This window comes from Devosia enhydra (assembly GCF_900119845.1).
In the GTDB taxonomy this organism is placed as follows: Bacteria; Pseudomonadota; Alphaproteobacteria; order Rhizobiales; family Devosiaceae; genus FPKU01.
The window spans coordinates 731951-846625 of the sequence record NZ_FPKU01000002.1 but is presented as its reverse complement, the minus strand read 5'-3'; the positions used below and the strand labels follow the sequence as shown (position 1 = coordinate 846625).

General features: G+C 65.9%; 102 protein-coding genes and 1 pseudogene (2 of these 103 only partly in view). 55 read left to right on the top strand and 48 right to left on the bottom strand.

The window, feature by feature from the left end; genetic code table 11:
* The 4 genes in view from BT183_RS13200 to BT183_RS13185 are tightly spaced (at most 13 nt apart) and all read right to left on the bottom strand, a layout consistent with a single transcriptional unit that may run on beyond the window.
* A protein-coding gene (locus BT183_RS13200; protein WP_072343836.1) for an ABC transporter ATP-binding protein crosses the window boundary here: on the bottom strand, positions 1 to 34 show its 5' end (the start). Its footprint begins 1055 nt before the window's first position; the window shows 34 of its 1089 coding nt (coding positions 1–34); its start codon is at positions 32 to 34; the stop codon falls past the left edge of the window.
* Between the two features lie 5 nt (positions 35 to 39).
* On the bottom strand, positions 40 to 858 hold the full coding sequence (locus BT183_RS13195) for a carbohydrate ABC transporter permease (protein ID WP_072343834.1): 819 nt from the start codon (positions 856 to 858) through the stop codon (positions 40 to 42).
* A 13-nt stretch (positions 859 to 871) separates the two neighbouring features.
* Positions 872 to 1855 (bottom strand): carbohydrate ABC transporter permease, encoded by a 984-nt coding sequence (locus BT183_RS13190; protein ID WP_177282527.1) that lies wholly within the window; start codon positions 1853 to 1855, stop codon positions 872 to 874.
* A gap of 10 nt (positions 1856 to 1865) precedes the next feature.
* A complete protein-coding gene (locus tag BT183_RS13185; protein WP_177282525.1) occupies positions 1866 to 3128 on the bottom strand; it encodes an ABC transporter substrate-binding protein in 1263 nt (420 codons plus the stop codon).
* 171 nt (positions 3129 to 3299) lie between these two features.
* Here BT183_RS13185 and BT183_RS13180 point away from each other — a divergent pair, with 171 nt between their 5' ends.
* The 4 genes from BT183_RS13180 (at position 3300) to BT183_RS13165 (ending at position 6931) form a co-directional block, all read left to right on the top strand.
* On the top strand, positions 3300 to 4127 hold the full coding sequence (locus BT183_RS13180) for a metallophosphoesterase family protein (protein ID WP_072343828.1): 828 nt from the start codon (positions 3300 to 3302) through the stop codon (positions 4125 to 4127).
* The gene (locus BT183_RS13175; RefSeq protein WP_072343826.1) at positions 4120 to 4863 is read left to right on the top strand and encodes a tyrosine-protein phosphatase; all 744 of its coding nucleotides are present in this window, start codon (positions 4120 to 4122) and stop codon (positions 4861 to 4863) included. Before BT183_RS13180 ends, BT183_RS13175 begins: the two co-directional genes overlap by 8 nt.
* 62 nt (positions 4864 to 4925) lie before the next feature.
* Positions 4926 to 5516, top strand: coding sequence for a TetR/AcrR family transcriptional regulator (locus tag BT183_RS13170; RefSeq protein ID WP_072343824.1), 591 nt, complete (start codon positions 4926 to 4928; stop codon positions 5514 to 5516).
* Between the two features lie 119 nt (positions 5517 to 5635).
* Complete coding sequence (locus BT183_RS13165; RefSeq protein WP_072343822.1) at positions 5636 to 6931, top strand: Hsp70 family protein; 1296 nt, start codon at positions 5636 to 5638, stop codon at positions 6929 to 6931.
* Positions 6932 to 6940: 9 nt separating this feature from the next.
* On the opposite strand, the gene BT183_RS13160 is transcribed toward BT183_RS13165, so the two are convergent.
* Positions 6941 to 8560 (bottom strand): ABC-F family ATP-binding cassette domain-containing protein, encoded by a 1620-nt coding sequence (locus BT183_RS13160; RefSeq protein ID WP_072343820.1) that lies wholly within the window; start codon positions 8558 to 8560, stop codon positions 6941 to 6943.
* A 195-nt stretch (positions 8561 to 8755) separates the two neighbouring features.
* On the opposite strand from BT183_RS13160, the gene mepA reads away from it, so the two are divergent.
* The gene (gene mepA, locus BT183_RS13155; protein WP_072343818.1) at positions 8756 to 9583 is read left to right on the top strand and encodes a penicillin-insensitive murein endopeptidase; all 828 of its coding nucleotides are present in this window, start codon (positions 8756 to 8758) and stop codon (positions 9581 to 9583) included.
* Complete coding sequence (locus tag BT183_RS13150) at positions 9580 to 10410, top strand: C40 family peptidase (protein WP_072343816.1); 831 nt, start codon at positions 9580 to 9582, stop codon at positions 10408 to 10410. The genes mepA and BT183_RS13150 overlap by 4 nt, the downstream gene beginning before the upstream one ends.
* Before the next feature lie 17 nt (positions 10411 to 10427).
* Here the strand turns inward: BT183_RS13150 and BT183_RS13145 are convergent, their stop codons facing one another.
* The 12 genes from BT183_RS13145 to BT183_RS13090 form a co-directional block, all read right to left on the bottom strand.
* Positions 10428 to 11330, bottom strand: coding sequence for an ABC transporter ATP-binding protein (locus BT183_RS13145; RefSeq protein WP_072343814.1), 903 nt, complete (start codon positions 11328 to 11330; stop codon positions 10428 to 10430).
* Positions 11327 to 12145, bottom strand: a complete 819-nt coding sequence (locus BT183_RS13140) for an ABC transporter ATP-binding protein (protein WP_072343812.1) — start codon at positions 12143 to 12145, stop codon at positions 11327 to 11329. The genes BT183_RS13145 and BT183_RS13140 overlap by 4 nt, the downstream gene beginning before the upstream one ends.
* Positions 12142 to 13029 carry an ABC transporter permease gene (locus BT183_RS13135; protein WP_072343810.1) on the bottom strand — a complete coding sequence of 296 codons (888 nt, stop codon included), beginning with the start codon at positions 13027 to 13029 and terminating at the stop codon, positions 12142 to 12144. Before BT183_RS13135 ends, BT183_RS13140 begins: the two co-directional genes overlap by 4 nt.
* Positions 13030 to 13032: 3 nt before the next feature.
* A complete protein-coding gene (locus BT183_RS13130) occupies positions 13033 to 14010 on the bottom strand; it encodes an ABC transporter permease (protein ID WP_072343808.1) in 978 nt (325 codons plus the stop codon).
* 78 nt (positions 14011 to 14088) lie between these two features.
* A complete protein-coding gene (locus BT183_RS13125; RefSeq protein ID WP_072343806.1) occupies positions 14089 to 15741 on the bottom strand; it encodes an ABC transporter substrate-binding protein in 1653 nt (550 codons plus the stop codon).
* A gap of 37 nt (positions 15742 to 15778) precedes the next feature.
* Positions 15779 to 16801, bottom strand: a complete 1023-nt coding sequence (locus BT183_RS13120) for a glycoside hydrolase family 3 N-terminal domain-containing protein (protein ID WP_072343804.1) — start codon at positions 16799 to 16801, stop codon at positions 15779 to 15781.
* A 2-nt stretch (positions 16802 to 16803) separates the two neighbouring features.
* Positions 16804 to 17295, bottom strand: a complete 492-nt coding sequence (locus BT183_RS13115; RefSeq protein WP_072343802.1) for a GNAT family N-acetyltransferase — start codon at positions 17293 to 17295, stop codon at positions 16804 to 16806.
* Between the two features lie 120 nt (positions 17296 to 17415).
* Positions 17416 to 18231 carry an ATP-binding cassette domain-containing protein gene (locus tag BT183_RS13110; protein ID WP_072344746.1) on the bottom strand — a complete coding sequence of 272 codons (816 nt, stop codon included), beginning with the start codon at positions 18229 to 18231 and terminating at the stop codon, positions 17416 to 17418.
* Positions 18228 to 19211 carry an ABC transporter ATP-binding protein gene (locus BT183_RS13105; RefSeq protein ID WP_072343800.1) on the bottom strand — a complete coding sequence of 328 codons (984 nt, stop codon included), beginning with the start codon at positions 19209 to 19211 and terminating at the stop codon, positions 18228 to 18230. The genes BT183_RS13110 and BT183_RS13105 overlap by 4 nt, the downstream gene beginning before the upstream one ends.
* On the bottom strand, positions 19208 to 20080 hold the full coding sequence (locus BT183_RS13100) for an ABC transporter permease (protein ID WP_072343798.1): 873 nt from the start codon (positions 20078 to 20080) through the stop codon (positions 19208 to 19210). Before BT183_RS13100 ends, BT183_RS13105 begins: the two co-directional genes overlap by 4 nt.
* A complete protein-coding gene (locus BT183_RS13095; RefSeq protein WP_072343796.1) occupies positions 20077 to 21024 on the bottom strand; it encodes an ABC transporter permease in 948 nt (315 codons plus the stop codon). Before BT183_RS13095 ends, BT183_RS13100 begins: the two co-directional genes overlap by 4 nt.
* A 197-nt stretch (positions 21025 to 21221) precedes the next feature.
* Positions 21222 to 22748 carry an ABC transporter substrate-binding protein gene (locus tag BT183_RS13090; protein ID WP_072343794.1) on the bottom strand — a complete coding sequence of 509 codons (1527 nt, stop codon included), beginning with the start codon at positions 22746 to 22748 and terminating at the stop codon, positions 21222 to 21224.
* Between the two features lie 304 nt (positions 22749 to 23052).
* Between BT183_RS13090 and BT183_RS13085 the strand changes: the two genes are divergently transcribed.
* A complete protein-coding gene (locus BT183_RS13085; RefSeq protein WP_072343792.1) occupies positions 23053 to 23865 on the top strand; it encodes an NAD-dependent epimerase/dehydratase family protein in 813 nt (270 codons plus the stop codon).
* 7 nt (positions 23866 to 23872) lie between these two features.
* On the opposite strand, the gene BT183_RS13080 is transcribed toward BT183_RS13085, so the two are convergent.
* From BT183_RS13080 to BT183_RS13070, 3 genes are read right to left on the bottom strand one after another with little or no spacing between them, the layout of a single operon-like run.
* Positions 23873 to 24271, bottom strand: coding sequence for a RidA family protein (locus tag BT183_RS13080; protein ID WP_072343790.1), 399 nt, complete (start codon positions 24269 to 24271; stop codon positions 23873 to 23875).
* Between the two features lie 15 nt (positions 24272 to 24286).
* Entirely contained in the window at positions 24287 to 25282 is a 996-nt protein-coding gene (locus BT183_RS13075) for a GntR family transcriptional regulator (protein ID WP_072343788.1), read from the bottom strand.
* Positions 25279 to 26049, bottom strand: a complete 771-nt coding sequence (locus BT183_RS13070; protein WP_072343786.1) for an SDR family NAD(P)-dependent oxidoreductase — start codon at positions 26047 to 26049, stop codon at positions 25279 to 25281. Before BT183_RS13070 ends, BT183_RS13075 begins: the two co-directional genes overlap by 4 nt.
* A 65-nt stretch (positions 26050 to 26114) precedes the next feature.
* Here BT183_RS13070 and BT183_RS13065 point away from each other — a divergent pair, with 65 nt between their 5' ends.
* The 3 genes from BT183_RS13065 to BT183_RS13055 are packed head-to-tail and all read left to right on the top strand — an operon-like array spanning position 26115 to position 28253.
* Positions 26115 to 27308, top strand: a complete 1194-nt coding sequence (locus BT183_RS13065) for an N-acetylglucosamine-6-phosphate deacetylase (RefSeq protein ID WP_072343784.1) — start codon at positions 26115 to 26117, stop codon at positions 27306 to 27308.
* Positions 27292 to 27756: a hypothetical protein gene (locus tag BT183_RS13060; protein WP_072343781.1), complete on the top strand. Its 465-nt coding sequence runs from the start codon at positions 27292 to 27294 to the stop codon at positions 27754 to 27756. Before BT183_RS13065 ends, BT183_RS13060 begins: the two co-directional genes overlap by 17 nt.
* Positions 27753 to 28253, top strand: coding sequence for a hypothetical protein (locus BT183_RS13055; protein WP_072343779.1), 501 nt, complete (start codon positions 27753 to 27755; stop codon positions 28251 to 28253). The genes BT183_RS13060 and BT183_RS13055 overlap by 4 nt, the downstream gene beginning before the upstream one ends.
* 464 nt (positions 28254 to 28717) lie before the next feature.
* On the opposite strand, the gene BT183_RS13045 is transcribed toward BT183_RS13055, so the two are convergent.
* Together BT183_RS13045 and BT183_RS13040 are read right to left on the bottom strand one after the other, a co-directional pair.
* A complete protein-coding gene (locus BT183_RS13045; protein WP_177282523.1) occupies positions 28718 to 30976 on the bottom strand; it encodes an MFS transporter in 2259 nt (752 codons plus the stop codon).
* 16 nt (positions 30977 to 30992) lie between these two features.
* Positions 30993 to 31820, bottom strand: coding sequence for a helix-turn-helix transcriptional regulator (locus BT183_RS13040; protein ID WP_072343770.1), 828 nt, complete (start codon positions 31818 to 31820; stop codon positions 30993 to 30995).
* Positions 31821 to 32005: 185 nt separating this feature from the next.
* Between BT183_RS13040 and BT183_RS13035 the strand changes: the two genes are divergently transcribed.
* Positions 32006 to 32779, top strand: coding sequence for a phytanoyl-CoA dioxygenase family protein (locus tag BT183_RS13035; RefSeq protein ID WP_072343767.1), 774 nt, complete (start codon positions 32006 to 32008; stop codon positions 32777 to 32779).
* A gap of 185 nt (positions 32780 to 32964) precedes the next feature.
* Here BT183_RS13035 and BT183_RS13030 read toward each other — a convergent pair whose 3' ends face one another.
* From BT183_RS13030 to BT183_RS13010, 5 genes are read right to left on the bottom strand one after another with little or no spacing between them, the layout of a single operon-like run.
* A complete protein-coding gene (locus BT183_RS13030; protein ID WP_072343764.1) occupies positions 32965 to 33777 on the bottom strand; it encodes an HpcH/HpaI aldolase family protein in 813 nt (270 codons plus the stop codon).
* A gap of 6 nt (positions 33778 to 33783) precedes the next feature.
* A complete protein-coding gene (locus BT183_RS13025; protein WP_072343761.1) occupies positions 33784 to 34569 on the bottom strand; it encodes an SDR family oxidoreductase in 786 nt (261 codons plus the stop codon).
* Between the two features lie 3 nt (positions 34570 to 34572).
* Positions 34573 to 35532, bottom strand: coding sequence for a Gfo/Idh/MocA family oxidoreductase (locus BT183_RS13020; protein ID WP_072344744.1), 960 nt, complete (start codon positions 35530 to 35532; stop codon positions 34573 to 34575).
* A gap of 5 nt (positions 35533 to 35537) precedes the next feature.
* Positions 35538 to 36314 carry an SDR family NAD(P)-dependent oxidoreductase gene (locus BT183_RS13015; protein ID WP_072343758.1) on the bottom strand — a complete coding sequence of 259 codons (777 nt, stop codon included), beginning with the start codon at positions 36312 to 36314 and terminating at the stop codon, positions 35538 to 35540.
* A gap of 17 nt (positions 36315 to 36331) precedes the next feature.
* A complete protein-coding gene (locus BT183_RS13010; RefSeq protein ID WP_177282521.1) occupies positions 36332 to 37333 on the bottom strand; it encodes a Gfo/Idh/MocA family protein in 1002 nt (333 codons plus the stop codon).
* A gap of 346 nt (positions 37334 to 37679) precedes the next feature.
* Between BT183_RS13010 and BT183_RS13005 the strand changes: the two genes are divergently transcribed.
* From BT183_RS13005 to BT183_RS12970, 8 genes are all read left to right on the top strand, one after another.
* Positions 37680 to 38429 carry an FCD domain-containing protein gene (locus tag BT183_RS13005; RefSeq protein ID WP_072343752.1) on the top strand — a complete coding sequence of 250 codons (750 nt, stop codon included), beginning with the start codon at positions 37680 to 37682 and terminating at the stop codon, positions 38427 to 38429.
* Positions 38430 to 38537: 108 nt separating this feature from the next.
* Complete coding sequence (locus BT183_RS13000) at positions 38538 to 40169, top strand: ABC transporter substrate-binding protein (protein WP_072343749.1); 1632 nt, start codon at positions 38538 to 38540, stop codon at positions 40167 to 40169.
* Positions 40170 to 40253: 84 nt separating this feature from the next.
* Positions 40254 to 41216 carry an ABC transporter permease gene (locus BT183_RS12995; protein ID WP_072343746.1) on the top strand — a complete coding sequence of 321 codons (963 nt, stop codon included), beginning with the start codon at positions 40254 to 40256 and terminating at the stop codon, positions 41214 to 41216.
* A gap of 3 nt (positions 41217 to 41219) precedes the next feature.
* Positions 41220 to 42188, top strand: coding sequence for an ABC transporter permease (locus BT183_RS12990; protein WP_072343743.1), 969 nt, complete (start codon positions 41220 to 41222; stop codon positions 42186 to 42188).
* A gap of 4 nt (positions 42189 to 42192) precedes the next feature.
* The gene (locus tag BT183_RS12985; protein ID WP_210185472.1) at positions 42193 to 43221 is read left to right on the top strand and encodes an ABC transporter ATP-binding protein; all 1029 of its coding nucleotides are present in this window, start codon (positions 42193 to 42195) and stop codon (positions 43219 to 43221) included.
* Positions 43214 to 44290: an ABC transporter ATP-binding protein gene (locus tag BT183_RS12980; protein ID WP_072343737.1), complete on the top strand. Its 1077-nt coding sequence runs from the start codon at positions 43214 to 43216 to the stop codon at positions 44288 to 44290. Before BT183_RS12985 ends, BT183_RS12980 begins: the two co-directional genes overlap by 8 nt.
* 22 nt (positions 44291 to 44312) lie before the next feature.
* Positions 44313 to 45245 (top strand): dihydrodipicolinate synthase family protein, encoded by a 933-nt coding sequence (locus tag BT183_RS12975; RefSeq protein ID WP_072343735.1) that lies wholly within the window; start codon positions 44313 to 44315, stop codon positions 45243 to 45245.
* Positions 45246 to 45278: 33 nt separating this feature from the next.
* Positions 45279 to 46199: a dihydrodipicolinate synthase family protein gene (locus BT183_RS12970; RefSeq protein WP_072343732.1), complete on the top strand. Its 921-nt coding sequence runs from the start codon at positions 45279 to 45281 to the stop codon at positions 46197 to 46199.
* Here BT183_RS12970 and BT183_RS12965 read toward each other — a convergent pair.
* Complete coding sequence (locus BT183_RS12965; protein WP_072343730.1) at positions 46186 to 47229, bottom strand: amidohydrolase family protein; 1044 nt, start codon at positions 47227 to 47229, stop codon at positions 46186 to 46188. The two genes, BT183_RS12970 and BT183_RS12965, sit on opposite strands and share 14 nt — an antisense overlap.
* Positions 47230 to 47307: 78 nt before the next feature.
* On the opposite strand from BT183_RS12965, the gene BT183_RS12960 reads away from it, so the two are divergent.
* The gene (locus tag BT183_RS12960; protein ID WP_072343727.1) at positions 47308 to 48612 is read left to right on the top strand and encodes an aminotransferase class III-fold pyridoxal phosphate-dependent enzyme; all 1305 of its coding nucleotides are present in this window, start codon (positions 47308 to 47310) and stop codon (positions 48610 to 48612) included.
* 38 nt (positions 48613 to 48650) lie between these two features.
* Positions 48651 to 49124, top strand: a complete 474-nt coding sequence (locus BT183_RS12955) for an ureidoglycolate lyase (RefSeq protein ID WP_072343725.1) — start codon at positions 48651 to 48653, stop codon at positions 49122 to 49124.
* Between the two features lie 4 nt (positions 49125 to 49128).
* On the opposite strand, the gene BT183_RS12950 is transcribed toward BT183_RS12955, so the two are convergent.
* From BT183_RS12950 to BT183_RS12920, 7 genes are all read right to left on the bottom strand, one after another.
* Positions 49129 to 50076: an isoaspartyl peptidase/L-asparaginase family protein gene (locus BT183_RS12950; protein WP_072343722.1), complete on the bottom strand. Its 948-nt coding sequence runs from the start codon at positions 50074 to 50076 to the stop codon at positions 49129 to 49131.
* Complete coding sequence (locus BT183_RS12945; protein ID WP_072344741.1) at positions 50073 to 51605, bottom strand: carboxypeptidase M32; 1533 nt, start codon at positions 51603 to 51605, stop codon at positions 50073 to 50075. Before BT183_RS12945 ends, BT183_RS12950 begins: the two co-directional genes overlap by 4 nt.
* A gap of 4 nt (positions 51606 to 51609) precedes the next feature.
* Positions 51610 to 52620 (bottom strand): ABC transporter ATP-binding protein, encoded by a 1011-nt coding sequence (locus BT183_RS12940; protein ID WP_072343720.1) that lies wholly within the window; start codon positions 52618 to 52620, stop codon positions 51610 to 51612.
* Positions 52617 to 53591, bottom strand: coding sequence for an ABC transporter ATP-binding protein (locus tag BT183_RS12935; protein ID WP_072343717.1), 975 nt, complete (start codon positions 53589 to 53591; stop codon positions 52617 to 52619). The genes BT183_RS12940 and BT183_RS12935 overlap by 4 nt, the downstream gene beginning before the upstream one ends.
* A complete protein-coding gene (locus BT183_RS12930) occupies positions 53588 to 54508 on the bottom strand; it encodes an ABC transporter permease (RefSeq protein ID WP_072343715.1) in 921 nt (306 codons plus the stop codon). The genes BT183_RS12935 and BT183_RS12930 overlap by 4 nt, the downstream gene beginning before the upstream one ends.
* Complete coding sequence (locus tag BT183_RS12925) at positions 54505 to 55479, bottom strand: ABC transporter permease (protein WP_072343712.1); 975 nt, start codon at positions 55477 to 55479, stop codon at positions 54505 to 54507. Before BT183_RS12925 ends, BT183_RS12930 begins: the two co-directional genes overlap by 4 nt.
* A 165-nt stretch (positions 55480 to 55644) precedes the next feature.
* On the bottom strand, positions 55645 to 57225 hold the full coding sequence (locus BT183_RS12920; RefSeq protein WP_072344738.1) for an ABC transporter substrate-binding protein: 1581 nt from the start codon (positions 57223 to 57225) through the stop codon (positions 55645 to 55647).
* Positions 57226 to 57441: 216 nt separating this feature from the next.
* Between BT183_RS12920 and BT183_RS12915 the strand changes: the two genes are divergently transcribed.
* The 4 genes from BT183_RS12915 to BT183_RS12900 are packed head-to-tail and all read left to right on the top strand — an operon-like array spanning position 57442 to position 60912.
* On the top strand, positions 57442 to 58455 hold the full coding sequence (locus tag BT183_RS12915) for a GntR family transcriptional regulator (protein WP_244545350.1): 1014 nt from the start codon (positions 57442 to 57444) through the stop codon (positions 58453 to 58455).
* A complete protein-coding gene (locus tag BT183_RS12910; protein WP_072343709.1) occupies positions 58452 to 59153 on the top strand; it encodes a creatininase family protein in 702 nt (233 codons plus the stop codon). The genes BT183_RS12915 and BT183_RS12910 overlap by 4 nt, the downstream gene beginning before the upstream one ends.
* On the top strand, positions 59150 to 60166 hold the full coding sequence (locus BT183_RS12905) for a ketopantoate reductase family protein (protein ID WP_072343708.1): 1017 nt from the start codon (positions 59150 to 59152) through the stop codon (positions 60164 to 60166). Before BT183_RS12910 ends, BT183_RS12905 begins: the two co-directional genes overlap by 4 nt.
* Positions 60157 to 60912, top strand: a complete 756-nt coding sequence (locus BT183_RS12900) for an SDR family NAD(P)-dependent oxidoreductase (RefSeq protein WP_072343706.1) — start codon at positions 60157 to 60159, stop codon at positions 60910 to 60912. The genes BT183_RS12905 and BT183_RS12900 overlap by 10 nt, the downstream gene beginning before the upstream one ends.
* Positions 60913 to 60947: 35 nt before the next feature.
* Here BT183_RS12900 and BT183_RS12895 read toward each other — a convergent pair whose 3' ends face one another.
* Complete coding sequence (locus tag BT183_RS12895) at positions 60948 to 64220, bottom strand: DEAD/DEAH box helicase (RefSeq protein WP_072343703.1); 3273 nt, start codon at positions 64218 to 64220, stop codon at positions 60948 to 60950.
* 223 nt (positions 64221 to 64443) lie between these two features.
* Between BT183_RS12895 and BT183_RS20530 the strand changes: the two genes are divergently transcribed.
* The 6 genes from BT183_RS20530 (at position 64444) to BT183_RS12865 (ending at position 70466) form a co-directional block, all read left to right on the top strand.
* Positions 64444 to 65100, top strand: a complete 657-nt coding sequence (locus BT183_RS20530; RefSeq protein ID WP_143145792.1) for a hypothetical protein — start codon at positions 64444 to 64446, stop codon at positions 65098 to 65100.
* A 478-nt stretch (positions 65101 to 65578) separates the two neighbouring features.
* Positions 65579 to 67162, top strand: coding sequence for a zinc-binding metallopeptidase family protein (locus BT183_RS12885; protein ID WP_072344734.1), 1584 nt, complete (start codon positions 65579 to 65581; stop codon positions 67160 to 67162).
* 83 nt (positions 67163 to 67245) lie between these two features.
* Entirely contained in the window at positions 67246 to 67878 is a 633-nt protein-coding gene (locus BT183_RS12880) for a ZrgA family zinc uptake protein (RefSeq protein WP_072343698.1), read from the top strand.
* Between the two features lie 47 nt (positions 67879 to 67925).
* Complete coding sequence (locus BT183_RS12875; protein WP_244545328.1) at positions 67926 to 68627, top strand: ABC transporter ATP-binding protein; 702 nt, start codon at positions 67926 to 67928, stop codon at positions 68625 to 68627.
* Positions 68624 to 69883, top strand: a complete 1260-nt coding sequence (locus BT183_RS12870) for an ABC transporter permease (RefSeq protein ID WP_072343694.1) — start codon at positions 68624 to 68626, stop codon at positions 69881 to 69883. Before BT183_RS12875 ends, BT183_RS12870 begins: the two co-directional genes overlap by 4 nt.
* 16 nt (positions 69884 to 69899) lie before the next feature.
* Complete coding sequence (locus BT183_RS12865; protein ID WP_072343690.1) at positions 69900 to 70466, top strand: DUF3299 domain-containing protein; 567 nt, start codon at positions 69900 to 69902, stop codon at positions 70464 to 70466.
* A gap of 25 nt (positions 70467 to 70491) precedes the next feature.
* On the opposite strand, the gene BT183_RS12860 is transcribed toward BT183_RS12865, so the two are convergent.
* Positions 70492 to 71310, bottom strand: coding sequence for a DUF1206 domain-containing protein (locus BT183_RS12860; RefSeq protein ID WP_072343688.1), 819 nt, complete (start codon positions 71308 to 71310; stop codon positions 70492 to 70494).
* A 238-nt stretch (positions 71311 to 71548) separates the two neighbouring features.
* Here BT183_RS12860 and BT183_RS12855 point away from each other — a divergent pair, with 238 nt between their 5' ends.
* Positions 71549 to 72520: a sensor domain-containing diguanylate cyclase gene (locus tag BT183_RS12855; protein ID WP_072343686.1), complete on the top strand. Its 972-nt coding sequence runs from the start codon at positions 71549 to 71551 to the stop codon at positions 72518 to 72520.
* Positions 72521 to 72542: 22 nt separating this feature from the next.
* On the opposite strand, the gene BT183_RS12850 is transcribed toward BT183_RS12855, so the two are convergent.
* Positions 72543 to 74102, bottom strand: a complete 1560-nt coding sequence (locus BT183_RS12850; RefSeq protein WP_177282517.1) for a sensor histidine kinase — start codon at positions 74100 to 74102, stop codon at positions 72543 to 72545.
* A gap of 224 nt (positions 74103 to 74326) precedes the next feature.
* On the opposite strand from BT183_RS12850, the gene katE reads away from it, so the two are divergent.
* From katE to BT183_RS12815, 7 genes are all read left to right on the top strand, one after another.
* A complete protein-coding gene (gene katE, locus BT183_RS12845; RefSeq protein ID WP_072343681.1) occupies positions 74327 to 76435 on the top strand; it encodes a catalase in 2109 nt (702 codons plus the stop codon).
* 219 nt (positions 76436 to 76654) lie between these two features.
* Positions 76655 to 76768 carry a potassium-transporting ATPase subunit F gene (locus tag BT183_RS12840; RefSeq protein ID WP_084603507.1) on the top strand — a complete coding sequence of 38 codons (114 nt, stop codon included), beginning with the start codon at positions 76655 to 76657 and terminating at the stop codon, positions 76766 to 76768.
* A gap of 12 nt (positions 76769 to 76780) precedes the next feature.
* Positions 76781 to 78487 carry a potassium-transporting ATPase subunit KdpA gene (kdpA, locus tag BT183_RS12835; protein WP_072343676.1) on the top strand — a complete coding sequence of 569 codons (1707 nt, stop codon included), beginning with the start codon at positions 76781 to 76783 and terminating at the stop codon, positions 78485 to 78487.
* A 12-nt stretch (positions 78488 to 78499) separates the two neighbouring features.
* On the top strand, positions 78500 to 80557 hold the full coding sequence (gene kdpB / locus BT183_RS12830) for a potassium-transporting ATPase subunit KdpB (protein WP_072343673.1): 2058 nt from the start codon (positions 78500 to 78502) through the stop codon (positions 80555 to 80557).
* A gap of 11 nt (positions 80558 to 80568) precedes the next feature.
* Positions 80569 to 81138 carry a potassium-transporting ATPase subunit KdpC gene (gene kdpC, locus BT183_RS12825; protein WP_072343670.1) on the top strand — a complete coding sequence of 190 codons (570 nt, stop codon included), beginning with the start codon at positions 80569 to 80571 and terminating at the stop codon, positions 81136 to 81138.
* 1 nt (position 81139) lies between these two features.
* Positions 81140 to 83803 carry a sensor histidine kinase gene (locus BT183_RS12820; RefSeq protein ID WP_072343667.1) on the top strand — a complete coding sequence of 888 codons (2664 nt, stop codon included), beginning with the start codon at positions 81140 to 81142 and terminating at the stop codon, positions 83801 to 83803.
* A complete protein-coding gene (locus BT183_RS12815; RefSeq protein ID WP_072343663.1) occupies positions 83800 to 84480 on the top strand; it encodes a response regulator in 681 nt (226 codons plus the stop codon). Before BT183_RS12820 ends, BT183_RS12815 begins: the two co-directional genes overlap by 4 nt.
* 60 nt (positions 84481 to 84540) lie before the next feature.
* On the opposite strand, the gene BT183_RS12810 is transcribed toward BT183_RS12815, so the two are convergent.
* From BT183_RS12810 to BT183_RS12790, 5 genes are all read right to left on the bottom strand, one after another.
* Entirely contained in the window at positions 84541 to 85332 is a 792-nt protein-coding gene (locus BT183_RS12810) for a TatD family hydrolase (RefSeq protein WP_072344730.1), read from the bottom strand.
* Positions 85332 to 86285, bottom strand: a complete 954-nt coding sequence (locus tag BT183_RS12805; RefSeq protein ID WP_072343660.1) for an ABC transporter permease — start codon at positions 86283 to 86285, stop codon at positions 85332 to 85334. The genes BT183_RS12810 and BT183_RS12805 overlap by 1 nt, the downstream gene beginning before the upstream one ends.
* A complete protein-coding gene (locus tag BT183_RS12800; protein ID WP_072343658.1) occupies positions 86285 to 87370 on the bottom strand; it encodes an ABC transporter permease in 1086 nt (361 codons plus the stop codon). The genes BT183_RS12805 and BT183_RS12800 overlap by 1 nt, the downstream gene beginning before the upstream one ends.
* Complete coding sequence (locus BT183_RS12795; protein WP_143145790.1) at positions 87367 to 88899, bottom strand: ABC transporter ATP-binding protein; 1533 nt, start codon at positions 88897 to 88899, stop codon at positions 87367 to 87369. The genes BT183_RS12800 and BT183_RS12795 overlap by 4 nt, the downstream gene beginning before the upstream one ends.
* 81 nt (positions 88900 to 88980) lie before the next feature.
* Positions 88981 to 89976: a BMP family protein gene (locus tag BT183_RS12790; protein WP_084603506.1), complete on the bottom strand. Its 996-nt coding sequence runs from the start codon at positions 89974 to 89976 to the stop codon at positions 88981 to 88983.
* 230 nt (positions 89977 to 90206) lie between these two features.
* Between BT183_RS12790 and BT183_RS12785 the strand changes: the two genes are divergently transcribed.
* The 6 genes from BT183_RS12785 to BT183_RS12760 all read left to right on the top strand — a co-directional run bounded on the left by BT183_RS12785 (position 90207) and on the right by BT183_RS12760 (position 99249).
* A complete protein-coding gene (locus BT183_RS12785; RefSeq protein WP_072343650.1) occupies positions 90207 to 91151 on the top strand; it encodes an N-carbamoyl-D-amino-acid hydrolase in 945 nt (314 codons plus the stop codon).
* A gap of 2 nt (positions 91152 to 91153) precedes the next feature.
* Positions 91154 to 91774 carry a helix-turn-helix domain-containing protein gene (locus tag BT183_RS12780; RefSeq protein WP_072343647.1) on the top strand — a complete coding sequence of 207 codons (621 nt, stop codon included), beginning with the start codon at positions 91154 to 91156 and terminating at the stop codon, positions 91772 to 91774.
* Positions 91775 to 91910: 136 nt separating this feature from the next.
* Entirely contained in the window at positions 91911 to 92714 is an 804-nt protein-coding gene (locus BT183_RS12775; RefSeq protein WP_072343644.1) for a hypothetical protein, read from the top strand.
* Between the two features lie 299 nt (positions 92715 to 93013).
* Entirely contained in the window at positions 93014 to 94816 is a 1803-nt protein-coding gene (locus BT183_RS12770; RefSeq protein WP_072343641.1) for an acetate/propionate family kinase, read from the top strand.
* A gap of 80 nt (positions 94817 to 94896) precedes the next feature.
* Positions 94897 to 97314: a phosphoketolase family protein gene (locus BT183_RS12765; protein ID WP_072343638.1), complete on the top strand. Its 2418-nt coding sequence runs from the start codon at positions 94897 to 94899 to the stop codon at positions 97312 to 97314.
* A 21-nt stretch (positions 97315 to 97335) separates the two neighbouring features.
* Complete coding sequence (locus BT183_RS12760) at positions 97336 to 99249, top strand: heavy metal translocating P-type ATPase (RefSeq protein WP_072343634.1); 1914 nt, start codon at positions 97336 to 97338, stop codon at positions 99247 to 99249.
* A gap of 131 nt (positions 99250 to 99380) precedes the next feature.
* On the opposite strand, the gene BT183_RS12755 is transcribed toward BT183_RS12760, so the two are convergent.
* Positions 99381 to 100082, bottom strand: coding sequence for a LysR substrate-binding domain-containing protein (locus tag BT183_RS12755; RefSeq protein WP_143145789.1), 702 nt, complete (start codon positions 100080 to 100082; stop codon positions 99381 to 99383).
* A gap of 70 nt (positions 100083 to 100152) precedes the next feature.
* On the opposite strand from BT183_RS12755, the pseudogene BT183_RS21045 reads away from it, so the two are divergent.
* Positions 100153 to 100373 (top strand): annotated as a pseudogene (locus BT183_RS21045) (transposase); the annotation flags it as partial.
* Between the two features lie 317 nt (positions 100374 to 100690).
* Positions 100691 to 101497 (top strand): hypothetical protein, encoded by an 807-nt coding sequence (locus BT183_RS12750; protein ID WP_072343628.1) that lies wholly within the window; start codon positions 100691 to 100693, stop codon positions 101495 to 101497.
* A gap of 496 nt (positions 101498 to 101993) precedes the next feature.
* Here BT183_RS12750 and BT183_RS12745 read toward each other — a convergent pair whose 3' ends face one another.
* Positions 101994 to 102389, bottom strand: coding sequence for a 3-isopropylmalate dehydratase small subunit (locus BT183_RS12745; RefSeq protein ID WP_072343625.1), 396 nt, complete (start codon positions 102387 to 102389; stop codon positions 101994 to 101996).
* Between the two features lie 64 nt (positions 102390 to 102453).
* Complete coding sequence (locus BT183_RS12740; protein ID WP_072343622.1) at positions 102454 to 103737, bottom strand: 3-isopropylmalate dehydratase large subunit; 1284 nt, start codon at positions 103735 to 103737, stop codon at positions 102454 to 102456.
* Between the two features lie 345 nt (positions 103738 to 104082).
* Between BT183_RS12740 and BT183_RS12735 the strand changes: the two genes are divergently transcribed.
* From BT183_RS12735 to BT183_RS12700, 8 genes are all read left to right on the top strand, one after another.
* The gene (locus BT183_RS12735; RefSeq protein WP_072343619.1) at positions 104083 to 105246 is read left to right on the top strand and encodes a mandelate racemase/muconate lactonizing enzyme family protein; all 1164 of its coding nucleotides are present in this window, start codon (positions 104083 to 104085) and stop codon (positions 105244 to 105246) included.
* Between the two features lie 3 nt (positions 105247 to 105249).
* Positions 105250 to 106002: a GntR family transcriptional regulator gene (locus tag BT183_RS12730; protein WP_072343616.1), complete on the top strand. Its 753-nt coding sequence runs from the start codon at positions 105250 to 105252 to the stop codon at positions 106000 to 106002.
* Between the two features lie 10 nt (positions 106003 to 106012).
* Positions 106013 to 107314 carry an ABC transporter substrate-binding protein gene (locus BT183_RS12725; protein WP_072343612.1) on the top strand — a complete coding sequence of 434 codons (1302 nt, stop codon included), beginning with the start codon at positions 106013 to 106015 and terminating at the stop codon, positions 107312 to 107314.
* A gap of 62 nt (positions 107315 to 107376) precedes the next feature.
* Positions 107377 to 108234 (top strand): carbohydrate ABC transporter permease, encoded by an 858-nt coding sequence (locus BT183_RS12720; protein ID WP_084603504.1) that lies wholly within the window; start codon positions 107377 to 107379, stop codon positions 108232 to 108234.
* A 2-nt stretch (positions 108235 to 108236) separates the two neighbouring features.
* Positions 108237 to 109124, top strand: coding sequence for a carbohydrate ABC transporter permease (locus tag BT183_RS12715; protein ID WP_177282515.1), 888 nt, complete (start codon positions 108237 to 108239; stop codon positions 109122 to 109124).
* Positions 109125 to 109152: 28 nt separating this feature from the next.
* Positions 109153 to 109599 carry a GlcG/HbpS family heme-binding protein gene (locus BT183_RS12710; RefSeq protein WP_244545327.1) on the top strand — a complete coding sequence of 149 codons (447 nt, stop codon included), beginning with the start codon at positions 109153 to 109155 and terminating at the stop codon, positions 109597 to 109599.
* A gap of 12 nt (positions 109600 to 109611) precedes the next feature.
* A complete protein-coding gene (locus BT183_RS12705; RefSeq protein WP_072343604.1) occupies positions 109612 to 111345 on the top strand; it encodes a GMC family oxidoreductase in 1734 nt (577 codons plus the stop codon).
* Positions 111346 to 111782: 437 nt separating this feature from the next.
* Positions 111783 to 113030, top strand: coding sequence for a tyrosine-type recombinase/integrase (locus tag BT183_RS12700; RefSeq protein ID WP_072343601.1), 1248 nt, complete (start codon positions 111783 to 111785; stop codon positions 113028 to 113030).
* A 367-nt stretch (positions 113031 to 113397) separates the two neighbouring features.
* On the opposite strand, the gene BT183_RS21290 is transcribed toward BT183_RS12700, so the two are convergent.
* Complete coding sequence (locus BT183_RS21290) at positions 113398 to 114150, bottom strand: MarR family winged helix-turn-helix transcriptional regulator (protein ID WP_072343599.1); 753 nt, start codon at positions 114148 to 114150, stop codon at positions 113398 to 113400.
* On the bottom strand, positions 114147 to 114675 hold the 3' end of the coding sequence (locus BT183_RS12690; RefSeq protein ID WP_072343596.1) for an EAL domain-containing response regulator. The gene runs 650 nt beyond the window's last position; 529 of the gene's 1179 nt are visible here — the last part of the coding sequence; its start codon lies off the right edge, out of view; its stop codon occupies positions 114147 to 114149. The genes BT183_RS21290 and BT183_RS12690 overlap by 4 nt, the downstream gene beginning before the upstream one ends.

Sequence of the window (114675 nt, the reverse complement as noted above, 5' to 3'; positions counted from 1 at the left end):
TCTTGGAAACGCGGTCGAACTGGATGAAAGCCATGGTGCTTAACCCTTGAGGCCGGAGGAGACGAAGGTGTCCATCACCCGTCTCTGGAAGAAGAGGAACATTGCGATCGCCGGCAGGCTGGCCACGATGATGCCGGCCATCAGCGCGCCATAGTCGTTCATGCCCTCCTGGAGGAATTCGCGCAGGCCGATCTGGATGGTGCGGGACTGTGGGCTCTCGGTGACGAGGAGCGGCCAGAAATACTCGTTCCAGCTGTCGATGAAGATGATGATGGTCAGCGCCGCCAGCGCCGGCCCGAGATTGGGCACCACCACGCGCCAGAGCGTCGTCCAGTGCCCGGCCCCATCCATCTGCGCTGCGTCGAGCAGTTCGGAGGGGAAGGACATGATGTGCTGGCGCAGCAGGAACACGGCGATCGGCGTCGCGAGATTGGGGATGATCAGCGCCCACCAGGTGTCGAACCAGTTGAGCTGCGCCATCATGATGTAGATGGGCAGCATGGTGAGCACCTGCGGGATCATCATGGCCCCGATCACCAGCGCAAAGATCGCGTCCCGGCCGCGGAAGGCGAAGCGGGCAAAGGCGTAGGCGGCAAGGACGCCGATGGCGAGCTGCCCGAGAACGCGCAGCACCGTGGTGGCCGTCGTGTTCCAAGCATACCAACCGAAGGCGGTGCTGGCGAAGAGGCGGCCGAAATTGTCCAGTGTCGGCGCCGAGGGCAGAAGGGCGCTGGAATAGACCTCGTTCATCGGCTTGAAGGCGGTGGAGAGCACGATCACCATCGGCAACAGCACCGACAGGCACAACAGCAACAAGACGACGTGCCCGATGACCATCCAGGAGCGGGAAAGCTGCATGATCCTGTCTCCCCTACTGCTTGTACTGGACGCGACGGTCGATGAGGCGCAGTTGCACGAGCGCCATGACCATCAAGAGGAGGAAGAGCATTACCGTGCCGGCCGCGCCGCCACCGACATCGAAGGTGACGAAGCTGTACTGGTAGACCATGTAGAAGAGGTTGGTCGTGGAATTGGACGGACCGCCCTGCGTCATGAGGTCGATGGGCGTGAACACCTGCTGCATGGTGAAGATCAGCGTCGAGATCAGGACGAACATCAGCGTGGGGGTAAGAAGCGGCCAGATGAGCCGCGTGAAGATCGTCCCGTCGCCCGCCCCGTCCATGCGCATGGCTTCGATATAGTCGCGGTTGATGCTGGCAAGACCGGCAAGATAGAGCAGGACGTTGAAGCCCAGCACCTTCCAGGATGACACCACGATGATCACCCAGATGGCGGTGTCGGGGTCGGCCATGAGGTTGGGCATGCGGATGCCGATCATCGCCGCATACTGCTTGGCGTAGCCAAAGATGGGATTGAGGATCCACATCACGGCGACGCCCACCACCACGAAGCTGATCAGCGTGGGCAAAAACAGCACGGCGCGATAGATGTGCCCCTTGCTGCCCAGCGACCACAGGAACACCGCGATGGGGATGGGCAGCAGCACCTTGAGCGGGATCGAGGCGGCGAGATAAACGAGCGTATTGCCCAGCGCCGCCTGGAAGAGGTTGGAGCCGGCCACCCGGCTGTAATTGTCGAGCCCGACGAAGCGGGCCGGCTGGCCGGGATTGAGGTTCCACTCCACGAGGCTGAGATAGGCCGTGTGGATCAGCGGCCAGTAGGTGAACACGGCCAGCAGCACTAGGGTCGGGGCGAGATAGAGCCAGGGCACGAGGCTGCCCGTGCCGGCTCGTCCCCTGAGATGTGCCCAGCCTGCTGCCAGGGGGCGCTGCAATCCGCCCCGGGGATGCGGCCGGGCATCGGGCCCGGCGTTGGATAGTGCCGTGTCCACCATCTGATCGACCTCAGTTATTGACGGCAAGCGCCGCGTTGACGCGGGCAACCGTTTCGGGAACGATCTCGGCGGCGGTGCGACGACCCGCCCAGAGCTCGTCGAGCATGGCGCGGATTTCGGTCTGGGCCTCGAGAGTGCCCTTGGCCGGCCAGACATTGGTCGGGATGGTATCGGCCATCTGCTCGATCACCGGGCGGACATAGGGGAATTCGGCGACATAGGCGGCCATGGCCGGATCAGACAGCGGGTCCTGGATCAGCGGCATGTAGCCGCTTTCACGCGACCAGCGATTGGCCACTTCCTTCTGGCTGATGAAGCGCAGCAGCGCCATCGACGCCTCGCGACGCTCGCCCTCGGGGGCATAGAGCATCAGCGCGGCGCCCGAATTGGAGACGCGGCGCGGCTGGTCCTCGAACAGCGGATAGTTGGTAACGCCGAGTTCGAACTTGCCCTCGGCAGCCGCGACCGAGCCGCGCAGGCCCGCCGAGGAGGTGATGTACATGCCCATCTGGCCGGCATTGAAGGCGGCCGACCAGTCGCTGTCGCCGGCGATCGGCATCATGCCGCTCGTGGCCATGTCCTGCCAGTTCTGCAGCGCCGCGATGCCCTCGGGGGTGTCGAATTCGGCCTTGGTGCCCTGGGCGTTGAGATAGGTGGCCCCGGCATTGTTGACCATCACCATGGTGCCGTAGTCGCCCATGGCGGCATGCAGGTGCGCGCCACCGGCCAGCCCGGTGGTCTCGGCAATGGTCTTGCCGGCGGCAAGGAATTCGGCCCAGGTGCGCGGCGGCGCCTCGGGATCGAGCCCGGCCTGGGTGAAGATGTCCTTGTTGTAATAGAGCATCGGGGTGCCATAGGCATGCGGAATGGCATAGACCGCATCCCCGACGCGCCCCAGATCGAGGAAGTTCGGCAGGTAGCCATCGAGCCAGGCGGTATCGCCCTCGGAGGCCTCGACCATGTCGACGGCGCCGGTATTGTTGAGGAAGAACACGATGTTCTTGCCGATCACGGTGGCGATATCGACCGGACGGCCGGCGGCGAGCGCAGCCTGGACTTCAGCGGTGATCTGCTCGGACTGGGCGAAGATATCGCGCACGGTGATATCGGGGTTAGCAGCCTCGAACTCATCGAGAATGCTGCGGAACACCTGGTAGCTGCCACCGGTCTGGTAGTGGTAGAAGGCGATTTCGGTCTCGGCCAGGGCGGTGCCGGTGGCGAGGAACGCAAGGGCAAGGCCTAGTACGCCGCGCTTCAATCGGGTTGCTGACATGCTCGTCTCCTGATGGTGCCTCTTGGGCTGGCGCACCATTCCCACCCTTGCATGACGGTTGCGCCGCGCTTGCGTGACAGTCTGATGAAAAATGAATGAGCGCTCATTCTGTCATGTGACTGACATCGGCCACCGCAATAAGCGACCACCTCAACAGCGGAGACAAAGCGGGTGACCCAGTTTCGCATCGCTCAGATCAGCGACACGCATCTGTCGCGGCAAAAGAACCAGTTCGTCGGCAATTTCGAGGTCGCGGCCGAGCGCATCGCGACCCAGAGACCCGACCTCGTCGTGCATTCGGGCGACATCGCGGTGGAGGCAACGCAGCGCCCCGACGACCTCGCTTTTGCCAATGAACTGATGGCCGGGCTCGTCGCCCCCTATCGCGCCATCGCCGGCAACCACGATATCGGCGACAATCCCGGCGATGGCGGCTACATGCCGAAAAAGCCTGTCAATGACGACTTCATCGCGGGCTATGAGGCCCTGTTCGGCCCGAGCCAATGGCAGATCGATGCCGCCGGCTGGTGCATTCTCGGGCTCAACGCCGAGCTGTTCCTCTCAGGCCTCGCCGGTGAAGCGAGCCAGGAGCGCTGGCTCGACGAAACGCTGTCGCAATCGGGCGGCAAACCGGTCGCGATCTTCTGCCACAAGCCGCTGTTCCTCGCGCAGGTCGAGGAGCCTGCGGATGTGCCCTATCGCTACGTGCCCATGGCGCCGCGCCGCAAACTCGCGGAGATGATGGCCAAGGCCGATGTCCGCCTCTTTGCCTGCGGGCATGTGCACCAGTCGCGCGACCATGTGGTCGATGGCATCCGCCATGTCTGGGGCCCCGCCACCGCCTTCACCCTGCCCGATGCGGTGCAACCGCGTGTCGGCACCAAGCGCTGCGGCATGGTCGAGTATGTGTTCACCCACGATGGCGTGACGGTGGAAACCGTGTTTCCGGACGCCATGGTCCAGCACGACTATGATGCGGTGAGGGCGGCCTATGCTTGACGCGCCCTCCCCCCTGCTGCCCAGCCTCGGCAATTTCCGTGATCTTGGCGGCCTGCCCCTCGGCTCGGGCGGTCGCGTCCGTTCGAGCCGCCTCTATCGCTCGCCGCGCCTCACCGGGCTCGCCGAGGCTGATCTCGCCACGCTCGATGGCTATGGCATCGTCGCACTTGTCGATTTCCGCGGGCGTGCGGAAGCGGAAGCGGCGCCCGTCGCGCTCTCGCCTCAACTGATGTCGCGCCGCATCGGCCTTCCGATAGAGCCGCAGGCGGGCGCCCGCATCCGGGCGCTCGAAGCCTTCGGCGAGGTCTCCCACGAGGCCGCTCATGCCATCATGGTCGAGAGCTACAGGGCCTATGTCACCGATCACGCCGACACCTATGCCCGCTTCATCCGGCTCGTGGCCGAGGCGGATGGCGCCGTCGTCTTCCACTGCTCGGCCGGCAAGGACCGCACCGGCTTTGCCGCGGCACTGGTTCTGGCAGCGCTCGGAGTGCCCGAGGATGCCATCCTTGCCGATTACCTGCGCACCAACCGCGACTGGCAGCCGCCGGTCGATATCGGTGGCGTTCCGGCAAGCTATCGTAGGGCGCTGCTGGGTGTGGACGAAGCCTATCTTGCGGCTGCGTTCGCGGTTCTTAATCGCGACCATGGCGGTGCCGAGCACTTCGCCCGTGCAGCGCTCGGGGGCAGCGAGGAGGCCTTCGCGCGCTTTCGGGCGGTGTTGACGGAACACTGAGCTCCGGTTCATCTGCGCTGCGGGCCAGTTGGTCCGCAGCCGCACCGGCCCGAGGAGAAGACATGGCGTCCGATCTGGACAAGCGCGAACGCATCCTCAGGGCCGCCGCCGAACTCATCGTCAAGAACGGCCTTCAATCGCCAATGTCGGCCATCGCCGCGCGCGCCGATGTCGCGATGGGCTCGATCTACAACTACTTCGCCTCCAAGGACGACCTGATCCTCGGGGTTTATGCCTCCCTCGCCGAAGCCTTCAACGAAAAGGTCGTGCCCGAGGCCATCGACCGATCCGTGCCGCATCGCGCGCGGATCATGAAATACATCACCGACTATATCGACTTCTTCTGGGCCGACTGGGATCGGGCCATCCTGTTCGAATATCTCTCCAACGTGCCGCTGATCCCGCCCGATGCGCTCGCAGAGGTCTTTGCCCGCACCCGCGCCTATAGCCGCACACTGCTCGAGGAGGCGCAGGCCGATGGCGTGCTCAGGCCCTGTTCCGTGCAGTTGATGGGCGGGCTGATCGGCGGGGGCATTCGCAACACGCTCAAATGGCACCGGATGTCCCATACCGAACTGGGGCGCGAAGAGCGCGACGAGATCGCTGAGATGTGCTGGTCGGCCATTGCAGCCGAACCTTCCGCGCGCGCCTGAGCCGGAGGATCGGCCATCACGGCAGGATCCCCGGGGGCGGTTGCCAAGCCCGCCATCACCCCCTATAGGGTCCGTCCCCCGCGCGCCTGCCGCGCCCTTTCCCTAACGAGGACGGTTCAGTGGCGCTCAGTTGCGGTCTCGATTTCGGCACGTCCAACTCCACGCTCGGCCGGGTCGGCAGCGATGGCGTGCCGCGTCTGGTTGCGCTCGAGGCGGGCCAGAGCACCATACCGAGCGTGCTGTTCTTCGGCTTTGAGGACAATGATCTGCATTTCGGCCGGGCAGCGATCGCCGAATATGTGGCGGGCGCCGATGGCCGGCTGATGCGCTCGCTGAAAAGCGTGCTCGGCACGGCGCTCTTTGCCGACACCACCCGCATCAAGGCCCGCAAATTCGGCTTTGGCGAGATCATCGGCATGTTCGTCGCCGAGATGAAGCGCCGCGCCGAAAGCGAGCTTGGGGCCGAACTCGACCAGGTGGTGATGGGTCGCCCGGTGCATTTCGTCGATGACGATCCGGTGGCCGACCGGGCTGCGCAGGACCAGCTCGAAGCCGCCGTGCGGGCTCAGGGCTTTGCCGACATCGCCTTCCAGTTCGAGCCGATCGCCGCCGCCCTCGAATATGAGCGGCAGGTGACGGCCGAAAGGCTGGCACTGATCGTCGACCTGGGCGGCGGCACCTCGGATTTTTCGCTGGTGCGGGTGGCGCCCGAGCGGCGCAAGCTTGCCGATCGCTCCGGCGACATCCTCGCCACCGCCGGCGTGCATATCGGGGGCACCGATTTCGACCGGCTGCTGGCCAAGGCGCGCGTCATGCCGGAACTGGGCATGGGCAGCCTCACCCGCGACGGCAAGCGCTATCTGCCCGTGGCGCCCTATGTCGATCTTTCGACCTGGCACCGCATCAACCGGCTCTATGACCCGCAGGCGATCCGCGACCTGCGCTCCACCGTGCGTGAGGCAGCGCGGCCTGAGCTTGTCGAAACCATGCTGATGCTGGTCGAAGACCGGCTGGGCCACAAGCTGATCGGCGCCGTCGAGGAGGCCAAGATCGCGCTGTCGTCGGAAGACAGCAGGGAGTTCCGCTTCCCCGTGCGCGAGCGCGTCATCTCCGCACGCATGACGAGCGCCGAACTGGCCGCGGCGCTATCGGACGCCATTGCGCGGCTCGAGGCGACCATCGGGGAAACCCTCAAGCGCAGTGGCGTAAAAGCCGAGGCCGTCGACAGCCTCATCCTCACCGGCGGCTCGACGCTGGTGCCGGCCGTGGCCAATCGCCTCGCCGCGCTGTTCCCGGCGGCCGAACTCGTGCGCACCGATGTTCTGGGCAGCGTCGGGCTCGGGCTGGCGCTGGAGGCCGAGCGCGTTTTCGGGCCATCGCAGCTCGCCCGTCCGCACCGCGCCGCGGCGCAGTAAAGCCACCGTTCAGCGCAAACCCGGCGCTTCCTGACCGGTGGCCGCGACATATTCGGTATAGCCCCCGCCATAGGCGTGGATGCCCTCGGGCGTCAGTTCCAGCACACGGTTGGAGAGCGCGGCGAGGAAATGCCGGTCGTGGCTGACGAACAGCATCGTGCCCTCGAAACTCGACAGCGCCTCGATCAGCATCTGCTTGGTCTGGATGTCGAGATGGTTGGTGGGCTCGTCGAGCACGAGGAAATTGGGCGGATCGAAGAGAATGAGCGCCATGGCCAGCCGCGCCTTTTCGCCGCCCGACAGCACCCGACACTTCTTCTCGATATCGTCGCCCGAAAACCCGAAGCAGCCGGCGAGCGCCCGCAACGGGGCCTGTCCGGCTTGCGGGAAGGTCGATTCGAGCGTCTGGAATATGGTGCTGTCGCCATCGATCACATCCATGGCGTGCTGGGCGAAATAGCCCAGCTTGACGGAGGGCCCGCGCGCGATGCTGCCGGCATCGGGCTCGGAGGCGCCGGCCACGAGCTTGAGCAGCGTCGATTTGCCCGCACCGTTGACGCCCAGGATGCACCAGCGCTCGCGTCGCCGCACATGAAAATCAAGCCCGTCATAGATCGACCGGCTGCCATAGGCCTTCTTGACGCCTTCGATGCGCACGATGTCCTCGCCCGATCTCGGCGCGGGGCGGAATTCGAAGGCCACGACCTGCCGGCGCTTGGGCGGCTCGACCCTGTCGATCTTGTCGAGCTTTTTCACCCGGCTTTGCACCTGCGCGGCGTGGCTGGCGCGGGCCTTGAACCGGTCGATGAAGGCGATCTCCTTGGCCAGCATGGCCTGCTGGCGCTCGAACTGCGCCTGCTGGTTGCGATCGGCGATCTCGCGCTGGCTCTGATAGAACTCGTAGTCGCCGCTATAGCTCGTCAGCGTGCCGGCATCGATCTCGAGAATCTTGTTGACGATGCGGTTCATGAACTCGCGATCATGCGAGGTCATCAGCAGCGCGCCGGGATAGGCCTTGAGGAAATCCTCGAGCCAGATCAGGCTTTCGAGATCGAGATGGTTGGAGGGCTCGTCGAGCAGCAGCACGTCGGGCCGCATCAAAAGGATGCGCGCCAGCGCCACGCGCATCTTCCAGCCGCCCGACAACGCCCCGACATCGCCGTCCATCATCTCCTGGGAAAAACCAAGGCCATCGAGAACTTCGCGCGCGCGTCCATCGAGTGAGTAGCCGTCGAGTTCCTGGAAGCGCCCCTGCACCTCGCCATAGCGCTCGATGATGGCCTCCATCTGGTCGGCCTGCTCGGGATCGGCCATCGCCGCTTCGAGCACGGCCATCTCGGCCATCAGTTCGCTGACCGGCCCGGCGCCATTCATGACTTCGGCCACGACGGAGCGTCCGGACATGTCCCCGACATCCTGGCTGAAATAGCCGATCGAAATGCCGCGATCGACCGAGACCTGCCCCTCATCGGGCAGCTCTTCGCCGGTGATCATGCGGAACAGCGTGGTCTTGCCTGCGCCATTGGGACCGACGAGCCCGACCTTCTCGCCCTTCTGCAGCGCCGCCGACGCTTCGATGAAGACGATCTGCCGGCCGTTCTGCTTGCCGATATTTTCAAGGCGTATCATGGGCTCTTCACAGTCCGGACCGGGAGCTTCCGGGGGCGGAAGCGTGCGAGGGGCGAGGTATCAAAACCCAGGCCCATTGTCTTCCCTGTTTGCGACATGCACCCTGTGCGTGAAGCGGGCGCGCCGACCCCGAGGGAGTGATTCACAGCCATGCCGATCATGAGCCGTCTTCGCCTCGGACGATGTGCCTCACTGATGCTGGTCCTCATCATGGCACTCGGCACGCCGGCCCACGCCCAGCAGGAGGCGCGCGACCTCTTCGGAGCGCAGCGCCAGCCCACCGCCGGACAATCGCAGCCGGTAGGCGGCTATTCCCGCGGCTGCGTGGCCGGAGCCGTGCAATTGCCTGCTGACGGGCCGGGCTGGCAGGCCATGCGGCTCTCGCGCGACCGGCGCTGGGGCGCCCCTGAACTGGTCTCGGCCATCGAAAAGATCGCGCACTCGGTTCAGCAGGATGGCTGGCCCGGCATCCTCGTGGGCGATATGGGGCAGGCGCGCGGCGGCCCGATGCGCAGCGGCCACGCCTCGCACCAGAGCGGGCTCGACGTCGACCTCTGGCTCGAGCCGATGCCGACGCGAACCCTGACCGCCAGGGAACGCGAAGAGATTTCGGCCCGCTCGATGCTGAAAAAAGGCACGCGCCAGATCGATCCGGCCCGTTTCGGGGAAGGCCAGCGGCTGCTGATCTATCGCGCCGCGCAACTGCCGGAGGTGGAGCGCATCTTCGTGGCGCCGGGGATCAAGAAATCGCTCTGCGCCATCACCTGGCGCGACCCCAGCTTCCTGCGCAAGGTGCGGCCCTGGTACGGCCATGACGACCACATCCATGTCCGGCTCTCCTGCCCGGCCGGCGCAGCGGACTGCCTAAACCAGGCCCCGATCCCGCCCGGGGATGGCTGCGGCGACGACCTCGATTACTGGTTCACCGAGGAGCCCTATCGCCCCAGCACCAGCCCGCCGGGAAAGCCCCTGACCATGGCCGACCTGCCGCAGGCCTGCACAGCCGTGCTCACCGAACGATGAGCGCCGCGTTCGATCCGCGCCTCACCCTCATGCGCGATGGGCTGGCGGCCCGATCGCTGCAAGGCATCGTACCGGCAGAGCGGTATGTCGAGACGATCGCTCACCAAGCCATTGTCCCCTTCGCGCCGCTGCGGCGCACGCCCGCCGCGGATGGCGAGCAGCTCGACCAGTTGCTGTTCGGGGAAGATTTCGCGGTGCTCGACATCGCGGAAGGCTGGGCCTTGGGGCAGGCGGTGCGCGACGGCTATGTCGGCTATCTCGAAGCCGCTGCGCTTGGCGAACCATCGCGCACCGCCACCCATACCGTGAGGGCACTGCGCACCTATGCCTATGCGGCCCCCAGCATAAAGGCACCGCCGACCGGGCTCTATTCGATGAATGCGCTGGTGACGGACGAGGGCCGCGACGGCCGTTTCGTCAGGACCAGCGGTGGCTGGTTCATCGCCGAACATCTCGCCCCGATCGATCAGCCCGAGCCTGAGCCGGTGGCGGTTGCAGAACGCTTCGTCGGCACCCCGTATCTCTGGGGCGGGCGGCAGAGCCTGGGGCTCGATTGCTCGGGCCTCGTGCAGCAGGCCTTTTATGCGTGCGGAAAAACCTGTCCGCGCGACAGCGACCAGCAGGCCTTACTGGGCAGCCCGGTCGATGTGCCGACGCGCGGCGACCTCGTGTTCTGGCGCGGCCATGTGGCGATGATGGTGAACGAAACCCACATCACTCATGCCAGCGGCTGGCACATGCAGGTGGTGATCGAGCCGCTCGCCGAAGCCATCGCGCGCACCGCCCGGTCGGGTGGTGGCGACCCTACCGGCTTCCGACGGCCCTGATCGGCGGCGCAGGCCTGTCAGTCCGGCATCAGGCGCACGAAATGGGTCGGGCTGACCGTCCGGATTTCGGTCTGGGGCAAAGCCGCGCGCTGGCGGATGGAATCGATCTGGCCCGGCTCGTCCGCGATCCGCCCATCACCGAACGGCCTGTCGGGGTCGGGCACTGCCGAGAGCAGCAGGCGCGTATAGGCATGCTTGGGACTGCCCAGCACGCTTTCGGTTGCGCCCCATTCCACCACCTGGCCTGAATACATCACCATGATGTCCTCGGCCACGTAGCGGGCGGTGGCGATATCATGGGTGATGTAGAGGAGCGCGAGGCCGAGCTCTGCCTTCATGTCGTTGAGAAGGTTGAGGATGCCCAGCCGCACCGAGACGTCGAGCATCGAGGTCGGCTCGTCGGCGATGATGACCTCGGGATTGACGGCAAGCGCCCGCGCGATGCTGATGCGCTGGCGCTGCCCGCCCGAAAGCTCGTGCGGATATTTGGGTGCGATCGCGACCGGATCGAGCCGCACGCGCGTCAAAAGCTCCGCGATCGCCGCTTGCCGCTCTTTGCCCCCGAGCGCCGGCTGATGGAGGCGCAGCGGCCGCTCCAGATGATAGCGGACGGTATGGACCGGGTTGAGCGACGAGAACGGATCCTGGAACACCATCTGCACGGCGCGGCGATAGGCCTTGAGCCCGCCCGCCTCGACAGGCGCGCCCCGAAACAGCAGGCGCCCTTCGTCGGGCGCATATTCCCGCATCAGGAGGCGGGCTGCCGTGGTCTTGCCGGACCCGCTTTCGCCCACCAGCGCCAGCGTGCGGCCGCGATGGAGCGCCAGCGAAAGACTTCGCGCCGCCGTGACGCGGGTGTCGCCGCGCCCGAAGCCTTTCGACACCGCCTCGAGGGCAAGGATGGCCGGCTCGGCACTCATCGCGCAGCATCCCCGAGCGTCCGGCCGCCCGAAAGCCTCGGGATCGAGGCCCAGAGCTTTTTGGTGTAGGCGTGGCGCGGATCGGTGTAGATCGCGCGCGCCTCATTGACCTCGACCAGTTCGCCTTCGAGCATGATGCCGATGCGATCGCTGACCTGCACCATCAGCGCCAGATCATGCGTGATGAACAGCACCGAAAACCCCAGTTTCTGCCGCAGCCTGTGGATGCGTTCGAGGATTTCACGCTGCACCACCACGTCGAGCGCGGTGGTGGGTTCATCCATGATGATCAGTTTGGGCGACAGCGACAGGCAGATGGCGATCACCACACGCTGCCGCATGCCCCCCGACAACTGGTGCGGATAGGCCGAAAGCCGGTCGGCCGGGATGCCGACAAGCTCCAGCATCTCGGCGGCCCGCTCGCGCGAGGCGGCCCGCGACAGGCCCGCATGGGTGCTGAGCACGTCGTAAAACTGGGTCTCGATGGTCAGCACCGGATTGAGCGAGTTCATCGCGCTCTGGAACACCATCGCCACCTCGCGCCAGCGCAGGGCGCGCAGAGCGGCGGGATCGAGGCTGAGCACGTCGCGACCGCCCACAAGGATCCGGCTGCCCGTGCGGATCAGGGCCGGCGGGCGATGCAGGCGGCTGATGGCGAAGGCGATCGTGCTCTTGCCGCACCCCGATTCTCCGGCCAGCCCGAAAAACTCCCCCGGTCCGATGTCGAAGCTGACATTCCTGACCGCGCGGAAATCCCCGGCCTGCCCGACATAGTCGATGGAGAGGTTGCGGATCGAGAGGACGGGCTCGCTCACAGTCTCCCCTCCCCGGCGCGCACGAGCCCCACCCAGCGGGCCAGCATGCCGCCGGTGCGCAGCCGCGGATTGGCGATTTCGTCGATGGCGAAATTGAGCAGCGCCAGCCCGAGCCCCAGCACAGCAAGGGCGACGCAGGGCGTCAGCAGCTCCCACCACGCCCCCACCGAGAGCGCCGAGGCATTCTGCGCGTTGTAGAGCATGATGCCCCAGGAGACCGTGTTGGGGTCTCCGAGCCCGAGGAATTCGAGCGTCGCTTCGGTGATCACCGCGAAGATCACGCTGCCGATGAAATTGATGCCGACGATGGAGATGAGGTTCGGGAAGATCTCGAAGCTCATGATGCGCCAGCTCGATTCCCCCAGCATCTCGGCCGATTTGACGAAATCGCGCTGCCGGATCGACAGCGTCTCGGAGCGCGTCACCCGTACGCCCCAGGCCCATGACGTGAAGCCCAGGATGATGGCGATGACCAGAGGGCTGGCCTGCCCGATAAAGGCGGCCAGCACCAGAAGCAGCGGCAGGTTGGGGATGACGAGGATCATGTTGGTGAAAAACGTGATCACCTCGTCCACGACGCCGCCCTTGTAGCCCGCGATGATGCCGAGCACGGTGCCGATCACCGTGATCAGCAGGCCGGCTCCGAAACCAACCGCCAGCGAGACCCGCGCGCCATAGAGAAGGCGGGTGAAGACGTCGTAGCCCAGCCGCGTCGTGCCCAGCCAATGGTCGGCCGATGGCGGCTGGTGCGGCCGGCCGACGCGCTGGGTCGGGCCATATTCGGTCAGCAGCGGCGCAAAGATCGCCAACAGCACGATGACGATGAGGATGCCGGCGCCGACCAGCGCCTTCCTGTTGCGCAGCAGCCCTTGGAGCAAGCTCATGGCTCAGGCCCGCTTGAGGCGCGGATCGAGCAGCACATAGCTCAGATCGACGAGGAAATTGGCCACCAGCATCGCCCCGGTCATGATCAGCAGCTGCCCCTGGATCACCGGATAATCGCGCGCGAGGATCGCCTGGTAGAGGGTGTTGCCGAGGCCGGGGTAGTTATAGACCACTTCGGCCACGAGCGAGCCCCCCAGCACCGAGCCGAGCGAAATCGCCAGCGCCGAGACGGTGGGCAAAAGCGCATTGCGCGCCGCATACCAGAGCATGACGCGTTGGTCCGACAAGCCCTTGGCCCGCCCCATCACGATATAATCCTCGCCCAGGAGGTTGATCATGTTGTTGCGCATGGTCACCGCGAACCCGCCGGTCAGCACGATGACCAGCGTCAGCATCGGCAGCGTGCCGTGATAGATGACGCTCGAAAGATAGGTCCAGCTCCAGGCCGGATCGAGCATCGGATCGGCGGCATAGCCATTGGGAAACCAGCCCAGCGTGTAGCCGAAGACAAAGAGCATGATCAGCGACACGACCACGGCCGGCACCGAACTGGCAAAGATCGACGACAGCGACACGGCCGTATCGAGCCGCGTGCCCCGATGCCAGGCCGCCATGACGCCGAGAAAGGTGCCGAGCGAAAAGCTCAGGAGCGTCGCGATGCCGACGAGCCCCACCGTCCAGACCAGCGCACGGCCTAAAAGATCGGTCACTGGCAGCGGGAAATACTTGATCGAGCGCCCGAGGTCACCGGTGAAGACGCTTCTGAGATAGGCGAGATACTGCTCGCCGATCGGCGCATCGATGAAGCCGAAGGTGAGCTTGAGCGCATTGAGGTTTTCGAGCGACAACTCGGAGCCAGCGCTGGCGAACATCATGCGGATGGGATCGCCCGGCATCAGGCGCGGCAGGAAGAAGTTGATCGTCGCCGCCGCGAGAAAGGCCGCAAGGTAAAAGGCGAGGCGTCGGAGCAGAAAGATCATCCCGCCGGTGTCCTTGAGAGGAGTGGCCGCCGCACATCAGAAGGGACGGCGCGGCCCGCGCGCCATCCCCTGAGGAGCTTACTGGGCAACTGGCCTGAGGGCCAGGAGCTGGATCAGCCGCGCCGGATTGGCATTGGAGACCACCGGAGACACGAACGGGTTCTCGGTACTTGCCCAGCCCGAAAAGCGCTTGGTGTTGTACTGGTAGAAGGCCGGGCTGTTATAGACCGGGATCACCGGCATGTTCTCCGCCACGATCAACTGGATCTCATCCATGATCGCCTTCTGCTCGGCCGGGTCCTTGATGCGGGTATACTGGTTGAGCAGCTCCATGACGCGCGGATCGGTCCAGCGCTGGGCCGAGAACCGGCTCTTGCCGAAATCATCCGGGTTGAACGAGCGGCGATAGGGGAAATAGGGATTGAACGAGGACGCCAGCGCATTGAGCGTCATCGAATATTTCGCTTCGATGAGGTCGGCGGTCCACACGGCGGCTTCGGGGGTGCTCATCTTGACGTTGAGCCCGGCATCCTTGAGGCTTTCCATGGTGATCTGGACTGCATCGATCCAGTCGGTCCAGCCATTGGGAATCTCGATGTCTATGGCGATCGGCGTGCCATCGGGATTGTCGCGGAACCCGTCGCCATTGGCATCGGCATAGCCGGCTTCATCGAGCAGCGCCTTGGCAGCGTCTGGATCGAACTTGCCATACTGCCCGAACCGCGCCGCCACTTCCGGGTTGGAGAAGGACTTGTAGGTCTCCCCCAGCATCGAGGGGTCCTCGTTGATCAGCGGATAGCCATAGCCGGCAATGTCGATGATGGTCTGGCGATCGACCAGCATGCTGACGGCGCGCCGGAACTGCACGTCGTTAAAGGCCTTGGCATTGTTCTCGTCGGCCGTTTCGAGATTGAACGAGTAGGAGACGAGACTCGACGGGTTGAACCAGTATTTGTGGTGCTCGGGGTCCTTGGCGACGAAGGTGTTGTCGATATCGGGAATGAAGCTCGTCGCCCAGTCGAGCGTGCCATTGGCGAGCGCGGCCAGAACCTGCGGATTGTCGGCCAGCTGCGGCAGCCGCAGGCAGTCGACGGCGAGATTGGCGGCATCCCAGTAATGGGGGTTGCGGCACTGCTCATAGACCTGGGGGGTAAAGCGCGCGATCTCGGTCATCGGCCCCGAGCCAACGGGGTTCTCGTTGGCAAAGGTCACCGGCTCGGTGATCGATGACCAGATATGCTCGGGCACAATGGGCATGCCCACGAGCGTATTGGCGATCAGCGAATTGGGCTCGGCGAGATTGAAGCGCACGGTGCGCTCGTCGACCTTTTCCACCGAGGACAGCAGCGCCGAAACCGAGATGAAGTCGAGCGCCGGGAATTTCCTGATGTAGTCATAGGTGAAAACCACATCATCGGCGGTGAGCGCTTCGCCGTCCGACCATTTCAACCCCTCGCGCAGAGTGAAGGTGATGGAATTGAGGTCGTCGGCCAGCTCGAAGCTCTCGGCAAGGCGGAAATTGGGCCGCCCGGCATCGCGCCGGTTGAAGATCACCAAGGGCTCGTAGATGAAATCGAGCGTGGTGGCGCGGGCCGAGGTCTGCCCGAACGGATTGAAGTTGCGCACCCAGGTCGTGGTCTGCTCCGAGCTGACGGTCAGAACCGCCTGGGCACTCGCGGGCGCCGCCATGCCGACGGCCAGTGCGGCCGCGACGATCAGCTTGCTCTTCAACACTTGGGATCTCCCTTCCCTTGATGCCGGCACCGCGTCACGCGAAGCCATTCTCCCTGAAAATCTCTTCGACTTCGCCATGAAGGGCGGCGACGTCGACACTGAGGCTACCGCGTTTGCTCTCTCCGCGGGCGATTCGTTTGAGGGTCTCGTCCGTGACCGGGCGCGCGGCCTCTGCCGCCTTGGACCAGACCGGAACCCCTCCATGGCTCAGAAGCGCCACGTCATAGCCTGCCAAGAGGGCAGCGGCGACGCGCTCGGGCGGCGTGCCCGATATCGCTTCCATGCAGAGGCAGTCGGTGATCATCACCCCGTCATAGCCGATATCGCTGCGGATGAGATCGCAGAGGATGGGCGAAACCGAGGCGGGGCGTTCGGGATCGATCTGCGTGAAGATCAGGTGCGCCACCATGGCCCAGGGACTGTGGCGGAGATCGGCGAAGGGCTTGAAATCGCTCGATCGCATGTCCTCAAGGCTCGCATCGACCACCGGACAGTCGAAATGCGGATCGACCGTCACCCGCCCATAGCCCGGGATGTGCTTCATGATCGGCAGGACGCCGACCTCGAGCATCCCGTCGATGACCACCCGGCCCATCGCGGCAACGAAATCGGGATCGTCCCCGAAGGCGCGCTGGCCGATGACGTCGTGCGTGCCCTTGCGCGCCAGGTCCACGACCGGGGTCGTGCCGCTATCGATGCCGAGGTCGGCAAGGATGGTGCCCATGGCGAGGGTGGAGAGCCTCAGCGCCCGCTGCCCCAGCGCAAAATCCTTACGGGCCAGGGCGCCGAACGACCCCAGGCTGCGAAAGCGCGGCCAATTGCCATTGTCGAGCCGCTGGACCGGCCCACCTTCCTGATCGATGAAGACCGGCGCATCGGCGCGCCCCAGCGCCTCGCGGATTTCGGCGGTGAGCCGGCGCACCTGGTCGGGCGTCTCGACATTGCGCCGAAAAAGGAACACGCCCAAGGGGTTGGCGTCGCGCAGGAAGGATTTTTCCTCCGCCGTGAGCGCAAGGCCGGACATGCCCACCATCAGGGCCAGCGGGGTTTGGGACATGCTCAGCGCTCCGGCTCGGGCTGCGGCCTGATGCGCAGCAGCCCCTTGTAGATATCTTCGCCATCCGAGGCGATGGGCACGGCCCCCACGGCTTTTTCGTAGAAGGCGCCCGGCCCTACCGCGCCGATGACGGCATAGGCATAGCCGCGGGCTTTCATCGCCATGAGGGCATGGAAGAGCAGCGCCTGCCCGATGCCTTTGCCGCGATGGGCCGGCGAAACCCCGGTCGGACCGAAGAATCCCCGCGCCGTGGCGTCGTGGCAGGCAAAGCCGACCAGTTGGCCATCGATGATCGCGATAAGGCAGCGAGGCGGCTTGTGGGCCATGGCGATGGTGACTTCGCTGACCCAGTATTGGCTGAATTCCGCCCCGACCCAGTGCTGGATGAGGTGCAATTCGGGCGGCAGGGCGACACGGATGGTGGCTGGCACCGAGTTGACCCGGGCTCCGAGCGCGTCGAGGCGGCGGGAATAAAGGTTGACCAGATAGTCCATTTAGCCCCGGAACCGGATGCGTGCCCGCCTATCCTTACGTGAGCCGCCCCCATCGCCCAAGCCTATTCGCGTGGCCGAGCGAAGGACTTGCAGGACTTGTGCCCGGCACGCCGCAGGGGCTCAGAGAGCGTTGCCCGAAAGGCCGGAGTTGACCGTCAAGACGGCCGAGACGAGGTTCTGGGTCTGGGGCGCCTTGGGGCGGGTGAAGAGCTCGACCGGGGGGCCGGTCTCGACGATGCGGCCCCCGGCGATGACCGAGGCGCGGTGCGTGGTATAGGCCACCACCGACAGGTCGTGGGCAATGAAAACCAGGCTAAGTCCCAGATCGCGCACGAGATCCTTGAGCAGGTTGAGCACCTGCGCCTGGATCGAAACATCGAGTGCAGAGACCGGTTCGTCGGCGACCAGCACCCGTGGATTGGGCATCAGGGCGCGGGCGATGGCGATGCGCTGGAGCTGGCCGCCGGAGAATTCGTGGGGGAAGCGCTCGAGCGCGCTCGTGTCGAGGCCGACCTGCCCGAGGACTTCGGTGAGGCGGTCGAGATGGTTGCCGTCTATGCGCAGCGAGCGCATCGGCTCGAGCAGCGCCGTGCCGATTTTCATGCGTGGATCCAAGGAGCTGCGCGGGTTCTGCAACACCATCTGGACCGAGCGGCGGAAGCGCGCGCGCTCGGCGGGACCGGCCTGCCAGATATCCGCGCCCTCGAACAGGACCCGTCCGGACTGGGGCTTTTCCATGCCGGTGAGGATGCGGGTGAGGGTCGTCTTGCCCGCTCCGCTCTCGCCCACAAGCCCCACGGCCTCACCCGCATGCACGTGAAAATCGATGCAATCGAGCACCGTAAACGTGCCAGGCGCGCGAAATAACGCTGTTCGCGGGTGGCTGTACGCCTGGGTGACCTGCTCCATGGCGAGAACCGGGGGAACGGGGCTCATGATGCTGCCTCCGCCGGCGCGGCGACCGGCACCGGATGCCAGCACGCCGCCCCCGTCGCATCGATCTCGGGCATGCTGGTGCGACACCTGTCGGTGGCGGCGGGGCAGCGCGGATGGAAGGCGCATCCCGAGGGCAGGGCATGGAGCGGGGGCACCATGCCGGGGATGGAGTGGAGGCGCGAGGACCCATCGAGCGCGATGTTGTCCATGGTCGGCTGGGAGTCGAGCAGCCCGCGCGTGTAATGATGACGGGGGGTGCGGAAGACCTTTTGCACCGGACCATGCTCGACGATGCGCCCGGCATACATGACGGCGACGGTATCGCACATGGCGGCGATCACCGGCAGGTCGTGGGTGATCATCAAGAGGGCGGAGTTGCGCTCGCGGGTCGCGGCGTTGAGGAGGCGCAGCACCTGCTTTTGCACCGTGACGTCGAGCGCGGTGGTCGGCTCGTCGGCGATGATGAGCTGGGGGTAGCAAGCGAGCGCCATGGCGATCATGATGCGCTGCTTCTGCCCGCCCGAGATCTGGTGCGGGAAGGCGCGGGCCAGCTGCTCGGGACGCGGCAGGTTCATCTGCGTCATGAGGTCGATGGCCTGCGCATGGGCGGCCCGGCGCGTGACGCCCATATGGCGGTGGATGACATCGGCGATCTGGTCGCCGACCCGCCGCACCGGATTGAGCGAACTCATCGGATCCTGGAAGACCATGGAGATGGTGCGGCCGCGCCGGCTCGACAGCGCCTTGTCCGAAAGGGTGAGGAGATCCACTCCGTCATGCAGCACCCGGCCGCGCGCCTGCCAGCCGGGCGGCAGGAGGCCCATCAGCGCCATGGCGGTCATGCTCTTGCCCGACCCGGATTCGCCGACCAGCCCCATGCGGCCGCGGGCCGGGACGGCAAAGGAGACGCCGCGCACCGCGCTGAGCTCATCGACCCCCACGACGAGGTCGACCACCTCGATGGCGTTGGGCACGCTCATGAGGTCCTCCGCGCCAGCTTGGGGTCGAGCACGTCGCGCAGCCCATCGCCGAGGAGGTTGAGCCCCAGAACGACGATGACGATCGAAAGCCCCGGCCACATGGCGAGCGGGGAGGAGATACCGACCTGCTGCTGGGCCTCGTTGAGCATCATGCCCCAGGAGATCGAGGGCCGGGTGACGCCCACCCCGAGATAGGAGAGCCCGGCCTCGGTGAGGATGCCGGCGGCAAAATAGAGGGTGAACTGCACGATCATGACGCCGGCGACATTGGGCAGCACATGGCGCAGGAGGATGAACCAGGTGGGACGGGCATAGAGCCGGGCGGCGGTGATGAAATCCTCCTGCAGCACCGAGAGCGCCGCAGAGCGGATGACGCGGGTGAATGAGGGTGTGAAGAAGGCCGAGAGCGCGAGGATGGTGGTGAGCGTGCCCGACCCGATGGTGGCGGCCAGGACCAGCGCCGTGACCATGCCGGGGATGGAGAGCATGATATCGGCGCTGCGCGAGATGGTCTCGTCGGCGATGCGCCCGAAAGCTGCGGCCGAAAGCCCGGCTATGGTGCCGATGACGAGCGCGATGAGCGCCCCGCCCGCCCCCACCATGAGCGAAGTGCGCGCGCCTACCATCAGCTGGGAGAAGATGTCGCGCCCCAGCGCATCGGTGCCCAAAAGATAGCGCGGCGAGCCGGCCGGCAGCAGCCGATCGGGAATGCGCGGCACATTGGGATTGTGCGGCAGGTAGAAGAACGAAACGGCCGCCATGGCGATGAAGGCGATGGTGACGACAAGCCCGATGGTGAGGGTGAGGTTGCGGCGACCGCGCCGCTTTTTCGGGCGGGCCGGCACGGGCGTGGTTGCGGCGGCACTCATCGTGTGAGCCTCACGCGGGGATCGAGCACCCCATAGAGCAGGTCGACGATGAGATTGACCAGCATGACGAAGACGATGATCAGCATGACGGTGGACTGGACCACGATGACCTCGCGGGCCGCGACATTGGCGAGGATCATGCGGCTGAGCCCGGGCAGCGAGAACACCGTCTCGATGATGACGGTGCCCCCGATGAGCTCGGCGATCTGCAGCCCGACCACGGTGGCGATGGGCAGGGCGGCATTGCGCAGCCCGACGCGCAGGAGCGCCTGCATCCGGGTCATGCCGGTGGCGCGCGCGGTGCGCACATAATCCTGGTTCATGACATCGAGCACCGCGGAACGCACATAGCGGGTGAGAGAGGCCCCCAGGATCAGCCCCAGCGAAATCACCGGAAGGACGAGCGAGCGCACGGCGCCCCAAAAATTGCTGTCCCAATTGGTCCAGCCCCCGGTGGGCAACCAGCCCAGCCGCACCCCGAAGAGCAGGGAGAGCAGGATGCCGGCCCAGAAGACTGGCACTGCGATGCCGACCTGGCTCAGGAGCGCGATCAGCGCGCCCACCGGCTTGTCGGAATTGAGCGCCGAATAGGTGCCGGCGGGAATGGCGATGAGGAGCCCGAGCACGAGGCCCGAGAGGCAGAGCGGAATGGAGATCGAGAGCCGCGAGACGACCAGATCGGTGACCGGCTCGTTGGTGCGGAAGGAGCGCCCGAGATCGCCCCGGAAGAGATTGCCGATCCAGTCGAAATACTGCACCGGCAGGGGCCGGTCGAGTCCGTACTGGCGCGAGAGCGCATTTATCGCCTCGGCGGTGGCATCCTTGCCCAGGATGACGGCGGCGACATTGCCGCCTGCCCCGCGGATGAGCAGGAAGATGAGAACGGAAGCCGCAAAGACCGCCAGAAGGAAGAAGGCCAGCTTACGGGCGATATAGACCGGCATCGGGCGATGGACTTCCCTTTGAGAGTTTTTGCCGCCGGCACGGCGGCGCATGGCCCCCGGACCCGCGACAGGTCGCGATTCCGGCAGGGCCCGGAGGCCGAGCATAGGCGCGATTGCCGGCCCGGCCAGTGGTTTTCTGTCGACGCCTTGGCGGCGGTTCGGGACGGGGAGCCGGAGGCGGCCGGCTCCCTGTCAGTTTACCAGTGCAGCGGCGCCAGCTCGATGGCGACCGAGACGCGCGGCTCGACGAAGCCCTTGAGGTCGGGATCGAACAGGCCGACGCCCTTCTTGGCGATGATCGGCACGATGACGGCATCCTTGCGCAGGATGTCGGCCGATTTTTCCATCAGCGCCAGATAGTCCTCGTCGCTCAGCGCCTTGTCGGCATCGGCGAGGGCCTGGGTGTACTCGGCCGAGCAATAGGTGCTCCAGCCGGCGGCCGAAGCCTCGGCGCAGGCCCATTGGGTGGGATCGGCATCGCCCGACATGACGGTGACATCGAACTGCGGCGGCCGGCCCTGGAAGATCAGCTGCGAATAGCGGGCGAGGTCGATGGCGTTGCGCGTCATGTTGAAGCCGGCCGCCTGCATGGTTGGCACCATGATGTCGGCGGGCAGCGACAGGTCCGGCACGTCGCTCAGCGAGGCGTAGACCAGCGGGGTCGAGGCGTAGCCCTTCTCGGCGACGAGCGCCATGGCCTTCTCGATATCATAGGGATAGGGGCAGGTTTCCGGATTTTCCGGCGCGTACCAGGCCTGGTTGGGCAGGGCGAAGGTGCAGGTGTTTTCCGCCCCCCAGGAGGCGCCGAAGGCATCGTTATAGGCCTGCCGGTCGAGCGTCATGGCCAGGGCCTGGCGCAGTTCGGGATCGAGCTTCTGGTTGAACACCGCATAGGTCGGCTCGCCGATCTGCGGATAGGTGACCATGGAGAAGCTCTTGTCGAGCCCGCGCGCCATCAGCTGTTCCCACAGGTCGATGGTGATGACGGGCAGGGCATCGACTTCGCCCGCTTCGAGCGCATTGAGCCCGGCCGTGCCATCGGTGACGATGCGCACGGTGACGTCCTTGATGGCCGGCGCCTCGCCCCAGTAATTCTCGTTGGCAGTGAATTCGAAGCTGCTGTTGGAGGTGTAGTTGACGAGCTTGTAGGGCCCGGTGCCGATGGGGTTGGTGGCGATGCCCCCGGCCGCAGCCTCGGGCTGGATGAGCCCGGCGGTGCCGCCCATGCCGCGCCAGAAATTCTGGCTTGGACGATCGAGGGTGACGCGCACGGTGCGGTCATCGACCTTTTCGATGGATGTGACGGCCTGGTAGGCGGCGGCGTTCTGCGACACCGGGCTCGCCTTCATGGTGTTGAGCGAATAGATCACGTCCTCGACCGTGACCGGCGCGCCATCGGAGAACTTCGCCTCGCGGATGGTGAAGGTATAGACGAGGCGGTCCTCGCTGATCTCCCAGGCCTCGGCGACGCCGGGGGAGACGCTGCCATCCTTGTTGAAATAGACGAGCGGTTCCACGACGTTGGCCGGAATCCACAGGCGCAGCGCGGTGAGATTGCTCTTGGTGTAGTCGAGCGTGCCCGGATCCTGCCGCGCCACGAGGATCATCTTGCCCTCATCGGCACGCGGCGAGGCCGCAAGCGCGATGCCCGGCACCGCAGCAAGAAGGGCCGAACCGGCAACGAGCAGGCTCAGCCCGTGCCTCATAGTCCTGAAAATCGTCATGTTGGCTCCCGTCATCTGGTCCCCTGCGCGGCCCGGCCGACAGGGCCAGAGACGCGCCACTACCCCACAGGAGGCCATGACGCTCCACCGCTGTAAATGCGCAGATGTTCCGCGATGCGAAATTCCACCGCTCCGCCTGCGCAAATGTGATGCAGGGCGGAACACTGGCACCTTTTTCGGCAGGCGCTTGCGGCTCCGCCGTGAAACCGCGCTGCATCGCGGTTCCTCCCGACGGAACGGGCGGGGCTTACCGGGCTTAGGGCCGCGGCATTATCGTGGGGGCAAAGCGATGCGGGAGGCGGGGATGGCGAGGGTTCTGATCACCGGGGCGGCGGGCAATCTGGGCGGCAAGCTCGTGGCCCATTGGCGCGAGACAAGCGCGCATGAACTCGTGCTGCTCGACAGGGTGGCCGGGCCGGGTATCCACGCCGCCGACATCGCCGCCTATGACGCGGGCTGGGCGCGGCATTTTGCGGGCGTGGACACGGTCATCCATCTGGCAGGGCAGATCTCGCCGGCCTCGACCTGGGCCCAGGTGCATGGGCCCAATATCGTGGGCACGGGCAATGTGCTGCGCGCGGCGCGGTCCGAAGGGGTCGGGCGCGTCGCCTTTGCCAGCACCAACCAGGTGATGGGCGGCTATCGCTTCCGCACCGAGACCATCGGGCCGCAGAGCCCGCCCTTGCCGCTCAACCCCTATGCGGTCTCCAAGCTCATCGGGGAGGAGCTGGGCCGCGCCTTCGCCGCAGAGACCGGGGCCGATTTCATCGCGCTGCGCATCGGCAATATCTGGCCGGGGGCGAACCTGCCGGGCCCGGACCTCGGCATCGGAAGCTGGGGGCAGGAGATGTGGCTCTCCAACCGCGATTTCCTCGCCTGCATGGATGGCGTGGTCTCGGCCGCGCCGACAGGGTTCGGGATCTTCAACCTCGTCTCGGACAATCCCGGCATGCGCTGGGATATCGCCCCGACGCGCCGGGCGCTGGGCTATGCGCCGCGCGACGGGGCCGCGCCTGTGATGAGCCCCGGCGTCATCGCCGAGGACGAGCGGGCCCGCGGGGCGGTGCTGGTGCCGGGCACATGGCTCGACCAGCACGCGCGGCGCCTGGAAATCTAGCGAGGGGTCAGACCCGCACGGCCTGCTGGCGGGTGGCGCCGGCATAGGCGACGCAGTCGAGCTCGAATTTGAGCTTGGTGCCCAGGACCCCCACGATGGTGCTGCGGCTCGGCGTGGGCTGGCTGAAATATTCGGGATAAATGCGGTTGTAGAGCGCCAGATCCGCCTCGGAGGCGACATAGGACTTGACGTTGACCACATGGTCGAGGCTGAGCCCGCCGGCCTTGAGAATGGCCGAAAGGTTCTCGATGGAGCGGCGCATCTCCTCCTCGAAGCTGCCCGGAATGATGGCGCCGGTATCGGGATCGACCGAGGCCTGGCCCGAGACGAACATCAGATCGCCCGCGATGAAGGCGGGACTGAAGGGCAGGTTGGAGCGGGCGCCGCTATCGACGAGCTTGAGCATGGTCTGGCCTCGGGGTCAGGGAACGAAATGGGCGGGGAAACTGTGGTCCGAACCCTCGGCGGGCCGATCCTCCAGCATGCGGTAGAGGGTGGGGACGACGCTCTTGAGCCAGGCCCCGCCTTCCACCACGAAGCCGGGGCGGCTCGAATCGAGGCCATAAGGATAGATGCGCACCGGCTTGGCGCTGGCCTCGGCCATGCGGGCCTGCCAGCCATGATGCATGTAGCCGCAGATGAATTCGGGCTGGAAGCCGGCGATGGCCGCCTCGAGCGGGGCGATATCGGCGTCGCGATCCTCCTGGTTGACGGCGAGGACGCTGAGGGTCTGCACCGCCTCGCTCGCCTCTGCGGCGGCCTTGAACTGGGCGAGGCGCCGGGCCTGCTCGGAGGAGATGTGCACGGTGTCGAGATAGAGCACGCGATTGGGCCTTTGCCCGATGGTGGCGAACATCTCGGTAAAGGCGGTGCCATAATCGAGGGTATAGCTGTGGATGCCCTCACGCTCGATGACCGCATCGAGCACGCTGACCTGGCTCGTGGTCTGCCCAATGGCGGAAATGTCGGTCTCCGCCGTGATGCCGGCGAGCAGCACCATGTCGAGCCGGTCCCACAGGCTCACCGGCATCTTCTCGTGGGTGAAGCTGCCCATGAAGAATTCATGCCCGTCCGAGACGATGCTGCGCTCGAGCGCGGTGACCATGCGGGTGTAAAAGACATTGTCGAAGATGCCCCCGCCCACGATGTTGCGGTTGTAGAAGAACCCGACCCGGTGATGGGCCTCGGCCCAGGGCGCCTTTTCGAGGAAAGAGCCGCGCCCCACCTGGCGGCGGATGATGCCTTCGGCCTCGAGGTCCTTGAGCGTCTTGATGACGGTGATGAGGGAAAAGTCGCAGAACTTGGTGATCTCGTTCTGCGATTCGATCTTGTCGCCGGCCTTGAGCCCCGCCGTCTTCCACCGGCGGAACAACAGGTCCCGCAATTGCAGGTGGCGCGGCGTCAGCTCGACAGTCACGGATCAAGACCCCAGGAGAGCTGGTTGGCGAGAATGCCGCCATCCACGAACAGCATCTGGCCGGTTATATAGCGCGCCTCGGGCGAGGCAAGGAACACCGCAGCCCCCCCGATATCGTCGGGCACCCCGATGCGGCCGAGCGGGATCTGGCGCGAGAGCTGAGCGCGCAGAAGATCGTTGGAGAGCGCGCCCTCGGTGAGCGGGGTGCGCACGAGCCCGGGCCCCAGCCCGTTGACGCGGATGCCGCGCGCAGCGAGCGTGACCGCCAGCGATTTGACCAGCATCAGCACCGCGCCCTTGGAGGTATCGTAGATGACGCTGTTGCGCTCTGCGGCCATGGAATTGGTCGAACCGACGCAGATGATGCTGCGCCCCTCGGCCCCTTCGGGCACGGCATTGGCGAAGGCCTGCGCGGCAAAGAGATAGGCCCGCACATTGAGCGCGAAGGTGCGCTCGAAGATCGCTTCGGTCAGTTCGCCGAAAGACGTATCGGCAAAGGTGCCGGCATTGTTGACGAGCGTATCGAGATGGCCCCACTGTCCGATCGCCTCGGCGACGAGCTTTTCCCCGCCCCCGGAGAGGGAGAGGTCGACCTCGCAGAAGGCCGTTTCAGTGAGCGCGCCGATTTCGGCGATGGCGGCCTCGGCAGCCGCGTCGCGACGGTGCGAATTGAGCACGATGCGATAGCCTGCCTGGGCGAAGGCACGCGCGATGCCGAGCCCGATGCCCTGGGTGGAGCCGGTGATGCAGACGGTGCGGCCAGCCATATTTACACCCCGCGCGCGTTAGGTTAACTCATTAGCATAATAACATGCTAAATAGAGGTTCCCCTATGGGTGTCAAGCAGAAGTGGGCCGGGGGCCTCGTGGTCTCGCCCACCGGGCTCCTGCAGCGCGACGTGCTTGTCGAGAACGGCCGGATCGTCGACCTTGTTCTGCCCGGAACCGCGACGGGAACTGACTGGACGACACGAAGCGCCGCCGGAAGACTGGTGTTTCCCGGCATGATCGACCTGTTGCAGCATGGTTTCGACATCAACCATTATGCCGACGCCACCCCGGACGGCGTCGCCGATTCCGCCGCCAAGCTGCCGGCACGGGGGGTCACCGGCTTCCTGCCCTCGATCGGCTGCCAGCCGCCCGCCGCCTTCGCAGAGACGTTGAAGCGCCTTTCGGACGCCTGCGGCAAGGCCACGGGGGCGCGCGCGCTCGGCATCCACAGCGAGGGCCCGTGCTTCAATTCGCCCGGCGCACACAACCCGCAGAACCTGCAACTGCCCTCCGAGGCACTGGGCGCCATGATGCTGGAGGCGGCGGGCGGGCGACTGGCGGCGGTGACCATCGCCCCCGAACTGCCCGGCGCCCAGGCCTTCATCGCCCTGATGCGGGCCCATGGCGTCTCGATCCATTTCGGGCACAGCCAGGCGGCGCCCGAGGATGTGTCACGCTATGTGGGCTGGGGCATCGATGCGGTCACCCACATGTATGACGTGATGCGCGCCCTGCCCCCGGACAATTCGGGCGTGCATGTGTTTTCCCTGCCCGATGCGCTTCTGGCCGAGCGGCACCTGGCGCTGGGGGTGGTCGCCGACGGCATCCACGCCCACCCCAAGCTGCTGCGCATCCTGGCACAACTGCCGGCGGACCGGGTTTTTCTCGAGACGGATTCGATGAAATATGCCGGCCTGCCGGGCACCGAATTCGAGTTCTATCCGGGCTATTTCGTCACCAGCGCGCCCGGAAAGGCGGTGCGCGACCGCAAGGGCGGGCTCTGCGGATCGTCTTTGACCTCGGACGAGGCGATGCGCAACTATATCGGCATGGCCGGTGTCGACCTCGTGCAGGCAGCCCATGCCGCAAGCCTGGTGCCGGCCCGTGTCATCGGTCGCGACGCGGATCTGGGCAGCATCGAGAAGGGCAAGCTCGCCGATTTCGTGCTGCTCGATGCGGCCGATCTGTCGGTGGTGGAAACCGTGATCGGCGGGAGCGTGCATTACCAGAGGGACAGCCATGCCAGAGCCGCTTGAACCGCCCCCGCTGCGTTATCAGGAAGAGGGCAATGTGCATCTCGACTTCCACGGGGCGGTCAACACCACGATCGATTTCATCGTGGGCCGCTATGGCATCGACGTCTTGCACGACATCTTCCGCAAGATGGGCACCGACGTCTATGCCGATCTGCGCCGGCATGTCCTTGCCGGGGACCGGGACGAGATGGTGCGGCACTGGCGGCACTTCTTTACCCGCGAGAACGCCGATTACGACATCGACGTGGGCCCCGACGAGATCGTGCTGACGGTGCGCCGCTGCCCGGCCTGGCACCATGTGCACAAGATCGCCGGCGCGGTCTCGCCGCATTTTTGCGACCAGACCAGCGTGGTGAATGAAGCTATCGCCGAGGGCTCGCCTTTTGCGATCACGACAGAGATCACCGGCCCCGGCGCCTGCCGCCAGATCATCAGGAGGCGCGCATGATCCCCAGCGATCACTTCACGCGGTTCTACAACGAGGTCTTCAAGTTCCTCGAGACGCAAGGGGAGGCGGATCTCGAGCTCTATTGGCTCGAAATCAGCAAGAACCAGGAAAAGCACATCCTGGAGCTGATCGAGACGCGCGGGCTCGCCGGCATGTACCAGTACTGGAGCGTGATCAAGGACGAGGAGAATTGCGGCCTCGATCTCGACCTCCACGAGGACCGGCTGGAATTGCACATGCATGCCTGCCCCAGCCTCGCCAAGGCGATGGACAATGACGCCAAACCGATGACGCGCTATTGCGACCATTGCGCCGGCTGGATCGGGCCGATCATGGACAAGACCGGCTACCACCTCGTTTACGACGCGATCAGCCGCACCGAGCCGCGCTGCGTGATGAAGGTGTTCAAGGACCCCGCAAAGGCGCGCGAGGCGGAAGCGTCGGCGCAGCTGCTGATGGGCTGGCCGGGCCGCAAGTCGGGTGAGGGCGGTCGATAGCTGGCGGATGGTGGGCGGGACGTTGGAGATGGTGCGCGAGGCGAGGCCCCTCTTCACCTCTCCCTTTGGGGGAGAGGTAAGGGGTGCGAAAGGCTCGGGAATGGGGGGCTGGCATGATGCTGAGTGCGAGGCCCCTCTTCACCTCTCCCTTTGGGGGAGAGGTAAGGGGTGCACACGGCTCGGGAATGGCGGCTCTGGCATGATGCTGAGTGCGGGGACCCTCTTCACCTCTCCCTTTGGGGGAGAGGTCGGCGCGTCAGCGCCGGGTGAGGGGGCCTTGGCCAGGGGCACTGAATTCCGCAAGGTGCTGAAATAAAAACTGGATTCCCGCTTTCGCGGGAATGACGCCGTGCGTGGGGTTAGTGCTGGGGCGAGGCTCTCTACATTGCGCCTAGGGCGAGGCCCCCTCACCCGGCCTTCGGCCGACCTCGCGCCCATAGGGAGAGGTAAGAAAGCCTCGGCCTTCAGGTGCCGCGCGCCGGGCGCAGGACGTGGCGGGCGGCGATGGCGAGGAGGATGAGGAGCGCCCGGTGGGGATCGGGGAGGCTCGCCGTGCCATCGATGAGCGCGACCACCAGCGGCGCATCGGGGTGGCGTGAGCGGACCAGCAGCGGGCGCATAGCGCAGAGGGCGGCAAAGCTCTCCCCGGTCGGGCCGGTGCCGAGCCCGGCAGCGGCGCGGGTCAGCGCCTCCCTTCCCTGCTTTCCCTCGGGGGTCCGCGCATCGAGCACGCCCGCGAGCCGGGTGAGCAGCCCCGGCAGGCAATAGCCCGTCATGCGCTCCTCGCGGCGCCAGTTGCGCGCGAAACTCTCCTCGAGCCCGAGGATCTTGGCGAGCGCCAGCAGCACCACCTTGCTGCGCGGCTCGCTGATCCGGTCCGGATCGCGGGCAGCGGCGGCATAAAGGGCGACGAGGCCGGAAACGCTGTCGCGATCGCCGAACTTGCCCAGGGCCGAGGCGGCCGCGAGCCGGCAATCGATATCGGGATCGCTCGCCAGCATGGCGCGAATGGCGGGCAGCGCGGCCTCGGCGCGCAGATCGCCCAGCGAGCGGGCGGCGCGCGACCGCAACAGGCGATTGCCATCATCGAGAAACGGTACGATGCGCGGCGCGCTGGCCGTGGAGCGCAACTGGCCCAGCGTGTCGATGGCGGCATATTGGAGCTCGATGAGCCCGTGATAGCCCAGGATATCCTCGAGCGCGCGGATCGCCTTGGGGGTGGCGGGCAGGCGGGCCAGTGCCCGGATCGCCTCGTGGCGGACATCGAAGCTCGGGTCGGAGAGGGCCGAGATCAGCTCGTCCTTGGCGAGCGTGCTGCCCGTGCCGCCAAAGCCATAGGCGAGATCGCGGCGGCGCTGCTCGGAGGTGAAGCTCGAAAAGCGCTGGATGCCCCAGAGCGCGCGCAGCGGATTGCCGGTGGAGAACTGGCCGAGGAAATCGCGCACCCCGGTCGCTCCCTCCTCCTTGAGCAGCGCAAAGACCGCCGCCGAGCTGATTGTGACGAGGGCGCCGGCCAAAAACAGCGCCTCATAGCCGCCGAGCGCGACGGGGCCGAGATCGAGGCTCGAGACCTCGAAGGCCTGCACGAGGATGCCGGCCATGACGGTGAGCCCGCCCCCGAAAATGCCGTCGCTGCTGTAGGCGAGCGCCATGTAGCTTTCGCGCTCGGTGGGCGGCACGTAGTTGAGCATGTAGACGCTGCCCCCCACCATCGCCCCCTGCACGAGGAAGCCGAAGAGGAAGAAGACGGCGCCCGCAAGGATGCCCACGCCCGGCAGGCCCGGATGCAGGAAGGGCAGCGCGAGCAGCAGCAAAACCTGCAGGGCCTGGAGCGTGATGCGGATGGCGCGGGTGCCGTGCCGGTCGATGAACCAGCCCGCCGCATAGCTGCCCGCCGCCGCCCCCACCGGCACGAGCGCCGCCATGAGCACGATCTGGCCGCTCGAAATGCCCAGCCTTTCGCGAAAGAACAGGATGAGGAAGATGTTGAGGGCCGAAAAGACGAGATATTGCGTGCCCGAGGAATAGAGAAAGGCGATGAAGTTGCGGTCGCGCAGCGGCACCGCGAGCTGGGCCAGCGCCGCGCGCGCCGTGCCGCGGCTGGGGCGCGGGCGCCCGCCATCGAGGCCGAAAAGCATCGCGCCCCCGGCAATGCCGATGAGGATGCCGATGACAAAGACCGGCAGGAAGCGGCCGATGCCCTCTTGCCCATCGAGCCAGAGCTGGATGAGGAACGAGCCGATCAACGCCACCGGCAGATAAGCGAGCGCGATCTTGCCGCTGATCTGCCCGCGCACCAGCCGCGGGATGAATTCCTGCGACCAGGGGGTGGCGGCCGCCTCCGAAAGGGTGCGGCAGACCGCGTAGCACACCACCGAGATGAGGATCAGCGCGAAGGCGATGTCGGGCCGATCAAGAAAAAGCGGGGCGATGAAGAGCGGCAAAAGGAAGATGTAGCGGGCAATGAGCGCGAGGGCCGCGACGCGCCGCGTGCCGAAGCGCAGGATGACCGGGAGGCTCGCAATGCCCAGGATCTGGAAGAGCGGCAGGATGCCCCCGATCATCCCGATCCTGTCCTTGTCGATATTGAGCTCGGCGGCGAACAGCACGAGCGGCGCGCCCACGGTGCACAGCACCGCCGTGGCCGTGAGCACCGAATAGCCGAAATAGAACGGCATCTTGCGCAGCTTGGCATAGTCGGTGGGTTCGGGCGGGACGGTCACGGGGCTCAAGGGGCTTTCAGGCGAAGGGATTGGAGCGGTGGCGGAATTCGCCCGGGGTGCAGCCGCGGCTGCGCTGGAAGGCGGCGATGAAGGTTTCGGCGTGACCATAGCCCACAGTGCGGGCGATTTCGCCTAAGGGAAATCGCGTCGTGGCGAGAAGATCCTCGGCGCGCCTCAGGCGCAACTCGCGCAGATGGCTGCCCGCCGAGGTGCGGTAGTGGCGTCGGTGGCGGGCGCGCAGGGCGCTTTCATGCACCCCCATCAGCGCCGCGACATCGCTCAAGGTGCGCATCTTGTGGAGCGCCGAGAGCGCCTGCCGCCAGGCCAGCTCGAGGCCGGCGTCGCGGGGGGCGGCCGTATCGGGGGCTGCGGGGGCCGGACCATCGAAGCAGTCGATGATGGCGCGCAGGAGCCGCTGCCGACGCGCCAGATCGGCGGCGCCCTGGCCGGAAACGAGATCGAGGCTGAGCCGCAGCATGGCCTGCACGTGCAGCGCTTCGCCCGGGCGGACGAGGCGATGGCCGGGCCCCTGGAAGGCCGGTGCGGCGCCCGGCCAGCTGAAATGGCAGATCGAGGCAGTGGCAAAGCCGCCGATGGCGGAGCCGGCAAATTCGGTCTGGGGCAGGATCAGCAGGCCCGCCGGGGCAGACAGGACCAGCCCCGAAACCCCGCCCACATCGAGCCTGACGCTGCCCTCATGCACCCAGAACAGGTCGTGGAAGCTCCAGCAGGCCGGCCCGATCGGCATGCGACGGTCGAAACGGCCGAGCCGGTGCTCGCCCAGGGTGATCGCCGGGGCGCTGTCGGCGGTCTCGATGGGTGAGGCGGAGAGGGCCGGCGGCATCAGTGTTGGCCTCGATGGCGGCGCGGGACCTGCGCCGGCGGCAAGGGAAGCGCGAAGAGGCGGGGAAGGCCAGAGGCGCGGAGGCGGCGCAATCGGAATTCCGAGCCTCCTGCCGCACTCCTCAACAGACGCGGGCGGCCCGCTGGTCTCAGATGGGGCGACACCCCACGACGGAGCGCGCCACAATGATCGAGCCCCATCCCCCCATCGCGAGCCTCAAGAGCGATTTCGACCGCGACGGCTTCATCGCCATCACCCCGCTCTTCGGGCCGGAAAAGATGGCCGAGATCAATCGCGAGTTCGAACGCTATTGCGAAACCCGCGTGCCGGAGATGAAGGACACCGAGGTGTTCTACGAGGAAAAGGGCAATCGCGGCACGCTCAAGCAGATGCAGAACATGCAGATGTATGACGCCTATTTCCGCGACCTGCTGGAGACCGACACCATACGCAGCCTCGCCGAGGCGATGCTGGGAGAAAAGGCGAGGGCGGTGAACCTCGAATATTTCAACAAGCCGGCCGGCATAGGCAAGCCGACCCCGCCGCATCAGGATGGCTATTACTTTCACTTCAACCCGCCCGCCGCGGTGACCGGCTGGCTGGCGCTGGAGCGCGTCGACCCCGAAAATGGCTGCATCCACTATGTGCGCGGCTCGCATCGCGTGCCCGGCTATCGGCCGCATGGACGATCGGAAATCCTCGGCTTCTCGCAGGGGATCACCGATTTCGGCACGGAGGGGGACAGGGAGGGGACCGTCGCCTTTCCCGGCGAGGCCGGCACCTTCCTGATGCATCACTCCAAGACCATCCACTGGGCCGGCCCCAACACCTCGCCGACCCGGGCGCGGCGGGCGCTGGGCTTCGTCTATTTCGGGGAAAGCGCCAAGGTAGACGAAGCAGCGCGCGCCGCCTACCAGGCCAAGCTGCAGGCCGACCTCAGGGCCGCCGGCAAGATCTGAAGCCCGCGCGGGCCTCTGGTCGTCCGCCGCTGGCTTGGAGCGGCGAGGCGAGATGGCCGTTTGTGCCGGAAGCGCTCGGGATTCTCTATTGGCAAGCGCTCCTTCGGGCCGGTGGCGGACGCGACCGGCCCCGCGATCTTGCCTCGTGCCTGCAGCCGGGCGGGCGGGGGCCGCCATGACAGGGGCTAGAGCCCCTCGAAGGCCGAGAGCATGTCATCGGCATAGGTGGCAAGCGCCACGACATCGGCCCCGACGCTGAGCAGATTGTAGCCCATGGCCACATAATCCTTCACATTGGCCTTGCCGGCGACGGTCGCGGCGATCTTGCCGTGGCGGCGGGCGACTTCGGCGACGCGTTCGCGCACCTTGACGATCTCGGGCGCCTGGATCTGGCCGGGAATGCCGAGCCGCACCGAATAATCGCCGGGCCCGAAGAACAGGGCATCGACCCCGTCGATCTCGGCGATGGCCTCGATTTCCTCGAGCGCCTCGGGGTCCTCGATCTGGTGGCAGACGAAGCGCTCGCGATTGGCGGTTTCGAGATAATCGAGAAAGCCGACGCGGGTGAACATGCCGTCATTATTGCCGCCATCGACGGCGCGGCGCCCGAGCGGGGCGAACTTGGTCATGTCGCGCACCGCGCGCGCATCGGCGGCGCCCATGACATGGGGCACGATGAGGCCGGTGGCATCGGCCTCAAGCGGCCGGATATAGTCGGAATAACTGCCGCGCGCGACCCGCACGAGGGTATCGACATCGTAGATCTTGGCGGCGCGGATCTGATGCTCGATGGCAGCGATGCCGGCCGAGGTATGCTCCTGGCAGAGCCAGAGCGCATCGGGACGGGCCTGCGCGAAGATCTCGGCGACCTTGGCATCATAGGTGTTGAGCTTGAGGACGCGCGCCACGCCCCCCGCGGCGATGGTGCGCAGGACGCGGCTTGGCCGCATGCGGTGGCCGGTGGCGGGGGTGGCGGAATAGGGCTGCTTTTCGGTCATGGCTCTCTACTTTGCGGTATAGCCGCCATCGACCGGGATATTGGCGCCGGTGATGTAGGCGGAAGCATCGGAGGCAAGAAAGACGATGGCGCCCATGAGATCGGTATCATTGGCCATGCGCCCCAATTGGGTGCGATCGGAATAGTTCTTCACGAAGGGGGCGGGCTGGTTGGAAAAGAGCCCGCCGGGGGAGAGGCAATTGACCCGCACATTGCTCTTGCCCAGGATGCTCGCGGCCCAGCGGGTGAAATTGATCATCCCGCCCTTCTCGTAGAAATAGATCGGCGAGGGATCGGCGCTCATGTCGGTGCCGGCATAATTGGCCATCTCGACCCCGACCATGCCCATCATCGAGCCGATATTGATGATCGAGCCCGAGCCATTGGCGGCCATGGCCTTGCCGAAAAGCGAGGTGATCTTGAAGAGCGCCGAGGCGTTGACCCGCAGGCTTTTGTCATAGGCTTCGAGGTCATGGTCCCAGCCGGAGGTGGCCGAGCGCGTCACGGCATTGTTGACGAGGATGTCGCAGCGCCCGCTGCGGGCGCGGATGGTCTCGTGCACCGCCTCGATTGAGGCATCGGACGAAAGATCGAGCGCAAGGGCGGTGACATCGTGGCCCTGCGCGCGATGCTCTTTGGCAAGCGCCTCGAGCTTTGCGACATCGCGCGAGGCCATGTAGGTCGTGGCGCCCGCCTCGGCGAGGGCGGCAACGATCTGCCGGCCATAGAGCCCTGCGCCCCCGGTGACGAGGGCGATCTTGCCGGCAAGCGAGAAACTCTCGAGAACACCCATCGGTCAGGCCTTGAAGCTGGAGAGGAAGATCTCGGCGCCGCCGGCCTCGCGGCTTTCGATGCCGGCAATGACGAGTTGCATCAATTCCCGCGTGTGGGCGAAGGGTACGGGCGGCACGCCGGTGCGCAGGAACCCCACATAGCTTTCGAGCTGGGCCTTGAAGGCGGTGAAGGTATCCTGACTGCGCAGCGTGACCCCGCCCTCGGTGCCGGCCAAGGTGATGAAGCCCGACCCGCCGATCTGGTCGGCGGTGACGGTGAGCACGATATCGATGCCCTTCTCGTGCTTGAGATGGACCACATTGCGCTCATAGGTGCCGGTGTTGCGCACCGAAACGAAGCCGGGCCCGACGATCGGGTAGATCGATTCCAGCGCATGGATGCCATAGGTCTCCCACTTCTTGGCCATGGTGGCAAAGACCGTGCGCAAAGGCCCGAATTCATGGGTCGAGCCGTGATAGGGGGCGAATTCCTTGGCAAAGCGCATGCCCGAGGACGAGATGATCGGCCGGCCCTCGCCGACCCAGCGGCTGAAGGTTTCAAGATCGGCGCGAGTGTCGCAGAGCGGCTTGTCGACGAAGACGGGCAGGCCCGCCTCGACGAAAGGCCGCGCCCGCTCTACATGCTCGAAGCCCTTGTCGGTGGCGATCACCACGGCATCGACGGCGCCGATGACATCTTCGGCGCGCGCAGCGACATTGGCGATCTTGGCCACCGCCGCCACCGAGACGGCATCGGCGGGGTTGTCGGTCCACACATGGGTGACCTCGACCCCCGGAATGCCGAGCGTTTCGGGCGGTTGCCGGCCGATATAGCTGATGATGGCCGGATAGGGGCAGGCCTTGAGCGCCTCGGCGTCATAGCGGCCATTGATGATCATCGACCAGGAATAGGGATGGCCATTGCCCTCCACCATGCCGAGCATGGCGAGGCGGATGGGGCGGTCGGCGAAGGGAAAGCTCATAAGGGTCACCATGCGGTCCAGCCGCCATCCACGCCCAGCACCTGGCCGGTGACGTAGGAGGCGGCATCCGAAACGAGGAAGACGGCGGCGCCGGCCGTTTCGTGCTGGCGCCCGATGCGCTTGAGCATGGTGGCGGCCGAAAGGTTGGCGATGAACTCGGGATGGTCCTTCTGCACCCCCTCATGCGGGAAGGGGCCGGGATAGAGCGCGTTGACGCGGATGGCGCGCGGCCCATAATGGCCGGCCATGTAGCGCACCATCTGGTTGAGGCCGGCCTTGCCGACCCCGTATTCGATGGCGTTAGGCGCCATGCCGCCCGGATATTTGCCCGGATCGGGGGACACCACCCCATACATCGAGGAATAGAGCACGATGGCGCCGCCCTGCCCCATCGCCTCCGCAGCGGCGCGGGCGAGGAGGAAGGTGCCGGTGAGGTTGATGCGGTTGGCCAGATCGAAGGTCTCGGCATCGAGCGCCTCGAAGCGCTTGCCCGAATTGAAGGCGGTGGCGGCGATGAGCCCGGACAGCCCGCCGAACCGGGCCGCCGCATCAGCGACGCAGGCGAGGATCGAGGGCTCGTCGGCCATGTCGATGGGCAGGATTTCGACCCCGCCCTGGCCGGGCGCGGCGCCGATGGTCTCCCGCGCCGTTTCGAGCCGGCCCCGGTCCTTGTCGGCGATGACGACATTGGCGCCCTGCGCCTTGAGCAACAGGCAGACCGGGGTGCCCAGATAGCCGGCCCCGCCGGTGACGAGCACGGTGCGGCCTTCGAGCGAAAACATGGCGGGGATCCTCGGCGTTAGAGCGAGACGATGATGCGGTTGTCCCAGGAGGCCTTGGCGCCCAGCGCGATGCGCAGGCTTTCGCGCGCCTCCGAAAGGGTGGCAAGGCTGCAGGGCCGGCCATCGAGCGCATCGAGCATGGCGTTGGCCTCGAGGGTGAAGCGGGCCTGGTGCGCCTCGGTGGGCACGAGCCCATCCATGTAGTCGCGCGTCTCGCGGGGCCGGCCGCTGTCATCATCCCAGTGGCTGAGGACCGAATGGGCGAGGGTCAGATTGCCCTTGGTGCCGATGAAGCTCGCCTCGGCGACATTGGGCTTCTGGAACTGGTTGATGGTGACATTGGCCATGGCGCCGCTGGCAAAGCGGATGCTGACGAGGCAGGTATCCTCGGTGTCGGTGCCCTCGAGCACCAGCCGGTCATACATGGAAGCCACCGCCACTGGCCGGCCCATGAGCCAGACCAGCATATCGAAGGTGTGGCTCGCCGCATCGAGGATGGCGCCGCCGCCCATTTCGGGGCGGGCGTAATAGGTGCGCTGGAAATCGGGCCGGTATTTGGGGAAATCCTGGCTCGAATTGACGTAGACGAGCCGCAGGTCGCCGATGAGGCCGGCTGCGATCTTCTCGCGCAGGGCGAGGATCTCGGGGGCAATGCGGCGGATATAGCCGACCCGGGCGAGGATGCCGGCCGCCTCGACGGCCGCAATCGCTGCATCCACCCCATCCATGGTCACGGCGAGCGGCTTTTCGACCATGAAGGGCAGCCGCGCCGCGGCGCAGGCGGTGATCAACGGCACGTGCAGATTGGCGGGCGCGCAGATGACGGCGAGGTCGAAGGCCTTGAGGTCGACCGTGGCGAGATCGGCATGACTCTCCTCGATCGGGAACATCGCCTCGGCCTCCTGCCGGCGACCCTCATGGGGCTCGACGATCGAGAGGCGGGCGCGCCCGGTGGCGGCATAGCCGCGCAGATGCCGTCGGCCGATACCGCCGCTGCCGATGATCAGAACCCGCGCCATGCCATCCCCCATCGACCGCCCCATTCCGCCCCTCTCGTCAAGGCGGATCGGATGAAGCCGCTTGACACCCAAAAAAACTATGTTGTTATGTTAATGAGATAGCTTAGGCTGTCAATATCGGTTTTCGGCGTGATGGCGAACAGGATCGTCGATTTCGCCGGTCAAAACGGAATGGACTTGCGGAAACCGGCTCGCCAAGCGGGCCTTGTGGAACCCTATTTCTCGGGCGTGACCTTCGATGGCTGAAACCGCATCGCCTCAGGCGCCAGACTTCCGTTCCGGCGGCAAGCCGCTCGATTTTGGTCGACCAGAGATTGGCGGCCTACAACCAGAACAGCCGACCCGGTTGCGCCTCGTTGCGGATGGCGCACCGAAATCGGCGCCCGGCGCCCCCGAGATCGCCGCGCTCCTCGCCGAGGAAATCCATGGCGGGCTCTTCGAGGCGGGTGCCATGCTGCCGCCCGAGCGCGATCTCTGCGAGCGCTTCGGTGTGGGGCGGACCGCCATCCGCGAGGCGATCAAGCGGCTCGAGACGATGCGGCTCGTGGAGTTGCGCAAGGGCTTCCGGCCACGGGTGGTCTATCCGACGCTGACCCAGCTCCTGGGCAGCATCTCGGCGGCCTCGCGCCTCTTTTTCCGCGGCACCGAGGGCGGCGCACATATGGAGCAGGCGCGGCTCTTTCTCGAAACCAGCCTCGTGCGCTACGCCGCCGAGGCCGCCACCCCGGCCCAGATCGGCAAGATGGTCGCGGCCATCGAGCGCGGCGACAGGGCGATCAACGACCTGCCGGCCTTCCGCCTCACCGATGTCGACTTTCACCGGGCGCTGGCCGAAGTGCCGGGCAACCCGATCTTCGTGGCCCTGCACGATGCGTTCGTGGGCGGGTTGATGATGACCCGGCCGGGCCCGCGCGACGTGACGAGCCACAACCGGCGCAGCAATGACGAACACAAGGGCGTGGTCCAGGCCATCATCGCCAAGGATGCCGATGCGGCCGTCACGATCCTCACCAAACACCTCACCCGCAACTACGCGGTCTATGTCAACCAGGTGCTGACCCCGCAGGGGGACGGCCGAGAGGGTGCGGAGGTGTAGTCCAGGGCTTTTTCAAGCGTCGCGGCGTGGAGGCCGCGACTGACCGGCCAGCCGACGGGGACCCGGAGCCGGTAACCCAAAGACGCTTTTTTCAACAGGGGAACACGCATGACCTTCAAGACGCTTATCGCAGCCGGGCTTGCCGCGCTGCTCTCGACCACCGCGATCGCGCCGGTTCTGGCCCAGCCGATCAACGAGAACCCGCTGTCGGACCCGCGCGTGCGCAAGGCGATCGCCTATGCGCTCGACATGGAAACGATCGTGGAGACCATCTTCGAGGGCCAGGCGGTGCGCGCCGTGGGCATGCTGCCCGACGGCCCCAACAAGCCCACCGATCTCATCCGCTACGACTACGATCCCGACAAGGCCCGCGCGCTCCTGGCTGAAGCCGGCTGGGATTCGAGCCGCGTGCTCGACGTGGTCTATTATTATACCGACCAGGCGACCGCCGACCTGATGGCCGCCATGCAGGCCTATCTCGCCGATGTCGGCATCTCGATGAACTACCGGCTGGTCGAGGGCGATGTCGCCTCGCAGATCTCGGTTGTGCCCGACGATCCGGTGAACGGCCCCTCCAAGGTTACCTGGGACATGCTCTATGGCGCCCGCGCGGCGCTGGCGCTGCAGGAATATTTCAACCGCTACGCCTATGGCCTCAAGCCGATGATCCCCAACATCCCGCGGATGAACGAGCTCGTCGCCAAGGTGAACGGCACCACCGATCCGGAGGTGCAGCGCGAGGGCTATTTCGAGATGGAGCACATCATCAATGAGAATGTGTACCAGATCCCCCTCTACTACCAGCAGCTCTATACCTATGAGAGCGACCGGCTCGACCGCAATGGCGCGCCCTATGGCAACGAGCAGTACAACTACAACTGGGGCGTCGAGAACTGGACGATCGCGCCCGATGCCTCGGGCAAGGCGGTGATGTACACCAATGCCGGCCCCTCGCAGTTCTTCGAAGTGCCCTGGCAGAACCTGGGCATCTGGGTGGCCAACAAGTTCGCCTTCGACACCATTCTCGAGGCCGATGGTGCCCTCACCCCCATCGGGGGCGAGATGGCCGAGAGCTATTCGGTGAGCGAGGACGGGCTGACCTTCACCTTCACCCTCAAGGACGGCCTCACCTGGCATGACGGCAGCCCGATCACGGCGGACGACGTGATCTGGTCGATCGGGGCAGCAACCAAGTTCCCCGTGACCCAGCCGGTGCTGCAGGCCACCATGAAGAAGATCGAGGGCGCCGACGCCTTCATCAAGGGCGAGGCTGAGACGCTGTCGGGGGTCTCCGCCGAGGGCAACACCATCACGATCAAGTTCGCGCGGCTCGATCCCAACGTGCTCTTGAGCTTCAGCCAGTTCGCGCCCCTGCCGTCCAAGCAGTTCGAGGGCGTCGACCCGGTGACCCTGCAGCAGGCGGCCTTCTGGCAGAAGCCGATCGGGTCGGGCCCGTTCAAGATCGATGAGGTGGTGATGAACGACTACACCACCCTCGTGCCCTTCGAGGGCTACCACAAGGGCACCCCCAAGATCGAACAGATCATCGCCCGCCCCTCGAGCGACAATGACGGCAACCTCCTGGTCAACGCCCAGGCTGGCCGCGCCGATTTCGGCTACACCAAGGCGGCCGGTGACGTGCCGGGCCTCGAAGCCCTCGCCTACATGAATGTCTACCCGGTCGACATTCCCTATACCCGCATGCTGTGGATCAACCAGTTCCCGCATCCGACCCGCTGACGAACCCGCCTCCCGGCGCGCCTGCCCCTTGTGGCAGCGCGCCGGGAGCGCCTGCCAAACGTCCCAGGGAGATCGGCCGGGCCCATGCTGACCTATATCATCAGGCGCATCCTGATCCTCATTCCGATGGCCTTTGCCATCTGCTTCCTCGTCTATCTGGGCCTCGAACTGACGCCGGGAGACGCGGTCTCCCACATGATCAATCCCGACAGCGCCGGCTCCATGGATCCTGCCCAGCTGGAGGCGCTGCGCCAGTCGCTGGGACTGGGCCAGCCTTTCCATGTCCGGTTCTGGGCCTGGTTCACCAATTTGATGCAGGGCAATTTCGGCTACTCGATGAGCGGCGGGGTGCCGATCGCCTCGATCATCGCGACGCGCCTGCCCGCCACCCTCGAACTGGCGGCGGTGGCGCTGGTGTTTTCCACCCTCGTGGGCAGCCTTCTGGGCGTGCTCAGTGCCCTCAAGCGCGGCTCCAAGACCGACAGCGCGCTGACCGTGGTGGGCATGCTGGGGGTCTCGATCCCCGAATTCTTCTTCGGCCTCGTCGCCATCTGGGTGTTTGCGCTCAATCTGGGTTGGTTCCCGGTGGGTGGCCGCTCGATGCCGGGCTATGTGACCTTCTGGGACCGGCTGCCGCATCTCGTGATGCCGGCCATGGTGCTCTCAATCATGCTGACGGCCGGGGTGATGCGCTATGCGCGCTCCTCCATGCTCGATGCGCTGAGCCGCGACTTCATCAAGACGGCGCGCTCCAAGGGGCTGCCCGAATGGCGGGTCAACCTTTTGCACGGGTTCCGCGTGGCTCTGACCCCGGTGGTGGTGCTGATCGGGTTTCGCCTGCCGGTGCTGATCGGGGGTTCGGTGATCATCGAGCAGGTGTTCCAGTGGCCCGGCATCGGCAATGAATTCATCTCGGCCGTGCGCTCGCAGGATTATCCGGTGGTGATGACCATCGCGCTGCTCTCGGTGATGGCGGTGCTCCTGGCAAGCCTCATCGTCGATGTGCTGACGGCGGTCATCGATCCGCGCGTGAGGCTGGGAGACTAGGCCATGTCCATCAACCAGACTCCCACCGACCAGACCCGCATCCACACCCCCGCGCCGCGCCGCCGCACCCGGCTCGACGCCCAGTTCGACCGCATCCGCGCCCGCGAGGAGGCGGGGCTGGCGCGCTCCGGCAGCGGCTCGCGCGCGGTGCGCAAATTCTTGAACAACCGCCTCGCAGTGTTCGGGCTCGTGGTGTTTTCGATCATCCTCCTCGCCTCGATCCTCGCGCCCATCCTCACCCCCTACGATCCCAACCGCATCAACCTGCGCGCCATCCTGCAGCCGCCCTCCTGGGAGCACTGGTTCGGCACCGACCGCACGGGACGCGATCTCTTCGCGCGGGTGCTCTATGGCGGGCGCATCTCCATCCTCGTGGGGCTGGGCAGTGCGCTGCTCGCCGCCATCATCGGGGTGCTGATCGGGGTCTATTCGGGCTATGTCGGGGGCTGGCTCGATGCGCTGGCCATGCGCGTCTCAGAAATCGTCATGGCCTTCCCCCAGATCATCCTCGTGCTGCTGCTGGTGTCGATCCTGGGGCAGTCGCTGGTCAACCTGATGCTGATCTTCACCCTCACCGGATGGGCCGGCATCTACCGCATGGCGCGGGCCCGCATGCTCAGCATCCGCGAGGAGGAATATGTGCTGGCGCTGCGCAGCTTCGGGCTCTCCCGGCCGCTGATCGCCTACAAGCACATGCTGCCCAACGCGCTGGGCCCGATCATGGTCAACATCACGCTTTCGACCGCAGCCTTCATCCTGCAGGAGGCCGGGCTGAGCTTTCTCGGGCTCGGGGTGCCGCTCTCGATCCCCACCTGGGGCAATATCCTCAACGTGGCGCAGGATATCCGCGTGCTGCAGACGGCATGGTGGATCTGGCTGCCGGTGGGCGCGGTGATCTCGCTCTTCGTCCTGTCGGTCAACTTCATCGGCGATGGCCTGCGCGACGCCACCGATCCGAGCCAGCAGGGATAGGCCGATGACCCGGGAAACAACCATGCCCGATACAAGCGACGTCGCGATCTCGGTGCGCGGGCTCAAGACGTTCTTTTACACCAACAACCGCTGCAACAAGGCGCTCAACGGGGTCTCCTTCGAGATCAGGAAGGGCAAGACGCTCTGCATCGTGGGGGAAAGCGGTTGCGGCAAATCGGTGACCGCCGCCTCGATCATGCAGCTCCTGCCCACCCTCTCACGCATCGAGGAGGGGGAGATCGTCTATCATTCCGAGCGCGGCGACATCGCCCTGCATGCGCTCGAAAAGAACGGACGGCAGATGCGGCGGATCCGCGGCGGGGAGATCGCGATGATCTTCCAGGACCCGATGACGGCGCTGAACCCGGTCTATTCGATCGGCTTCCAGATCAAGGAAAGCCTCAGATACCATATGCGGATGGTGGGGCGCCGGGCCCATGAGAAGGCCGTCTCGCTGTTGCGCGAGATGGGCATCGCCCTGCCCGAAAAGCGCGTCAACGACTTTCCCCATCGCTATTCGGGGGGCATGCGGCAGCGCGCCATGATCGCCATGGCCATGGCGTGCAACCCCAAGGTGCTGATCGCCGACGAACCGACCACCGCGCTCGACGTGACCATCCAGGCGCAGATCTTTGCGCTCATGGACAGGCTCAAGCGCGAGCACGGCACCGGCATCATGCTCATCACCCACGACATGGGCGTGGTGGCCGAACTCGCCGACGACGTGGCGGTAATGTATATGGGCAATATCGTGGAGGCGGGCACGGTGGACGACGTGCTGCGCCGCCCCACCCACCCCTATACCAAGGCACTGCTCGCCTCCGTGCCGGTGCTGGGCAAGGGGAAGAACCAGGACATCAAGGCGATCCGTGGAGCCACCCCCGACCCGCTCAACCGGCCCAAGGGGTGCCAGTTCGCCGACCGCTGCGACTTCGCCATCGCCCAATGCCAGCAGATGCCGCCCGAAACCGCGATCAGCGCCAGCCATCGTGTCATGTGCTGGCGCTACAAGGAGCTCGTGCCCCATGGCTGAAACGCAGGACGTCATCCTCAGGCTGCGCGGGGTCAAGGCGCATTTTCCCGTCAAGGCCGGCGTCTTCAAGCGCACGGTGGGCCATGTGCGCGCCGTCGACGGCATCGATATCGACGTCTATCGCGGCGAGGTGCTGGGGCTCGTGGGCGAGAGCGGCTGCGGCAAGACAACGCTGGGCAAGGCGATCCTGCAACTGGTGCGCCCCACCGCCGGGGAGATCGTCTATCGCTCGCCCGAGGCGGAGGAAACCGACCTCACCGGGCTCGACCATGACGGGCTCACCCCCTTCCGCAAGCGCCTCCAGATCGTCTTCCAGGACCCGCAATCCTCGCTCAATCCCGCCTTCACCATCTTCGGCTCGCTCGAGGACCCGCTGAAGAAATATGGCGTCCGATCGCGCGAGGAGCGGCGCAAGATCATCGGGGACCTGCTCGAGGCGGTGAACATGCGGCGCGAATACATGGACCGCTATCCGCACGAGTTTTCGGGCGGCCAGCGCCAGCGCATCGGCATTGCGCGCGCGCTCAGCATCGAGCCCGAGCTCATCGTCTGCGACGAGGCGGTGTCGGCGCTCGACGTGTCGATCCAGGCGCAGGTGCTGCAATTGCTGATGAAGCTCAAGGCCGAGCGGGGCCTCACCTATATCTTCATCACCCATGACCTCAGCGTCACCGAATATATCTGCGACCGGGTGGCGGTGATGTATCTGGGCAAGGTGGTGGAGCTGTGCCGCTCCGAGGACCTCTTTGCCAAGAGCCTCCACCCCTATACCGAGGCACTGCTCTCGGCCATTCCGGTGGCCGATCTGGACAAGAAGAGCGCCCGCATCGTGCTCGAGGGCGACGTGCCGAGCCCGGTCGACCCGCCCCCCGGCTGCCCCTTCCACCCCCGGTGCCGCTACGCCAAGGATGTGTGCCGCACAGTGGTGCCCCCGCTCAAGCGCTACCAGGTGGACGGGCAGGAGCATTTCGCCGCCTGCCATCTCATCGACCTGCCCGAGGCCGCCCCGGCCCCCGCGCAGATCCCCACCCAGACCCAGACCCATACCTTTACCCAGACCAAAGCCTGACCCTTTCAACCCGGAGCCCAAAGTGTCCGCTCGCAAACTGTCCGAGATCAGGGGCGTGCTGCCCGCGCTCGTCACGCCCTTTGACGAAAATGAAGACTTCGACGCAGGCCGCATGCGCAAGGTCGTCGATTTCCTCGTCGAGCGGGGGGTGGACGGGCTCTATGTCACCGGCAGCACCGGGGAAGCCTTCATGATGTCGCCCGACGAGCGCAAAGAGGTGCTCGAGGTGGTCATCGATCAGGTGGCGGGCCGGGTGCCGGTGATCGCCCATGTGGGGGCGATCAGCACGCATCACTCGATCGAACTGGCGCGCCATGCCGAGCGGACCGGGGCCGACGCGCTCTCGTCGGTGCCGCCCTTCTACTGGGGCTTCTCGCAGGACCAGATCCTGGCCTATTACACCGACATCACGGCGGCCACGGGGCTGCCCATGTGCGCCTACAACGTGCCGCTGGCCGGGCTTTTCGGCTTCGACATGATCAAGCGGCTGGCCGAGATCCCCGGGGTGGAGGGGATCAAATATACCGCCTCGACCCATCACGACATCATGCGCATCAAGGCCGAGATCGGGCCCGACTTCATCCTCTATTCGGGTGCCGACGAGATGGCGATGTCGGGCCTCGCCTTCGGGGCGGACGGGCTCATCGGCAGCTTCTACAACGCCATTCCCGAAATCTTCCTCGCCATCTACGCAGCGATGCAGGCGGGCGACCTCGAACGGGCCAAGGCGCTGCAGGAAACCGGCAATGCCGTGATCTTCTTTGCGCTCAGCCGCAACCCAATGGCCGCGATCAAGCGGATGATGGCCTGGCAAGGTGCCGATGCCGGCTTCTGCCGCCGCCCGATGACCAATTTCACCCCCGAGACCGAAGCCGCCCTCAAGGCCGATTTCCGCGCCTTTGCCGCCGAGCGCGGCCTCAAGGGGCTGAGGCTGCTCGAGACGATGAACGGCTGAACCCGCACGGATGGGGGGACGCAGATGGCGAGGATGAACCCAGCCGGACCCAAGGGCACCTGGGCCTCGCTGCTGTTGCCCATCGGTGAGGATGACGCGATCGACTTCGCCCGGCTCGCCGACGGCATCGCGGCGCTGATCGCTACAGGGGTCGACGGCATCTATTCGAACGGGACGGCCGGGGAGTTCTACGCCCAGACCGAGGCCGAATTCGACGCGATCCAGGGGCTGCTGGCCGCGGCCTGCCAGCGGGCAGGCATGGCCTTCGTCATCGGGGCCTGCCACAGCGACCCGGTGGTGCAGATGGCCCGCATCCGCCGCGCGGCGGCGCTTTCGCCCCTCGCCATCCAGGTCATCCTGCCCGACTGGTGGCCGGTGACCAATGGCGAGGCGCGCGCCTTCATCGAGCGGGCGAGCGACGCGGCAGGGCCGGTGCCGCTCGTGCTCTACAACCCGCCCCATGCCAAGCGTGTGCTGGGACCGGCCGATCTTGCCGAGGTGACGCGCGCTACAGGGGTGGTGGCGGCCAAGCTGACGCTCCAGGGCACCGACTTTTATGCTGAGGCCCGCCGGCATCTGAGCCATCTGGGCGTCTTCGTGCCCGGCCATCACCTTGCGACCGGGCGCGCAGAAGGGGTGGCGGCGGGGGCCTTTTCAAACATCGCCTGCCTCAACCCCTTGGGCGCCATGGCCTGGCAGGAGATGATGGACATAGATATCACGGCGGGGCTCGCCCTCGAGACGCGCATCAGGGCCTTCATCTCGGGACATATCCTGCCCTATGCCGAGCGCGGCTTTTCCAATGCGGCGCTCGACAAGCTCCTCGCCAGGATCGGGGGCTGGGCCGATATCGGCACCCGGCTTCGGGCGCCCTATGCCTCGATCCCCGACGATGACGCACTCGCCCTGCGCCCGGTGGCGATGGCGATGATCCCCGAGATCATGGCGTCCTGAGGCCGGCCGCGTCGGCGCGGGCGGCATCGACGAGGGCGCGGGCCGTGTCGTGAAACAGGGCCTCGCGCTGGCGCGTGTCGAGCCCGATGCGGCGCGCGCCGCGCTTCATGGCGCGCAATTGCTCGTAGCGGATATAGGTCATGCGCGGGTCGCAATGGCCGAGCGCAAGCTGGTGGTTGGTTTCCGAGAGGAAGGACCAGGCATAGCCGAAGCTGACATATTTGCCGCGCATCGGCCCGATCATGTCGTCGCTGCCATACATGACGCGATCGGCTCCGACCCCGGTGTAGAGCGCATCGAGCGCATCGGCCTCGCACACGGTCGAGGTGTCGTACCAGACATTGGGCAGGCCCCTGAGGCTCGCAGCCGCCTTTTCGATGGCCCAGGCCGAATAGGAGCGGGCGCAATGGGCCAGGATCCAGCGCACGCGCGGATAGGCTTCGCTCAGGCGCCTTATGTCGGCGATGTTGGCAGGGTCCGAGACGGCGAGGCGCTTGGAAAGGTGCATCATGACGATGAGGCCGTGCCGGTCGGCGAGCGCGATCTGGTGCTCGGGCAGGAAATCGGTGATCGCCGCCTCGGCCCGGTCGGGCGCGGTGGCATAGACGAGATAGGGCTTGAGCCCGATCGCCCCGGTGCGGCGCAGGGTTGCGAGGATCTCGGCCTCGTCCATGCCGGGATGGACGAGCATCAGGCTGGCCGAGGCGCGGCTCTCCCGGACCTGCCCGGCCACATAATCGTTGGACGCCGAAAAGTCGCAGGCGCCCGCGAACGGAAACGGGAAGGCGAGCCGCTCCACCTGCCGCCCGGGCAACAGAGCCGCCTCGATGGCATCGGCCAAGGCGGTCGTGACTTCCGGAAACCAGCGCCCGATGCTTCCGGCATAAGGGCCGGTGTCGCGATCGGGATCGAGGTTGAAGGCCCAGCGATAGATGTGGGTGTGTACATCGAACACGCGGGCGGGGACGAAGTCCTCGAGCTCCTCGGCCCAGATGCGCCGGTCGAGATCGGTGGGGGTGAAATCATACATCGCTCGGGCTCCCGCAACGCTTGAACTATCATGTTACACTGATAACAATATAATCAAGAGCGATGGGGGAGGATGAGGATGGGCACGGGACAGGCGCTGTGGAAGCGGGCAAAAAAGGTCATTCCGGGCGGCAACATGCTGCTCTCGAAGCGCCCCGAAATGTTCCTGCCCGAACTCTGGCCGGCCTATTTCAGCAAGGCCAAGGGCTGCCGCGTCTGGGACCTCGATGGGCGCGAACTCATCGACATGACCATCATGGGGGTGGGCGCCAATACGCTGGGCTATGGCGACGAACGCGTCGACCGGGCGGTGCTCGACACGGTGGCGGCGGGCAACATGTCGACCCTCAACGCGCCCGAAGAAGTGGCGCTGGCCGAACGGCTGGTGGCGCTGCACCCCTGGGCGGACATGGCCCGGTTCGCGCGCACCGGGGGCGAGGCCAATGCCGTGGCGATCCGCATCGCGCGCGCCGCCTCGGGCCGCGACGGCGTCGCCATCTGCGGCTATCATGGCTGGCACGACTGGTACCTGGCCTCCAATCTGGGCGCCGATGACAGCCTTGCCGGCCATCTTCTGCCGGGGCTCGACCCCGCCGGCGTGCCCAAGGACCTGCGCGGCACCACCACGCCCTTCGCCTTCAACGACATTCCGGCGCTCGAGGCGCTGATCGCGACCGGCAGGATCGGCGTGATCATGATGGAGGTGGCGCGCAGTTTCGACCCCTCGCCGGCCTTTCTCCAGGCGGTGCGGGACCTGGCGAGCCGCCACGGCATCGTGCTGATCTTTGATGAATGCACCTCGGGCTTCCGCCAGAGCCAGGGCGGGCTGCACCTGCTCTATGGGGTGGAGCCCGACATGGCCAGTTTCGGCAAGGCGCTGGGCAATGGCTATGCGGTGACGGCGGTGATCGGGCGGCGCGAGGTGATGGAAGCGGCGCAGAACAGCTTCATCAGCAGCACCTTCTGGACCGAGCGCATCGGTTCGGCGGCGGCCCTCGCAACCCTCGATGCGATGGCGGAGGACCGCTCCTGGGAGGTGATCACGGCGACCGGGACCGAGATCACCCGGCGCTGGCGGGAACTGGCTGCGGCCCATGGGCTTTCGATCACCACCTCCGGCCTGCCCGCCCTCACCGGCTTTGCCTTCGCCGGGCCCAACGGGCTCGCCTACAAGACGCTGATCAGCCAGGAAATGCTCGAAAAGGGCTATCTTGCCGCAACCAGCATCTATACCGCCACCGCGCACAGCCCCGATGTGGTCGATGCCTATTTCGAGGCGCTCGATCCGGTCTTCGGGCTCATCGCCCAGTGCGAGGACGGCCGCGATGTCACAACCCTGCTGCGCGGCCCCGTCTGCCATTCCGGATTCAAGCGCGTGAATTAAAGCGTTTCACCGTTTCAACGCCCCGAGGATTTCTGCTGATGACGCAAACGCTGATCGCCCGCCCGCTCGATGCCGAGGCGCTTTCTCCCCATGTCACGCTTTTGCGCGCCGAGGACGGCAAGGCCCGGGTGGTGCCCGAGGTGATGGGCCATGACGAGAGCGCCGGCGCCCATGCCTTCACCCTTCTCTGCCCCAAGCCGGTGGATGGGCCGGTGCGCATCGCCGCGCTCGAGCGGCACATGCATTCGACCCAGACCTTCGTGCCCATCGTGGCGGGCCGCTGGCTCGTGGTGATCGCCCCCGACGCGGCCGATGGCACGCCCGATATCGCGCGCGCCAGGGCCTTCGTCGCCGGGCGTGAGGATGCGATCACCATTGCACGCACGGTCTGGCATGCCGGGCTGACGGTGCTCGACAGGCCGGCGCAGTTCGGCATGATCATGTGGAAAGCCGAGCGCGGGGACGATGGCGAAGTCTTCACCCTCCCCGCACCGGTCGCGATCGAGGTCTGACCGCTCAGTCGACCACGGCGAAATCATCGGCATAGATGCCGACCGAAACGACGCCATCGGCGGTGACCGAGCCGCGATACATGCCCTCGGTATTGTGCGGCAGGGCGATGCGGCCCGCCCCGTCGATGGCGATGAGGCCCGCCCCGCAGCCATCCTCGGTCAGGTCGGCGATGGCGGCAGCGGTGGCGGCCTCGAGGCTCTCGCCGCGATAGCGGATGCGGGCCGCGATGTCGTGCGAAGTGCCGCGGCGGATGAAGAACTCGCCCATGCCGGTGCACGACACCGCCACGACGCCATTGGCGGCATAGGTGCCCGCTCCGATGATCGGGGTATCGCCCACACGCCCGGCGCGCTTGTAGGTGTAGCCACCGGTAGAGGTAGCCGCCGCGAGATTGCCGTGATCGTCGAACGCCACCGCGCCGACGGTGCCGTGCTTTTCGGCCTCGCTGCGCTCACGCTTCAAGAGCCCGGCCTGCTCCTCCTGCGCCCTCAGCCAGTGCTGCTGGCGCAGGGGAGTGGTGAAATAGGCCTGCTCGACCATCTCCAGCCCCTGTTCGCGCGCAAAGGCATCGGCGCCGGCGGCCGAGAGCAGCACGCAGTCGCTCGCCTCCATCACCCGGCGCGCGGCGCGCACGGGGTTACGGATGGCGCGGGCCGAGGCGATGGCGCCGGCCCGGCGATCGCGCCCATCCATGATGGCGGCATCGAGCTCGTGGTCGCCGGCGGCATTGAGCACGGCGCCATGCCCGGCATTGAAGCTCGGATGATTTTCAAGCGCGACGACCGCGGCCTCGACCGCATCGACGGCGAGCCCGCCCTTGGACAGCACCGCCCAGCCGGCGCGGAGCGCGTCGCGCAGGCCATCGCGGGCGGCCTTGTAGCTTTCGGGCGTGAAATTGGCGCGCGGAATGGTGCCGGCGCCTCCATGGATGGCAAGACTGGCCACGATCATTCCCCTTGGGTGTAGCGGGCGGTGAGATGGGCGAGATAGGGCGCGATCTCGAGCGGCCGGCCGGTAACGCGCGTCAGCAATTCGTCGCGCGAGAAGCGCCGGCCATGCTGCCAGACCGCCTCGCGCAGCCAGCCCGCGAGCGGGGCATAGTCCCCGGCCTCTGTCGCGGCGATGATCTGGGGCGCGGTGCTGCGTGCGGTTTCCATGAGCTGGGCCGCCGTGATGTTGCCGATTGTGTAGGTGGGGAACGAGCCCAGATACCCCACCGACCAGTGGATATCCTGGAGGCATCCGCTGAGATCGTCGGGCACGTCGAGCCCGAGGTCGCGCTTCATGGCGGCGTTCCAGGCGCCCGGCAGATCGGCGACGGAGAGGCTGCCATCGAGAAGCGCCTGTTCGAGTTCGACGCGCAGCATGATGTGAAAATCATAGCTCATCTCGTCGGATTCGACCCGGGTGAGGCCGGGCGAGACGCGCGTGATGCCGCGAAAAAACTCCTCGGGGGAGACATCGTCGTAAATGCCCGGGATATCGGCGCGCAGATCCTCAATGTGGCGCTGCCAGAAGGCGCGGCTGCGGCCCACATGGTTCTCCCACAGCCGGGACTGGGATTCATGGGCGCCAAAGCTCGTGCCGCCCACCGCATAGAGCCCGATGAGGTCGGTGGCGAGCACCGAGCGGGTGTAGGCCGGATCGATGTTCTGCTCGTAAAGCCCGTGGCCGGTTTCGTGCAGCGTGCCGAAAAGCGCCATGGGCATGAAAGTTTCGCGATAGCGCGTGGTGAGCCGCACATCGTTGCGGGTGAAGGACACCTCGAAGGGATGCACCGAGATGTCGAGCCGGCCGCGCCCGGGATCGAAGGTGAAAGCCTCCGAGATGCGGGCCGCGAACTTGCGCTGCAGATCGGGCGGCACAGCGCGGAAGAGGAAGTCGCTGCGCGGGGCGGGCCGGGCGGTGGCTGCCGCATAGATCGGCTTCAGTCCCTCGCGCAGGGCGCCGAACAGGGTGGAGAGGCTGCGCGCCGTCTCGCCCGGCTCATAGAGCCCCACCAGCGCATCATAGGGATGCTCCTGCCAGCCGATGGCATCGGCATAGAGCCGCGACAGCCGCAGCATCTCGGCCAGATGCGGGGCAAAGACGGAAAAGTCGTTGGCCTTGCGCGCCGAGATCCAGGCGTCATTGGCCACGGAATGCTGGGCGGCGCGCGCCTTGACCAGATCGCCCGGGACGCGGGTGTGGAAATCGATGGCTTCGAGCGCCTGCGTGACGGCGCGGCGCTCGGGCGCCGTCTCGGGTAGATGCGCGGTTTCCTCGGCGGCGGCGGCGGCAAGCGCGCGGCTTTCGCTCGAGACGATGAGATCGCGGGCGAGCTCTGTCAGGGTGCCGATCTGCTCGGCGCGCGTGGCGCTGGCCTTTGCCGGCATCATGGTGCGCGCATCCCAGTTGAGGATGTTGACGGCGTTGAGCACGTCGTTGACCGCACCGAAACGGGCGGCGAAACGGTCGTAATGGGGAAGCGTAGACGTCATCGGATCAGGCTCCTGTGCCGCCATCGTAAAGGTGGCAAGCGACGATTCCAGGGGTATCGGCACCCGGCTTGAGGAGGGGCCGCTCGCTTGCGCAGCGCGGGCCGGCAAAGGGACAGCGCGGATGGAAGGCGCAGCCGGGCGGTGGGTTGAGCGGAGAGGGAATTTCGCCCGCCACCGCCGAAAAGGCCCCCCGCCCCGCCCCGAGCTTGGGCACGCTGTCGAGCAGCGCCCGCGTATAGGGATGGGCCGGACGATCAAACAGCGGCACCGTATCGGCCAATTCGACGATGCGCCCCAGATACATGATGGCGACCCGATCCGAAACGTGGCGCACCACGCCCAGATCATGGCTGATGAACAGGGCCGTCAGCCCCAGATCCTGGCGCAGATCGAGGAAGAGGTTGAGCACCTGCGCCTGGATCGAGACGTCGAGGGAGGCCACCGGCTCGTCGAGCACGAGGAGGTCGGGGCGCATGGCGAGGGCCCGCGCAATGGCGACGCGCTGGCGCTGGCCGCCCGAGAACTGGTGCGGGAAGCGGCGGCGCGTGGAGGGATCGAGCCCGACGCGCGAAAGCATGTCGGCGACATAGCCGTCGGCTTCGGCAGCGCTGACGAGCTTGTGGTAGACCGGGCCCTCGGCGACGGTATCGGCGACCCGCATGCGGGGATCGAGGCTCGAAAAGGGATCCTGATGCACCATCTGCACCCGGGTGGTGAGCTTGCGGATGCCCTTGCCGGCAGGCTCGGCGATGGGCTTGCCATCGATGGCGACGCTACCGGCGCTCGGCGCATAGATGCCCGAGACCATGCGCCCCAGCGTGGACTTGCCGCAGCCCGATTCGCCCACGAGGCCCACGACTTCGCCGCGCGCGACCGATAGGCTGACATCGGTGACTGCATGAACGGTGCGGGTGCGATCGGGTCCGCCCAGTGCCTGGGCGATACGGTCGCCCATATTGGGCGGGGTGACGAAGCGCTTGGAGACATCGGTGATCGACAGCAGCGGCGTGATCATGGCCGAGCCTCCCCGATGGGATGATGGCACCTGACCATGGTGTCGCCGATGGGGGCGAGGGGCGGCATCATGCGGCAGATTTCGGTGGCGCGCGGGCAGCGCGGCCGGAACGCGCAGCCTTCGGGCAGAGCCCCGAGCGAGGGCGTGCTGCCCCCGATCTGCGCCAGCCGCGCGCCGCGCTCGGCCTGGCTGGGCACCGAGGCCATGAGCCCGGCCGTATAGGGGTGGCGCGGATGGGCGAGAACGGCCTCGGTCGCCCCCGATTCCACGATGCGCCCGGCATACATCACCGCCACATCGTCGGCGAGCGAGGAGACCACGGCAAGATCGTGCGTGACCCAGACGAAGGCGGTGCCCATCTGGTCGGCGAGCCGGCGCACCTCGGCCAGGATCTGGCTCTGGATCGAGACGTCGAGCGCGGTGGTGGGTTCGTCGGCGATGATGACGGCCGGCTGGTGCAGGAGCGCGATCGCGATGGCGACGCGCTGCCGCATGCCGCCCGAGAGGTGATGGGGATAGGCATCGAGCCGCTCGGCCGGCGCCGGAATGCCGACAAGCGCCAAGGCGTCGCGAGCCCGCTCGCGCGCCAAGGCGGTCGAGACCCTGTCATGGGCCTTGATGGCGGCGACCATCTGCGTGCCGATCCTGAGGACCGGATTGAGGGTCATCATCGGATCCTGGAAGATCATCGAGACGACGGCGCCCCGCATCCTGCGCATCGCCTCGCCATCGAGGGCGGCAAGATCGGTGCCGTTGAGCACAATGCGGCCACCCACGATCTTTCCGGGCGCATCGACGAGCCGCAGGATCGAATAGCCGGTGACCGACTTGCCCGAGCCCGATTCCCCCACGAGCCCGAGAATGCGGCCCTTGCGGACGGAAAACGACACCCCGTCGACCGCCTTGAGCACGCCGTTGCGGGTGAAGAAATGCGTCTGCAGCTCTTGGACCGAAAGCACCACGTCGCTCATTGGCCGCGCCTCGGATTGAGCACGTGGCGCACCTGATCGGCCACGAGGTTGATCGAGACGATGGTGATGACGAGCGCAATGCCGGGATAGACCGAGATCCAGAACCGGCCCGAGAGCAGGTACTGGAAGCCATTGGCGATCAGCGCGCCCAGCGAGGGCTGGGTGAGCGGCAGCCCGAGCCCGAGAAAGGACAGCGTCGCCTCGAGCGCGATCGCGCTCGCCACCTGCACGGTGGCCACCACGATGAGCGGGGGCAGCGAATTGGGCAGGAGGTGGCGCAGGAGGATGATATGGGCAGGCAACGGAGTGGCGATGGCGGCCTCGATATAGTCCTTGTCGCGCTCGGCACTGGCCGAGCCGTGGATGGTGCGGGCGAAATAGGCGTATTGGGCAACCACCAGCGCCGTCACCAATTGCCAGAGCCCCTGCCCCAGCATGGCCGTGAGGACCAGCGCCAAAAGGATCGCGGGCATCGAGAGCTGCAGATCGACCACGCGCATGATCAGCGCCTCGACCCGCCCACCACGATAGGCCGCGACGAGCCCGATGGTCATGCCGATGACAAGGGCCAGAAGGCCGGCCAGCAGCCCGATCATCAGCGAGATGCGCAGGCCGTAAAATATGGCCGAGAGCAGGTCGCGCCCGGCCGCATCGGTGCCCAGCACATGCACATAGCCGCCCGAGCCGACGGTGCCGGGGCGCAGGCGGGAATCGAACAGGTCGAGCCGCGCCAGGTCGTAAGGGTCCTGCGGCGAGAGCAGCGGCGCGAAGATCGCGACAAAGATGATGGCGGCAATGACCAGAAGCGAGACCACCGCCACCTTGCTCTCGGCAAAGTCGCGCCAGAAATCCCCGAGCCGGCTGGCCCAGGTCTCGGCCTTGATGTCGTCGACCTTGGTATCCCCGATGGTGCTCATGCCGCGCGCCTCGCGCGGATGCGGGGATCGAGCACCCCATAGAGCAGGTCGACGACGAGGTTGATGATGACGAACAACAGGACCACCAGGATGAGATAGGCCACCATCACCGGGCGATCGAGCACCATGATGGAATCGATGATGAGCTTGCCCACGCCGGGCCAGTTGAAGATGGTTTCGGTCACCACCGCGAAGGCGAGGGTGGAGCCGAATTCGAGCCCGAAGACGGTGACGATGGGGATGGCGATGTTCTTGAGCACATGCAGCCCCACAACCTTGCTCTCCTTGAGCCCCTGGGCGCGCGCGAAGCGCACATAGTCAGAGCTCATCGCCTCGAGCGTGCCGGCGCGGGCGAGGCGGATCAGCAGCCCCAGATTGAACAGCGCCAGGTTGAAGGCGGGCAGGATGATGTAGCTCCACCCCGCCGGGGTGACGAAGGACAGCGGGATGCCGAGAATGTCGCTGGTCGGTCCGCGCCCGCCCGAAGGCAGCCAGTGCAGCTGGACGGCAAAGGTCATGACGAGCAGAAGCCCGACCCAGAAGGTGGGCAGCGAAAAGCCCAGGATCGATAGCGCCATGATGGCCTTGGAGGAAAAAGCGCGCGGGCGGTAGCCGGCCCAGATGCCCAGCGGAATGCCGATGACAGAGGCGATCAGCATCGCGCCCAGCGCCAGCTCGAACGTGGCCGGCAGGCGCGAGAAGATGAGGTCGAGCACCGGCACGCGGTAAACGAAGGACTGGCCGAAATCGCCCTGCAGCACATTGCCCACGAAGACGAAATACTGCTCCCACAGCGGCCGGTCGAAGCCATATTGCCGGATGAGGGTGTCGCGGATCTGCTGGGTGGCGGCCGGATCGATCATGACGTCGATGGGATTGCCAATGGCATAGACGCCAAGGAACACGAGGATCGACATCACCACGACCACGATGACGGCCTGGAAGACGCGCTGAATGAAAAAGCCCAGCATGGATGGCCCGGCGGTTGCGACCTGAAGCGTTCGCCGGCTCGATGAACCCGCGCGGCGCTCCAGATCTTTGTCTCGTCGCGTTTCCCGCTTCTGCGGGACGCGCCTTTAGGGAGGCGAAGGCTCGAAAGAGACTGCCCGGCCTTAGAGCCGGGCAGTCGGGTCGTGTTACTGGCCGACCGGGGTGATCAGCTGGGCCAGGGTCTCCTGATCGACGCGCGGCTCGAAGGTCAGCGTGTCGGCCTTGGCGGCCCAGACCGTCTGGATGATGACGGTCGGGATCAGCACCCGGTCGTTCATCGAGAGCTCGGTGACCTGGGTGTAGAGCGCACGGCGCTTGTCGTCGTCGAGCGTGCGGGCGCCTTCCTCGAGCAGGGCATCGATCTCGGGGTTGGAGTAGCCGGACTTGTTGAAGGCCCCCAGACCCTTTTCGGGATCGGCGGTGTGGACCAGCGAGCCATAGGTGTAGGAGGCTTCACCCGTCAGCGTGCCCCAGCCCGAGAGCCAGAGGCTATACTCGCCGGCCTGCTGGGCCGGGAAGAATACGGTGCCGTTGAGCGCGTTGGCGTTGACCTTGAGCCCGGCGCGGGCCCACATCTGCGACAGCGCCTCGCACACCGCCGCATCGCCGGGCAGGCGATTGTTGGTGCAGGCGAAATCGATCTCGAAGCCGTTGGGATAGCCGGCCTCGGCGAGCAGCGCCTTGGCGCGTTCGAGATCATATTCCCGCTCGGGCAGCGCAGTGGACCCGCCAAAGAAGGTGGCGGGCATCAGCTGGTTGGCCGGCTTGCCCAGGCCCTCGAGCACGACCTGCGAAAGGATGTCGCGATTGATGGCGAGGTCCATCGCCTCGCGCACGCGCAGGTCCTGGAACGGGTTCTCGGCGATCTCGGCGCCATTGACCTTGGCCTTGACCGGCAGCTCATCCTTCACATTGGGCGTGATGTTGAGGATGTAGACGCTGTCGGAGATGAAGGTGTCGAGGCGCGGATCGTTCTGCATGCCGGCATAGTCGGTGGCCGGCACGTAGTTGATGAGGTCGACTTCGCCCGACTGCAGGGCCGCGACGCGCGAGGCATCATTCGGGATTTCCTTGCGGACGACGTTCTCCCAGGCCGGAGCCTCGCCCCAGTAGTCTTCGTTGCGCACCAGCACCAGGTCGCCCTTGGGCTCCCAGGAGACGAACTTGTAGGGCCCGGTGCCGATGGCGGCGGTGCCGGCGTTGAACTCCTCATTGCCGACCGTGCCGATCTCGGAGGAGACCACGAAGAGGCGGATGAAGTCGTTGGGCAGGGTCGCGGCCGTGCCCTTGGTGTGCACATGCACGGTATAGTCGTCGATGACCTCAACCGACTCCACCGATTTGGTATAGATGGTCATGCTCATCGGACCGGTCACCTGCGGGATGCGGTCGATGGAGAACTTGACGTCCTCTGCGGTGAGGTCGGACCCGTCGTGAAACTTGACGCCTTCGCGGATCTTGAATTCCCAGGTGTTCTCGTCCACCGCCGTCCAGGAGGTGGCAAGGCCCGGCTGCAATTGCAGGTCCTTGTCGACGGCCACCACCGTATCGAAGATGTGGCGCAGCGATTCCGCCTGGCTGCCGAGGGTCGACCAATGCGGATCGATGGAGTCGGGACCGGCCCGCACGCCGATCGTCAGGTCCTGTGCCAGCGCCTGGGCCGAAAGGCTGGTCGCGCCGATGAGCGCGATGGTCACGGCACGAATGACATTTTTCCGAGAAAGCATGAGGCAATCCCCCTTGATTACGAAATGCGCCTGTTCAATCTTGTTATGGGTGACCAGAACGTCGCCCTGCAAACGGAGCTAATTTAAAACGCCATGTCAAGCGCTCCGGCGATGGAACTGGACCAGAAACCCAGAAAACGTTCTAAATCGATAGAACGTGTTGAGAGTGAGCAGATCCTCGACAAGCTCGTGGCGGGGCTGGACCGGGCCTTGCCGGTGCCCCTCGGCGTACAGTTGCGCGGCCTCATCCAGTACGGCATCGCGCTCGGGGACCTGCCGGCCGGCATGCGCCTGCCGCCCGTGCGCGAGCTGGCCGAGCGCGCCGGCGTGGCCCCGATGACGGTGGTGGGGGTCTATGCCGAGCTCAAGCAGCAAAAGCTGATCGCGGCGCGCGGCAGCGCCGGCACCTTCGTGGCCGAAACCGACAGCCTGCCCCCCGAGATCGATTTGGAAAAGCTCAACCCGGCCATCGATGCGCTGCTTTTGATGGGCAAGCGGCTCGGGGTCGATGCGGCGGGCATCGCGAGCCTCGTCACGGCGCGGGCGAGCCATCTGCGCTTTCGCGCCCATAACGGGCTCTCGATCGTGCTGGTGGGGCTCTTCAGCCAGGCGACGGCGGACTATGCCGACCATATCAGGCCGCATCTGCCCGCAACCGACCGGCTGGACTGGGTGACCATCGAGGCGCTCAAGGCGGCCGGCGGGCTGCCCGAGGCCGATATCGTTCTGACCCTCGCCAACCGCCGCGCCGAGGTGGAGGCGCTGGTGGGCCGCGACATCCCGGTCCTGGGGCTGAGCTTCATTCCCTCCGAGCAGACGCGCACCCGGCTTGCCGGGCTCGACCCCAGCACGCGCATCGGCATCGTCTCGATCTTTCCCGAATTCATGGCGCTGATGAAGCCCGGCGTGATGCGCTTCAGCCCGCATGTGGCGAGCACCGAGGTGACCATGGTGGACGCGCCCGACCTCGAGGCCTTTATCGCCAAGGTCGACGTGCTGGTCTATGCCACCGGCCTCGACTGGCTCGCGGGCAAGGTCGGGCCACACCAGCAGGCCTTCGAATACCGGCACGAGCCGGCGCTCGGCTTCATCGAAACCCATGTGCTGCCCCTGCTCGATACGCTGCGCAAAGGCCCGGACGGCAAGCATGGCCGGGGCGGGACGGGTGGCAGGACTTCAGCCGGGCAGAACGCTGCCGGTACGACCAGGACGACCAAGGAGACGACATGAAAATTGCGGACATGAACTGGCTTCAGGTCGAAGAGTACCTGAAGTCGGACGACAGGGCGGTGGTGCCGCTGGGGTCGACCGAGCAGCACGCCTATCTCAGCAATTCCGTCGATTCGATCCTGGCCGAGGCGATCTCGACCGAAGCGGCCGCCCCGCTCGGGGTCGCCGTCTTTCCCGTGCTCGCCTTCGGCATCACGCCCTATTTCGCCAACCATCCCGGCTCGATCTCGCTCAGGATGGACACCTATGGCGCGATCATCACCGACATTCTGGACAGCCTGTGGAGCACCGGGTTCCGCCGCGTGCTGTTCGTCAACGGCCATGGCGGCAACACGCCGGGCCAGACCGCGGCGCTCGAATGGCTCAACGACCATGTCGAGGCGCGCATCCGCTGGCACAATTGGTGGAACGCGCCAAAGACGCTGGCCAAGGTGCATGCAATCGACCCCGTGGCCTCGCACGCCTCCTGGATGGAGAATTTCCCCATCACCCGCCTGCCCAATATCGGCATGCCGGACACGCAGAAGCCGATGGTCGATCTCGACAAGCTCAAGACCATCGCCGCCCCGCTGGTGAAGGATTATCTCGGGGACGGCAATTTCGGCGGCCGCTACCAGCGCACCGATGACGAGATGCAGGCGATCTGGGACGTGGCGATCGCCGAAACGCGGGCACTGATCGAGGATGGCTGGGCATGAGCAACACGATCCTGATCTGGGGCGCCGGGGCCGTCGGCGGCACGCTGGGCGCCTTCATGGCGCGGGCCGGCGAGGATGTGCTGCTGGTCGATGTGGTGCCCGAGCATGTCGAGGCGATCAACGCCCATGGGCTCACCATCGAGGGCCCGGTGGAAAGTTTCACCCAGCCGATGCGCGCGGTGGGGCCGGCCGATCTCAAGGGCCAGTTCAAGACGGTGATCCTCGCGGTCAAGGCGCTGCATACCGAGGCGGCGACGCAGGCGCTGCTGCCGCATCTGGCCCTCGACGGCGTCGTGGTCTCGGCCCAGAACGGGCTCAACGAACTCACCATCGGCGGGATTGTCGGGGCCGAGCGCACCATCGGGTGCTTCGTCAATTTCGGGGCCGACTGGCTCGGGCCCGGCCGCATCCTTCTGGGCAATCGCGGCAAGGTGGCGATCGGGGAACTCGACGGGGCGACGACCGCGCGCATCCGCGAAATCCACCGGCTGTTCTCGCTCTATGAGCCCGATGCCGAGCTCACCGCCAATATCTGGGGCTATCTCTGGGGCAAGATGGGCTATGGCGGCATGCTGTTTGCCACCGCGCTGACGCCGGCCTCGATGTCGGACAATTTCGCCAGCGCAAAGCACGCAGCCGTCTTCATGGCGCTGGGGCGCGAGGTGATGGCGGTGGCGCGGGCGCGTGGCGTCACCCCGCTCGGGTTCAATGGCTTTGACCCCAAGGCCTTCATGCCCGGGGCGACGGAAGCCGATGCGCTGGTGTCGATCCGCGCCATGGAAGAGCACAACCGCCACACCGCCAAGACCCATTCGGGCGTGTGGCGCGACATTGCGGTGCGCAAGCGCAAGACCGAGGTGGATGCCCAGTTCGGCATCATTGTCGGCCTTGCCGAAGACGTGGGGGTGAAGGTGCCGGTGACGCGCAAGCTCATCGACCTCGTGCACCAGGTTGAAACCGGCCGGCCGCAGGGCTGGGACGTTCTGGATGAGCTTTTGACATCATGCGCATAGATCTTTCGGGCAAACGCGTAGCGGTGACCGGCGCCGCCCAGGGCATCGGCCGCGCCATCGTCGCGGCCATGGCGGAGGCGGGCGCGAGCGTCGCGGCGCTCGATCTCGACGAAACGGGGCTGGAGGCCGCGCGGGCGGCGGGCGCCACCGCGCTCGTGCCGCTCGACCTGTCGCGGCGGGAGGGCGTGCTCGAAGCCTTTGCCGGGCTCGCGGACAGCTTCGGGCCGGTGGACATGCTCGTGACCGCCGCCGGAGGGGTACGCGGGCAGACCGCCCATCCGCTCGAAACCATCGAGGAAGCGCGCTGGCACGAGATTTTCGGGGCCAATGTCGATGCCGCCTTCTGGTGCGCGCAAGCGGTGGCGCCGGGCATGAAGGCGAAGGGCGAGGGTCGCATCGTGACCATCGCCTCGGGCGCCGGGCTCCGCCCCAGCCTCACCGGCATCCAGGCCTACAGCGCCGCAAAGCATGCGCTGGTGGGGCTGACCAAGCAGCTGGCCCTCGAGCTCGGGCCGCATGGCATCACCGTCAACAGCGTGGCGCCCGGCTTCGTGCTCTCGAACCCCGCTACGCAGCGGCAATGGGAGAGCTATGGCGCCGACGGGCAGAAGCGGCTGGTCGAGGCCATCCATATGCGCCGGCTGGGCACGCCCGAGGACATCGCCAATGCCGTGCTCTTTCTCTGTTCGTCGCAGGCCGGCTGGATTTCGGGGCAGATCCTGAGCGTCGATGGCGGACGGGCCTGATCCGTCCCCCAGGCTCTGGAGTACGGCGAAAGGCACTAGAGGCTTAAAAGCGCGGAGAGCTGCTCGCGGAGGTCCCTGCCCTCCTCGCGGGAAAAGATCAGCCGCCCGTCCTTGAGGCGGGCCTTGCCTGCGAGCGCTTTGGCGATCGGGGCAGGTTCGGTGCCGGGTTCGGGCGTCAGGGCGATGCCCAGCGCCCCGGCATCGATCTGGGCGATGCCGAGCGCGCCGGCACGAATGCCAAGGCCGGCAAGGTCGAGAAGCACCTGCGTCGGTTCTGGCAGCGGCCCGAAGCGGTCCTCGAGCTCGCCGGCGAAATCCTCGAGCGCCTCAGGGCTCGCAAGGCGCTGCAGGCGGGCGTAGAGATTGATGCGCACCACCGCCTCGGGCACGTAATCGGGCGGGATCTGGCCTGAAAGCCCGATATTGAGCCGGGGCTGCATGCGGCGGGCCGCAGGCTCGCCCTTGGCCGCGGCCAGCGCCTCTTCGAGCAATTGCTGGTAGAGCGCCGAGCCGATCAGGTGAACATGGCCGGCCTGGTCCTCGCCCAGAAGATCGCCCGCCCCGCGCAGTTCGAGATCGCGCGCGCTGATGTGAAAGCCCGAGCCCAGCCGGTCGAAGGCTTCGAGCGTCGAGAGGCGGGCGCGGGTGCTCTCGGCAAGCGTCTGGTCGGGATCGACGAAGAGATAGACGACGCCCTGGCTGCGCCCGCGCCCCACACGGCCGCGCAGCTGGTGCAGCTGCGACAGCCCGAACCGGTCGGCTCGCCAGACCAGCATGGTATTGGCGCGCGGCACATCGAGACCGCTCTCGATGATATTGGTGGCCAGAAGGATATCGCCCGCGCCATTGGTGAAATCCATCAGCGCCTTGTCGATTGCGCCGGGCTTGAGCCCGCCATGGGCGATGGTGACGGCGAGTTCGGGCACGAGGCGCGCCAGTTCACGCTCGAGGACCGCAATGTCCTCGATGCGCGGCACCACCACGAAGCTCTGCCCGCCGCGGCGGGCCTCGCGCAGCAGCGCAGTGCGCGCCGAGGCGCCGTCGAACGGCGAGAGGAACGTGCGGATCGGCCGGCGCCGGGCCGGCGGGGTTGCGAGCACGCTCACCTCCTGCAACCCCACCAGCGCCGCCTGGAGCGAGCGGGGAATGGGGGTCGCGGTCATCGAGAGGAGGTGGATGCCGGCCGCCATGTCATGGAGCTGCTGCTTGAGCTTTGCGCCAAAGCGCTGTTCCTCGTCGATGATGACGAGGCCCAGTTCGGGCATCTCGACATCGGCAGCGGCAATGGCGTGGGTCGCCACCACGATGCGGATCTGGCCCGTGCGCAGGCCCTCCTTGGTGGCGGCGGTTTCGGCGGCAGTGTTGAGGCGCGAGAGGGTGCCGATGGTGATATCGGTGCCTGCAAAGCGCCGCTCGAAGCTTTGCAGATGCTGGCGTACGAGCACGGTGGTGGGCGCCACCACCGCCACCTGCCGCCCGGCAAGGGCCGCCGCTGCGGCGGCGCGCAGCGCGATCTCGGTCTTGCCGAAGCCGACATCGCCGCACACCAGACGGTTCATCGGATGGCCCGAGGCCAGATCGTCCTGCACAGATGCGATGGCTGCCGCCTGGTCGGGGGTTTCGACATAGGGGAAGCGGGCGGCGAGCCGGTCATAGTCGGCCTTGGGCGGCTTCAGCACAGAGGCCTCGGCGCCGAGCCGCTGCTGGGCCAGTTCGGCGAGCCCGCGGGCGGCCGCCTCGATCTCGACGCTGACCGAGGCGCGTTTTTTTGCCCAGGCATCGGTATTGAGCCGGTCGAGGGTGACCGCATCGGCCTCGGCGCCATAGCGCCAGAGCTTGCCGAAATCGGCGACCGGCACCATCACTTTGGTCTCGCCGTGATAGCCGAGCTGGATCGTATCCTGCACCGCGCCATCGGCCTCCACTGCGCTGAGATCACGCAGGATGCCCACGCCATAATCCTCATGCACCACCACGTCGCCGACCCGCAATTCGAGCGGCGCGATGAGCCCGGAGAGATCGGCCGCCTCGACATGGGCACGGCTGCCCAGCACATCGGCGGCGGCGATCACCACGAGGCCCGAGGCGGTGTCCCTGAAGCCGGCGTCGATGTCGATATCGGCCAGCCAGAGGCCGGGCTCGCCTTCCTGCACAAGGGCTTCGACGGGTCCATCGGCCGTTAGGCCATTGCGCTTGAGGAGGGACTGGAGGCGCCGGCGCTCGGCCTCGGTGCCGCAGAGCACGATGCGGGCACCTTCGGCCGCATCAATGAATTTGGCCAACGCCCGGCCGGGAAAACGTTCGCGCGACCAGGCTGGCAGCGGCTCGAGCCCCTCGGCATCGACGCGGAGCGGCTTTGCCGAGCCTCGCGCGGCCGAAAAGGCGGCAAGGTCGAGATAAAGACCCGACGGATCGGGCACATGCGCATCCCCGAACTGGCGGGCGGTAGCATGGGCCTCGCGGATCTGCTCATCGACGCGCGCCAGCCGCTCATCCACCGGACCGGCAAGGACGAAGCGCGCTTTGGGGAGATAGTCAAAGAGCGTTGCGAGCCCATCGTGATGCTCGGCAAGCCGATGCTCGTCGCCGGGCCGGCGATCATCATGGGGCGCAATGAGCTCGGAGGCCGGTCCGACATCGAGCGCATCGATCTCGCCCAGCGTGCGCTGGGTGCGCGGATCGTAGCGCATCATGGTGACGATGCTGCCTTCTGCATCGCTGATGCGAACCGGCTCGTCGGCATCGGCGGGAAAGATATCGACCACCTGCCCGCGCAGCGCGATCTCGCCCGGCTCGTCGACGCGATCATCGAGCGTATAGCCGCTGGCCAGCGCGAAGGCTTCGAGCGCCTCGCGATCGAGACTGTCGCCGACCTTGAGCGTCAAGAGCGCGTCCCTGACGCTCTTTATGGGCGGCAGCTTCTGGAGAGCCGCCTCGGGAGACAACACGATCACGAGCCCGTCGCTGCCGGATGCAAGGCAGCGGCGCAGCACGCTCATGCGCTTGCCCATGATCTCGCGGGCCGGCGGCGCCCGGTCATAGGGCAGGCAGTCCCAGGCCGGCAGGTAGAGAACGTCGCGCCCCGGCAGGAAGCCGGCAAGGGCGCGCGCGCTCTCCTCGGCGCGCCGCTCGCTCGACACCAGCACGATGGCGCTGCCCTTGCGGGCGAGCGCGCCGGTGGCGAGCCGCAGGGCGAGGCCGGCGGCGGGAGGCTGGCCGCTGCCCCCGCCCGCGCCTTCGGGCTCGCGCGGCAGCCCCACGGGCTCCATGCGGATCGAAAGCGGCGCGCTCGATGTCGGGGTGGTCATGGGCGGTGGGTCTCGAAGAGGGCGTTGAGCCGGGAGGCAGAGGCAAATCAGCTTCCGGGCAAAAGGTTGCGCGCGTGATGGAGCGACGCGGCGGGGGAAGCCCTATGGCTTGGCGCCCCGACCGGAGGGATCGTTCACTTTCCTCAGGCGGGTGTGGAACAGGCGGGGCCAAGCGAGGTTGGCAAAGGGTGGCCGAACCGGCCGCAAGGTGAGGAGACCGATCATGAACAAGACGATTCTGGCCGCGGCAGCGGCGGCTTTGCTGTGCGCTTCTTCCGGCAGCGTGCTGGCACAGGACATGACCACCGCAGGCAGCGGCTCGGGCACGCTCTGCGCGGATTTGACGGCGATGACGCCGCCCGAGCAGCTGGCCTTTCTGAGAGGCTATGAGGCCGGCATGATGGAAGGCCACGGCGCCGGAACCGAAAGCAGCAGCAGCACGAGCAGCGGCAGCACGAGCAATAGCGGCGCGACGGGTTCGAGCGCAGGCGCCAGCGGCAGCGCCATTGGCGGCGGCATGGCCGCGGGCAGCCCGGCACCGAGCGCAGCACCAAGCAATGCAGCATCCGGCACTGCAGCACCTGGCAACGCGGCATCTGGCAACGCGGCACCGGCAAACAGTGGTATGGCGGGCTCGGCCGCCGGCTCGGGCTCGGGTTCGGCCACGACCTCGACCGGCAGCGGCGCCGGCGGCACATCGGGATCGGCCGGCATGCCGGGCGCAAGCGCGGGCACGTCGGGATCGGCCGGGTCGGCCGGGTCGGCGGATGCGACAGCCGCGGGCGACGAGGAAACCCGGCTCAACGGCATCATCAGCCAGTGCAGCACGGCGCCCGACAGCACCATTTCGAGCGTCGTCTCGGGCATGCCGCAGAGCTGAGGCCCGGCACACGGCGTGGCGGATGATCGTCCGCCCGCCGGCCGCAGCCGATGGGAAAAAGGGGGGCGCCACGCCCCCCTTTTTGACGATTGAGGGTTGAACGGCGCCGAGGGCTGGGCGAAGCTCTCCACTGGTCATGCGGCGCATGGGGAGACCGCTCCCCTCGCATCCGGCCCCCGGGATGGGGGCTTCGCGTGACCGGAACGACGCGGAACGCCCGGCCGGGCAATGCTGGCCGGTCAATCGTCAACAAGCACGGCGACGCCAATAAATCACAGCAGATCTCCGGGTGCCGGAGACCTCCAGACGGCCAGTCCTGCTCATACCCAACTGCCCCTTTGCGCGGCAGGCGCGTGTTTTTACACCTCGAATATACAGTATTATTCTTTGGTATTTTGCATACAATTGGTATTGGCGGGTCGTATAGTGTTGTGCAAAGCTGTTCTCACCAATATGTGTGGTGATGAAGGAGCGTGACATGAGAGCTGGATTGAGAGTATCCGTGGCCCTGCTGGCATCTGTATCGATGATCGGCCTGGGCGCAGCGCAGGAACGCGATGCCGCTGCGATCAAGCAGGAGCTCAAGACTGTTGTCGACGACAAGGCCAAGCTGACCCAGGAGATCGTCGATTCGATCTTCAGTTTCGCCGAAGTGGCGCATCACGAGAAGGAAAGTCTCGCCTATCTCACCGGCCTGCTCGAGGCCGAGGGCTTCACCATCGAGACCGGCATCAGGGGCATGCCGACGGCGTGGGTGGCCACCTGGTCGAACGGCACGGGCAAGCCGGCCATCTCGTTCAACTCCGACGTCGACGGACTGCCCGGCCTTTCCCAGAAGCCCGGCGTGCTCGATTTCGAGCCGCTGGTCGAAGGTGGCAACGGCCATGGCGAGGGCCACAATACCGGCATCGCCGTTTCCATCATCGGCGCGCTCGCGGTCAAGGACATGATGGAGCGCGAAAACATCGACGGCACGCTGCAGATCTGGCCGGGCATCGCCGAGGAGGCGCTGGCCGCCAAGATGTGGTTCGTGGAAGCCGGCGTGCTCGACGACATGGACGTGGTGCTCTCCAACCATGTGGGCAACGGGCTCAGCACCAGCTGGGGCCTGCAGAACTCCATGGCGATGGTGTCGGTGGAATACAGCTTCGAGGGCGTCACCGCCCATGGCGCCACCGGCCCGTGGCTCGGCCGTTCGGCGCTCGATGCGGTGGAACTGATGAATGCCGGCTGGAATTTCCGGCGCGAGCATCTTCATCCCAACCAGCGCTCGCATTATGTGATCAGCAATGGCGGGCTGCAGCCCAATATCGTGCCGGGCAATGCGGCGGTGTGGTATTATTTCCGCAATACCGACGCCAATCTCGTCAACGAGATGCTCGAGATCGCCGACGGCATCGCCGAGGGCGCCACGATGATGACCGGCACCACATTCAGCCGCCGCATCCTGGGCTCGGCCTGGCCCTCGCATGGCAACCAGATCCTCGCCGAAACCCAATATGCCAATATCGTCGATGTCGGCATGCCCAAATGGAGCGAAGACGACCAGGCCTATGCCAAAGCCGTGCAGGAAGCGGTGGGGGCAGCCGTGATCGGGCTGCGCACCGAGATCGGCCAGCTTTCGGGCCCGGTCGAGCAGGTGGGCGCCGGCGCCTCGGACGATATCGGGCAGGTGATGTGGTCCCTGCCCACGGTGCGGCTGAGCTATCCGGCCAATATCGCCGGTACGCGTACCCATAGCTGGGAAGCGGCGCTCGCGGTGGCGACCCCCATCGCCCACAAGGGCGCACTGGCGGGCGCCAAGGTGACCGCGCTCACCGCCATGGACCTGCTGCTCAACCCCGAGCTGATCGACCAGGCGAACGCCTACTTCACCGACGTGCAGACCAAGGACATCCAGTATTTCCCCTTCGAGGGCCCCGAGGATTCCCCCTCGATCCACCTCAACAAGGAGAACGATGCCCGCAATCGGCCGCAGCAGGAGGCGTTCTACTACGATCCGAGCCAGCACGAGACCTATCTCGAGCAGCTCGGCGTCACCTATCCGATGCTGGCCAAATAGGGCTGGTTCCGAGGCAAGGCGGGGGGCTGCATGGCCCCCCGCCCTTACCCCCGCCCGCAACCTCTCGTGAAGGGAGACCCCGGATGAAACCCATCCTGCCTCTGGCGCTTGCCGGTCCGGCGCTGCTTGCAGCGGCGCTCGCAGGCCCGGCATCGGCGCAGATGCGCAGCGCCGGCGCCCATGCCCATGGCGCGAGCAGCCTCACCATCGCGCACGAAGCGATCGCCGGCGGCAGCCGGATCGAGATGCGCCTCGTGGCTCCCGGCGCCGATATCGTCGGCTTTGAACGTGCGCCCTTAAGCGCGGAGGAGCGGCAGCGGCTCGATGCGGCGCTGGCGGTTCTCGAGGATCCTCTGGCTGTCTTGGGCTTCGTGCCGCAGGCCAGCTGCACGGTCGTTTCGGCCGAGGTGCGGTTCACGGAGGACGAGGAGCACGGGCATGAGCACGAGGAGGGCGACGATCACGACCGCGATGACGATCATGCCGACGACGATCATGGCCACGATCACGACGAGCATGGGCATGGCGGCGAAGGCCACGCCGAGATCGTCGCGGACTATCGGCTCGACTGCCCGGGCCTCGACGAGATCACCGGCATCCGCCTCGCGCTGTTCCAGCGGTTCGACGGGATGGACAGCGTCGATGTGCAGATGGTCTCGGCACGCAAGGCGGGGCGCCTCACGCTGACGCGCGCGCAGCCGGAGGGCCGGTTCTGACCGCCCGAACCTTCCAGGCGAAGGATGCCGCGTCCGCGCCGCTGGCGGTGGACCTCGAAGCTGTCGGCTTCTCGTGGCGCCGCTCCGGCGGGTTCTCGATCGCCATCGACCGGTTCGCGATCGAAAAGGGCGAGCGGGTGCTGCTTGCCGGCCCGTCAGGATCGGGCAAATCGACGCTTCTGAGCCTTCTGGCCGGCATCATCACGCCGCAGCAGGGGCGGATCGCCATCGCCGGCACCGATATCGCGCGCCTCCGACCCTCGCGCCGCGACCGCTTCAGGGCCGAAAATATCGGGCTCATCTTCCAGAGCTTCAATCTCATTCCCTATCTCTCCTGCCTCGACAACATCCTGCTGCCGCTGCATTTTGCCCCGGAGCGGCGAGCGCGGGCGGGCGGCACCGAGGCCGCCGCGCAGGCCCGGACCCTGCTGTCGCGCATCGGGCTCGACCCCGACCTTTATGCCGGGGAGGCGGCCGGCCGGCTGAGCGTGGGCCAGCAGCAGCGCGTGGCGGTGCTGCGCGCGCTGATCGGGGCACCGGGCCTCATCATCGCAGACGAACCGACCTCGGCGCTCGACCGGGCCCATCAGGATGCCTTTGTCGCGGTGCTCAGCGAGGAAATCGCGCGCATGGGCGGCACGCTGCTGATGGTGAGCCACGACATGAGCCTTGCCCCGTTGTTCGACCGCACCGTCGCGCTCGAGAGCGTGGCGCGCGTGACACGGGCGCGCGGGGACCGGGCGGCATGATCATCCCGCGGCTCGCGCTCAAAAGCCTTCTCAACCGCGGCGGCATGGTGGTCCTGACCATCTTCTGCATCGCCCTCAGCGTCATGCTGCTGATCGGGGTCGACAAGGTGCGCGAGGGCGTGCGCTCGAGCTTTGCCGGCACGGTCTCGGGCACCGATCTCATCGTGGGGGCGCGCTCGGGCAGCGTGCAGCTGATGCTCTATTCGGTATTCCGGATCGGGGATGCGCCCAACAACTTCACCTGGGCCACATATCAGGAGCTCGCCGCCCATCCCGATGTGGCCTGGATCGTGCCGATCTCGCTGGGCGATTCCCATCGCGGCTTTCGCGTCGTGGGCACCACGCCCGACTATTTCACCCAGCTGCGCTTTCGCGACGACAACGCCATGCGCTTTGCCGAGGGCGCGCCCTTTGCCGATCTCTTCGACATCGTGCTGGGCGCAAGCGTTGCCGAGACGCTGGGCTACCGGCTGGGCGACGAAATCGTGGTGGGCCATGGGCTGGGGAGCGTGTCGCTTGCCGAGCATGCCAACCGCCCCTTCCGGGTCAGCGGCATCCTTGCGCCCACCGGCACCCCCATCGACAAGTCGCTGCATGTGAGCCTCGCGGCGATCGAAGCCATCCATGTCGACTGGGAAAGCGGCGGCGTGCCGACCGGACCCGGAACGTCGGTGGAGGCGATCAGGGACATGGCGCTGGAGCCCAGGACGGTGACGGCGGCGTTTCTCGGGCTGCGCTCGCCCATTTCGACCTTCACCCTGCAACGCGTCATCAACCAGTATCCCGACGAGGCATTGTCAGCGGTGGTGCCGGGGCTGGCGCTGCTCGAACTCTGGTCGATCACCGAGATCATCGAGACGGGGTTGCAGATCGTCACGGTGTTCGTGGTGCTGACCGCGATCATCGGCATGGTCGCCACCATCCTCGCCATGCTCAACGATCGGCGGCGGGAAATGGCGATCCTGCGGGCGGTGGGCGCGAGCCCGCGTCACATTTTCGGCCTGCTGGTGGCCGAAGCGGTGTTCATGGGGGTGTGCGGCACGCTGCTGGGCGGCCTTGGCGCCTACGCCGCCATCGCGCTGCTTGGCCCCGCGATCGACCGCAGCTTCGGGATCGCGCTCGAAATCGCGGCGCCGGGGGCGCAGGAGGCGGCGATGATGGGGCTCGTGATCCTCGCGGCTGCCCTTGCCGGGCTGGTGCCCGCCTTCAAGGCCTATCGCAATTCGCTCGCCGACGGCGTGGCGGTGAGAAACTGACAGGGAGACCATCCAGATGCTGAAGCCCCTCGCCGCAACCGCCTTTCTCTCCGTCACGCTACTGGCCAGCCTTGCGATCCTGGCGAACCCCGCGCTGGCCGACCCGATGCAGCTGGGGTGGGAAGACCTTCTGCCCGATGGCGGCGATGTGGCCCGGCCCGTGGCGCTGACCGAGCATGACGAGACGGGGCTCGCCCTGCGGCTCAATGATGGCGACGTGCCGATCCGCGAGGATCTCGACGGGCTCGAGGTGCGCATCACCGGCTATGTGACGCCGGTGTCCTTCGTGCCGGGATCGCGGGCATCGCGGGTCGGCACCTTCCTTCTCGCGCCCTTCACCGGGGTCTGCGTGCATGTGCCCCCGCCCCCGGCCAATCAGCTGGTTCTGGCCGAATTCCCCGAGGGCATCCAGCTGGCGACGCGGCTGTCGGTCGATCCGGTGATCGTCATCGGCACGTTGAGGGCCGAAAAGGCGAGCGTCGACGTGACGACGGCGGGCTATACCATCGAGGCCACCAGCGTCGAATTCCTCAACGACACCAATTCGAGCCGCATGAACCGGTTCTTCTGGGGCACCAACTGAGGGGCGCTTGCGATGACCGGCGCCCTCAGGTGAGCGCGCTGCGCAGCGCGCCCTGCACCTTGTGGGTGGCGATGCGGCGATAAAAGGCCTGCACCAGGCTGTAGCCGCCATAGGCGAAAAGCCCCAGCGCGGTAACGCCATAAAGCAGGCTGCCAAAGGGCAGGCCGTGGATGTAGGTGAGCGCATCGGCCGTGCCGCCGGCCTGCTCGGGCGAGACCGTCATGGCGCCAAAGACGAGGAAGCCGCCGATGATCGCCAGCACCGCGCCGCGCGCCGCAAGGCCGAACCGGCAGAGCGGATCGAGCACCGGCTTGGCGGTTTCAGGCAGGTCTATCCTTTTGGCATAGCCGCGCGAGAGCCCGTACCAGATCTGCGCCAGCCCGGCCCCGATGACGATGAGACCGGCGGCCCCGAGGAGCCAGGGCCCGAAGGGCTGCTGGAGGAGCCAGCCCGAGGCCTTCTCCTCGCCACCGCCGCCACCACCACCGCCCCCCATGCCGATGGCGAGGCCGGCCGCCGACAGGGCGAGAAACAGATTGGCCCCGGCGCTCGCAAGGCTGCCGAGGCGCGTCACGAGGCCCTTGGCATCCTCATCCACATCGTCGGCATTGAGCAGCCCCTGCGCCAGCCGCCACAGGATATGGGCGAAGAGCCCGAGCGCCACCAGCCCGAGCAGGATGCGGCCAAAGGGCAGCGACAGCATCTGCGAGAGGGCCGAGGATGTATCCTGCTCCTGCGATCCGCCCCAGAAGGCCGACGCCGTCGCGAGCCCACCCAGAACCAGATAGACGAGCCCGCGCGCGCCATAGCCGACACGGGCCAGTGTTTCGAAATGTTGGCTCATCGCTGCTCTTTCCTCGGTGTGGCGGAAAAGCAATGATCGAGCCACTGAACCGTTCCCGAGCCCGGGGATTATCGGGGGGCGGTGGGGTCTCTCAAAACCATGACGAGAGCGATGCCACGAGCCGGGGCGGGCTCGGGCTGGCTTGGGGCGCTCGACAGACGCCGCAACGGGCGTTGTCATTCACGCGGTGTTAGCGCCTTTCGGGTGATGGTCGATGTGCCGGAGCGGGAGCATAGAGATGGGCCGCGGCCTTCGCACTGCAGATCTTGCCGTATCGGTCATCGACGCCCTGACCTCGCAGATCTGCGTGCTCGATGCAGGCGGCACCATCATTGCCGTCAACGCCGCCTGGCAGACCTTCGGGGTCGAGAACGGGCGCGACCTGCGCCGCTCCGATATCGGGGTCAACTATCTCGATATCTGCTGGTCGGCCAGCGTGGCCGGCGTCGAGGGCGCCGATGCGTTCCATGAGGGATTGCGTGCGGTTTTCGAGGGTCGCCTGCCGGTCTTCCGCCAGGAATATGCCTGCCAGACCGAGGGCGGCCAGCGCTGGTTCCTCGCCCGCATCAGCCCCATCCTGGGCAAGTCGGCGGCCGGGCGGGCCCCGCGGATCAAGGGCGCCGTGGTGTCGCATTCGGACATCACCGAGCGCGTGCTGCTCGAACGGGAACTCAAGCACCAGGCTTCGACCGATCAGTTGACCGGGCTCGCCAACCGCCGGGCCTTTTTCGAAGCCGTGGACAAGCTGGTTGCCGACGTGCAGGGGCTGCGCCGCACGGCCTCGGTGGTCATGCTCGATGCCGACACCTTCAAGCGCATCAACGACCGGCATGGCCATGTCGGGGGCGACAGGGCGCTGCAGGCCCTCGCGCGGACGCTGGCGCAGAGCCTGCCCGCTGGATGCCTCGCGGCGCGGCTGGGCGGGGAGGAATTTGCGCTGCTGCTGGGGGATATCGGCAGCTGGGAGGCGATGCTGCTGGCCGAGCGCATCCGCCGCCGCGTGGCCGCGACCATCGTCGAAGGACCGGCCGGCGCCTTTGCGATGACGGTCAGCATGGGGGTCTCGGAGGTATTGTGCGACGACCCCAGCGCCGACGCGGTGCTCCACCGGGCTGATCGCGCGCTCTATCGGGCGAAGGCGGACGGGCGCGATTGCGTGCGCGTCTATTCGCCCGCAGCACTGGTCGAAGGCCAGACGCTGCTGGCTTGATCGGGCTGTCGCGGAGCGGCGGTCAGGCGGCTGTCTCGGCCGTGCTGAGGGCATGCCGCGCCGAGATCGACAGCGGCAGCGTCGCATCGAACACCACCCCCCCCTCATTGCGGAAACTGTAGGTGCCCCCCATCTGGGCGACCGTGCCCTGGACGAGGCGCATGCCCATGCTGCGCGGATTGACGTGTTGGTCCATCCCCACCCCATTGTCGGCGATGACCAGCTGGGCCGTGCCGCCGCCCCTGTCGGCCAGCCTGATGGTCAATCGGCCATCGCGCCCATCGGGGAAGGCGTATTTGAAGGCGTTGGTGATGATCTCGCTCAGCAGCAGCGCCAGCGGGGTGGCATGGTCGCGATCGATGGCGACATGGTCGATCTCGTAGACCACCTCGGCACTGGCGCCATAGGCGGTGCGCACCTGTTCCACCACAGCCGGCACGAAATCATGGGCATCGATGTCGCCATAGCTGTCGTGCTGGTAGATATGCTCGTGCATGGCGCCCATCGCGGCAAGCCGGCTCTGCAAGTCGCGCTTCACCGTGTCGGGCATGTGCTGCATGCGCACCAGGGCCTGCATCGACTGAAGATTGTTCTTCACCCGGTGATGGATCTCGCGAAACAGCATGGTGTTGAGATCCACCGACGCCTGGAGTTCGGTGGAGCGCTTGCGGTCGCGCCGCAAGAGCCAGACGATCCAGCCGCAGCCCAGAACCAGCGCCAGAAGGATGGGTGAGGCGATCAGGATCACCGACGAAATCGCCGTGCGGAAATCGCTCCAGCGCTGGTCGGTGGCCACAGATGCCAGCGCAAGGATGGGCTTGCCCGGCACCTTGCGATAGCTCACCACCCGCGCAATACCGTCGACCGGCGATGTGGGGGACACATAGGTGCCGGTGTCGCTGGCCGGATAATATTGCGTGATGAGCGGGTGGCTGCCGAGATCGACCGGCGCGTCGGCAGGCGGATAGCGGCCCATCAGCTGCCCGTCCTCGCGGACGAGGCTGATGGTCGATCCCGAGGGTAGCCCGAGCGTCGAGAAGAGCTCGTCGAGCACCGCATCGGGGAAGGACATCATCACCGCCCCGGCAAACTGCCCGTCGCGCTCGAGGCGCTTGCTGAACACGAAGATGCGGTCGCCGGTGAGCCGGCTCATCAGCATCGGCGAGGTGTAAAACGGCATCCCGTCGCGCAGCGCGGTGAAATATTCCCGGTCGGCGACCGATACGGACGCGGCCCCCTCGATCGTTGCGTAGAGCGTGCGGGCATCGCGATCGATGACATAGATGTCGGCAAGGGTCGGGGTGCCCTGCAGCACCACCTGGATGGATTGGTCGGCGGCCACGAGATCGGCCCCGAGCGCCGCATCGACGCGCTCGAGCGTCTGGGTGGCGAGCTCGGCGATCCAGAAGGCATTGGTGGACACCACCTGGGCGGCCGAGGCCGACTGCTCCTCGAGCCGCTCCTGTGTCTGGCGGACGCCCTGCACGATGAAATAGCCCAGGATGCCGACGAACAGCGCGACAAACAGCGCCACGAGGCTGATGGCCAGCGGTATGGCGCTCGCATTCTTCCAGGATCGCATCGCGCCCATCCCCAAACGCCGTCATGATCCCTTGAGGAACCAGCGCCGCCCGGTTTCGACATGCAGCGGCTCTTCGAACTCTAGTCTGAACACCAGAGAGGGGCAAACCTGAACATGCCCTGGCCGGGCGTATCGCCGCCCCGCCGGGATGGCCGGAGCGATGGCGAGGAACGGATCGGGCCGAGCGAACTTGCTCAGCTGACCACATCAGCAAGGAGCCGACCATGGCGAGGACCCCCCGCAGCAAAGCACGTGCCGCCCAGCCTGCCCCGCAGGGAACGCATCGGGGCGAGGGTGGTGAAACCCATCAGGTGGCGCAGGAGGGGTACCTCACCCTCACCACCCAGCAGGGCACCCCGGTGGCCGACGACCAGAACACCCTCACGCAAGGGCGCCGCGGGCCCGCCCTGATGGAGGATTTCCACTTCCGCGAGAAGATGTTCCATTTCGACCACGAGCGCATTCCCGAGCGCGTGGTGCATGCGCGCGGCTATGGCGCGCATGGCTATTTCGAGACCCTGACGCCCATCCCCGAGCTCACCAAGGCCGACCTCTTCCAGCGCGCCGGCGAAAAGACGCCGGCCTTCGTGCGCTTTTCGACCGTGGCGGGCAACAAGGGCTCGTTCGACCTCGCGCGTGACGTGCGCGGCTTTGCCGTCAAGCTCTATACCCAGGAGGGCAACTGGGACCTCGTGGGCAACAACATCCCGGTGTTCTTCATCCAGGATGCCATCAAGTTTCCCGACATCATCCATTCGGTCAAGCAGGAGCCCGACAAGGCCTTTCCGCAGGCCCAGAGCGCCCATGACAATTTCTGGGACTTCATCTCGCTGACCCCGGAATCCATGCACATGATCATGTGGGTGATGTCGGACCGGGCGATCCCGCGCTCGTTCCGCTTCATGGAAGGGTTCGGGGTGCACACCTTCCGCCTCGTCAACGCAGAGGGCCGGTCGCGCTTCGTCAAGTTCCACTGGAAGCCCAAGCTGGGGCTGCAATCGGTGGTCTGGAACGAGGCCGTCAAGATCAACGGGGCCGATCCCGACTTCCATCGCCGCGACCTGTGGAATGCCATCAAGGCCGGCGACTTCCCCGAATGGGAGCTGTGCCTGCAGACCTTCGACGAGGACTTCGCCGAAAGCTTCGATTTCGACATCCTCGACCCCACCAAGCTCATTCCCGAGGAGCTCGTGCCGGCGGTGGCGGTGGGTCGGCTCGTGCTCGACCGGATGCCGGAGAACTTCTTCGCCGAGACCGAGCAGGTGGCGTTCATGACGCACAACATCGTGCCCGGCATCGAATTCTCGAACGACCCGCTGCTGCAGGGGCGCAACTTTTCCTATCTCGATACGCAGCTCAAGCGGCTGGGTGGACCCAATTTCACCCACCTGCCGATCAACGCCCCCAAATGCCCGGTCCACCACTTCCAGCAGGACGGCCACATGGCCTTCCACAACCCGCGAGGACGGGCCAATTACGAGCCCAATTCCTGGGGCCCGAAGATCGGTGGGCCGCGCGAGGACCCGCAAAGGGGCTTTTCCACCCTGCCCGAGCCGGCCGACGGCCCCAAGGTAAGGGCGCGGCCGGAGAGCTTTGCCGACCATTACAGCCAGGCCCGGCAGTTCTATGTGAGCCAAACCCCGGTCGAGCAGCGCCATATCGGGGATGCGCTGGTGTTCGAGCTCAGCAAATGCGAAGTGCCCGCCATCCGCCTGCGCATGCTGGCGCATCTGCAGAACATCGATGACGGGCTGGCGCGCACCGTGGCCGACGGGCTCGGGGAGGCCGACCTGCCCCCAGCCGCCGATGCCGCAGCCGAGCCCAGGACCGATCTTCCGCCCTCGGACGCGCTCAGCATCCTCAAGCGCCCCACGAGCTTTGCCGGGCGCAAGCTCGGCATCCTCGTCACCGACGGGGCGGATGCGGAGTTGGTCAAGGCCCTCGAGGCGGCGGCTCTTTCGATCCCCGCCGTCGTCGAGATCATCGCGCCCACCGTCGGCGGGGTGACGCTGAGCGATGGGTCCCGGCTTGTGGCCCAGCACAAGATCGATGGCGGGCCATCGGTTCTGTTCGACGCCGTGGCCCTGGTTCTGGGCGAAGAGGGGGCCGCAAAGCTCCTGCGTGTGCCGCCGGCCCGCGATTTCGCCGCCGATGCCTATGCCCATTACAAGTTCATCGGCTTTACTGAGGCCGCATTGCCGCTGATGCAGAAGGCCGGGCTGCCGCCCGAACCCGACGCGGCAATGGTGCCGCTCAAGCGCCCGGCGGATGCCGCACGCTTCCTCAAGGCCTGCGCCGCCCTGCGCTTCTGGGACCGGCCCGACGGCGCCTGATCCCCGGGCTGTCCGAGCCCGTAAAGGGGCCCAAGACCGCCGTGCCGGCCAGCGCCGGCACGGCATCTTTATGAAATCCTTATGGCCGACCTCGTCCTTCCGCATGGAAAGCTGACGGGCCGAGCGCGCATTGCAAGCCTCCAGACTGGAGGCACACGCTCATGCTCGACCTGATCTTCATCCTTGCCGGCGCCGGAACGCTCGCGGCGCTTGCCGCCTATGCGGCCGCGCTCGACCGGCTGTGAGGGCACCATGCTGCTCCTCGCCTTTCTCATCGCCGTCGGTATCGGCATCTATCTGCTCGTGACGCTGCTGCGTCCCGAAGCCTTCTGAGCGGAGGCGGTGATGACCCTTTCCGGCTGGCTGCAGATTTTCATCCTGCTCATCATCGTGCTTTTGCTCGCAAAGCCCCTGGGGCTTTACATGGCGCGCGTATTTTCGGGCGAACGCACCTGGCTCGACCCCGTGCTCGGGCCTCTCGAGCGCGGCCTGCTGGCGCTGGCCGGCCCCGGGGCCGGCCGAGAGCAGGGCTGGCTTGCTTATGCCTGGAGCGTGCTCTGGTTCGCAGTGTCGGGCTTTCTCGCCCTTTATGCGCTGCTGCGGCTTCAGGGGCTGCTGCCCCTCAATCCGCAGGGCTTTGCGGGGCTCGCGCCCGATCTCGCCTTCAACACCGCCGTGAGCTTTGTCACCAACACGAACTGGCAGAATTACGCGGGCGAGACCACGCTCAGCCATTTCAGCCAGATGGCCGGGCTCACGGTGCAGAATTTCCTCTCGGCCGCCACCGGCATGGCCGTCGCCATGGCGGTGACGCGGGCCTTTTCGGGCTCCTCGGGCGTGGTGGGCAATTTCTGGGTCGATATGACGAGGGCGACCCTCTACATCCTCATGCCGCTCGCCATCCTCGTGGCGCTCGCCTTCATCGCGATGGGCGTTCCGCAGACACTCGAGGCGAGCTTTGCCGCAACGACCCTCGAAGGGGTGCAGCAGACCATCGCCACCGGCCCGGTGGCGAGCCAGGAGGCGATCAAGCAGCTGGGCACCAATGGCGGGGGCTTCTTCAACGTCAACGCCGCCCATCCATTCGAGAACCCCACCGCCTTCTCGAATGCCCTCAACATTGTTGCCATGCTCTCGGTGTCGCTGGCCCTGATGTACAGCTTCGGCCAGATGGTGGGCAATCGCCGTCAGGGCTGGGCGCTGATCGCGGTGACCCTCGTGCTCCTTTGCGCCGGGATCGGGGCGATCTACTGGGCCGAAACCGCCGGCAATCCGCTGCTGCATGCAGTGGGCGTCGATGCCGCGCAGGGCAATATGGAGGGCAAGGAGGTCCGCTTCGGCCAGGCCATGAGCGCGCTTTATGCCGCCGTGACCACCGGGCTTTCCAATGGCGGGGTCAACGCCATGCATGCCGCGCTGACGCCCCTGGGCGGGCTCGTGCCGATGCTCCTGATCCAGTTGGGCGAGGTCTTGCCCGGCGGGGTGGGCTCGGGCCTTTACGGCATGATCGTCTTTGCCATCTTGGCGGTCTTTGTTGCCGGGCTGATGGTGGGGCGCACCCCCGAACTGCTGGGCAAGAAGATCGAGGCCCGCGAGATGAAGCTGGCGATGCTCGCCATCCTCATCCTGCCCCTCACCATCCTGGGGTTCACGGCAATTTCGGCGGTGATGCCGCTGGGCACGGGCTCGATCCTGAGCCCCGGGCCGCACGGTCTGAGTGAAATCCTCTATGCCTATTCCTCGGCGGCGGGCAATAACGGCTCGGCCTTTGCCGGGCTCTCGGGCAATACGCCCTGGTACAACACCACCCTGGGCATGGCGATGCTCATCGGGCGCTTCGCCTACCTCGTGCCGGTGCTCGCCATCGCCGGATCGCTGGCGTCAAAGCCGCGGATCCCGCCCTCATCGGGCACCTTCCCCACCGACAGGCCGCTCTTTGTGGGCCTTCTCATCGGCATCATCCTGATCATGGGCGGGCTGCAATTCTTCCCGGCCCTCGCCCTCGGCCCGCTGGCCGAACACTTCGCCATGATCTCGGGCCAGAGCTTTTAGGACGGACCGCAAATGTCCAGCACAGCAAAACCCATCTCCATCCTGAGCCCGGCGATCCTCGTGCCGGCATTGCGCGAGGCGATCCTCAAGCTCGACCCGCGCCAGCTCGTGCGCAACCCGGTGATCTTTGTCACCGAGATCCTCGCCCTGCTGGTCAGCGCCATCGTCGTCGGCGATCTCGCGACGGGCCAAGGGGACGTCGCCTTTTCCCTGCAGATCGCGCTCTGGCTCTGGTTCACGGTGCTCTTTGCCACCTTTGCCGAAGCCGTGGCCGAAGGACGCGGCAAGGCGCAGGCCGAAAGCCTGCGCCGCTCCAAGACCAACCTTTCGGCCAAAAAACTGCTCTTTCCCCAAAGCCCGGGCGATCGGTCGAGCGAAATCATCCCCGCCGCCAGCCTCAAGGTCGGTGACCTCGTGCTGGTGGAAGCCGGCGACATCGTGCCGGGGGATGGCGAGATCGTGGAGGGCGTGGCATCGGTCAATGAAAGCGCGATCACGGGGGAATCCGCCCCCGTCGTGCGCGCCGCGGGCGGCGACCGCTCAGCCGTGACCGGCGGCACGGAGGTGATCTCCGACTGGCTCCGGGTGCGCATCACGACGCGGCCGGGCGAAAGCTTCGTCGATCGCATGATCGGGCTCATCGAGGGGGCGCAGCGCCAGAAGACGCCCAACGAGATCGCCCTCTCGATCCTCCTTTCGGGCCTCACCCTCATCTTTCTCGTGGCTGTGGTCACGCTGTACGGGCTGGCGCTCTATTCGGGCACCGCCCTGACGGTGACGGTGCTGGCGGCGCTGCTGGTGACGCTCATTCCCACCACGATCGGCGGGCTGCTTTCGTCCATCGGCATTGCCGGCATGGACCGGCTGATCCGCTTCAACGTCATCGCTACGTCGGGCCGCGCGGTGGAAGCGGCGGGCGATGTCGACACGCTTTTGCTCGACAAGACCGGCACCATCACCTTCGGCAACCGCATGGCCGCCGAGTTCGTGCCCGTCAACGGCGTTGCGGAGCGGGCCCTGGCCGAGGCAGTGCTGCTCGCCAGCCTCGCCGATGAAACCGCGGAAGGCCGCTCCATCGTCGCGCTGGCAGAGGACGAGTATGAAGCACGCTTGCCCGACCCCGCACAGGCGGGCGCACGCTTCGTGCCATTTTCGGCCCAGACGCGGCTTTCGGGCGTCGATATCGGGGATCGGCGCATCCGCAAGGGCGCCGTCGACGCGGTGCTCGCCTTTGCCGGGCTCGACCGGGCCACGGCCGGCAGCGATTTTCTCGGCGCGGTCGAGGCCATTGCGCGCAGCGGCGGCACGCCGCTGGCGGTCGCCGAGACCGGCCGTCTGCTCGGGGTCGTGCATCTCAAGGATGTGGTCAAGCCCGGCATCAAGGAGCGCTTTGCGGCGCTCCGCGCCATGGGCATCCGCACGGTGATGATCACCGGCGACAATCCGGTGACCGCAGCCGCGATCGCCTCGGAAGCGGGGGTCGACGAATTTCTCGCCGAGGCCACGCCCGAGCAGAAGCTCGACTATATCCGCAAGGAGCAGGCCGGTGGCCGGCTCGTGGCGATGTGCGGGGACGGCACCAATGACGCCCCGGCCCTGGCGCAGGCCGATGTCGGGGTGGCGATGCAATCGGGGACACAGGCGGCGCGCGAGGCCGGCAACATGGTGGACCTCGATTCGAGCCCCACAAAGCTCATCGAGATCGTCGAGATCGGCAAGCAGATCCTGATGACGCGCGGGGCGCTCACCACCTTCTCGATCGCCAATGACGTGGCGAAATATTTCGCCATCATCCCTGCGCTGTTTGTGGCGACCTATCCGGGGCTGGGCGCGCTCAACCTCATGGGCCTCGGCTCCGCGCAATCGGCCATTCTCTCGGCGGTGATCTTCAATGCCCTCGTCATCGTGGCCCTGATCCCGCTCGCCCTGCGCGGGGTGGCCTACCGGCCGGTGGGCGCGGCGGCGCTGCTCTCACGCAACCTCCTCGTCTACGGGCTCGGCGGGCTCGTTGCGCCATTCCTCGGCATCAAGCTCATCGATCTCGCCATCACCGCGCTCGGCATCGCCTGAAGGACAAACCCATGCTCAGTCCCATCCGCCCCGCCATCCTCCTGACGCTGGCCTTCACCCTCATCTGCGGCATCGCCTACCCGCTCGCCATCACCGGCATCGGCCAGGCGGCATTGCCGGCAACGGCCAATGGCAGCCCGATCCTGCGCGACGGGAAAATCATCGGGTCGAGCCTTGTCGGGCAGGCCGTCACCCTGCCCGGCTATTTCTGGCCGCGCCCTTCGGCGACGGCGACCACGCCCTACAATGCCGCGGCATCGGGCGGCGCCAATTACGGGCCGACCGATGCGCGCCTCATCGCCCGCGTGCGGGAGGCCGTGACCAGCAACGGGGGCGCCGGCACGGTGCCGGCCGATGCCGTCACGACATCGGCGTCCGGGCTCGATCCCCATATCTCGCCCGAAACGGCTCAGCTTCAGGTGGCGCGCGTGGCAGAGGCGCGCGGCACTCCGCCGGCCGAGATCGCCCGCCTCGTGGCCGACATGACGGAGGGCCCCTGGCTTGGTATCTTCGGGGAACCCCGCGTCAACGTACTCGCGCTCAACCTGGCGCTCGACGCAAAGACGCCCCTGGCGAGGTAGTATGCAGCGCCCTCAAAATGCGCCCCGGCCCGATCCAGCGGCCCTGCTCGAGCTTGCCGCGCGCGAAAATCGCGGCAGGCTGACGATTTTCCTCGGCATGGCACCTGGGGTGGGCAAGACCTATGCCATGCTCGAGCGCGCCCAGGCGCTTCGCACAAAGGGCGTCGACGTGGTCTTAGGGCTCGTCGAGGCGCATGGCCGGGGCGAAACCGAGGCGCTTGCGCAAGGCCTCGAGACCCTGCCCCGGCTCGCCGGGCCCAGCCCCTATGGCGAACTCGATCTCGATGCGGCGCTGAAGCGGCGCCCGGCGCTGCTGATCGTCGACGAACTGGCCCATTCCAATCCCGCGGGCGCCCGCCACCCCAAGCGGCACTTGGACATCGCCGAGCTCATCGATGCCGGCATCGATGTGTGGACGGCGCTCAACATCCAGCATCTGGAAAGCCTGTCGGACCTCGTGTCGCGGATTGCCGGCGTACCGGTGCGCGAGACGGTGCCCGACACGGTGCTCAAGGGCGCAAACGAGATCGTGCTGGTCGACCTGCCCCCCGGTGAACTCATCGAGCGGCTGCGGTCCGGCAAGATCTATCTCGAGGGCACGGCGGAGCGCGCGCTCGAAGGGTTCTTTCGCCCCGCCACGCTTACCGCCCTGCGCGAACTGAGCCTGCGGCGCGCCGCCGACCGGGTCGATGACCAGATGGTCGAGCTGCTGCGCCAGAGCGCCATCGACGGGCCCTGGGCCACGGGCGAGCGGCTTCTGGTCTGCGTCGGCTCGGACGGAATGTCCGAAGCCGTGGTGCGCGAGGCCGCGCGGCTCGCCTCGGGGCTCAATGCGCGCTGGATCGTGCTGTCGCTGACCCGGCCGCACGCCCTGCCCCCGAGCGCAGCGGAAACCGACCGGCTTGAGGAGACGCTGCGGCAGGCGGAACGCTTCGGCGCCGAGATCCGGCGGGAAAGCACGTCCGATTTCGTGTCGGCCATCCTGCGGCTGGCGCGGCGCGAGAACATCACGCAGATCGTCATCGGGCGGAAAGCCGGACGGATGCTGCCCCTGAGGCGCTCGCTGCCCGATGCCCTGGTGCAAAAGGCCGGGGGCATCAGCGTGCATGTCGTTTCGGGCCCGCAAGCACGCACGCCATGGACACGGCCGCGCCGCCTCTCGCGGTCGGAGACGCTTCGCAGCCTCGTTGTTCCCGCGATCACCGTGGGGGCGACAACGCTGCTGGGGCTAGGGCTATCGAGCCTCGTGGCGTTGCAGAACCTCTCGATGCTCTACCTTGCGGCGGTGCTGCTTTCGGCAGTGATGGCGGGGCGGTTCGCGGCGCTCCTCGCCGCGGTACTCTCGTTTCTCGCCTATAATCTGGTCTTCATCGAACCCACCGGGCGCCTCACCATCGCACGGCCCGAAGAGGTGCTTGCGCTGGGCATCTTCATCGCGGTGGCGCTGGCCGCCGGCCAGCTTGCCGCGAGGCTGCGCATCAGCCTCGACCGATCGGCCGACCAGGCGCGGCAGGCGCGGGCCCTGCTCGATTTTGCCCGCAAGCTCTCGGGCGCCTTCGGGCAGGAGCAGGTGATCGAAACCATCGCCAGCCACCTTCATGGCGCCTTCGGGCAAGCCACGGTGGTGCTGGTGCGGAACGAGGAAGGCGAGCTTGCCCTTGCTGCCGCCTGGCCTCCGGACCAGGACCTCGATGCCACCGCGATGACGGCCGCGCGCTGGGCCGCCGACAAGCGTGAAGCGGCAGGGTTCTTGACCGGCACGCTGCCGCAGGTGCCCTATCTCTTTCGCCCCGTGCTGTCGGGCCAGCGTGTGCTGGGCGTCGTCGGCCTGAGCATGCGCCACGAAGATGGCCCCGCCCCCGAGGAGCACAAGCGCACCCTCGATGCCCTGCTCGAACAGTCGGCCATCGCGCTCGACCGGGCCCGGCTGACGCGCGAGGCGACGCAGGCCTCGGTGGCGCGCGAGGGCGAAAAGCTTCAAGCCGCGCTGCTCTCCTCGCTCTCCCACGACCTGCGCACCCCCTTGGCCAGCATCACCGGCGCGGTGACCAGCCTGCGCGAACTGGGCGATCGCATGCCGGCCGAAACGCGCGCCGACCTTCTCGCGGCCATCGAAGAGGAGGCGGGTCGGCTCAGCCGGTTCGTTGGCAATCTCTTCGACATGACGCGCATCGATGCCGGCCTCGTGCGGGCCCGGCGCGAGCCGGTGGATGTGCGCGCGGTCATCGCCGCCGCCGCTGAGCGGGCGCGCCGCGTCCATCCCGGGCTCGAGATCGAGACCAGCATCGCCGATCCGATGCCGCAGGCCGAGGCCGACCCGGCGCTGCTCGAGCAGGTGGTGTTCAACATTCTCGACAACGCCCGCAAATATGGCGGAGATGCCCCGGTCAGCATCTATGCGCGCGGGCAGGAGGATGGCGTGACGATTGCCGTGACCGACCAGGGCCGGGGCATTCCGCCCCAAGATCTCGAGCGCATCTTCGAGCGCTTCTACCGCCGCGCCAAGGGCGATGGCCGCCAGGCCGGCACGGGGCTTGGCCTTGCCATCGCCCGTGGACTGGTCGTCGCCATGGGTGGGACCCTGCGGGCCGAAAGCCCCGCCTTCAAGCGGCGCGGCACGCGCTTCGTCATCAAGCTCGCCGCCGTCCGGGAGACGGGGTCATGAAGCCGCGCATCCTCGTGGTCGATGACGAGCCGCAGATCCAGCGCTTCCTCAAGCCGGCGCTGCAGGCCTCCGATTTCGAGGTCGAGACCGCCGATACCGCCGCCATGGCGATGCGCCTCGCGGCCACGCGTGCACCGGCCCTGATCGTGCTCGATCTCGGCCTGCCCGATGGGGACGGCAAGGCCGTGATCGCGCGCTTACGCAGCTTTTCGCAGGTGCCCATCATCGTGCTCTCGGCCCGCGACCAGGAGACCGAAAAGATCGCCGCCCTCGATGCGGGGGCCGACGACTACATCGAAAAGCCCTTCGGCATCGGAGAACTGCTCGCCCGCATCCGCGTGGCGCTGCGCCGCGCCGAGATCGCGCCTTCCCCGCCCGTCGGGCCGCAGGCCCTGGGCCCGGTGGTGCTCGACCGGGCCATGCGGCGCGTGACGCAGCAGGGCGCGCCGGTTCACCTCACCCCCAAGGAATATGATCTGCTCGTGCTGCTCGCCGACAATGCCGGAAAGGTGGTGACCCATGCCATGGCGCTCGAGCGGCTCTGGGGCCCGGCGCACCGGGATGACGTGCACTATCTGCGCGTGCTGGTCGGCCAGCTGCGCGCCAAGATCGACGGGGCGGGCACAAGCCTCATCACCAATGAAGCCGGGGTCGGCTACAGGCTCGAGGTGGGCTGAGCGCTCTCGTGTCCAGCCGCAGCAGCGGCGCTCAAGCGGACTTCAAGAGCGAGGGCGTGATCACCCGGCCGGGTCGGGCGGCGATGCCTTCGAGAACAGGCGGTAGAAATTCTCCGTGGAGCGCAGCGCCAGTTCGGCCTCAGGCACGCCCTTGATCCTGGCGAGCAGCGCTGAGGTGTGGCGAAGGAAGGCCGGTTCGTTGGGCGCGTCCCTGTGCGGTTCAGGCGCCAGCGAGGGCGCGTCGGTTTCGAGCAGGATGCGGTCGAGCGGCACACTGCGCGCAATCTCGCGCTGGGCCGTATTCTCATTATAGGTCAGGAGCCCGCCATAGGAGATGTATCCGCCAAGGCCGAGCACGGCCTGGGCCAGGTCGTGACCGCCGGAAAAAGCGTGCATGAGAATGGGGAAGGCGCCCCTGGCGTGTTCTTGAGTCAAGAGCTCTGCCATCGCCTCATCCTGACGGACGCTGTGGATGACGAGCGGCAGGCCGGTGCGGCGGGCAGCGTCGCAATGGGCGCGCAGCACGTCGATCTGCGCCTCCCAAGAGGCATTGCCGTAAAAAGTATCGAGCCCGGCCTCCCCGATGCCGATGACCTTGGGGTGGGCGGCAAGGGCGATGATCTCGTCGGCGGTGACGTCGCGCTCCTCATCGGCGAAATGGGGCAGCGTGCCCACGGTGCACCAGACATTGGGGTAGCGCTCGGCGATGGCGCGGATGCGGGGAAAGTCGCGCACCCGGATCGAGATGGTGAGGAAAGCCGAGACGCCGGCTGCTTCTGCCCGCGCCAACACCGCCTCGCGGTTTTCGGCGAAGTCATCGAAATCGAGATGGAGGTGCGAATCGACAAACATCATTCGGCCTTTGCGCGCCTGAAGGGCTGGCCGAGTGCCGCCGGGTCACGCACCTTGCCGGCAAAGCCGATGAGCACGAGGATGGTGAGGACATAGGGCAGCATGACGAGGAACTGGTAGGGCACCCCGATGCCAAGGCCCTGGCCGCGCAATTGCAGCGCATCGGCTCCGCCAAAGAGCGCGGCGGCCAGAAGGATGCCCCAGGGATGGCGGCGCCCCAGGAGCAGGATGGCGAGGGCGATATAGCCGCGCCCGGCCGTCATGTTGTCGAGAAAGAGCCCGGTGGCCGACAGCGAGAGGAAGGCGCCGCCCAGCCCGGCCAGCAGCCCCGAGCCGATGAGGCAGAAAATGCGCGTGCGCGCCACCGAGATGCCGAGGGTTTCGGCCGCCTGCGGATGCTCGCCCACCGCAACGATGGCGGTGCCCGCCGACATACGGGCGATGATCACCCAGGTCAGCGGCACGAGGAGCAGGGCCAGATAGACCAGTGCGGTCTGCTGGAACAGCAGGGGCCCTAGCACGGGAACATCTGCGAGGATGGGGATGGGCAGGGTTTCGAGCGAGGTGACACGCGGGGCGGCCGTGCCCATGCCGAAGACGGCGCGGTAGCCAAAGCTCGTGGCGCCGACGACGAGGAGGTTGAAGGCGATGCCGGCCACCACCTGGTTGGTGCCCAGGGTGACGGTATAAAAGGCCAGCATCAGCCCCAGCCCGCCTCCTGCGAGCGTGCCCATGAGCACGCCGAACCAGATGTTGCCGGTGAGGAAGGCGGTGACAAAGCCGACAAAGGCGCCCGTCAGCATCATGCCTTCGAGCCCGATATTGAGCACACCCGAACGCTCGGCGAACATGCCGCCCAAGGCTGCCAGCAGGATGGGGATGGCGAGCCGCGTCGTGGCCTGGAGGAAGCCGACGAACACCGGATCGGTGAGAAAGGCGAGGATCGTGTCCATCAGGCGGAACCCCTCCGGCGCAGGGCGAGATCGATGGTGCCCCGCCCGATGACGAACAGCACCACCAGCCCCTGGATGATGGTGGCCAGCGTCGAGGGCACGCCTTCGGCGGTCTCCATGGTGGTCGCGCCGACCTGGAGCGCGGCAAAGAGGATCGCGGCGGCGAGTACGCCGAGCGGAGAGGTGCCACCCAGCAGGGCCACGATGATGCCGGTATAGCCGAAGCCGGGCGACAGGCCTTCGATCATGCGGCGCTGCACGCCCACCACTTCCATGTAGCCGGCCAGCCCCGCAAGCGCGCCGCTGACGAGGAACGCCGAGACGGTGAGGGCTGTGACGGCCATGCCCGAATTGAGCGCGACGCGGGCGTTGAGCCCCACCACCCTGAGCTTGTAGCCCCAGCTGGTGTGCCAGAGGGCGAAATGGGAGAGGGCGACGACACCCAGAACGATGAGGAAGCCGATATGGAGCCGCGTGCGCTCGATCAGCTGGGGCAAGGTGGTGGCGCGATCGAGCCGGTCGGTCTGGGCAAGATAGCCGGCGCTTTCCTGCATCGGCCCGTAGAGCAGGAAGGAGATGAAGTGGATCGCCACATAATTGAGCATGATGGTGGTGATCAGCTCATTGGCGCCAAAGCGCAGCTTGAGCACGCCGGGCAGCAGCGACCAGAGCGCGCCCGCGATCATCGCCGACCCCATCATCGAGGGAATGAGGAGGAGCGGAGGCAGATGCGGGAGGGCCAGCCCCACGGCCGCGGCCGCCGCGCCCCCGAACATCAGCTGGCCTTCGGCGCCGATATTGAAGGTACCGGCGCGGAAGGCGAATGCAACCGCAAGGCCCGTGCAGGTCAACGGAATGGCGCGCAGCAGGGTTTCGGCGATGCTGTTGAGATTGCCGAAGGCGCCATTGAGCAGGGCGCCATAGGCCGAAACGGGATTGACGCCCCAGAGCGCGATGAGGATGGCGCCGCAGGCGAGCGCCAGGAGCACGGCGATGATGCTGGCGGCAACGCGCCGGCCCGCATCGCCGAACCGGCCGGTGGGCCGTGCAGGGGCGGCGGGCGTGGACACGGGCTCGGCGCTCATGCGGCGGCCTGCCCGGTCATGAGCGCGCTCAGCCTGTCGAGCGCGATCTGGTTGCGGGGCAATTCGCCGACGATGCGGCCGGCATAGATCACCAGCACCCGGTCCGACAGCGCCAGCACCTCGTCGAGTTCGGTCGAGACCAGCACGATCGCGGCGCCGCGCCGGCGCTGCTCGAGCAATTGCCGGTGCACGAAGGCGGTGGCACCCACATCGAGCCCGCGGGTGGGCTGCACGGCGACGATCACGCCCGGATCGCGCGACAGCGCCCGGCCCAGGATGACCTTCTGCTGGTTGCCGCCCGAGAGCGTGGTGATGGGCTGGCGGGGGCCGGTGCAGCGCACATCGTAATCGGCGATGAGCGTCTCGGCAAAGGCGCGGATGGCCGAATGGGAGAGGATGCCGCGACGCGACGCTGGCGGACGATCGATGGTTTCGAGCACGGCGTTTTCGGCGATCGAGAGATCGACGATCCCGGTGCGCTGCCGATCCTCCGGCACATGGGCGAGCCCCAGCCCGATGCGGCGGGCCGGGTCGGAGCCGGTGACATCCGTGCCATCGATCATCAGCGTGCCCGATTGCGGCTGGCGCAAGCCGGTGAGCACTTCGGCCAGCTCCTGCTGGCCATTGCCGTCGACCCCGGCGATACCGACGATCTCGCCTCGGCGGACGGAGAGATCGAGCCCGTCGAGCCGCGGCACGCCGCGCTCGTCGCGATAGGCAAGGCTGCGGGCCTCGAGCCGGACCGGTGCGTCCTGCGGGACCGTGTCGCTGACATGAGGCAACTCGAAATCGGAGCCGATCATCAGGCGCGCCAGTTCGGCGCCGCTGGTTTCGGCAGTCGCCCGCGTCGCCACGAGCTTGCCCTGGCGCAGGACGCTGACGCGGTTGCTGATTTCCATCACCTCGTTGAGCTTATGGCTGATGAAGACCATGGCGGTGCCGGCCTCGGCCAGCATGCGCAGGACGCGGAACAGCCCTTCGACTTCCTTGGGCGCCAGCACGGCGGTGGGTTCATCGAGCACGAAGATGCGCGCCCCGCGATAGAGCGCCTTGACGATCTCGACGCGCTGCTGCCCGGCGACGGTAAGATCGCCCACGATGGCATCGGGATCGACCTCGAGGCCGTAGCGCTCGGAGATTTCCGCAAGGTCGGCGCGGACCCTGCGCATGTCGGGAAAGAACCGCCCCACCCGCGGCAGGCCCAGCGCGGCGTTCTGCGCGACGCTTAGGGGTGGGACCAGCATGAAGTGCTGGTGCACCATGCCGATGCCCAGCGCTGCCGCATCGAGCGGGGAATTGAGCGTGACGGGGGTCCCGTTGATGGCAATCGTGCCATCCTGCGGCTTGAGGAGACCGGCGACGACGCGCATCAGCGTGGTCTTGCCGGCTCCGTTCTCGCCGAGCAGGGCATGCACCTCTCCCGAACCGACCGAGAAATCGATGCGATCATTGGCGGTGAAAGTGCCAAAGCGCACGGTGACGCCCGAAAGGGCGAGAGCCGGCATCGGCGCGGCCGCAGGAGAGGGCATGGCTTGGCTCCGTCAGCCTGCAGCGTTCGCGGGTCTTGGAAAACCGGCAAACAGCTGCAGGTGGTTTTCGCGCCCGAGGGCCTACTGCACCATGGCGGTGTTGAGGGGAACCTCGAAAGCGCCGCTCTTGATGTCCTCGAACTTCTGTTCGACCGCCGCCAGCACTTCGGGGCGGACATTGACGTCGAGGCCATGGAAATCGGCGAGGCTGATGGAATCCTCGGCGATGCCATAGATCCAGTTCTTGCTCTCCCAGGTGCCATCGACCACCGTCTTGGCCGAGGCCACGAAGACGGGTGCGAGGTTCCACAACACGCTGGTGAGCACCGAATTGGGGCCCATGTGGTTCTGGTCCGAGACCGCGCCGATCACCAGCACGTTCTTTTCCACGGCGGCATCGATGACGCCCACCGACTGGGCGCTGAGCACGTCGGCACCCTGCTCCACCTGGGCGATGGCGGCTTCCTTGGCCTTGGGCGGATCGAACCACGCGCCGAGCCAGGAGATCATCACCTTGATCTCGGGGTTGACCTCTTCGGCCCCCGCCTTCCAGGCGTGGAAATTGGCCAGCATGTTGGGCGCCGGATTGCCGCCGACCCAGCCGATGACGCCGGACTTGCTGGCGCCGGCCGAGAGCATGCCGGTGAGATAGGCGCCCTGATAGTCGGGGTTGAAATAGGCGCCGACATTTTCGGTGAGGTTCTGGCCCACGGCCGTCATGAACTTGACGTCGGGGAAATCCTCGGCGACCGCGAGGGTGGCATCGCCATAGGAGAAGGAGTGGGCATAGATCAGCCCGAAGCCGCGCGAGGCATAGTCGCGCATGACGCGCTCGGCATCGGCCGGCGAGACCTGCTCGGAATAGGCGACCTCGATGCCCAGTTCGCGGCCGACGGCCTGGATGCCATTATAGCCGCCGGCATTGAAATCATTGTCGCTGATCGGGCCGGGCATGATGATGGCGGCCTTGAGCGGCGCCTGGGCCAGCGCCGGCTGGATCAGGGCCATGGGTACAAGGCTCGTGGCGGCAAGAAGCAGAAGCCCGCTCAGGCGGGCGCGCATTGGAAGAGTCGGCATCGTTCAGTCCCCTGTTGAACGCCGGCCGCAGAGCCGGCGATGCGACTGCCCGTCCGGCGGCCCTCTTTCGCGCGACGCTCCTCCCTTCGCCGCTGCGGGGGCTGCCCGACAGGCTCTGGAAGGGGACTATGCCAAGCGCCATGATCATCGTCCATCAAATTTTCCATTTGGAGAAATCCTGTCCGATGCGAAACAATGGCGCCAAGACTGAGCTTCGAGGGACGAGCGCGATGACCAAGAGACGGCTGGTGGTGGCGGCGGCTCAGCTCGGACCGATCGGGCGCAGCGAAAGCCGGGCTCAGGTGGTCCGGAGGCTTCTGGCGCTGCTGCGCGAGGCGCATGGGCGCGGCGCTGAATTCGTGGTCTTCCCCGAACTGGCGCTGACGACGTTTTTCCCGCGCTGGCACCTCACCGACCCCGACGAGGTGAATGGGTTCTTCGAGGCCGCCATTCCGGGGCCGGAGACGCAGGTGCTCTTCGATGAGGCCCAGCGGCTGGCGGTTGGCTTTTATCTCGGCTATGCCGAACGGGCGGAGGAAGGCGGCGCCATCCACCGCTACAACAGCGCCATCCTCGTTGATCGCTCGGGCACGGTCCTTGGCAAGTATCGCAAGGTTCACCTGCCCGGCCATGCCGCGCCGCAGCCGGGGCGGGATGCCCAGCATCTCGAGAAGTTCTATTTCGAGCCGGGCAATCTCGGCTTTCCGGTCTGGCGGACGATGGGCACGGTGATCGGCATGTGCATCTGCAACGACCGGCGCTGGCCCGAAACCTATCGCGTGATGGCGCTTCAGGGCGCGGAGATGATCGTCCTGGGCTACAACACGCCCGATGACCACACCGGCGTTTTCGAGTTCGACAGCCTCACCGGCTTTCACCACCAGCTCGCCTGCCAGGCCGGGGCCTACCAGAACTCGACCTGGGTGGTGGCAACCGCCAAGGCCGGGCTGGAGGAGGGCTCGCGGCTCATCGGACAGTCGCTGATCGTCGCGCCATCGGGGCAGATCGTGGCCATGAGCACCTCGACCGATGACGAGGTGATCGTGCATGGCTGCGATCTCGACATGGCGGCGATCTACCGTCGCACGATCTTCGATTTCGCGCGCCATCGTGAGCCCGAGGCCTATCGGCTGATCGTGGAGCGCAAGGGGCCGGTTCCGCCGGCTGAGGCCTGAGCATGGCCGGAAAGGCCCAGAAAGCGGCGCGGGACCCCATTGAGGCTGGCCTCGAGCCGTCTCCCGTCGGCCGTGTGATCGCCGCGCATCGGCGCGAGCAGGGCTGGACGCTGGCCGAAGTGTCGCGCCGCACCGGCGTGTCGATCTCGGCGCTCTCCAAGATCGAGAACGGGCATTCTCGCCCCGCTTACGATGTGATGACCCGGCTGGCTGCGGGTCTCGACCTCGATTTCGCGGCGCTGTTTGGCACGGCGTCCCCGCAAAGCTTTTCAGGCGCGGTGCGCGCCATCACCCGCGCCGGCGAGGGCAAGACGTTCCGCACCGGCATGGGGGCCTATGAGGTGCTGGCGGGGGAACTGGCCGCCAAATCACTCACGCCAATGGTCATCGCCATTCCCCCTTCGAGCCCCGGCCGCGCGCCGGTGCGCTCGGCCCATGACGGGGAGGAATTCGTCTATGTGCTTGCAGGCGAGGTGGTCTTCACCATGGCGCCCTACAGCCCGGCGGTTCTGGGCACGGGGGATTCGGTCTATTTCGACGGCACCTGCGAGCACGGTTTTTGTTCGACCGGCCCCGGCCCGGCCCGCATCCTGTCAGTGGTTTTCGCGCCCCGTCGCGGCTGATCGCAGCGATCCCAATGGTCTCCGGGGCAGGCATCGGCGAAAGCCGTGCTGGCATTTTGGACGCTTCCCAAGCCATAAAGAGGCGGCGGCGTCTCAACGACATGAGCCGCCCTGTGCCGGCCCCGCGGAGACCGATATGCGCATCACCGTTTCGGCAGTCCTTGCATCTCTCGCCATCGGGTCGCTCCCGCTTTGCGCTCATGCCGGCGAGCCCTATTCACCCATCCCGCTTCAGCCGGCCCAAGCGATAGAGCCCCCTGCCGATCTGCTGCGGGACGCGGCGGCGTTTCTCGATGCGGTCCAAAAGGATGATCGCGCCGCCATCGCCGCGGGCCTCTCGGCAGACCTGACCTTGGTAGATGGCGCGCTGGAGCTGGGCATCCCGCGGCGGACCGAGACGATCGGCCCGTTCGAGACGGTCGAGCAGGCGCTGGTGGCGCTCGCCGACAATATCGGCGGTATTTACGAGCGACCGTTCGATGGAAGCGACATCACGCCCTTCGCCATTAAGGCCGAGAGGGAGTTCATCGCGCTGTCGCTGACCGAAACGGTGCCCTGGGGCCGCGACCCGCTGCTCGCGGACGCCTTCTGCACCTATGGCTATCGCAGCTTCGATACCAAAGCGGTAAGCGAGCTGGGCGAGCGGCTCGATACGCAGACCTCGAGCTTTTTCTATCTCGATGCGCCCACCGACATCCTCGCCCGGCCCGAGCCCGGCGCGCCGGTTGTGGCGACACTCGCGCCCGATCTGCTCTATGGCCTCGACTACGATACCGACGCGCCCTCGCACTGGATCGCGGTGCACCTCCCCGATGGTGGATCGGGTTTCATTGACTTCGACCGCGTCGAACTCAACAAGCCTTATGCAACCGGCATCTGCTTTTCCAGGAGCAGCGAAGGCCGGTGGGTGATGTCTGCGCAGACGGCCACGAATCTTTAGAGCTTGTCACCGTTTCCCTGAGACGGCGCGGGAATATCTTGGCGATCTTTGTCTTGGCGCTCTAAGTCATCCGGCCCTGCTCGTCTTTGCGTTCGGCCTATTCTTGTTTGTCGCCAACGAACTGACACAGAAGACCGGCAGAGGTATCAGCATGTCAGACTGTGCACCATCATGGGCGGACCGCGACTCCAGAGCTCCGTCTCGGGGCTAACTCGGCCCGTGGCACATGACGAGAAGGTAGGCTAGTCTCACTGCGTGTCCACTGCACCGGCAGCCGCTCAGACTGAGAAGGACGCGTTGTGAAGATACTTGTGCTCAACTGTGGAAGTTCCAGCCTTAAGGTTGGCGTTTTCGACGTGGGCCAGACCACGACCGAGGTCTTCAAGGCCAGCTATGAGAGGTTTGAAGCCGGGAGCTGTTCCTACACGATCAGGAGTGGAGGAAAGACAGAGACCGGAAAAATAGCCCTTGGCGACATCGCCGCCGCGCTGCGTGCCCTTCCGCATATCCTGGCGGATAACAGGATTACCGACATCGACGCGATTGGGCATCGGGTCGTCCATGGCGGTGAACGCTTCCGAACAACCACGGTTCTCGACGAGCCGAAGATTGCCGCGATCGAGGCTCTGACGCCCTTGGCGCCGCTCCACAATCCCGCAAATCTGCTCGCCGTGCGCGTTGCACAAGAGGTCTGGCCGAGCCTGCCTCAGGTCGCCGTCTTCGACACGGCATTCCATGGCACCATTCCCCCTCGGGCAACGACCTACGCCGTGCCGAAGGCGTGGCGCGACGCTGGCCTGCGGCGATTTGGGTTTCATGGATCGTCGCACAAATACGTGGCCATCCGCGCCGCGGAGGAGATTGGCGTCCCTCTGCGCGATCTGCATCTCGTCAGCGTGCATCTGGGCAATGGGGCCAGTGTCTGCGCGATCAGTCGCGGCGAAAGCCTGGACACGTCCATGGGCATGACACCGCTCGAGGGACTGGTGATGGGAACCCGCTCGGGTGACGTTGATCCCGGGCTGTTCGGCTTCCTTTCCCGGCAGCTTGGCCTGTCGATCGATCAGATCGAGGACGCGCTCTATTCGGACAGCGGGCTCTTGGCCCTGGCCAACTCCTCCGACATGCGCAGCGTGGAAGACCGCGCGGCGAAGGGGGATGCCGATGCGCAGCTCGCCATAGAGATCTATGCCTACCGAACCCGCAAATACATCGGAGCCTATGCGGCGGCGATGGGCGGGCTCGATGCGGTGATTTTCACCGGGGGCATCGGCGAGAACTCGCCATCGATGCGTCGGCGCATCTGCGATGGACTGGAGTTCATGGGCCTGCGTCTCGACCACGACCGCAACCAGTCGGTGGAACTCGCTAATCATGCCGCGCCCCAGATCCAGGCCTATGGTTCGAAAGTGCGGGTCATCGTCACCGAGACGGCCGAGCAATTGATGATCGCGCGAGAGACAGCGGCAGCACTGGCGCCAATGGCGCCCGTGCCCCAACCGATCCCTGTCGCCGTGTCGGCCCGGCACGCGCACTTGTCGCGGCCAGCGATCGAGGCGCTGTTCGGCGCGGGCTACCAACTCACACCCGCTGTTCCCCTGCGCCAACCCGGCCAATGGGCCGCCGCCGAGCGGATCACGTTGGAGGGACCGAAAGGCCGCCTGGAGCGCGTCGCCATCCTCGGCCCGGAACGGTCCCGGACGCAGATCGAGATCTCCAGAACCGATGGCTTCGAGCTCGGCATCGATGCGCCGGTTCGCGACAGCGGCAAACTGGAAGGCACCCCGACGGTTCGGCTCATCGGACCGGCCGGCAGCTTTGACACTGACGGATTGATCGTCGCTGCGCGGCACATTCATACCAATCCGGCTGACGCAAGACGCCTCGGTCTCGTGGATGGCATGCTCGTGGACGTTCACATTGGCGACCAGGAGCGTGGACTGGTGTTCGGCAAGACGCTGATCCGCATCGGCGCCAACGCCGTGACCGAGATGCATATCGATACCGATGAGGCAAATGCCGCCGATATCCGCGCGAATGGGGAAGGATCGCTCGTTCCCGATCTGCGCGCCATTGCCGTGCCCAACAAGGAGCCACTCTAGGTTCAGCGGGCGGGTTCGACAGTCAGGCGAACCCGCGCCGCAAGGCCTGTTTCAAGTCTGCAATTGCCGGAGGAGCCGACATGAATGAATCCACGGATGGCGCTAGTGCAGTCGAACGGCTTTCGCAGCGTGAGCTGCACGAAATCGACGCCTTTTGGCGGGCCGCAAATTACCTCACCATCGGCCAGATCTATTTGATGGACAATCCGCTGCTGCGAGAGCCGCTCCGGCTCGAGCATGTCAAGCCAAGGCTCCTCGGGCACTGGGGCACCTCGCCGGGACTGAGCTTCATCTACGCGCATTTGAACCGGATTATCCGGGCGCGCGACGCGAACGTCATCTACGTCTGCGGGCCGGGCCATGGCGGGCCGGCGATGGTAGCCAACACCTATCTCGAAGGCACCTACAGCGAGCTCTATCCGGACGTCTCGCTCGACGAAGCCGGGATGCGAAAACTGTTCAGGCAGTTTTCGTTTCCGGGCGGGATCCCGAGCCATGCAGCCCCCGATGTGCCCGGATCGATCCATGAAGGCGGCGAACTGGGCTATGCACTGTCCCATGCTTTCGGCGCCGCCTTCGACAATCCCGAACTGATCGTTGCCTGCGTCGTCGGCGACGGAGAGGCTGAAACCGGGCCGCTGGCGGCAGCCTGGCATTCCAACAAGTTTCTGAACCCGGTGCACGACGGCGCGGTTCTGCCGATCCTGCATCTGAACGGCTACAAGATTGCCAATCCGACGATTCTGGCGCGCATTCCCAAGGACGAGCTTCGCGCGCTGTTCGTCGGTTACGGATACGAGCCGCTGTTTGTTGAGGGACACGATCCGTCTCTCATGCATGAGCGGATGGCGATCGTGCTCGACGAGGCGATGGACAAGATCCGCGCGATCCAGGCGGCTGCCCGCGACGGCACGGGCCCCAAGGGCGAGCGGCCCGTATGGCCGATGATCATCCTGCGCAGCCCCAAGGGCTGGACCGGACCCAAGGCCGTAGATGGTCTGAAAACCGAAGGCTTCTGGCGCTCGCATCAGGTGCCGCTGGCCGGTCTGGCCGAAAATCCGCAACACGTGAAGCTTCTGGAGGATTGGCTGAAAAGCTATCGCCCCGAGGAGCTTTTCGACGAGGCGGGTACGCCGGCGCGGTTCATCCGGGCTGCGGCGCCTCATGGCGCGAGGCGTATGAGCGCCAATCCCCATGCCAATGGCGGCGTGTTGCGCAAGTCGCTCGACCTGCCGCGACTGCACGATCACGCCATCGCAGTCGTTGGCCCCGGCGCCGTGAAAGCGGAGTCGACCAAGGCCATGGGCGGCTTCCTGCGGTCCGTCATGGCGCTCAACGAAAAGGCCAGGAACTTCCGCATCGTGGGGCCAGACGAAACGGCCTCCAACCGGCTGCAGGACGTGTTCGAGGTGACCGAGCGCGCCTGGATGGAAACGATCCTTCCGGAGGACGTTCACCTGGGCCGTGACGGGCGGGTTCTGGAAATCCTGTCCGAGCACACCTGCCAGGGCTGGCTCGAAGGCTACTTGCTGACCGGACGACACGGCCTGTTCTCCTGCTACGAGGCCTTCATCCACATCGTCGATTCGATGTTCAACCAGCATGCCAAATGGCTTGATGCCTGCTCCGACATCCCCTGGCGGCGACCCGTTTCCTCGCTGAATTATCTGCTGTCGAGCCATGTCTGGCACCAGGAGCACAATGGCTTCAGCCATCAGGACCCGGGTTTCATCGATGTCGCCCTCAACAAGAAGGCAGACGTCGTCCGCGTCTACCTGCCCCCTGACGCCAACACGCTTTTATGCGTGACGGACCACGTTCTTCGCACCTGGAACCGGATCAACATCATCGTGGCCGGCAAACCGCGGTCCTGGCAGTGGCTCTCGATGGATGACGCCATCGTCCACTGCAGGGCGGGCATCGGCATCTGGGACTGGGCGTCGACGGGGACTGCCGGCGAACCGGACGTCGTGATGGCTTGTGCCGGCGACGTTCCGACGCTGGAGACGCTGGCAGCGGTGCAAATCCTGCGCGAGCTCGTACCGGAACTCGCGATCCGCGTCGTGAATGTCGTCGACCTGATGACGCTCCAGCCCAAGGAGCATCACCCCCACGGCCTTTCAGACAGCGAATTCGACGCGCTCTTCACCACCGACCGGCCGGTGATTTTTGCTTACCATGGGTACCCCTGGACGATCCATCGTCTGACCTATCGCAGGACCAATCACGGCAACATTCACGTGCGGGGTTACAACGAGGAAGGCACGACAACGACACCCTTCGACATGACCGTTCTGAACGGCCTCGATCGCTATCATCTCGTGCACAGCGTGCTCGATTGGGTGCAGAAGCTGAAGGGCGTCCGCGTCGGACTGAAGCAGGCGATGGACGGCAAACTGCTCGAGCACAGGGCATATATTCGCGCGCATGGCCAGGACATGCCCGAAATCCGCGATTGGCGATGGGTCGAGAGGGACGGGTCAACGACCCACGCGTGAACTGACGCCGGGACATGCCAGATGACACCCTTGTTTCATGATCGCCTGGACGTCGCGCTGCTGAGCCTGGCCTTGCTTGGCCTCGTATCCGGGCTCGCCCTCTGGCTCTTCGGGCAGCCGGACCTTGCAGGGATCGCGTGGGCGGCCGGTGTCGTGCCGGTGCTTTTGGCGCTCTGCGTCGAGATCGTTCGCGGCCTTTTCAAAGGCGAGGTCGGGCTGGACATCGTTGCGGCGCTGTCGATGTCGGCGGCGCTGATATTTGGCGAAACCCTTGCGGCGGCCGTCGTCGCGCTGATGTATTCGGGGGGCACCTTCCTCGAAGCCTTCGCCGAAGGTCGCGCCCGGCGGGAGATGAGCGATCTGCTCTCCCGCGTGCCCCGGACTGCCACGCGGCATCGCGATGGTGCCCTCGATCAAGTTCCGCTCGACGAGATTGCGCCGGGCGACCTGCTGCTGATCCGGCAGGGCGACGTGGCCCCCGTGGACGGGACGCTCGAAAGCGCCAGCGCGATGCTCGACCAGTCTGCGCTCACGGGCGAATCGATGCCCGTCCGGCTGGCGCGCTCGCAGGACGTCATGAGCGGCTCGACCAACGCGGGCGAGGCCTTCAACCTGCGGGTCACGCGCCGCGCGGCGGACAGCACCTATGCCGGCATCGTCCGTCTGGTCGAGGCGGCGCAGAAATCCAAGGCGCCGATGGCGCGGCTGGCCGACCGCTACTCGCTACTCTTCCTCGGCGTCACGGTTGCGCTGGCAACCGCCGCCTGGTGGTTCACGGGCGATCCGATCCGGGCGGTTGCGGTATTGGTGGTGGCGACGCCGTGCCCGCTGATCCTCGCCGTCCCGGTGGCACTGGTGGCCGGGCTGTCGCGCGCAGCCCATTTCGGGGTGCTGATCAAAGGCGCAAAACCGCTCGAGGCGCTGGCCCGGATCACAACGCTGATCCTCGACAAGACCGGCACGCTGACGGACGGGCGTCCGCAGATCGTTTCGATCGACCGGCATGGCGACATGTCCGAGGATGAGATTCTCTACTTCGCCGCAGCCCTCGATCAGGCCTCCAAGCACCCCATCGCCCAGGCCATCGTCGGGGCGGCGCAGGCCCGCGGGATCGCCTTGCCGATCCCGGCGAGCGTCCTCGAGATGCCCGGCGAAGGCGTTACCGGGATCATCGAGGGGCGCAGGGTTGTGGTGGGCGGCACGGGGTTCGTCGCCGCGCAGCTTGGCATGGCAAAAGCCGAAAGCGCGGTGGTCGAGGCGGGATCGGTCGTGGTGTCACTCGGCGTCGACGGGAAACTGGCCGGCCACATCGTGATGGCCGACGCCTTGCGCGCCGGCACGGCCGAACTGCTGTCGGGGCTTCGAGACCTGGGCGTCGGTCGTATCCTTCTGGCGACAGGGGACCGCCGCGCCGTCGCCGAGGCCGTGACGGCGGGCCTTGGCCTTGATGCCGTCCGCGCCGACCTGACCCCCGACCAGAAGGTGCTGCTGGTCCTGACCGAGCGCAAGAACGGCCCGGTGATGATGGTGGGCGACGGTGTCAACGACGCGCCTGCGCTGGCGGCAGCCGATATCGGTGTCGCCATGGGCGCGCGCGGGGCGGCGGCATCGGCCGAAGCGGCTGATGTCGTGCTGCTGGTGGATCAGCTGGATCGCCTTCTGCCGGGAATCGAGATCGCTCAACGATCCCGCCGCATCGCCCTCGAGAGCGTCGCCGTAGGGATCGGCATGTCGGTCATAGGCATGATCGCTGCCGCCCTGGGGCACCTGACCCCGGTGCAAGGCGCCATCCTGCAGGAGGTGATCGACGTGGCGGTCATCCTCAACGCGCTGCGGGCTTTGAGGATCGCGCCCGATCACGGCGTTCAGATCGAGGGCAGCCCCGGCGATCCGTCGGTTGGTCGCCCGCCCAGCCCGACAGTCACCGCACCATAGCCCGGAAGGCCTCTTTGAGCGGAGCGTTGTCGTCCTCGAGCGCCCTCAGCGTCCCGGGCAACGTCAGATCATTCCCCCGGCGAACCGCGCACAGGGAGTGACCGGGCCTTGGGCTCGAAGGCCGATCGCGGTCAGCTGGAGGGGCCAATGGGAGACTTGAGAGGCTGGAGCGAAGGGATTTCGCGCAGCAACTCGCGCAGCATCGACAGAAAGAGGACCACGATCGGCGGATCCTCTGCCTGGGCCCTGCGATAGAGGCTGAACTCGCGCTGCATCGTCGACCAGGTTCCCCCGAGCCGCGCGAGCGATCCTTCCCGCAGTTCTCGTTCGAAGGCGTGAACCGGACCTGCGGCAATCCGGTCCGAGGTCAGGGCCAGTGCCTTGGTTGCCGAAATCGAGGCCGTCGAAATCACGTTGCCCGCAAGCGGCACCCCTTCGCGCTGCAACCACTCGTCGAAGCGCATGCGCAAGATGCCCCCGATGTCTGGCAGGACCCAGCCGAAGCCGCCCAGCGCCTTCGGACCCAGGGGCGGCGACAGCGCCGTCAGCGGGTGCCCGGCCCGCACCATCAGCACGAACTCGTCGCTGAAAAGGTCTGTTATGACGATGCCAGGCAGAACCTCGCTGGGGTTTTTCATCGCAATGAACATGTCGGTCGCCCCGGCCAGCAGGTCGGCCATGAGCATCGGCTTTCCCGCCTCGACGAGACGCACCGTGAGCTTTGGACGGCGGCGCATCAGGCGCGAGACTGCCAGCGGCACGAGGCGATAGGCCGCCGTGGGCGACATTCCAACGACCAGATGGGTGACCGTCGTCTCGTTGAGGTCCTGCATTTCCTGCAGCGCCAGCCTCAGCTCCGCCTCGAACCCCGTTGGCAAATACGTCCTTGGCGAGGCTTACAACAACATCATCGACGGCGTTTTCAGCATCTTCAAGCGCGGCATGACTGGGGCGTACAGCATTGTCCTAAGAAGCCTCTGCACCGATATCTGGCGGAGTTCGATTTCCCGGTGCAACAACCGGATCGCTCTTGCCATCGACGACCAGAACCGGGCGGCTCGGCTTTGGTTGGCGCGGCTGGCAAGCGGCTCACCTATCGCAGGTTTGAAAGCGCCACGGCATAAATAGAAAGGATTCACAAAAGAAGACGGCGATGATAGAACACCGCCGTCCAAAATCATCGCGATTATGGCCCACTTCGAGGCTCCCCGACCCGGCCGGTTGGGGAGCCTCTATCATTTAGCCCGCGCCGTGTCCGTGAGCGTGACCACGGCTAGAGCAACCCTTCTTTTGAGCATTGTGTATCTCCTCGCCCGTAAAGATATGCTCCGACTCGCCTCGTTCTGTCAATAAGGAAGGGGCCCATGGCGTAAGCGCTATGGATGGCGCTGTTGACGACTCCCGCTGATCGGCCCATATTGATCGCCAACAGGAGATCGCCATGCCGGACCTCAAGACCAAGGATCGCAGCCCATCGTTTCCGTTCATTCCTATTGCGCAGGCTCTTGAGCGCCTCACCGCACTAGAAGCGACATTCTCTAGGCACCCGATCCCGGCCTCTAAGGCAGGCATTGCGTGGGGGATGAAGGAGAAAAGCAGCCAGGCCTACCAGATACTCGCCGCGCTCAAAGCCTTCGGGTTAGTCCAATACGAGGGCAGCGCGGAGGACCGCAAGGCGACGCTAACCGATGCTGCACGCACCTACCTGCGAGCGCAGCAAGAGGCTGTCAAACTGGCGGTGGTCCAGCGCGCAGCGCTGGCCCCTAAAATCATCGGAGAGTTATGGAAGGAGTGGGGGGCTAAGCGCCCGCCGGATGCCGTGTGCCTCGACGAGTTGATCTTAAAGCGAGGCTTCACTGATAGCGCGGCCCGTACGTTTTTAAAAGTGTACGACGAAACTATTGAATATGCATTACTGATTGATGGTGGTATGGTTGAGGGCTCGGATGCGGATGACCCAATCGACGCTGCGGCTGCTCCCGATCAGACATATGAAGATCAGGACGGGGCGGCTTCGATCGATCGGGGCGGCGCTCCGATTCCGCCGAAGAAAGTGGGCATACTTATGAGTGGCGAACGTGAGCTAACCGCAGGACTCCTGTCGAGGAACGCGAGTTATCGGGTCATCGTCAATGGTCGCGTCGGCACTAAGGAGATAGAAACTCTCATTAAGAAGCTGGAAATCGATAAGGAGATTTTGGCTGATGAGGAAACTAATGAAGGCGTAGATAAAAGCGCCTTCGACTGACGATAGCCAATCCCAAATCGACAGGTTCCGCGAAGCCGCCCGTCAGGTTGAGGCCGACGACGGCGCTGCGGACTTTGACGAGTCTCTAAGGCGCTCAGCGAAGTCGCCGCCTCCGAAGGCGGACAAGAGCGAGAAGGACAGGCCCGGCCAGTGAGCCGGCTCTTCGTTGGAAAATGCTATGCCGTGTTACCAGTTTTATGGGCGGACTGGGATTTGGCTAACTTCAAGGACTCGAAATATTCCGTCGGAATTTCCCCAGCCTTCGTCTCATTCGCAAGATGACTGCAAAGGCCGTAAAGGAAATGTCGTGCAACTCTTACGATATTAGCCTCGTCAGAGTACGCCTGCTGGATCGTGAAGTGGGCGTTCAGCATGGAGCCCTTGGTGGGTGCTCCGGGGAAGAAGGACAGGGTAACGCACCGTGCTGGTTTGCCGTCGTATCACTGAGCTTCTTCGATCCCGCTGAGCCGAATGCGATTGGTCACCATTTACTTGATCACGGGAGGCAGCATCCATCAGGCCTATGGGTGCGTCGAGTGCATAATGCCAATTCTCCAGTCAGGAAATTGTGCGCGACGAGGTCTCCATCCGCGACGATGCTGGTGATCCCAGTCGCATTGCGGTGGCAGAGGATGCCGCGACTGATGGCGCCTCGATAGGTTGCGAAGGGCATGGATTCGCACAGCACGCTGAGCCCGAGTTCGGCCATGGCGATCAGCGCCTGCGGGTGGGGCTTGCCTGAACAGAAGCCGGGGCCCGCGATGATGACATCGCCGGGTGCGCAGTGGTCTGCAAAGCCTGGACGCACCTGCTCGAACAGATGGACCTTGAGCTTTTCACCATCGAACGGATAGGTCGCCGCATATTTGTGGGGCAGGACATCGGTGTCCATGTCGAGATTTGCGCCGAAAACATGGGCCCGGCCCCTGACACTTTGTTTCATCGGCAGGTCCCCCTCAGGCCCACAACTGCTTTTCACTACGCGGATCAGTAATCCGGCCGGTTATCGCCGACAGCGCCACCGTTGCCGGGCTGGCAAGATAGATCGAGGATTCAGGGGACCCCATTCGCCCGCGTCCATTGGTGGCGCCAGTCGAAAGCGACACCTCCCCCGCAGCCAATTGGGCCATCTGCCCGCCGGCACATGGTCCGCAACCGGGCGGCAGGATCATCGCCCCGGCGTCCTGGAACACCTGCATCAGGCCCGAGGCCGTCATGCGCTTTGTGATGTCCACGGTGCCGGGCGTGACATAGAGGCGAGTACCGGGCGAGACTTTTCGACCGCGCAGCACGTGACCGGCAACCTCCATGTCCTCATACATCGACGAGCCGCAGGAGCCGATCTGCGCATGATCGACGGGCTGGCCAACGACCGTAGCGATATCGACCGCATTGTCAGGGCTGCCGGGCAGGCTCACCTGCGGGGCGAGACTGTCGAGATCGAGCGTCAGTCTCGCCTCATACTCGGCGTCCGGATCGCTGTAGACGGGCTCGAAAGGCCGCCGTGCCACGATCCGGGCTTCGGCGACGATGGCCGGGCTGGGTGCAAAAAAGGCCGTGGCGGTCCCAATCTCGGTCAGCGTGTTGCACAGCGGCACGCGCTCATCGACCGACATCCTGTCGATCGCTTCACCTGCAAACTCGATCACACGGTAGTCCCAGTCGCAGCCATAGGTGCCGTTGGTAAAGTCGCGTGCGACCTTGAAGCCGATGTCTCGGGGGAAGACGCCCGGCTGCAGACGACCGTCGAGAGTGACCAGAATGGTGCGCGGCACCTCGATCCACATCGTGCCGGTCGCCAAGACGCAGATGATCTCGGTGCCGGTGCGCATGGCCAGCGCACCCACCGCGCCGTTGTTGGACGAATGCATGTCGTTGGCGAAAACGAAGTCGCCCGGCAGCACATAGCCCTGCTCCATCGGCAGCACATGGCCCTGCCCGCCCCGGCCGGCATCGTAGAAATCGCGAACGCCCCAGTGCTTGACCGCCCGTCGGATCGCCGCGCCGCGTTCGGCCTGGATCAAGTTGGAGTAGGTGACGGCATGGTCGACCACCAAAAGAACGCGGTCGCGGTCGAACACCTCGGTTATGCCGAGTTCGTCAAGGGTTTGCCGGCTGTTGGCGATGTAGCCATCGTGAACGATGACCTGGTCCGGGCTGGGATAGACCACCTCGCCCGGCCGCACGGCGGCCCGCCCGCAAGCGCGCGCAATGATCTTCTCGGTGGCCGTGTATCCCATGCCTGCCTCCCAACAGCTCAACGGGAATTCAATGGGACGAATACATACCTGCTGGCCCATGCGGGCAGGTAATAGCAAAGCGCGCGAGGGCTATGCCGTCTGGTCATTACCCTTGAGCCTCCTTGGTCCCGCCATGGCAGACAAAATCACTGCGGACTGAGGCGCGATCGGCGAACTGGCCGAGTGCGCGACGCGATGCCGTTCATGACCCGCCGCAAGTGCGGGTCTGGGCCACCTCGCCGGCGCTAAGGACGCACGAAAAATCCCCGCCAGCCGGAAACGACCAGCCCCTTGACCCGCCCGCGATTTCCTGTAAACAATATTTTATAAATTACAGGATCACCGATGCGACTTACGCGGCTGACTGCCATTCCCCTTCAGGCCCGGTTCGCCGACATCTATGGCGGCGCCGACAAGGTACCGGCTCATATCCGTGCGCCGGCGGCGCATTTCCAGCGGATCCCGCGCACCGGCCAGTTCGCCACGCTGGTGGTGGCTGAGAGCGATGATGGCGTTGTCGGCTATGGCGAATGCTTCGGCTTGCCCCATCCGCTTGCCGCAGCGAGCCTCCTCACCCACGTCGTTGCGCCTGCGATGATCGGCGAGGACATCGGCGATCCGGCCGCCATGACATCGGCGCTGCATGACTATTTCTTCGCCATGGGCCATACGCGCGGTCCGGCGATGGAAGCGCTGAGCGGGGTCGACATTGCCCTGTGGGATCTCAAGGCGCGCGCAGCGGGCGTGCCGCTGGCAACCCTGCTCGGCTCCTCCCCCGGACCCGTGCCGACCTATGTCAGCCCCATCGCCTTCCGCGCCACGCCCGCCGAAACTGCGGCCGATGCCTCAAGCTATCTCGATCAGGGATACCGTGCCTTCAAGCTCAAGATCGGCCGCGGCATTGCAACCGATCTGGCCCATATCGAGGCGGCGCGCTCGGCGCTCGGCAGCTTGCCGCTCTATCTCGACGTCAATTGCGGCTACGACGTCCCGACCGCGATCGCGCTGGCCAGGGCGCTTCCGCGCTTCGACATCGGCTGGCTCGAGGAACCGATCCCGCCCGATGATCCTGAGGCGCTGGCCGAGGTGCGCAGGGCCTCCCCGGTTCCCATCGCAGCTGGCGAAAACGAGTTTGCCATGGGCGCCTATCGCGCTCTGGTCCGGGCCGGTGCGGTCGACATCCTGCAATGCAATATCGGCCGCTGCGGGGGCGTCTCGGGGCTCCTCGCCGTTGGCGAACTCTGCCACGCGAGCGGCCTCACCATGGCTCCGCACGGGGTCGGCGCCTCGGTCGCCGTCGCCGCATCGGTGCATGCCGGGCGGGCGGCGCGCGGCTTTCACTCCTACGAGGCCAACCGCCTGCCCAACCCGATGCGCGACGAGATGGGCGTCACGCCCACCGCCCTCGTCGATGGCTGCCTCGTGGCGGCCGACCGCCCCGGCCATGGCGGAGAACCGGACATGCAGAAGCTTCAGCGCTATCGTCTCGACATCCAGTCGGGAGGTTGAATCATGCCAGCAGGCCGCAACGAACAGATTGTCATGCTCTCGGGTGAGCCCGGCGCCACATTGGCCGAGAACGTGCGCCTGACGCTTGTCGACATGATCATGAAGGGGGCCTTCGACGAGGGCACCCGGCTCTACCCCGAACGCATCGCCGAACAGCTCGGGGTCTCGATGACACCGGTGCGCGAGGCGCTGATGCAACTGGCCGCCGACGGCTTCGTCGATGGTATCCAGCGGCGCGGGTTCCATGTGCGCACGCCCGACGCCAGGCAGGTCACCAATCTCTGGCAGGTGCGACAGGGGCTCGAATTGACCGCCGGCGAACTTGCCGTGGCGCGGCGGCGCGACGGGCTCATAAGCGATGCCGACATCGACTATCTCTCGGCGCTGCAGCGCAGCCAGGAGAGTTCGGAAGCGCTCGCCAACCACGTGCAGAAGCTCGACCTCAACGGCCGGCTGCACGGCCGCATCGTGGAGCTCAGTGGCAATGACATCCTGGTCTCGGTCTACCAGAGCATCAGGACCAAGGTCGCCGGCTCGCTGGTGCAGCGCGGCCTCGACACCTGGCGCGACCGGCTCGAGGCCGAGAGCAACGAACACTGGGGCCTGATCAACGCCCTTCGGGATGCGGACTTCGCCGCCTTCGAGACCGCCACGCGGCGCCACCTCGCACGCTCGCTGAAGGACGCGCTGGCCGACCTCGCCGCACGACCGGTGGATCGAGACCTGACGACGAAACCAAAAAGCGTTCAAGCTTAGGAGGAGACCAATGACCAAAGCTCTGGGAGCGGCGCTCGGCGTCGCGGCGTCGATCATCGGCATGGCGCTGGCCACGACCGCGATCGCGCAGGAGACGACGATCCGCATGTGGACCTTTCTCAACCCGGCCGGAACCGCGCCGCGCGAGGTGGCCCTGGCCAAGATCATCACCCAGTACGAGGCGGCCAATCCCGGCACGAAGATCCTGGTCGAGCCGCAGGTGTGGGACCAGATGACGCCGAAATTCCTCGCCGCCCACGCCACCGGCAATGCCCCGGACGTGATCTGGGTGGTCACCGATTTCCTCGGCGACGCCATCGCCTCGGGCTCGCTCGCCGACCTCAACGAACTCTTCATCAACGACTGGCCGGCCGAGCGGGTCGCCGACAATGCCGGCGCCTACTGGGATCTCACCAGCGTCGATGGCAAGCAGCACGCCATCTTCGTTTCGCGCAACTACATCTCGCTGATGTATCGCAAGGACCTGCTCGACGCCGCCGGCATCGATCCCAACGGTTTTGCAACCTGGCAAGAGTTCCGCGACGCGGCCGAGCAGCTGACCGAAAAGGACGCCGCCGGCAACGTCACCCGCTATGGCTTCGCACAGGGTTTTTCCGAGCAGCAGGCCGACCCCTCGGTGATGATCCCGCAGCTCCTGGCGACCGGCGAGCCGCTGTTCAACGCGGATGGCACGGCCAATTTCGCCAGCGACGCCGGCGTCGCGGCGATGACCTTCCTCACCGATCTGGTCAAGGACGGAATCTCCCCGCGCGAATCCGTGTCCTGGACGGTGGACGACCTGTTCGAGCAGTTCGCCGCCGGCCGGCTGGCCATGGTGCAGGGCCCGGCGGTGCGTGTATCGACCCTTCAGGCCCAGCTCGGCAAAGACAAGGTCGGCCTTGCGCTCTGGCCGGGCAATGGCACGGTGGAACATTCGCCCGCAGTGATGGCCGGCTGGGCCGTCGGGGTCTGGTCGGGCAGTGCCAATGCCGAGGCCGCCGGCAGCTTCGTCGAATACATGCTGGGCCCCGATGGCGATCCGATCTGGGTCGAGGCCGGCGGACAGGTGCCGGGCCTTCTCTCGACGCTCGCCAACATGAAGGATTTCATCGCCCAGCCCGGCAATGAATATCTCAGCGTCGCCGCGGAAGGCGCGGCCAGATATGGCTGGCTGACCCCGATCGAGTTCTCGGTCGGCGGCTACCGGCAGGCGCTCAACAAGGCCGCGCAGCGCATCCTCGTGGAAGGCACCGACGTGGCCACCGCGCTCGAGGACGCCGAGGCCGAGTTCAACAGGCTCAACAACCGCTGACGGTCGCACGCCGCATCGCACCTCTGGTGCGCTGCGGCCCCCACGGGTGCGAAAGGCATTCCATGCAGTCCCGACTGACCTCGATGAGCTATGTCCTGCCGGCCTTCGCCGCCATGACGCTGGTGCTGTTCGCCCCCGTCATCTACGGGTTCTGGTTCAGCCTCTACCGCATCCAGTACGGGGTGCAGACCGGTTTCATCGGCCTTGGCAACTACGCCCGGCTGCTCACCGATCCGAGCCTGGGCGCCACCTTCTGGCGTACGGTGGTCTTTGCCAGCGCGACGGTGGCGCTGACCACCGCGATCGCACTCTGCCTCGCGGTGTGGATCAACGGGCTGGGGAACCGGCGGGGCTTTATCGCCCAGATGATCATCATCCTGCCCTGGATCATCTCGACCGTCGTGGCGACACTGCTCTTCCGCTGGGTCTTTCTCAACGATATCGGCCTCGCCATCTCGCTGGCCCGCACGCTGGGCTTTTCCAACGTGCATCCGCTCAACGACCCGAACGGGGCCATGGGCTGGCTGATCGCAGTCTCGGTGTGGAAACGCATCGGCTACGCGCTGATCATCATCCTCGCCGGACTCAAGGGCATTCCGGAAGACTACAACGAAGCCGCCCGCATCGACGGGGCGAGCGACTGGCAGATCTTCTCGTCCATCACCCTGCCGCTGCTCAAGACCCCGCTGCTGCTGATCGTCATCGTGCTCACCCTTTCGAGCGTCAACACGGTGGAAACCCCGCTGGTGCTGACCGGAGGCGGGCCGGGTTCGGCGACGCGCATCCTGCCAATGGACGTCTTCGACCGCGCCTTCCTGACCTATGACCTCGGTTCGGCCAGTTCGCTGGCGGTGATGATGTTTTGCGGCAACGTGCTGCTGGTGCTGGCCTATGTCCGGCTGGCGCGGTGGAAGGTATGAGCATGACCAGTTCCATTGATGCCGCCGCCCCGAGCCGCCGCACCCGCGCGCGCCGCGTGAAGCTGCCGCCCGCCTGGGCCATCGCCGTGAGCCTGCTCTTTGCGCTGCTCTGCGTCGTCAACCTGCTGCCGGTGATCTGGGGCATCCTTACCTCGCTGAAATCGCAGGAGGATCTCTTCCGCTATCCGCCCACCCTGCTCGACTTCACCCCCACGCTCGAGAACTACGAGCGGGTGATCACCAGCGGCTTTCTGGGTACCCTTCAGGTCACCATCCTTTATGCCTGCGGCACGGTGCTGGCGACTCTGGCGCTCGCCCTGCCGGCGGCCTATGCCTTCGATCGGTTCGAGTTTCCCCTGCGGAGCACGCTGCTGCTGCTCGTGGTCGCCTCGATCCCGCTGTCGCTGGGGGCGGCGGCGCTGCTCATCCCCAACTACATCTTCTTCACCCGCCTTGGGCTGACCAATGCCTGGTTCACCCTGCCGCTGATCTACACCGCCAACCAGCTGCCGATGGCGATCTGGATCGTCAAGGGCACGCTCGAAACCATCCCGCGCGAGCTCGACGAGGCGGCGCTGATCGATGGATCGGACCATTTCGGCATTCTCTGGCGCATCATCCTGCCGCTGTCGCGTCCGGCGCTGGGCGCGGCCGGTGTGCTCGCCTTCGTCGGTTCGTGGAACGAGTTCGTCGTCTCCTCGGTGATGGTGGACAATCCGGCGCTGCGGCCGGTGCAGCCAGCCATCTACAATTTCATCGGCTATTTCGGCCGCGAATGGGGACCGCTCACCGCCGCGGCAATGATGGGCATCGTACCGATCCTTTTGATCTTCATCCTGCTCGGGCGCCAGATCGTATCGGGGCTGACCCGCGGATCGGTGAAGGGCTGACCACAATTAAAAGGGAGCCTGCCGCGTGTTGACAAGAACCAGCATCGACATCGAGGCGGCCGAAGCCGTCATCGCCGACGCCACCGCCCGTGCCAGCGCCATGGGCGTGCCGCAGAACATCGCCGTGGTCGACGATGCCGGACATCTTGTCGCCTTTCGGCGGATGGACGGGGCGAAATTCTTTTCGATCGAGATCGCCATCACCAAGGCGTTCGCGGCCTCCGGGGCGCGCAAACCGACCAAGGAGATCGGCCCCGCAACTCAGCCCGGAGCGCCGGGTTTTGGCGCCCAGGCACTGCTCGGGGGCCGGTTCACCACGCTCCCGGGCGGCATTCCGCTGGTCGTCGAGGGCGCCGTGGTGGGGGCCATCGGCGTCAGTTCGGGCTCGACGGCAGAGGACCAGGACGTCGCCGAGGCGGCGGTCGAGGCATTCAATCGCCGCTGGAATGCCGGGCGTCCGGCGCGGCAAGGGTAGAAAGACTGCAAGATGTTCGACGTCATCATCGTTGGTGGCGGGAGCGCCGGATGCGTTCTGGCCAACCGCCTTTCCGCTGACCGCAATCGCAAGGTCCTCTTGATCGAGGCGGGGCGGGACCTCAAGCCGGGAGAGGAAGGCGAGGCCATCCTCGATACCTATCCGGGCAAGGCGGCCCACGATCCGGCAAATCACTGGGCCGGCCTCAAGGCCACGACGCAACCCAATCTGCACAACCGGCCGGACCGACCGGCGCCGAAAAAATACGAGCAGGCCCGCCTGATGGGCGGCGGCTCCTCGATAAACGGCCAGATCGCCAATCGCGGCACGCCCGACGATTATGAGGAGTGGCGGCGGCTCGGTTGCGAGGGCTGGGATTGGCAGGGAGTGCTGCCGTTCTTCAAGCGGCTCGAAACCGATCTCGATTTCGACGGACCGCTGCACGGCCAATCCGGGCCGATCCCCATCCATCGCATTCCGCGCGAGAAATGGCCGGCGCTGTCGCTGGCGGCCGAGCGCGCCATGTCCGAGATCGGCTATCGGGGCCTCGAGGACCAGAACGGGGTGTTCACCGACGGCCATTTCCCGATGTCGCTCTCCAACAATGGCGGAAAGCATCGCGTCTCGACCGCCATGGCCTATCTCGACGCGGCGACGCGGGCGCGGCCGAACCTGACCATCATGGCCAAAACCCATGTGTTGCGGCTGCTTATTGAGGGCGGCGCGGTCACCGGTGTGCTGGTCGAGCGCCAGGGCGGCGAGGAGACCATAAGGGGGCGCGAGATCATCGTCTCGTCAGGCGCCATCCACTCTCCGGCCCTGCTGATGCGCTCGGGTATCGGGCCTGCGGTGGCGCTGCGCAAGGTCGGGGTCGAAGCGGTGATCGACCTGCCCGGTGTCGGCGCCAATTTGCAGGAGCATCCCGGCACATCGCTCTCGGCCTATATCAGGCCGGGCGCGCGCCTCAAGCACACGCGCCGCCACATCCATCTGGGCCTGCGCTACAGTTCGGGGGTGGAGGGGTGCGGGCCCTCCGACATGTTCATGATGCTGGCGGCCAAATCGGCCTGGCACCCGCTCGGCATCCGCATCGCCTCGATGCTCGGCTGGATCAACAAGGCGGAATCGCGCGGGCGGGTCGACCTCGTCAGCGCCGACCCACGGGTCGAACCGCTGATCGACCTCAACTATCTCTCCGACGCGCGCGACCTGGCACGGCTCTGCGGCGCCATCGAACTGATGGCTCGGCTCTTTGCCACCGATGCCATGACCGGCTATCTCGAGCATCCGAGCCCTTCGAGCTATACCGGCTTTGCCAAATCGCTGGGCCGGCAGACACTGCGCAATTTCCTCATCACCGCGCCGGTGGCGACGGTGATCGACATCCTGCCGCCGGCGCGCAAGGCATTTTTCGACATTGCCGTGGCCAGCCGCATGACGCTGGGGCAGCTCCTGTCGGACCGCGACATGCTGGAGGATTACGTCAGGGCCAACGCCTTCGGGCAGTGGCACGTCTGCGGAACCTGCCGGATGGGTCCGGCAGACGATCGCGATGCGGTGGTCGACCCCACGAGCGCGCGCGTCCATGGCTTGCGCGGACTGCGCGTCGCCGATGCCTCGATCATGCCGACGGCGCCACGGGCCAATCTCAACATTCCCACCATCATGGTGGCCGAGAAGGTCGCCGATCTCATCATCGCCGCGGATCGGGCTATGGTCCGGACGAGCCCCGCGCTCACCCACTGAGCGCCTCGGGCCCAGGTGCCGCAGACGAGACCACAGACCGTTTCGCCCGGGCTGGGGCGCACCCGAGCCCGGCGGGCCATGATGTGCATGTCGCCGGCCGAGCTCACGCGGCGGGCGTGAGCGCTGATGCGTCCACCAACGGCGCCATGCGAGCCACAGCAGCGCCGCCGGCGCCGTGGCGCTGCGCCCGCCTCAAATTGACCGGAAACTTCAGAGGGTTGGCTGCGCCACCGTCTGAAGGCAAAGCGATCATAAGATCAAGAAGTTAATGGCGGAGAGGGAGTCCGCCAGTATTCGGTTTCATCGCAAGCTGGGATCTTCCAGGGTGTCCAAAAAACCCCGGGTTTCCGGGCTTCTTGGCGCCTTCCTGTTCCAGCGTGAACTGTACAGTGCGCAAAAAATGTGGTATACTGTGTGGGATAAAATGAGGGGAGAAAATGGCGCTTACCGACAGCAGGGCCAAGTCGATCGCAGCGAAGGGCGATGTCCTGATGGACGGGTCCGTGGACAATCTCATGCTGAAATCAAACGGCAAAAAAGGTCGAGGCGCCTGGGTCTTTCGGTTTGTGTCTCCCACGGAAAGAGATGCGTCGGGCAAGGGTAAGCGCCGGGACATGGGCCTTGGCTCGTATCCCAAAATTTCGATTGCCGCCGCGCGCAAGGAGGCGCGTCAGTGCCATGACATGCTTGGTCGAGGGGAGGATCCCATTGCCCAACGCGATGCAGCAAAGGCGCTCTTAAGGCAGCGTAGCAACATCAAGACATTCGAAGTCGCTTGCGGCGAGTACATTGAGCTGCAGAAGGGGCGCTGGCGTGAGGGCTCCAAGAGCTTGGAACAGTGGAGCTCTTCGCTAGCGACGTACGCCTACCCCTCCCTGGGCAAGAAGCGCGTGGATGAGCTTTCCAGGGAAGACTTTGTCCAGGTCTTGAAGCCAATCTGGACGTCAAAGCCAGAGACGGCAACGCGCTTGTTCCAGCGCTGCACCAAGATAATGTCCTGGTGTCGCTCGACAGGTCTGACAACCACGAATCCCATGGAGTCCGTGAAGGACCTGCTTCCATCACGACCGAGCGCCAAAGCCACTCAACAGCACCTGCCTTCGTTGCCTTGGCAGAAGGTTCCTGATTTCGTTCAGAAAGTGCTGCGGAACGGGGCGCCAGGGACCTGTCGAGAGGCCCTGGAGTTTCTTATCCTCAGTGGATGCCGTTCCGGTGAAGTGCGTGGCATGAAGTGGGATGAGGTCGACCTCACCAACGGTATCTGGACTATCCCAGGGCATAGGATGAAAGCGGGAAAGGAACACCGCGTCCCCCTGACCGGGAGGATGAAGGAGTTGCTCAGCAGGCAGCGGTCGAATGGTCGATCTGGTGAACTGGTATTTCCTGCACCGCGCGGGGGAGAGTTCAGTGACGCGACGATGTCAAAATTCCTGAGGGACCATCGCGTGCCCAGTGACGCACCAGGACGCTATGCCACCGTTCATGGTTTCCGGTCCTCCCTGCGGGTCTGGGGAGCTGAGAACAACGTTGCCAACGATGTCATGGAGGCAATGCTGGCGCACACTGAAAGGAACGCGGTCGTCGCGGCCTACAAGAGGACCGACCTTTTGGATGAGAGGCGCATTGCCATGGAAAGTTGGGGCGCTTTTCTGAACGCACCGTCTTCCCCGGCAATCAGTACTTAAGGTCGACACCCGACCAAAACCAAATCCCGTCATTTAAAGACTGGCGGTACGTAGCCCGGCGCGAGTCAAAACCCGATCACAATATAAAAATTAAACGCCGTGTCGTCAGAATAAAACAACCGGCTCGATCAACCCGTTTCGAGAGCTGTCGTCGCAAAAGTTATCGCGAATGCGCTCATTACCGGATTTTGAACATCAGTTTTTACATTTAATATGAATTGTCGGAGAAAGCATGAAGCGCTCAAAGCGTGGCTGCTGCATCGCGCCGGATTGATCTTCGTGCCGAGTCAGCGAGCATATGTTGCTCCTGCGCATCCCTCGACTACGCGGCACATCTCCGTCTATTTTTGAACACGGGGCCTTGTCTCTACGCGCTTAAATGTCTGCGCCATACCGAGAGAATCTTTTCGGCCTCATAACGTCCTGAATCCGTGATTCTAACAAAGACCCTGCGTCTGTCGTCAAAGTCCTCATGTCTAGCGAGCAGGCCCCGGTCGCATAGCTCCCTCACACGCCTGAACGCGGTTGTAGTGGATGCACCACTGCCGAATGACACCGACGAAATCGAAAGTTCTGTCCCAGAAAGCCAGCTCTCATAGGCATCAAGCAGCATGATTACCGCCGTATCGCCGGTCGAGGCTGCTCCTATGCGAGAGGGTTGGCGCAGAATCTTGAGGATCTTCCGCACAAGAAGGACATCCGCTGTGCCTTGACTGACAAGTTTCCGGGCATCAACGGCGCTCAGCAATCTCCCGACTGCGTTCAGCAGGTCATCGAGCAGAAGGGGTTTGACGATGTAGTCGGCTACACCATACCTCATCGCGGTGATAGCCGTCTCAAAATCAGGCTTTCCAGTAATGACAACCGAGGACAGAGGCCGAGTGCGCGGCGTAACGAAGGCGCGCCGAACCAACTCGAGGCCATTGAAAGAGCCCAGCCTGATGTCGGTTACGATAACCTGGATGCTGTTGGATGAGGACACTGCGCCGAGAGCACCCATTAGAGAGGCTTCCGGGCGCGTCGGGAAACCTCGCCCGCGCAGGGCCTCGGTCAATTCCTCGAGGAGATCTGCGTCATCTTCGGCAACCAGGACCAGCGACCGATCTATCGCTCCTGTCATTGCCCGTCCCTGCGAGACTGGACGACGTTGCGTATGGCTAGGTCCCAGGCGATTTTTCCAGACAAAAAGTAGCCTTGGAGATAATCAGCTCCAAGGAAGCGCGCCAGCTGAAGATCGCTGGCCCTTTCGATTCCTTCCACTACGACCTTGCAGCCGGCCTTCTGTCCGAAAGCGATCATTCCCTCAAGGACAGCGGCTCCTTTGCCGCCTAAGCGCGCGCCGTGAAGAAGCGACTTGTCCAGTTTCAAATGTGTGGCGGGCAGCTGAGAGACGCTGCGCAACCCCGCATCGCCAGCCCCGACATCATCCAGAGCAAGACCAAAGCCGGATAGGCGGAGGCGACTGAATGCCGCCATGGAAGAGGCATCGATCTTCCCGACTTCAGCTTCGTTGACCTCCAGTACAATACCTTCGACAAAGGTCTGTTTACTGCAAAAGTCCGTGAGGCGCGAGAATAGAGTCGCGTCTGTAACTATATGCCACGGCATGTTCACGCTGACAAAAAATTCCGCGTCCAACGTGTCT

Bases quoted from the DNA above. Each gene is read 5' to 3' on its own strand.
- BT183_RS12985 (WP_210185472.1), top strand. From the start codon at position 42,193: ATGACCCGGGAAACAACCATGCCCGATACAAGCGACGTCGCGATCTCG.
- katE (WP_072343681.1), top strand. From the start codon at position 74,327: ATGGCGAGGACCCCCCGCAGCAAAGCACGTGCCGCCCAGCCTGCCCCG.
- BT183_RS13000 (WP_072343749.1), top strand. From the start codon at position 38,538: ATGACCTTCAAGACGCTTATCGCAGCCGGGCTTGCCGCGCTGCTCTCG.
- BT183_RS12940 (WP_072343720.1), bottom strand. From the start codon at position 52,620: ATGATCACGCCGCTGCTGTCGATCACCGATGTCTCCAAGCGCTTCGTC.
- BT183_RS12905 (WP_072343708.1), top strand. From the start codon at position 59,150: ATGAGCAACACGATCCTGATCTGGGGCGCCGGGGCCGTCGGCGGCACG.
- BT183_RS13130 (WP_072343808.1), bottom strand. From the start codon at position 14,010: ATGATCTTTCTGCTCCGACGCCTCGCCTTTTACCTTGCGGCCTTTCTC.
- BT183_RS12740 (WP_072343622.1), bottom strand. From the start codon at position 103,737: ATGGGATACACGGCCACCGAGAAGATCATTGCGCGCGCTTGCGGGCGG.
- BT183_RS12980 (WP_072343737.1), top strand. From the start codon at position 43,214: ATGGCTGAAACGCAGGACGTCATCCTCAGGCTGCGCGGGGTCAAGGCG.
- BT183_RS12805 (WP_072343660.1), bottom strand. From the start codon at position 86,285: ATGGACACGATCCTCGCCTTTCTCACCGATCCGGTGTTCGTCGGCTTC.
- BT183_RS12865 (WP_072343690.1), top strand. From the start codon at position 69,900: ATGCTGAAGCCCCTCGCCGCAACCGCCTTTCTCTCCGTCACGCTACTG.
- BT183_RS13185 (WP_177282525.1), bottom strand. From the start codon at position 3,128: ATGTCAGCAACCCGATTGAAGCGCGGCGTACTAGGCCTTGCCCTTGCG.
- kdpB (WP_072343673.1), top strand. From the start codon at position 78,500: ATGTCCAGCACAGCAAAACCCATCTCCATCCTGAGCCCGGCGATCCTC.
- BT183_RS13170 (WP_072343824.1), top strand. From the start codon at position 4,926: ATGGCGTCCGATCTGGACAAGCGCGAACGCATCCTCAGGGCCGCCGCC.
- BT183_RS12965 (WP_072343730.1), bottom strand. From the start codon at position 47,229: ATGTATGATTTCACCCCCACCGATCTCGACCGGCGCATCTGGGCCGAG.
- BT183_RS12855 (WP_072343686.1), top strand. From the start codon at position 71,549: ATGGGCCGCGGCCTTCGCACTGCAGATCTTGCCGTATCGGTCATCGAC.
- BT183_RS12935 (WP_072343717.1), bottom strand. From the start codon at position 53,591: ATGAGCGACGTGGTGCTTTCGGTCCAAGAGCTGCAGACGCATTTCTTC.
- BT183_RS12960 (WP_072343727.1), top strand. From the start codon at position 47,308: ATGGGCACGGGACAGGCGCTGTGGAAGCGGGCAAAAAAGGTCATTCCG.
- BT183_RS21290 (WP_072343599.1), bottom strand. From the start codon at position 114,150: ATGACAGGAGCGATAGATCGGTCGCTGGTCCTGGTTGCCGAAGATGAC.
- BT183_RS12995 (WP_072343746.1), top strand. From the start codon at position 40,254: ATGCTGACCTATATCATCAGGCGCATCCTGATCCTCATTCCGATGGCC.
- BT183_RS12700 (WP_072343601.1), top strand. From the start codon at position 111,783: ATGGCGCTTACCGACAGCAGGGCCAAGTCGATCGCAGCGAAGGGCGAT.
- BT183_RS12715 (WP_177282515.1), top strand. From the start codon at position 108,237: ATGACCAGTTCCATTGATGCCGCCGCCCCGAGCCGCCGCACCCGCGCG.
- BT183_RS20530 (WP_143145792.1), top strand. From the start codon at position 64,444: ATGAACAAGACGATTCTGGCCGCGGCAGCGGCGGCTTTGCTGTGCGCT.
- BT183_RS13100 (WP_072343798.1), bottom strand. From the start codon at position 20,080: ATGAGTGCCGCCGCAACCACGCCCGTGCCGGCCCGCCCGAAAAAGCGG.
- BT183_RS13160 (WP_072343820.1), bottom strand. From the start codon at position 8,560: ATGATACGCCTTGAAAATATCGGCAAGCAGAACGGCCGGCAGATCGTC.
- BT183_RS12705 (WP_072343604.1), top strand. From the start codon at position 109,612: ATGTTCGACGTCATCATCGTTGGTGGCGGGAGCGCCGGATGCGTTCTG.
- BT183_RS13115 (WP_072343802.1), bottom strand. From the start codon at position 17,295: ATGGACTATCTGGTCAACCTTTATTCCCGCCGCCTCGACGCGCTCGGA.
- BT183_RS12720 (WP_084603504.1), top strand. From the start codon at position 107,377: ATGCAGTCCCGACTGACCTCGATGAGCTATGTCCTGCCGGCCTTCGCC.
- BT183_RS12815 (WP_072343663.1), top strand. From the start codon at position 83,800: ATGAAGCCGCGCATCCTCGTGGTCGATGACGAGCCGCAGATCCAGCGC.
- BT183_RS12870 (WP_072343694.1), top strand. From the start codon at position 68,624: ATGATCATCCCGCGGCTCGCGCTCAAAAGCCTTCTCAACCGCGGCGGC.
- kdpA (WP_072343676.1), top strand. From the start codon at position 76,781: ATGACCCTTTCCGGCTGGCTGCAGATTTTCATCCTGCTCATCATCGTG.
- BT183_RS13040 (WP_072343770.1), bottom strand. From the start codon at position 31,820: ATGCCGCCGGCCCTCTCCGCCTCACCCATCGAGACCGCCGACAGCGCC.
- BT183_RS13090 (WP_072343794.1), bottom strand. From the start codon at position 22,748: ATGACGATTTTCAGGACTATGAGGCACGGGCTGAGCCTGCTCGTTGCC.
- BT183_RS12900 (WP_072343706.1), top strand. From the start codon at position 60,157: ATGCGCATAGATCTTTCGGGCAAACGCGTAGCGGTGACCGGCGCCGCC.
- BT183_RS12810 (WP_072344730.1), bottom strand. From the start codon at position 85,332: ATGTTTGTCGATTCGCACCTCCATCTCGATTTCGATGACTTCGCCGAA.
- BT183_RS13120 (WP_072343804.1), bottom strand. From the start codon at position 16,801: ATGTCCCAAACCCCGCTGGCCCTGATGGTGGGCATGTCCGGCCTTGCG.
- BT183_RS12850 (WP_177282517.1), bottom strand. From the start codon at position 74,102: ATGCGATCCTGGAAGAATGCGAGCGCCATACCGCTGGCCATCAGCCTC.
- kdpC (WP_072343670.1), top strand. From the start codon at position 80,569: ATGCTCAGTCCCATCCGCCCCGCCATCCTCCTGACGCTGGCCTTCACC.
- BT183_RS13145 (WP_072343814.1), bottom strand. From the start codon at position 11,330: ATGAGTGCCGAGCCGGCCATCCTTGCCCTCGAGGCGGTGTCGAAAGGC.
- BT183_RS12765 (WP_072343638.1), top strand. From the start codon at position 94,897: ATGAATGAATCCACGGATGGCGCTAGTGCAGTCGAACGGCTTTCGCAG.
- BT183_RS13035 (WP_072343767.1), top strand. From the start codon at position 32,006: ATGATCGAGCCCCATCCCCCCATCGCGAGCCTCAAGAGCGATTTCGAC.
- BT183_RS13055 (WP_072343779.1), top strand. From the start codon at position 27,753: ATGATCCCCAGCGATCACTTCACGCGGTTCTACAACGAGGTCTTCAAG.
- BT183_RS12755 (WP_143145789.1), bottom strand. From the start codon at position 100,082: ATGCAGGACCTCAACGAGACGACGGTCACCCATCTGGTCGTTGGAATG.
- BT183_RS12860 (WP_072343688.1), bottom strand. From the start codon at position 71,310: ATGAGCCAACATTTCGAAACACTGGCCCGTGTCGGCTATGGCGCGCGC.
- BT183_RS12970 (WP_072343732.1), top strand. From the start codon at position 45,279: ATGAACCCAGCCGGACCCAAGGGCACCTGGGCCTCGCTGCTGTTGCCC.
- BT183_RS13085 (WP_072343792.1), top strand. From the start codon at position 23,053: ATGGCGAGGGTTCTGATCACCGGGGCGGCGGGCAATCTGGGCGGCAAG.
- BT183_RS12930 (WP_072343715.1), bottom strand. From the start codon at position 54,508: ATGAGCACCATCGGGGATACCAAGGTCGACGACATCAAGGCCGAGACC.
- BT183_RS12920 (WP_072344738.1), bottom strand. From the start codon at position 57,225: ATGCTTTCTCGGAAAAATGTCATTCGTGCCGTGACCATCGCGCTCATC.
- BT183_RS13095 (WP_072343796.1), bottom strand. From the start codon at position 21,024: ATGCCGGTCTATATCGCCCGTAAGCTGGCCTTCTTCCTTCTGGCGGTC.
- BT183_RS13065 (WP_072343784.1), top strand. From the start codon at position 26,115: ATGGGTGTCAAGCAGAAGTGGGCCGGGGGCCTCGTGGTCTCGCCCACC.
- BT183_RS13150 (WP_072343816.1), top strand. From the start codon at position 9,580: ATGAGCGCCGCGTTCGATCCGCGCCTCACCCTCATGCGCGATGGGCTG.
- BT183_RS13070 (WP_072343786.1), bottom strand. From the start codon at position 26,049: ATGGCTGGCCGCACCGTCTGCATCACCGGCTCCACCCAGGGCATCGGG.
- BT183_RS12925 (WP_072343712.1), bottom strand. From the start codon at position 55,479: ATGCTGGGCTTTTTCATTCAGCGCGTCTTCCAGGCCGTCATCGTGGTC.
- BT183_RS13135 (WP_072343810.1), bottom strand. From the start codon at position 13,029: ATGAGCTTGCTCCAAGGGCTGCTGCGCAACAGGAAGGCGCTGGTCGGC.
- BT183_RS12880 (WP_072343698.1), top strand. From the start codon at position 67,246: ATGAAACCCATCCTGCCTCTGGCGCTTGCCGGTCCGGCGCTGCTTGCA.
- mepA (WP_072343818.1), top strand. From the start codon at position 8,756: ATGCTGGTCCTCATCATGGCACTCGGCACGCCGGCCCACGCCCAGCAG.
- BT183_RS13010 (WP_177282521.1), bottom strand. From the start codon at position 37,333: ATGGCGCGGGTTCTGATCATCGGCAGCGGCGGTATCGGCCGACGGCAT.
- BT183_RS12990 (WP_072343743.1), top strand. From the start codon at position 41,220: ATGTCCATCAACCAGACTCCCACCGACCAGACCCGCATCCACACCCCC.
- BT183_RS12745 (WP_072343625.1), bottom strand. From the start codon at position 102,389: ATGGACACCGATGTCCTGCCCCACAAATATGCGGCGACCTATCCGTTC.
- BT183_RS12785 (WP_072343650.1), top strand. From the start codon at position 90,207: ATGACCAAGAGACGGCTGGTGGTGGCGGCGGCTCAGCTCGGACCGATC.
- BT183_RS12725 (WP_072343612.1), top strand. From the start codon at position 106,013: ATGACCAAAGCTCTGGGAGCGGCGCTCGGCGTCGCGGCGTCGATCATC.
- BT183_RS12730 (WP_072343616.1), top strand. From the start codon at position 105,250: ATGCCAGCAGGCCGCAACGAACAGATTGTCATGCTCTCGGGTGAGCCC.
- BT183_RS12795 (WP_143145790.1), bottom strand. From the start codon at position 88,899: ATGCCCTCTCCTGCGGCCGCGCCGATGCCGGCTCTCGCCCTTTCGGGC.
- BT183_RS13080 (WP_072343790.1), bottom strand. From the start codon at position 24,271: ATGCTCAAGCTCGTCGATAGCGGCGCCCGCTCCAACCTGCCCTTCAGT.
- BT183_RS13175 (WP_072343826.1), top strand. From the start codon at position 4,120: ATGCTTGACGCGCCCTCCCCCCTGCTGCCCAGCCTCGGCAATTTCCGT.
- BT183_RS12885 (WP_072344734.1), top strand. From the start codon at position 65,579: ATGAGAGCTGGATTGAGAGTATCCGTGGCCCTGCTGGCATCTGTATCG.
- BT183_RS13020 (WP_072344744.1), bottom strand. From the start codon at position 35,532: ATGAGCTTTCCCTTCGCCGACCGCCCCATCCGCCTCGCCATGCTCGGC.
- BT183_RS12735 (WP_072343619.1), top strand. From the start codon at position 104,083: ATGCGACTTACGCGGCTGACTGCCATTCCCCTTCAGGCCCGGTTCGCC.
- BT183_RS12910 (WP_072343709.1), top strand. From the start codon at position 58,452: ATGAAAATTGCGGACATGAACTGGCTTCAGGTCGAAGAGTACCTGAAG.
- BT183_RS13190 (WP_177282527.1), bottom strand. From the start codon at position 1,855: ATGGTGGACACGGCACTATCCAACGCCGGGCCCGATGCCCGGCCGCAT.
- BT183_RS13030 (WP_072343764.1), bottom strand. From the start codon at position 33,777: ATGACCGAAAAGCAGCCCTATTCCGCCACCCCCGCCACCGGCCACCGC.
- BT183_RS12840 (WP_084603507.1), top strand. From the start codon at position 76,655: ATGCGGCCGCGCTCGACCGGCTGTGAGGGCACCATGCTGCTCCTCGCC.
- BT183_RS12800 (WP_072343658.1), bottom strand. From the start codon at position 87,370: ATGAGCGCCGAGCCCGTGTCCACGCCCGCCGCCCCTGCACGGCCCACC.
- BT183_RS12895 (WP_072343703.1), bottom strand. From the start codon at position 64,220: ATGACCACCCCGACATCGAGCGCGCCGCTTTCGATCCGCATGGAGCCC.
- BT183_RS12780 (WP_072343647.1), top strand. From the start codon at position 91,154: ATGGCCGGAAAGGCCCAGAAAGCGGCGCGGGACCCCATTGAGGCTGGC.
- BT183_RS13025 (WP_072343761.1), bottom strand. From the start codon at position 34,569: ATGGGTGTTCTCGAGAGTTTCTCGCTTGCCGGCAAGATCGCCCTCGTC.
- BT183_RS13015 (WP_072343758.1), bottom strand. From the start codon at position 36,314: ATGTTTTCGCTCGAAGGCCGCACCGTGCTCGTCACCGGCGGGGCCGGC.
- BT183_RS13060 (WP_072343781.1), top strand. From the start codon at position 27,292: ATGCCAGAGCCGCTTGAACCGCCCCCGCTGCGTTATCAGGAAGAGGGC.
- BT183_RS13195 (WP_072343834.1), bottom strand. From the start codon at position 858: ATGCAGCTTTCCCGCTCCTGGATGGTCATCGGGCACGTCGTCTTGTTG.
- BT183_RS12760 (WP_072343634.1), top strand. From the start codon at position 97,336: ATGACACCCTTGTTTCATGATCGCCTGGACGTCGCGCTGCTGAGCCTG.
- BT183_RS12950 (WP_072343722.1), bottom strand. From the start codon at position 50,076: ATGATCGTGGCCAGTCTTGCCATCCATGGAGGCGCCGGCACCATTCCG.
- BT183_RS12750 (WP_072343628.1), top strand. From the start codon at position 100,691: ATGCCGGACCTCAAGACCAAGGATCGCAGCCCATCGTTTCCGTTCATT.
- BT183_RS13105 (WP_072343800.1), bottom strand. From the start codon at position 19,211: ATGAGCGTGCCCAACGCCATCGAGGTGGTCGACCTCGTCGTGGGGGTC.
- BT183_RS12955 (WP_072343725.1), top strand. From the start codon at position 48,651: ATGACGCAAACGCTGATCGCCCGCCCGCTCGATGCCGAGGCGCTTTCT.
- BT183_RS13110 (WP_072344746.1), bottom strand. From the start codon at position 18,231: ATGAGCCCCGTTCCCCCGGTTCTCGCCATGGAGCAGGTCACCCAGGCG.
- BT183_RS12790 (WP_084603506.1), bottom strand. From the start codon at position 89,976: ATGCCGACTCTTCCAATGCGCGCCCGCCTGAGCGGGCTTCTGCTTCTT.
- BT183_RS12775 (WP_072343644.1), top strand. From the start codon at position 91,911: ATGCGCATCACCGTTTCGGCAGTCCTTGCATCTCTCGCCATCGGGTCG.
- BT183_RS12820 (WP_072343667.1), top strand. From the start codon at position 81,140: ATGCAGCGCCCTCAAAATGCGCCCCGGCCCGATCCAGCGGCCCTGCTC.
- BT183_RS12945 (WP_072344741.1), bottom strand. From the start codon at position 51,605: ATGACGTCTACGCTTCCCCATTACGACCGTTTCGCCGCCCGTTTCGGT.